General features: G+C 46.5%; 111 protein-coding genes and 1 tRNA gene (2 of these 112 cut by a window edge). 53 read left to right on the top strand and 59 right to left on the bottom strand.

Features of this window, described 5'->3' with window-relative positions; genetic code table 11:
- Together NQ510_RS13745 and NQ510_RS13750 are read right to left on the bottom strand one after the other, a co-directional pair.
- On the bottom strand, positions 1-28 hold the 5' end (the start) of the coding sequence (locus tag NQ510_RS13745) for a smalltalk protein (RefSeq protein ID WP_005829220.1). The gene continues 74 nt to the left of window position 1, outside the view; only the first 28 of its 102 coding nucleotides appear in the window; it begins with the start codon at positions 26-28; its stop codon lies off the left edge, out of view.
- Between the two features lie 54 nt (positions 29-82).
- A complete protein-coding gene (locus tag NQ510_RS13750; RefSeq protein WP_005829218.1) occupies positions 83-592 on the bottom strand; it encodes an HU family DNA-binding protein in 510 nt (169 codons plus the stop codon).
- A 283-nt stretch (positions 593-875) separates the two neighbouring features.
- On the opposite strand from NQ510_RS13750, the gene NQ510_RS13755 reads away from it, so the two are divergent.
- The gene (locus tag NQ510_RS13755; RefSeq protein ID WP_005829216.1) at positions 876-1,136 is read left to right on the top strand and encodes a DUF4248 domain-containing protein; all 261 of its coding nucleotides are present in this window, start codon (positions 876-878) and stop codon (positions 1,134-1,136) included.
- 129 nt (positions 1,137-1,265) lie between these two features.
- On the opposite strand, the gene NQ510_RS13760 is transcribed toward NQ510_RS13755, so the two are convergent.
- Both NQ510_RS13760 and NQ510_RS13765 read right to left on the bottom strand, forming a co-directional pair.
- Entirely contained in the window at positions 1,266-3,395 is a 2,130-nt protein-coding gene (locus NQ510_RS13760) for a VapE domain-containing protein (RefSeq protein WP_005829215.1), read from the bottom strand.
- 122 nt (positions 3,396-3,517) lie between these two features.
- Positions 3,518-3,841 carry a hypothetical protein gene (locus NQ510_RS13765; RefSeq protein ID WP_005829213.1) on the bottom strand — a complete coding sequence of 108 codons (324 nt, stop codon included), beginning with the start codon at positions 3,839-3,841 and terminating at the stop codon, positions 3,518-3,520.
- Positions 3,842-4,602: 761 nt separating this feature from the next.
- Between NQ510_RS13765 and NQ510_RS13770 the strand changes: the two genes are divergently transcribed.
- From NQ510_RS13770 to NQ510_RS13870, 21 genes are all read left to right on the top strand, one after another.
- Complete coding sequence (locus NQ510_RS13770) at positions 4,603-5,136, top strand: UpxY family transcription antiterminator (RefSeq protein ID WP_022400855.1); 534 nt, start codon at positions 4,603-4,605, stop codon at positions 5,134-5,136.
- Between the two features lie 617 nt (positions 5,137-5,753).
- Positions 5,754-7,190, top strand: coding sequence for an MATE family efflux transporter (locus NQ510_RS13775; RefSeq protein ID WP_332055709.1), 1,437 nt, complete (start codon positions 5,754-5,756; stop codon positions 7,188-7,190).
- Positions 7,191-7,215: 25 nt separating this feature from the next.
- Positions 7,216-8,553, top strand: coding sequence for a hypothetical protein (locus NQ510_RS13780; RefSeq protein ID WP_005829205.1), 1,338 nt, complete (start codon positions 7,216-7,218; stop codon positions 8,551-8,553).
- Between the two features lie 91 nt (positions 8,554-8,644).
- Positions 8,645-10,402: a thiamine pyrophosphate-binding protein gene (locus tag NQ510_RS13785; RefSeq protein ID WP_005829203.1), complete on the top strand. Its 1,758-nt coding sequence runs from the start codon at positions 8,645-8,647 to the stop codon at positions 10,400-10,402.
- Positions 10,403-10,615: 213 nt separating this feature from the next.
- Positions 10,616-11,728, top strand: a complete 1,113-nt coding sequence (locus tag NQ510_RS13790) for a polysaccharide pyruvyl transferase family protein (RefSeq protein WP_034525766.1) — start codon at positions 10,616-10,618, stop codon at positions 11,726-11,728.
- Positions 11,729-11,764: 36 nt separating this feature from the next.
- Complete coding sequence (locus tag NQ510_RS13795) at positions 11,765-12,652, top strand: glycosyltransferase family 2 protein (protein ID WP_005829197.1); 888 nt, start codon at positions 11,765-11,767, stop codon at positions 12,650-12,652.
- A gap of 86 nt (positions 12,653-12,738) precedes the next feature.
- On the top strand, positions 12,739-13,353 hold the full coding sequence (locus NQ510_RS13800; protein ID WP_022400854.1) for a GDSL-type esterase/lipase family protein: 615 nt from the start codon (positions 12,739-12,741) through the stop codon (positions 13,351-13,353).
- Between the two features lie 54 nt (positions 13,354-13,407).
- The gene (locus NQ510_RS13805) at positions 13,408-14,160 is read left to right on the top strand and encodes a CatB-related O-acetyltransferase (protein ID WP_117589526.1); all 753 of its coding nucleotides are present in this window, start codon (positions 13,408-13,410) and stop codon (positions 14,158-14,160) included.
- An 87-nt stretch (positions 14,161-14,247) separates the two neighbouring features.
- A complete protein-coding gene (locus tag NQ510_RS13810) occupies positions 14,248-15,012 on the top strand; it encodes an EpsG family protein (protein ID WP_259817032.1) in 765 nt (254 codons plus the stop codon).
- A 236-nt stretch (positions 15,013-15,248) separates the two neighbouring features.
- On the top strand, positions 15,249-16,445 hold the full coding sequence (locus tag NQ510_RS13815; RefSeq protein ID WP_005829189.1) for a glycosyltransferase: 1,197 nt from the start codon (positions 15,249-15,251) through the stop codon (positions 16,443-16,445).
- Positions 16,446-16,448: 3 nt separating this feature from the next.
- Positions 16,449-17,465 carry a glycosyltransferase gene (locus NQ510_RS13820; protein WP_034525763.1) on the top strand — a complete coding sequence of 339 codons (1,017 nt, stop codon included), beginning with the start codon at positions 16,449-16,451 and terminating at the stop codon, positions 17,463-17,465.
- Positions 17,466-17,467: 2 nt separating this feature from the next.
- Positions 17,468-18,541, top strand: a complete 1,074-nt coding sequence (locus NQ510_RS13825; RefSeq protein WP_005829185.1) for a polysaccharide biosynthesis protein — start codon at positions 17,468-17,470, stop codon at positions 18,539-18,541.
- Positions 18,542-18,641: 100 nt separating this feature from the next.
- The gene (locus NQ510_RS13830; RefSeq protein ID WP_005829183.1) at positions 18,642-18,863 is read left to right on the top strand and encodes a hypothetical protein; all 222 of its coding nucleotides are present in this window, start codon (positions 18,642-18,644) and stop codon (positions 18,861-18,863) included.
- Positions 18,860-19,264, top strand: coding sequence for a putative toxin-antitoxin system toxin component, PIN family (locus tag NQ510_RS13835; RefSeq protein WP_005829181.1), 405 nt, complete (start codon positions 18,860-18,862; stop codon positions 19,262-19,264). The genes NQ510_RS13830 and NQ510_RS13835 overlap by 4 nt, the downstream gene beginning before the upstream one ends.
- A 40-nt stretch (positions 19,265-19,304) precedes the next feature.
- On the top strand, positions 19,305-20,453 hold the full coding sequence (locus NQ510_RS13840) for a capsular polysaccharide biosynthesis protein CapF (RefSeq protein WP_005829179.1): 1,149 nt from the start codon (positions 19,305-19,307) through the stop codon (positions 20,451-20,453).
- A 25-nt stretch (positions 20,454-20,478) separates the two neighbouring features.
- On the top strand, positions 20,479-21,660 hold the full coding sequence (gene wecB / locus NQ510_RS13845) for a non-hydrolyzing UDP-N-acetylglucosamine 2-epimerase (RefSeq protein ID WP_005829178.1): 1,182 nt from the start codon (positions 20,479-20,481) through the stop codon (positions 21,658-21,660).
- Positions 21,661-21,669: 9 nt separating this feature from the next.
- Positions 21,670-22,902 carry a glycosyltransferase family 4 protein gene (locus NQ510_RS13850; protein ID WP_005829176.1) on the top strand — a complete coding sequence of 411 codons (1,233 nt, stop codon included), beginning with the start codon at positions 21,670-21,672 and terminating at the stop codon, positions 22,900-22,902.
- A gap of 73 nt (positions 22,903-22,975) precedes the next feature.
- Positions 22,976-23,167, top strand: a complete 192-nt coding sequence (locus NQ510_RS13855) for a hypothetical protein (RefSeq protein ID WP_005836975.1) — start codon at positions 22,976-22,978, stop codon at positions 23,165-23,167.
- Positions 23,164-23,484 (top strand): hypothetical protein, encoded by a 321-nt coding sequence (locus NQ510_RS13860; protein WP_005829173.1) that lies wholly within the window; start codon positions 23,164-23,166, stop codon positions 23,482-23,484. The genes NQ510_RS13855 and NQ510_RS13860 overlap by 4 nt, the downstream gene beginning before the upstream one ends.
- 9 nt (positions 23,485-23,493) lie before the next feature.
- Positions 23,494-24,474, top strand: a complete 981-nt coding sequence (locus NQ510_RS13865) for an NAD-dependent epimerase/dehydratase family protein (RefSeq protein WP_005829171.1) — start codon at positions 23,494-23,496, stop codon at positions 24,472-24,474.
- Positions 24,475-24,525: 51 nt separating this feature from the next.
- Complete coding sequence (locus tag NQ510_RS13870; protein ID WP_005829169.1) at positions 24,526-25,473, top strand: MraY family glycosyltransferase; 948 nt, start codon at positions 24,526-24,528, stop codon at positions 25,471-25,473.
- Positions 25,474-25,487: 14 nt separating this feature from the next.
- Here NQ510_RS13870 and NQ510_RS13875 read toward each other — a convergent pair whose 3' ends face one another.
- The 5 genes from NQ510_RS13875 to NQ510_RS13895 all read right to left on the bottom strand — a co-directional run bounded on the left by NQ510_RS13875 (position 25,488) and on the right by NQ510_RS13895 (position 34,211).
- Positions 25,488-26,918 carry a hypothetical protein gene (locus tag NQ510_RS13875; protein WP_005829167.1) on the bottom strand — a complete coding sequence of 477 codons (1,431 nt, stop codon included), beginning with the start codon at positions 26,916-26,918 and terminating at the stop codon, positions 25,488-25,490.
- Between the two features lie 194 nt (positions 26,919-27,112).
- Entirely contained in the window at positions 27,113-29,236 is a 2,124-nt protein-coding gene (locus NQ510_RS13880; RefSeq protein WP_005829163.1) for a dipeptidyl-peptidase 5, read from the bottom strand.
- A 37-nt stretch (positions 29,237-29,273) separates the two neighbouring features.
- Positions 29,274-30,605, bottom strand: coding sequence for an MATE family efflux transporter (locus NQ510_RS13885; RefSeq protein WP_005829161.1), 1,332 nt, complete (start codon positions 30,603-30,605; stop codon positions 29,274-29,276).
- A gap of 101 nt (positions 30,606-30,706) precedes the next feature.
- Positions 30,707-32,560, bottom strand: coding sequence for a membrane protein insertase YidC (gene yidC / locus NQ510_RS13890; RefSeq protein ID WP_005829159.1), 1,854 nt, complete (start codon positions 32,558-32,560; stop codon positions 30,707-30,709).
- Between the two features lie 31 nt (positions 32,561-32,591).
- Entirely contained in the window at positions 32,592-34,211 is a 1,620-nt protein-coding gene (locus tag NQ510_RS13895; protein WP_005829157.1) for a CTP synthase, read from the bottom strand.
- A 270-nt stretch (positions 34,212-34,481) separates the two neighbouring features.
- On the opposite strand from NQ510_RS13895, the gene NQ510_RS13900 reads away from it, so the two are divergent.
- The 19 genes from NQ510_RS13900 to NQ510_RS13990 all read left to right on the top strand — a co-directional run bounded on the left by NQ510_RS13900 (position 34,482) and on the right by NQ510_RS13990 (position 53,539).
- On the top strand, positions 34,482-35,921 hold the full coding sequence (locus tag NQ510_RS13900) for a DUF3078 domain-containing protein (protein ID WP_005829153.1): 1,440 nt from the start codon (positions 34,482-34,484) through the stop codon (positions 35,919-35,921).
- Positions 35,922-36,151: 230 nt separating this feature from the next.
- Positions 36,152-36,571: a SoxR reducing system RseC family protein gene (locus NQ510_RS13905; protein WP_005829149.1), complete on the top strand. Its 420-nt coding sequence runs from the start codon at positions 36,152-36,154 to the stop codon at positions 36,569-36,571.
- 37 nt (positions 36,572-36,608) lie between these two features.
- The gene (locus NQ510_RS13910) at positions 36,609-37,511 is read left to right on the top strand and encodes a Fe-S cluster domain-containing protein (RefSeq protein WP_005829147.1); all 903 of its coding nucleotides are present in this window, start codon (positions 36,609-36,611) and stop codon (positions 37,509-37,511) included.
- 60 nt (positions 37,512-37,571) lie between these two features.
- Positions 37,572-38,909 (top strand): electron transport complex subunit RsxC, encoded by a 1,338-nt coding sequence (gene rsxC / locus NQ510_RS13915; RefSeq protein WP_005829145.1) that lies wholly within the window; start codon positions 37,572-37,574, stop codon positions 38,907-38,909.
- A 6-nt stretch (positions 38,910-38,915) separates the two neighbouring features.
- Entirely contained in the window at positions 38,916-39,908 is a 993-nt protein-coding gene (locus NQ510_RS13920) for an RnfABCDGE type electron transport complex subunit D (RefSeq protein ID WP_005829143.1), read from the top strand.
- Positions 39,905-40,570 (top strand): RnfABCDGE type electron transport complex subunit G, encoded by a 666-nt coding sequence (locus NQ510_RS13925; RefSeq protein ID WP_005829140.1) that lies wholly within the window; start codon positions 39,905-39,907, stop codon positions 40,568-40,570. The genes NQ510_RS13920 and NQ510_RS13925 overlap by 4 nt, the downstream gene beginning before the upstream one ends.
- A gap of 16 nt (positions 40,571-40,586) precedes the next feature.
- On the top strand, positions 40,587-41,171 hold the full coding sequence (rsxE, locus tag NQ510_RS13930; protein ID WP_005829138.1) for an electron transport complex subunit RsxE: 585 nt from the start codon (positions 40,587-40,589) through the stop codon (positions 41,169-41,171).
- Between the two features lie 93 nt (positions 41,172-41,264).
- Complete coding sequence (rsxA, locus tag NQ510_RS13935) at positions 41,265-41,843, top strand: electron transport complex subunit RsxA (protein WP_008663551.1); 579 nt, start codon at positions 41,265-41,267, stop codon at positions 41,841-41,843.
- Positions 41,844-41,974: 131 nt separating this feature from the next.
- On the top strand, positions 41,975-43,009 hold the full coding sequence (galE, locus tag NQ510_RS13940; protein ID WP_005829134.1) for a UDP-glucose 4-epimerase GalE: 1,035 nt from the start codon (positions 41,975-41,977) through the stop codon (positions 43,007-43,009).
- 610 nt (positions 43,010-43,619) lie between these two features.
- Positions 43,620-45,155 carry a F0F1 ATP synthase subunit beta gene (atpD, locus tag NQ510_RS13945; protein ID WP_005829130.1) on the top strand — a complete coding sequence of 512 codons (1,536 nt, stop codon included), beginning with the start codon at positions 43,620-43,622 and terminating at the stop codon, positions 45,153-45,155.
- Positions 45,156-45,174: 19 nt separating this feature from the next.
- On the top strand, positions 45,175-45,423 hold the full coding sequence (gene atpC / locus NQ510_RS13950; RefSeq protein ID WP_034523421.1) for an ATP synthase F1 subunit epsilon: 249 nt from the start codon (positions 45,175-45,177) through the stop codon (positions 45,421-45,423).
- Between the two features lie 41 nt (positions 45,424-45,464).
- Complete coding sequence (locus tag NQ510_RS13955; protein ID WP_005829126.1) at positions 45,465-45,884, top strand: hypothetical protein; 420 nt, start codon at positions 45,465-45,467, stop codon at positions 45,882-45,884.
- Positions 45,868-46,938, top strand: coding sequence for a F0F1 ATP synthase subunit A (gene atpB, locus NQ510_RS13960; protein ID WP_005829124.1), 1,071 nt, complete (start codon positions 45,868-45,870; stop codon positions 46,936-46,938). The genes NQ510_RS13955 and atpB overlap by 17 nt, the downstream gene beginning before the upstream one ends.
- A gap of 56 nt (positions 46,939-46,994) precedes the next feature.
- Positions 46,995-47,252 (top strand): ATP synthase F0 subunit C, encoded by a 258-nt coding sequence (gene atpE / locus NQ510_RS13965; RefSeq protein WP_005829122.1) that lies wholly within the window; start codon positions 46,995-46,997, stop codon positions 47,250-47,252.
- 95 nt (positions 47,253-47,347) lie between these two features.
- On the top strand, positions 47,348-47,854 hold the full coding sequence (atpF, locus tag NQ510_RS13970) for a F0F1 ATP synthase subunit B (protein WP_005829120.1): 507 nt from the start codon (positions 47,348-47,350) through the stop codon (positions 47,852-47,854).
- An 11-nt stretch (positions 47,855-47,865) separates the two neighbouring features.
- Entirely contained in the window at positions 47,866-48,426 is a 561-nt protein-coding gene (locus NQ510_RS13975) for a F0F1 ATP synthase subunit delta (protein ID WP_005829118.1), read from the top strand.
- A 133-nt stretch (positions 48,427-48,559) separates the two neighbouring features.
- On the top strand, positions 48,560-50,143 hold the full coding sequence (gene atpA / locus NQ510_RS13980; protein WP_085929908.1) for a F0F1 ATP synthase subunit alpha: 1,584 nt from the start codon (positions 48,560-48,562) through the stop codon (positions 50,141-50,143).
- Between the two features lie 121 nt (positions 50,144-50,264).
- Positions 50,265-51,155: a F0F1 ATP synthase subunit gamma gene (locus NQ510_RS13985; RefSeq protein ID WP_005829113.1), complete on the top strand. Its 891-nt coding sequence runs from the start codon at positions 50,265-50,267 to the stop codon at positions 51,153-51,155.
- Positions 51,156-51,322: 167 nt separating this feature from the next.
- A complete protein-coding gene (locus NQ510_RS13990) occupies positions 51,323-53,539 on the top strand; it encodes an AAA family ATPase (RefSeq protein WP_074668656.1) in 2,217 nt (738 codons plus the stop codon).
- A gap of 31 nt (positions 53,540-53,570) precedes the next feature.
- Here NQ510_RS13990 and NQ510_RS13995 read toward each other — a convergent pair whose 3' ends face one another.
- From NQ510_RS13995 to NQ510_RS14015, 5 genes are all read right to left on the bottom strand, one after another.
- Positions 53,571-54,473: an SDR family oxidoreductase gene (locus tag NQ510_RS13995; RefSeq protein ID WP_005829109.1), complete on the bottom strand. Its 903-nt coding sequence runs from the start codon at positions 54,471-54,473 to the stop codon at positions 53,571-53,573.
- Between the two features lie 25 nt (positions 54,474-54,498).
- Complete coding sequence (locus NQ510_RS14000; protein WP_005829107.1) at positions 54,499-55,095, bottom strand: hypothetical protein; 597 nt, start codon at positions 55,093-55,095, stop codon at positions 54,499-54,501.
- A 100-nt stretch (positions 55,096-55,195) separates the two neighbouring features.
- Positions 55,196-56,002 (bottom strand): hypothetical protein, encoded by an 807-nt coding sequence (locus NQ510_RS14005; protein WP_057098116.1) that lies wholly within the window; start codon positions 56,000-56,002, stop codon positions 55,196-55,198.
- 21 nt (positions 56,003-56,023) lie between these two features.
- Positions 56,024-56,746, bottom strand: coding sequence for a response regulator transcription factor (locus NQ510_RS14010; protein ID WP_005829101.1), 723 nt, complete (start codon positions 56,744-56,746; stop codon positions 56,024-56,026).
- 73 nt (positions 56,747-56,819) lie between these two features.
- Positions 56,820-58,391, bottom strand: coding sequence for a sensor histidine kinase (locus NQ510_RS14015; protein ID WP_005829099.1), 1,572 nt, complete (start codon positions 58,389-58,391; stop codon positions 56,820-56,822).
- Between the two features lie 201 nt (positions 58,392-58,592).
- Here NQ510_RS14015 and NQ510_RS14020 point away from each other — a divergent pair, with 201 nt between their 5' ends.
- Both NQ510_RS14020 and NQ510_RS14025 read left to right on the top strand, forming a co-directional pair.
- Positions 58,593-60,746 carry an outer membrane beta-barrel family protein gene (locus NQ510_RS14020; protein WP_034525802.1) on the top strand — a complete coding sequence of 718 codons (2,154 nt, stop codon included), beginning with the start codon at positions 58,593-58,595 and terminating at the stop codon, positions 60,744-60,746.
- A gap of 115 nt (positions 60,747-60,861) precedes the next feature.
- Positions 60,862-62,532 (top strand): formate--tetrahydrofolate ligase, encoded by a 1,671-nt coding sequence (locus NQ510_RS14025; protein WP_005829089.1) that lies wholly within the window; start codon positions 60,862-60,864, stop codon positions 62,530-62,532.
- A 118-nt stretch (positions 62,533-62,650) separates the two neighbouring features.
- Here the strand turns inward: NQ510_RS14025 and glyA are convergent, their stop codons facing one another.
- The 5 genes from glyA to pyrB form a co-directional block, all read right to left on the bottom strand.
- Positions 62,651-63,931: a serine hydroxymethyltransferase gene (gene glyA, locus NQ510_RS14030; RefSeq protein WP_005829088.1), complete on the bottom strand. Its 1,281-nt coding sequence runs from the start codon at positions 63,929-63,931 to the stop codon at positions 62,651-62,653.
- Between the two features lie 102 nt (positions 63,932-64,033).
- Positions 64,034-64,804 carry a porin family protein gene (locus NQ510_RS14035; protein ID WP_005829086.1) on the bottom strand — a complete coding sequence of 257 codons (771 nt, stop codon included), beginning with the start codon at positions 64,802-64,804 and terminating at the stop codon, positions 64,034-64,036.
- 23 nt (positions 64,805-64,827) lie between these two features.
- The gene (locus NQ510_RS14040; protein ID WP_005829084.1) at positions 64,828-65,394 is read right to left on the bottom strand and encodes a flavin reductase family protein; all 567 of its coding nucleotides are present in this window, start codon (positions 65,392-65,394) and stop codon (positions 64,828-64,830) included.
- Entirely contained in the window at positions 65,391-65,855 is a 465-nt protein-coding gene (pyrI, locus tag NQ510_RS14045) for an aspartate carbamoyltransferase regulatory subunit (protein WP_005829083.1), read from the bottom strand. Before pyrI ends, NQ510_RS14040 begins: the two co-directional genes overlap by 4 nt.
- 26 nt (positions 65,856-65,881) lie before the next feature.
- Entirely contained in the window at positions 65,882-66,829 is a 948-nt protein-coding gene (pyrB, locus tag NQ510_RS14050) for an aspartate carbamoyltransferase (RefSeq protein WP_005829081.1), read from the bottom strand.
- Between the two features lie 611 nt (positions 66,830-67,440).
- On the opposite strand from pyrB, the gene NQ510_RS14055 reads away from it, so the two are divergent.
- From NQ510_RS14055 to NQ510_RS14075, 5 genes are all read left to right on the top strand, one after another.
- Entirely contained in the window at positions 67,441-69,771 is a 2,331-nt protein-coding gene (locus NQ510_RS14055) for a transglycosylase domain-containing protein (RefSeq protein ID WP_005829073.1), read from the top strand.
- 71 nt (positions 69,772-69,842) lie between these two features.
- Positions 69,843-70,208, top strand: coding sequence for a 2-amino-4-hydroxy-6-hydroxymethyldihydropteridine diphosphokinase (locus NQ510_RS14060; RefSeq protein ID WP_005829072.1), 366 nt, complete (start codon positions 69,843-69,845; stop codon positions 70,206-70,208).
- 82 nt (positions 70,209-70,290) lie between these two features.
- Positions 70,291-71,046 (top strand): 3-deoxy-manno-octulosonate cytidylyltransferase, encoded by a 756-nt coding sequence (gene kdsB / locus NQ510_RS14065; RefSeq protein ID WP_005829071.1) that lies wholly within the window; start codon positions 70,291-70,293, stop codon positions 71,044-71,046.
- Between the two features lie 12 nt (positions 71,047-71,058).
- Positions 71,059-72,348, top strand: coding sequence for a M16 family metallopeptidase (locus tag NQ510_RS14070; protein WP_005829070.1), 1,290 nt, complete (start codon positions 71,059-71,061; stop codon positions 72,346-72,348).
- A gap of 74 nt (positions 72,349-72,422) precedes the next feature.
- Positions 72,423-73,586, top strand: a complete 1,164-nt coding sequence (locus NQ510_RS14075; protein ID WP_005829069.1) for an MORN repeat-containing protein — start codon at positions 72,423-72,425, stop codon at positions 73,584-73,586.
- Positions 73,587-73,678: 92 nt separating this feature from the next.
- Here the strand turns inward: NQ510_RS14075 and NQ510_RS14080 are convergent, their stop codons facing one another.
- Entirely contained in the window at positions 73,679-74,617 is a 939-nt protein-coding gene (locus NQ510_RS14080; protein ID WP_005829068.1) for a ribose-phosphate pyrophosphokinase, read from the bottom strand.
- Positions 74,618-74,741: 124 nt separating this feature from the next.
- Here NQ510_RS14080 and NQ510_RS14085 point away from each other — a divergent pair, with 124 nt between their 5' ends.
- From NQ510_RS14085 to NQ510_RS14095, 3 genes are read left to right on the top strand one after another with little or no spacing between them, the layout of a single operon-like run.
- Positions 74,742-79,088 (top strand): ATP-binding protein, encoded by a 4,347-nt coding sequence (locus tag NQ510_RS14085; protein WP_008663579.1) that lies wholly within the window; start codon positions 74,742-74,744, stop codon positions 79,086-79,088.
- 3 nt (positions 79,089-79,091) lie between these two features.
- Entirely contained in the window at positions 79,092-79,820 is a 729-nt protein-coding gene (locus NQ510_RS14090; RefSeq protein ID WP_005829066.1) for a DUF5932 domain-containing protein, read from the top strand.
- Entirely contained in the window at positions 79,813-81,264 is a 1,452-nt protein-coding gene (locus NQ510_RS14095; RefSeq protein WP_005829063.1) for an AbgT family transporter, read from the top strand. The genes NQ510_RS14090 and NQ510_RS14095 overlap by 8 nt, the downstream gene beginning before the upstream one ends.
- Here the strand turns inward: NQ510_RS14095 and rpiA are convergent.
- A complete protein-coding gene (gene rpiA, locus NQ510_RS14100; RefSeq protein ID WP_005829061.1) occupies positions 81,239-81,943 on the bottom strand; it encodes a ribose 5-phosphate isomerase A in 705 nt (234 codons plus the stop codon). The two genes, NQ510_RS14095 and rpiA, sit on opposite strands and share 26 nt — an antisense overlap.
- 288 nt (positions 81,944-82,231) lie before the next feature.
- Here rpiA and NQ510_RS14105 point away from each other — a divergent pair.
- A tRNA-Arg gene (locus tag NQ510_RS14105) sits at positions 82,232-82,305 on the top strand.
- A gap of 180 nt (positions 82,306-82,485) precedes the next feature.
- Entirely contained in the window at positions 82,486-83,652 is a 1,167-nt protein-coding gene (locus NQ510_RS14110) for a site-specific integrase (RefSeq protein ID WP_005829057.1), read from the top strand.
- A 115-nt stretch (positions 83,653-83,767) separates the two neighbouring features.
- On the opposite strand, the gene NQ510_RS14115 is transcribed toward NQ510_RS14110, so the two are convergent.
- The 38 genes from NQ510_RS14115 to NQ510_RS14300 all read right to left on the bottom strand — a co-directional run.
- Entirely contained in the window at positions 83,768-84,067 is a 300-nt protein-coding gene (locus NQ510_RS14115) for a hypothetical protein (protein WP_005829055.1), read from the bottom strand.
- The gene (locus tag NQ510_RS14120) at positions 84,064-84,309 is read right to left on the bottom strand and encodes a hypothetical protein (RefSeq protein ID WP_005829052.1); all 246 of its coding nucleotides are present in this window, start codon (positions 84,307-84,309) and stop codon (positions 84,064-84,066) included. Before NQ510_RS14120 ends, NQ510_RS14115 begins: the two co-directional genes overlap by 4 nt.
- Positions 84,302-84,664, bottom strand: coding sequence for a hypothetical protein (locus NQ510_RS14125; RefSeq protein ID WP_005829050.1), 363 nt, complete (start codon positions 84,662-84,664; stop codon positions 84,302-84,304). Before NQ510_RS14125 ends, NQ510_RS14120 begins: the two co-directional genes overlap by 8 nt.
- Positions 84,661-84,858: a hypothetical protein gene (locus NQ510_RS14130; RefSeq protein WP_227239044.1), complete on the bottom strand. Its 198-nt coding sequence runs from the start codon at positions 84,856-84,858 to the stop codon at positions 84,661-84,663. The genes NQ510_RS14125 and NQ510_RS14130 overlap by 4 nt, the downstream gene beginning before the upstream one ends.
- Positions 84,859-85,251: 393 nt before the next feature.
- Positions 85,252-86,121 carry a DNA adenine methylase gene (locus tag NQ510_RS14135; RefSeq protein ID WP_005829044.1) on the bottom strand — a complete coding sequence of 290 codons (870 nt, stop codon included), beginning with the start codon at positions 86,119-86,121 and terminating at the stop codon, positions 85,252-85,254.
- Between the two features lie 4 nt (positions 86,122-86,125).
- A complete protein-coding gene (locus tag NQ510_RS14140; RefSeq protein WP_005837023.1) occupies positions 86,126-87,538 on the bottom strand; it encodes a hypothetical protein in 1,413 nt (470 codons plus the stop codon).
- Positions 87,539-87,782: 244 nt separating this feature from the next.
- Positions 87,783-88,211 carry a DUF5053 domain-containing protein gene (locus tag NQ510_RS14145; protein ID WP_005829037.1) on the bottom strand — a complete coding sequence of 143 codons (429 nt, stop codon included), beginning with the start codon at positions 88,209-88,211 and terminating at the stop codon, positions 87,783-87,785.
- A gap of 38 nt (positions 88,212-88,249) precedes the next feature.
- Positions 88,250-88,444: a hypothetical protein gene (locus NQ510_RS14150; protein WP_005837025.1), complete on the bottom strand. Its 195-nt coding sequence runs from the start codon at positions 88,442-88,444 to the stop codon at positions 88,250-88,252.
- A 105-nt stretch (positions 88,445-88,549) separates the two neighbouring features.
- Positions 88,550-90,325 carry a hypothetical protein gene (locus NQ510_RS14155; protein WP_005829033.1) on the bottom strand — a complete coding sequence of 592 codons (1,776 nt, stop codon included), beginning with the start codon at positions 90,323-90,325 and terminating at the stop codon, positions 88,550-88,552.
- Positions 90,322-93,822 (bottom strand): phage tail tape measure protein, encoded by a 3,501-nt coding sequence (locus NQ510_RS14160; RefSeq protein ID WP_005829031.1) that lies wholly within the window; start codon positions 93,820-93,822, stop codon positions 90,322-90,324. The genes NQ510_RS14155 and NQ510_RS14160 overlap by 4 nt, the downstream gene beginning before the upstream one ends.
- Positions 93,809-94,351, bottom strand: coding sequence for a hypothetical protein (locus tag NQ510_RS14165; RefSeq protein WP_005829029.1), 543 nt, complete (start codon positions 94,349-94,351; stop codon positions 93,809-93,811). Before NQ510_RS14165 ends, NQ510_RS14160 begins: the two co-directional genes overlap by 14 nt.
- A 64-nt stretch (positions 94,352-94,415) precedes the next feature.
- Positions 94,416-94,940 (bottom strand): glycoside hydrolase family 108 protein, encoded by a 525-nt coding sequence (locus tag NQ510_RS14170; RefSeq protein WP_005829027.1) that lies wholly within the window; start codon positions 94,938-94,940, stop codon positions 94,416-94,418.
- A 24-nt stretch (positions 94,941-94,964) separates the two neighbouring features.
- Positions 94,965-98,105, bottom strand: coding sequence for a hypothetical protein (locus tag NQ510_RS14175; RefSeq protein ID WP_005829026.1), 3,141 nt, complete (start codon positions 98,103-98,105; stop codon positions 94,965-94,967).
- 10 nt (positions 98,106-98,115) lie between these two features.
- Positions 98,116-98,316, bottom strand: a complete 201-nt coding sequence (locus NQ510_RS14180; RefSeq protein ID WP_005829025.1) for a hypothetical protein — start codon at positions 98,314-98,316, stop codon at positions 98,116-98,118.
- 6 nt (positions 98,317-98,322) lie between these two features.
- Positions 98,323-100,257 carry a hypothetical protein gene (locus NQ510_RS14185; RefSeq protein WP_005829023.1) on the bottom strand — a complete coding sequence of 645 codons (1,935 nt, stop codon included), beginning with the start codon at positions 100,255-100,257 and terminating at the stop codon, positions 98,323-98,325.
- Positions 100,258-100,263: 6 nt separating this feature from the next.
- Entirely contained in the window at positions 100,264-100,740 is a 477-nt protein-coding gene (locus tag NQ510_RS14190) for a hypothetical protein (protein WP_005829022.1), read from the bottom strand.
- Positions 100,737-101,525, bottom strand: a complete 789-nt coding sequence (locus NQ510_RS14195) for a hypothetical protein (RefSeq protein WP_005829021.1) — start codon at positions 101,523-101,525, stop codon at positions 100,737-100,739. The genes NQ510_RS14190 and NQ510_RS14195 overlap by 4 nt, the downstream gene beginning before the upstream one ends.
- Entirely contained in the window at positions 101,522-102,556 is a 1,035-nt protein-coding gene (locus tag NQ510_RS14200) for a DUF6712 family protein (RefSeq protein ID WP_005829020.1), read from the bottom strand. The genes NQ510_RS14195 and NQ510_RS14200 overlap by 4 nt, the downstream gene beginning before the upstream one ends.
- Positions 102,556-103,911: a hypothetical protein gene (locus NQ510_RS14205; RefSeq protein ID WP_005829018.1), complete on the bottom strand. Its 1,356-nt coding sequence runs from the start codon at positions 103,909-103,911 to the stop codon at positions 102,556-102,558. Before NQ510_RS14205 ends, NQ510_RS14200 begins: the two co-directional genes overlap by 1 nt.
- Positions 103,911-104,189 carry a hypothetical protein gene (locus NQ510_RS14210; RefSeq protein ID WP_005829015.1) on the bottom strand — a complete coding sequence of 93 codons (279 nt, stop codon included), beginning with the start codon at positions 104,187-104,189 and terminating at the stop codon, positions 103,911-103,913. Before NQ510_RS14210 ends, NQ510_RS14205 begins: the two co-directional genes overlap by 1 nt.
- Before the next feature lie 9 nt (positions 104,190-104,198).
- Positions 104,199-105,293 (bottom strand): hypothetical protein, encoded by a 1,095-nt coding sequence (locus tag NQ510_RS14215; RefSeq protein ID WP_005829013.1) that lies wholly within the window; start codon positions 105,291-105,293, stop codon positions 104,199-104,201.
- The gene (locus tag NQ510_RS14220; RefSeq protein ID WP_005829011.1) at positions 105,287-105,787 is read right to left on the bottom strand and encodes a hypothetical protein; all 501 of its coding nucleotides are present in this window, start codon (positions 105,785-105,787) and stop codon (positions 105,287-105,289) included. The genes NQ510_RS14215 and NQ510_RS14220 overlap by 7 nt, the downstream gene beginning before the upstream one ends.
- Positions 105,771-106,331, bottom strand: coding sequence for a phage holin family protein (locus NQ510_RS14225; protein WP_008664691.1), 561 nt, complete (start codon positions 106,329-106,331; stop codon positions 105,771-105,773). The genes NQ510_RS14220 and NQ510_RS14225 overlap by 17 nt, the downstream gene beginning before the upstream one ends.
- A 114-nt stretch (positions 106,332-106,445) precedes the next feature.
- Positions 106,446-106,745 carry a hypothetical protein gene (locus NQ510_RS14230; protein WP_005829006.1) on the bottom strand — a complete coding sequence of 100 codons (300 nt, stop codon included), beginning with the start codon at positions 106,743-106,745 and terminating at the stop codon, positions 106,446-106,448.
- Positions 106,742-106,987 (bottom strand): hypothetical protein, encoded by a 246-nt coding sequence (locus NQ510_RS14235; protein WP_005829004.1) that lies wholly within the window; start codon positions 106,985-106,987, stop codon positions 106,742-106,744. Before NQ510_RS14235 ends, NQ510_RS14230 begins: the two co-directional genes overlap by 4 nt.
- Positions 106,984-107,190, bottom strand: a complete 207-nt coding sequence (locus NQ510_RS14240; RefSeq protein ID WP_005829002.1) for a hypothetical protein — start codon at positions 107,188-107,190, stop codon at positions 106,984-106,986. The genes NQ510_RS14235 and NQ510_RS14240 overlap by 4 nt, the downstream gene beginning before the upstream one ends.
- Positions 107,187-107,462, bottom strand: a complete 276-nt coding sequence (locus tag NQ510_RS14245; protein ID WP_008664689.1) for a hypothetical protein — start codon at positions 107,460-107,462, stop codon at positions 107,187-107,189. Before NQ510_RS14245 ends, NQ510_RS14240 begins: the two co-directional genes overlap by 4 nt.
- Positions 107,463-107,777: 315 nt before the next feature.
- Positions 107,778-108,185 carry a DUF2442 domain-containing protein gene (locus NQ510_RS14250; protein WP_005828999.1) on the bottom strand — a complete coding sequence of 136 codons (408 nt, stop codon included), beginning with the start codon at positions 108,183-108,185 and terminating at the stop codon, positions 107,778-107,780.
- 33 nt (positions 108,186-108,218) lie between these two features.
- Positions 108,219-108,455 (bottom strand): DUF4160 domain-containing protein, encoded by a 237-nt coding sequence (locus NQ510_RS14255; RefSeq protein WP_005828998.1) that lies wholly within the window; start codon positions 108,453-108,455, stop codon positions 108,219-108,221.
- 204 nt (positions 108,456-108,659) lie between these two features.
- Positions 108,660-109,250 (bottom strand): JAB domain-containing protein, encoded by a 591-nt coding sequence (locus tag NQ510_RS14260; protein WP_005828993.1) that lies wholly within the window; start codon positions 109,248-109,250, stop codon positions 108,660-108,662.
- Between the two features lie 19 nt (positions 109,251-109,269).
- Positions 109,270-109,830, bottom strand: a complete 561-nt coding sequence (locus tag NQ510_RS14265) for a phosphoribosyltransferase (protein ID WP_008664684.1) — start codon at positions 109,828-109,830, stop codon at positions 109,270-109,272.
- A gap of 826 nt (positions 109,831-110,656) precedes the next feature.
- Complete coding sequence (locus NQ510_RS14270; protein ID WP_005828988.1) at positions 110,657-112,384, bottom strand: hypothetical protein; 1,728 nt, start codon at positions 112,382-112,384, stop codon at positions 110,657-110,659.
- Between the two features lie 12 nt (positions 112,385-112,396).
- Positions 112,397-112,609, bottom strand: a complete 213-nt coding sequence (locus NQ510_RS14275) for a hypothetical protein (protein WP_005828986.1) — start codon at positions 112,607-112,609, stop codon at positions 112,397-112,399.
- A 10-nt stretch (positions 112,610-112,619) separates the two neighbouring features.
- Positions 112,620-113,222, bottom strand: coding sequence for a hypothetical protein (locus NQ510_RS14280; RefSeq protein WP_005828985.1), 603 nt, complete (start codon positions 113,220-113,222; stop codon positions 112,620-112,622).
- The gene (locus NQ510_RS14285; RefSeq protein WP_005828984.1) at positions 113,215-113,502 is read right to left on the bottom strand and encodes a hypothetical protein; all 288 of its coding nucleotides are present in this window, start codon (positions 113,500-113,502) and stop codon (positions 113,215-113,217) included. The genes NQ510_RS14280 and NQ510_RS14285 overlap by 8 nt, the downstream gene beginning before the upstream one ends.
- Positions 113,474-114,091 carry a hypothetical protein gene (locus NQ510_RS14290; protein WP_005828983.1) on the bottom strand — a complete coding sequence of 206 codons (618 nt, stop codon included), beginning with the start codon at positions 114,089-114,091 and terminating at the stop codon, positions 113,474-113,476. The genes NQ510_RS14285 and NQ510_RS14290 overlap by 29 nt, the downstream gene beginning before the upstream one ends.
- Positions 114,092-114,099: 8 nt before the next feature.
- Positions 114,100-114,990, bottom strand: a complete 891-nt coding sequence (locus tag NQ510_RS14295) for a hypothetical protein (protein ID WP_005828982.1) — start codon at positions 114,988-114,990, stop codon at positions 114,100-114,102.
- Positions 114,991-115,122: 132 nt separating this feature from the next.
- Positions 115,123-115,343, bottom strand: the end of a protein-coding gene (locus NQ510_RS14300) for a hypothetical protein (protein WP_005828980.1). 382 nt of this gene lie beyond the right edge of the window; the window shows 221 of its 603 coding nt (coding positions 383-603); its start codon lies off the right edge, out of view; it ends in the stop codon at positions 115,123-115,125.

Consider the following 115,343-nt stretch of genomic DNA (forward strand, 5'->3'; position numbering starts at 1 on the left):
GAATTTTATCCCAGATACTTTTTTTCATGCTATATACGTTTTAAAAGTTGAACATACGAATCGGTAGTAAAATCAGTCATATTTATCCCAATGGATTTTCACCCTGGTCTCCGTCCGAACCGCCTCCGTCTCCCGAGCCGGAACCGCCGCCGGAGCTTCCTCCTTCACCGTCTCCCTTGTTCACCAATGCTTCCAAGTCGTAGAAGTCAATCTTCTGCCCGGCACGCGTGGCGGCGATGTCCGGTCTTACGGTGCTGGAAGGCCGGAAATTGATTTTCACCGCCTTGATGTTCTTTGCGGTGCACTCCTTTACATCCAGTACGCCTGCCGTACGCGCCGACAGACTGAATACGCCAAAGTTCTTGATATTCACCGACTGGCCACTGTAGAGGGTCGTAATCATGGCCTCCACAAAATTGGTCAATACACTCTGGATGTCTCCCAGCGTCAGCGAACTCTTCTCTTTCATCACATACGCAATGTCGTCCAGCGTCGCATTGTCGCCCAGTGTCACCAGCTGCGGGTAGAACTTTGCCACCGCATCTGCCTTTCGAGGATCTTTCCTCGCAATTTTCTTGAATGGTACTCCCATAAACAATTAAATAATTAAAAATTAACAATTAACAATTAGAAATTAAAGTCCCGTATTGCAATACTCTTCTCTTTCTCCTTTAGGGGGGGAAGAGGGGTGCTGCAAAAGTACTCCTTCGGCTTTTTCTGCTCATGGCTTTCTTCGGGTTACGCCGTCTCTTTCCCGTTTCCTTTCTGTTCAGGAAAAGTTCTTCGTCCGATGCCCGTTTATGTCTGTATATGCTTGGTCATATCACTGATATTCAGTATCTTTATGGTGTAATAATCAACCAATAACATAAAGAATGAAAACAGAAAAAGAAAAGAGGGAAGAGGAGGAGGAAGACCTTCGTCCGTTCCGCATCCACGCCTATTCGAAGGAGGAGCTTGCCATGCTCTACAACCCGACTTACTGCATCAGCAATGCCATCTATACCCTGGCGGCATGGATACGCCACAACAAGGCACTGAAGGGTGAGCTGGAGAAGGTGGGCTACAACAAATACCGGCGCACCTTCACTCCGCTGGAAGTGAAAGTGCTGGTGAAGTATCTGGGAGAACCCTGACAGGATGCCGGCCGGAAATAGGGAAGCCGTGTAAAGAAAACGCCAATATATGTAAAGCCCCGTAACAATATATGTTGTCATGCACAACAATATATGTTACGGGGCTTCTCTCTTCTCCTCGAATACCGGTTACTGATATAGCTGGATGTCCACTACCTCATATTCGGTCGTCTCCTGCTCGTTGGTCCGTGTACCGAATCCGTACTTTTCCAGTGCCTGCACCAGTACCAGCTGGGTGTGCGGGTTCACCTGCACCTTCCCGAATATGCTGAGCTTGGTCAGTATGACGCTGGCAGGGAGCCACTTTGTCTGCAGGTCCTCGGGCAGCGGTTTGCGGAAGAAGACGAAGAGGTTCTCCTCCACGGGGTCTTTCATGCGGTGCCGTTCGTTGTGCTTGTTCAACTGTTCTATCTCCTCGCCCTCGTACCAGTATCTGAATCCGCCTTTCAGCAGGGCGAGCGCCTGGGCGTAGATACCGGGATGGTTCACCGGGGTGTGGTAGTCTATGCCGGTGATGGTGATGGGGAGGAAACGCCGGTTTCCGCCGATGTCCTGCAGGCACTGCCGGTTGTTGGTGCTCGCGATGAAGGAGCAGTGGCGGGGCAGGGTGAAGGCTTCGATGTCGTAGGCCTTGCGCTGCGTCACGTTGTCCTGCGCGATGATTCGCTTCAATGCTGCCAGCTCGCCGGGCTTCACGCCTTCGAACTCCTCCATGTTGATGATGATTCGCGTGGCGAGCAGGCGGGCATCGTCCTTGTTGCTCGGGTCTATTATGCCGTTGTAGAAGTACTCTTTCCACTCGGGCGGCAGCAGGCGCCGAATCCAGCTGCTCTTTCCCTTTCCCTGCTCGCTGTAGAGGATGATGACGAGCTGGTTCATGTCCTCGTCGCTCAGTGCGCAGGCCACCAGGCCCACTATCCACCGTTTGAAGCCCTTCTGCCATAGCTCCCGGTTCTCGGTCGTCAGGGTGTCGGCAAGTTGGGCGATGTAGTCCGTCCCGTCCCAGGGGGGAAGCGCGTACAGATAGTCGGTGTAGGGGTTGAACTCCTTGGCGTAGTTGGAGTCTATCACGGCTCTGAGGAAATTCTGGTAGCAGGAGATGCCGGCCATCTGCAGGTCTACGAACATGGTGTTGTAGTCCTTTCCGCGCATGGGGCGGTAACCTTTTCCGGCATCTGCCGACGGGGTGTAGGGCATGAATTCGAGGCGGTCCAGGATGAGGTTCCTGCGGATGCCGTAGTGCTCTTCCAGAAAGCTCATCACTTGGTTGATGACGGGCTTTTTCTCTTCCTTCTTTGTGGCGGCTTCGCTGGTCTTGTCGGTATAGATGTAGGCATTGTGCAGGGGGGATTCCACGTCGGGGTACTCTTGTCCGAACTCGTTTTTCGCCAGTCTGATGGCTGTCTGCTCGTCCAGGCCCTTGCTGTAGCATTTGTTGCCCAGGGCGAAGAGGAAGTTGTCGCGGTTGCCTGCCCGGAACCTGGTGGTGCGCTTCACGGCGGTCACGGCTTGGGAGAATATCAGCTTCTCCCAAGGCTTTGCGTCCTGCGGCGTGGCGGCAACGGAGGCGGGGAGGGGGTGTACCGTTTCGGCAGCCGTCCTCTTCTTGCCGCTTTCCTTCTTCGCAGGCGGGATGATGCGTGCCGGCAACGGGGAAATCTGTTCCAGCAGTGCGGCATTGATATAGGCATGCGGGTCGAAGGACATGAAGTATCCCCGCGAAATGTCCTTTCCGCTTCCGTCCACCTCTACTCCGAGAAGGGCCTCGTAGTGCTCTTTGGCGGCGCTGTACAGCTTCAGGTGTATCTCCTCGAGCGTGGCGTAGGTCACCTCGCCCTGCCGGAGACGGTCATACAGACGCCGGGTGTATTCCGTCTGCATGAAGACGAACAGCTTGTAGCCGTGCCTTTTGGGGGAGAGGAAACTGCCCAGGGTGTGCGGGTCTTCGTTGATGAGGGTCCGGGTCTGCTCCAACTGTCCTTCTTCCAGGTCGTCGATGTCGAGCGTGATGACGGGGTTGTAGCGGGTGATGCTCGGTGCGAGCCTTCTTTCCCGGTAGTTGGCCGTGAGGGTCCTGAAGGGAAGCTGCTTCTTGACGTGGTTGGCTTCCTCCACCTTTCCCTGTGCCACGAGGCTGGCGATTTTGATGATTAACTTGGCATGCTTGCCGTTTCTTATGTCAGCCATGTCCTGCGTGAAGGTTGTCTCCCCGCTGACGGCGCTGAAACCACGGTAGGTGGTAACTGGAGTGTTTTCCATTCTACTTGTATTAAGTTTGCCTTATTGGCGGCGCAAAGATGCCGCTTATTTCCTTAGGAAGCAAAAACGGCCATCCGCAGTGGGACAGCCGTTTTTTTACAATTTGAATTCCTTGGTCCGTTTTACTCCTTGGGATATAGCTCATTGAAGAGCTTATATATCTCATCCTCAATGCAATCGGGGTTCAGCGTATTGCCGCTTCCGTCCGCGTCCATAAAGTTTACAAGTAGATGCAGCAGCTTGGCGAAGGGGCTTACGCCCTTCAGTCCGTGTTCCTTTTGGGGATTTATCAGCAGTGGTATGAAGGGTGTCAGGAAAGCCTTCCGCTCCTTGTATTCCACGGTTAACGACTTGTGTTCTACCATAGAAAGCAGGTCGATGGCCACTTGCACCTCTTTGCTCTCTTTGGTGTACAGCACTTGGTAATCTCTCCCTTTGATTTGCATCACGCTAATTGGCGTTTTTTTGTTCTCATAACTACAATTTGAAAATACAATTTTATATTAAGTTAACGAATCGGGTGCAAAATTAATAAAAAAGAGAAGTCTGTGCACTATGTATTACACGGATTGGCACGGATTTTTGTAGTTTCTGTGCGTATCACTTTTGTGTATGTCCGTGCGTATCATCCTTTTGTTTCCGTGAGTATCCGTCACTCAGAACGTAGCGAAGAATTCTTCTCTGTGCTCCTCTGTGCCAATCTGTGTAATCTGTGGTGCCCCTCTCCGTGAACAAGTGAAGCGTGTGTGTAGTCTGTATGTATAGGGTGAGGTACCGGAACCTATGGTTATATATGTAACACACTCTTTCTTTAAAAAAATAAGAAATGACGCGCGTGCGCGTGTATCTTACCTAATAGGCGTAATTCTTTGATATATAGTGTGATGATGTCTGCATTAAAAAAGATTATCATTTTATCAATCAGAATATTTTGTACTTTCATTTCTTGACGTTACCTTTGCGTTCATTAAACGGAACGTGTTATAAAACATTTCTTTCATCATAAACGTTTCGTTGATAACGGCTTATCGCAAGATAGCTTGAATATAACTATTTCGTCGCCTTCCTTCCGAGATGGTGGAGGGTTTTGAAATAAAATGAATGCATATAGCCTATTTAAAGTAACCGCATTACATTACTTGACCGGGAGGTACTTCGCTACTCCGGTGTCCCCCAATCATATTTTTTCGTGAACGAGAATGCAGAAATGCACTGGTATGCAGTGCGTGTCACCTATAGCCGAGAGCTTTTTTTCAAGGAATACCTGGATGCAGCGGGCATTGAAAACTATATACCCATGCGCTATGAGTATGTCGTGAGGAAAGAGCGCCGCCTGCGCAAGCTTGTTCCTGCGGTCCATAACCTGGTCTTCGTCCGCTCCACCCGCGAGCGTATGGACGAAATAAAGAACGAACCGGGCATGAACATCCCCATCCGCTATATCATGGACCGCGAAACCCGCCAGCCCATCGTCATCCCGGACTCACAGATGCGCAGCTTCATCGCCGTGTCTGGCACCTACGACCAGGCTGTGCTCTATCTTGAACCCACCGAACTGAACCTCTCCCAAGGAACCCGGGTACGCATCACCGGCGGCATCTTCGAAGGAGTGGAAGGGGTGTTTGTGCGTGTGCGCCATGACAGGAGGGTGGTGGTGAACATCGAGGGGGTGATGGCGGTGGCGACGACGTTTGTGCATGCGTCGCTGGTGGAGGAGATAGGAGATAAGTATTCAAATTAGGGTTCAAGTGTGACAGACAGCGTGAAGCCCTGAATTATTCTCACAAGTTCTGGAATGAGGCCTTCTTATATAAAGGACGGCTGTTATCCAATCTCGAACAATCCAGGCAGAGAGGGTAGTCCGTCCCTTTTACAACCCAACGAAAGAACTCCCTGCATTTTGAAAGCGATGAGGGAGTGGAGATTGCTGCCGTATATCATATATAATCAGCATGGTGAAGCTGCAAGGTAGGTCCGCATGGGATTATCTTGGCAAATTTTTTACCGGAATTTTTAACGGTTGCAGAGATTTTTTGAGTCTGACATCGCCAAATATAGACTCGGTTGTATGCCAATAGTTAAAAATCAATCAAATTTGATAACATTTTTTGTGGGGTACTCATTTTGGTGCCTTATAAAAAGGAAATGCTCTAAATTGGGTATTAACTGTACTTGCATAATTTGTTTAAAAGAAAACCGCCTCTGGGTGGTATTCTCTATGCGATAGTCAAAATTTGATGCTAACTACCGATGCCTACTGTTTCTGAAAATAACAAGCGTATAGCTAAGAATACTCTCTTCCTTTATTTCCGGCAATTACTAGTGATGGCGGTTAGCCTTTATACTGTAAGGGTAGTATTGGCAGAACTGGGTGCCGAGGATTATGGTATATACAATGTGGTAGGTGGTTTCGTAGCTATGTTTTCCATTATATCTGGAAGTATGACTTTGGCGGTCAACCGTTTTATTACGATTGAAATCGGAAAGGATAATGTCTTGCAGGCAACCCGGATATTCTCAACCTCCGTGATTATCCTTTTGCTTTTCTCAATTCTGGTTTGTATCGGCTTAGAAACTTTTGGCGTATGGTTCCTAAATGCTCAAATGGACATACCAGACGGGCGTACTATAGCAGCCAATTGGGCTTTGCAGCTTTCGCTTTTAGCCTTTGTTATCAACTTGATGAGTGTGCCCTACAACGCTGTAATTATCGCCCACGAGCGGATGTCGGTTTTTGCTTTGATTTCCATTTTGGAAGTTACTCTTAAACTTGCTGTGGTTTTCGTACTTAAGTGGATACTCTTTGACAAGCTGATTACTTATGCATGCCTCACCACGTTGGTGGCACTTATCATTCGTACGGTGTATGCCGTTTATTGTAAGCGCCATTTTGAGGAGTCCCGTTTTAAGTTCACTTTCGACAAGGGATTATTGTGCGATATGCTGGGATTCACAGGCTGGGCTTTTTGGGGAAATTCAGTTATCTTACTCAAAGACCAGGGAGTGAACGTGCTGCTCAACTTGTTTTGTGGTCCGGTAGTGAATGCGGCGCAGGGCATCGCAATGCAGATCAATGCTGCAGTGTACAGTTTTGTATCTAATTTTATGATAGCGATAAGGCCGCAAATCATCAAGAACCATGCTTCCGGAAACTTTCAGGCCATGCATATCCAGATTATAAAAAGCGGGAAATTCGGTTTTTTCATAATGCTGCTCATCCTGCTGCCGCTTTGCGGTAATATTGATTATGTGCTTGGACTATGGCTGGTGGATGTGCCAGCACATACGGCAAACTTTGTCGTGCTGGTGTTGTTGTATTCCTTGTTGGACGGTATTTTAACTCCGATTGCAATAGGAGTTTTCGCTCAGGGTGAAATCAAGGCATACGAGATAGCTTTGTGCATCATTTATGCAGTTAATTTCATTGCTTCATACGTGTGTCTTAAACTGGGTATGGCTCCAGAGACGGTCTTTGTACTCAATATTGCTTTTAAAGCATGCGTGTTGGCAGATTTGCTGGTGCATTCCAAGGCGAAGTATGCTTTTCCTGTTCATGCTTTCCTGAAGCAATGTCTGCTACCTTCAGCGGTGGTTTTCGTCTTATCAGGAGCTTTTACTTATTTCATGCCGTGGGAAGCACCAAATAGCTTTTGGGAATTTCTTCTGCACACACTGGCGATAATAATCTGTACCTCGTTGATGGCACTTGCTATAGGCATGACGAAAGGAGAGCGGCTCTTCCTAAAAAAAAACTTGCGGGATAAGATTACAGTGAAATTATATCGTAAAATATAAATTCTCATCTAAACACACAATTAGTATGAAAAGAACCATTGAGTTGACCCGTATCGCGGTCGATGGAGACACTGTCAAGTATGAGATTCACGATAACACAGGACTTGGTCTGCTTCGGAAAGAAAAAGTGGAGGCTCAGATACAGTTCCATAATGCTGATGCTTTCGGTTTTGAGCCGGATAAATTGCCGGAGTCTGTACTAGCTTTACCCATTACGCTTTATCTGCTTCCAGTAACATTTTTCTACCATATAGAACTCATATTGTCATCCATAGACAATACTCTTTATCATAATATACCGACACTATATGCAGCTTATTCTCAGATGTATGGTCCTTTTAAGGAGGAATGGCGTGGAAAAATCGTTGCAAAAGAGATTGTTGCAAACCAGATGCCCGATGCAAGATATGACCGTATTGTATTCTTCTCCGGTGGTGTTGATGCCATCCATGCAGGAATAAACAACCCTGGTAAACGGAATGTTTTAGTCAGTGTGCCAAGCATAGAGGTACATTCCAGAAACGAAGGTGCCTTACGGAATGAAAAGTTTGTTATGATAAAAGAGTTCTCCCGTGTTATAGGAAGCGATTGGCTTTTGGTTGCCAATGATTTCAACCAAGTTGTTTTCGATGATGAAATAGGAAGAAATGGTAAAATTACGAGGTACCTTAGGAACACTCTCCAGCTGAATACGGTAGCATTTAATCATTCAGGCTTTTGGGGAATGAGGTATATTCCCAATTTGTGCTCAGTGGCTCCTTTTGCATACGCTATGGGAATAAAAGAACTCATCATGGGGTCTTCTTTGATAGAAGATAAACTTGAACCAGCTTTGGATGGAACCAACCCATTGTTAACCAATGGGTTCAAGTTCGTAGGCATTTCTTTTGCGGAACAAGACGGGCTTTATACCCGGCGTTCCCAAAAAGTGAAAAATATAGTTTCTACTTTTAAGAACCAAGGCAAACATGTTAGGATTTGGGCATGTTTTGTAGACAACAGCGAACAGTGCGGTGAATGTGCCAAGTGCGTTAGGACGCAACTCAATATCCTTTGTACCGGAGAAAACCCGAAGGATTGGGGATTCGCCCGCTTTGATGAAAAAAAGTTCTCGCAACTGGTGCGTTCTTACTGTTGGTTTGAAAATAGTATTGATGATGTATGGGGTATTATTGACTCCATAGACGACTCCCGTACTTATCCTTATAGTAACGAACTGCTGCATTGGCTTAAGCGAGTAGGTTATAAACGGTATTTCAACCGTTCCCGATGGATGCGCAAACTGATGTTGAACATAATTTTTAAGTTCAGTAAATATCCGCATTATATTTGTGTTGCTTGGCACAAAATGATAGGAAGATGAAAACGGCAATAAACTCGTAGAGCTGATTCTTATACATCCAAATTACAATCAAGATATGAAAGCAGGTTAAGAAAAATATAAAATAAAAAATATGGCTAAGGAAAAATTTTATACATCAGAGAGGAATGTACAAATCGTGTTGTCGTTGTTGAAAGCCAATGGTATTAGAAAGATTATAGCTTCACCGGGTGCTACTAACTTCACATTTGTAGGTAGTGTGCAAAATGATCCATTCTTTGAGGTCTATTCTGCTGTGGACGAACGTTCGGCAGCATATATGGCTTGTGGCATGGCGGCTGAAAGTGGAGAAGCTGTGGCTTTGAGCTGTACGGGTGCGACCGCCTCGCGTAATTACTATCCAGGATTAACAGAGGCTTTTTACCGCAAATTGCCGGTGCTTGCCATCACTTCGCACCAAGGGACAGATAGGATAGGACAACTTATTCCTCAGAACATAGACAGGCGTATTCTTCCGAATGACATAGCACGGCTTTCGGTAGAACTGCCTGTGGTCAAAGATTGCAGGGACGAAGACTATGTCGTGATGGAAGTAAACAAAGCCATGCTTGAGTTGCGCAGGAATGGAGGAGGACCGGTTCATATAAATTTGATAACAACCTACAGTCGTGATTTTTCGGTGAAAGAATTGCCTCATGTGAAAGTCATGCGTCGCTTCCAAGCCTGGGATGAACTGCCTGTGCTGCCTGAGGGAAGAATAGGTATTTATGTGGGCTCTCATACACATTTTTCTGAAAAACAAAATAGGGCTATTGATCGCTTTTGTGCCACTTATGACGCTGTAGTGATTTGCGACCATACGAGCGGCTATTACGGTAAATACAAGTTACTTCCGACGCTGGTCCAGTTGCAATCCGATATCACTTCACCATTCCCTCCATTGGATTTGATGGTTCACATCGGGGAAATATCAGCAGCTTCTTTCAACGATACAATCCCAGCAAAGGAGGTTTGGCGAGTAAGCGAAGATGGGGAATTGCGTGATCCGTTTAAAAAACTGACAACGGTATTTCAAATGTCCGAAGAAATGTTTTTTCTGCATTATGGGAAAGATGGTTGCAATCGGCACGTTTTGATAGATGAATGCCGAGAACTGTTTGGTGAAATCTATGAGCAAATTCCTGAATTGCCTTTCTGCAATATTTGGACTGCCATGCAGCTATCTTCGAGACTTCCCAAAGGAGCGTTGTTCCACATGGGCGTTTCCAATACCCGGCGTTGTTGGAATATGTTCCAGTTGCCGGAAAGTGTTGAGTCTGCTTGTAATGTAGGTTGTTGTGGTATTGACGGTTGTGTCAGTACATTGGTCGGGGCTTCATTAGTCAATCCCGATAGGCTTTGCTATGTCGTAGTGGGTGATTTGACTTTCTTTTATGACCTGAATTCCTTGGGCAACCATCATATAGGGACGAATTTACGTGTTATGCTTGTCAATAACGGGAGGGGTACGGAATTTCGCTTGGGCATTCATCATTGCAATGTTTTTGGCGATGATGCCGACAAGTATATGGCTGCAGCTGGGCATTTTGGTAATAAATCTCCTCTGCTGGTTAAGCATTATGCTGAGGATTTAGGTTTCCACTATTTGTCTGCTACTACCAAAGAAGAATTTATGACTGCATTGTCTAATTTCACCAATCCACAGTTAAGTGATCATTCTATGATATTGGAAGTCTTTACTGACTCGAAAGATGAAAGCGAGGCTTTGTATCTGATGAGCCATATTCAAAGCGATGCCAAAGGCATGGTACGTAGTAAGCTGAAAGATGCGGTAAGGAATGTGGCAGGAGAAAAAGGCATTAATGCTATAAAAAAAATTTTGAAAAAATAAAAGATGGAAACGTATTGTTGGTAGGAATAGGTGAGGCTACAACTACGGCTGCAAAGCCATCGGGTGTGGGACGGTGAATATCTTGGAGCAGGTAGATTTCACGTTTCTTTTTTGCAACTTGTGAAATTTGAATATATCTATATGAATAATAACTGTTTAACAAGCGAAAAGGTAGAAAATATTCAACTACTGATTCGCATTATTTAAGAAATAGTGCATATCTTAATAATTTCTCTTCCTCTTCATACCAATATAGGAGGTATATTACAATCCTATGCCTTACAGACTGTTTTATCTCGCAATGGTCATGATGCAATAGTTCTGAACAGACCATTTTGCAGTAAGCCCAGTGTTGCGAAAGTTCTAGCCAAGGCTTGTTGTAGATTGCTTAAGAAAATGCTTGGTCGTGAGACTGTACCATTATTTTATGACTTCAAGCATTATAAAGAATATACTGTCATCAGTCAGCATACTGAGGCATTCATAGAGAAGAATATCCATTGTCGTTATTACAAACGCTATACAGATATACGGGAAGCGGATTGGGATGCTCTCGTGGTGGGTAGTGACCAAATCTGGCGGCGCAACTTCAATCAAAAGATTGAGAATGTATTTTTCGATTTTGCTTGGGACTGGAAAAATGTGAGACGGATTGCCTATGCTCCTTCTTTCGGACTGGATACTTGGGGATATTCAGATGTTGAAACGAAAAATTGTGCAGGGTTGGTGAAGAAGTTCAATCTTGTTACAGTACGTGAGGAGTCTGCAGTGGGGCTTTGCGAGAAGCATTTAGGCGTAAAGCCTATGCATGTCTTGGATCCAACGATGCTTCTCGATCGAAAGGATTATGAAGCACTGACATCAGAAGTTAAAGAAAAGTCTGATGGTGATATGTTGGTCTACTTGCTCGATCCGATGGAATCAAACCTTGTTACGGTAAAGGAGGTGTCTGCAGTGCTTCATCATAAACCTTTCTATGTATTCTCAAAGGTCAATGACACAAGTCTGCCACTCAGTGAACGTATACAGATTCCGGTAGAGAAGTGGCTAAAGGGGTTTCAGGATGCTAAGTTCGTGATTACAGACAGTTTCCATGGCTGCATATTCTCTATTATCTTCAATGTGCCTTTTGTGGTGTTGAGAAATGAACAAGGTGGATTGGCGCGTATTTATTCTCTTTTGAGCATGTTCTGTTTAAAAGACCGTTTAGTAGACTCAGTTGATGATCTGAAGCAGTTGAAGATTATTGATTGGAATAAGGTCAATGCCATCCGAGAAAAAAAGAAGTATTTTGCATTGGGATTAATTGATAAAATACTAAGATAAACCAACAGCTTCCTTTACAATAATAAATATGTCTTTATGCTCTCAATAATTATTCCCCTTTATAATAAGCAAGCTGTAATAGCGCGCACCATTGAGTCGATACTCAGCCAATCCTATATCAATTGGGAACTGATTATCGTGGATGATGGATCTACCGATGGCAGTGATGAAGTGGTGAGACTGTATCTTGGTGATCAGCGTATACGGTATATACGTAAGCCTAATGGTGGGGTGTCATCAGCCAGAAACCGGGGTATCAAGGAGGCTAAAGGGGAGTGGATATGCTATATTGATGCGGATGATTATTTTCTGCCGGAGGGATTGAAGACAATGGTTGAATTGGCAGAGAAATATAATGTAAAGGTGGCTGCAGGACGTTTTTTGATAGAAATTAAAAAAAAGAGATTTCCGGGAGTGAATGGTAAAAGAGAAGGCGTATTGGAAGATAATTTTAAAGAGTGGTTTTTTAATAGGGTGATACCTCGTGCAGGAGCTGCTGTCTTTCATGCCGAATTATTGAAGAATCATTTGTTTGATGAGACATTGAGTCGATATGAAGATGCAAAATCTCTTTTTGAAATTTTACGTGAAAACAGAATGGCTTATACTCCTATTGATGTGATGACTTATTCTCTTGATAATCTCGGTCTAAGTGGTAAGGTGGCTGATTTTTCAAAGGATTTTATATTTAGTATGAACTTTGATGGAAAGTCTTATTGGGAAAAAATGCTTTTGGGGGATATGCTCAACCAGGGATTAAAGCTATATCCCGAATATAAACAATTCTTATTGAATAAATATGGCAACGATTTAATGTGGAGTAATAAGGCTAAACGATGCAATTTTATGAATAGGATAATATTTATTCCGAGAAAACTAATAATGAAGTTAAAGTTTTATTTGTCAGGTCCTTTAGCGGGGTAAGCTATTGATAATGAGCTTATTATTGGTGAATTTTGTTGTTTTGTATAAATCTGATTTCTTGCCTAAAGTAGGTAAAAGGCTAAACCTTGATTGAAGTTAGTCCGACTGACGCACCCGATTACTGGGCTATACGTGGTTGGACAAATACATTGCAAAAAATGAGTTATGATGCGGATATTTGCTTTTTGGGTAATTCAATTACGTATGCGAGTAATTTTCAAACTTATTTCACGGATAAGAAGATTGTAGAACTAGGCTATCCTGGTGATACCATGATTGGCATGATGCGACGTATGGATATGCTGCGTGCTGTTTGCCCTGAAAAAGTGTTTTTGATGGCAGGTATCAATGACTTGGCAAATCAAAGTATGGATATGGATGAGTTTGCTGAGCGGTATAATGTTTTAGTGGATTCTATAACTAACGCTTGTCCTCATGCAGAAGTCTATTTGGAATCTATACTTCCAGTCAATCGTAGTCATAGAATGTATAGAAACTGTGACAGAATTATTCAAGCTAATCAAATTATTACTCGTATAGCAGGTGAAAAAGGAATGATATATATTGACCTATTTTCTCTATATTGTATAGATGGACAGCTGCCTGATGAACTAACTAATGATGGCATTCATCTTTTACCAAAAGCTTATGATAGATGGGCTGAAGCTATTCGTGAGTATGTAACAAGTTCTCTCAAATAAAAGTATATAAGACCACTAATACTCTTTGTGCTATTGATATATGGTTGTTTTGATATGGTGAATAAGAAAAACAATAGGAGTTCATTTTTTTGTGTATTTAAATACTTGATATTTATATTACAACATTTTCTAAGATGGATTTTTATTAATAGTTTATCTAGAGGATTTTATTATAGTATTAAATATTCTAGTACGGTTACAATAGGTTATGGAGCTAAGGTTACCCGTATATCTAAGTTTGAAGGATGTAATAGAGTTTGTGCGCACAGTACATTTAATGGCACATTAGGTTATGGATCTTATATAGGATTCAATTCAAGAATAAGTGGAGAAATTGGACGTTTTACTTCTATTGCAGATGATTGTATGGTTGTTCGTGGACGTCATCCTTACGAGTATCCTTATGTAGCCACAAGTCCTATGTTTTTCTCTATGATGAAGCAAACTGGATATACTTTTGCTGATAGGCAAATTTATAATGAATTTAAATTTGTAAGAGAATGTGTTCCAGTGGTTATTGGTTCTGATTGTTGGATAGGAGCAGGAGCAAAAATCATTGAAGGAGTTACGATAGGTATAGGGGGCATGGTACTTGCTGGCGCTTTAGTTACTCATGATGTACCCCCTTATGCAATAGTGGGAGGGGTTCCCGCTAAAGTCCTCCGGTTTCGATATAATGAAGACGCTATACAAATGCTTCTGAAATCTAAATGGTGGGAGAAAGATGAAAAGTGGTTCAAGATAAATTGGCGTTTACTAAATGACCTAGATGCTTTTGAAAAGTATTTTGCTAATGAAAGTAAATGAGATGGGGAATTCACTAACTAAAACAAGATGCTGATATATATATTACTGATTATATTGTCTACCATAATATTTATTTCACACATATATGTGAAAGATGAAAAGGTCAATTTTGTGACAGCATTTGTGTGGGTATTGTTGATGACACTCTTTGTTGGTTCACAAGATGGTATAGGAACAGATCACAGTAATTATATTGCTCAAATAGAGAGCCCTTGGGTTGTTCCATCAGAACCTTTTACGATTTTAGTTTTTGCAATAATTCGTTCATTTGGAATATCTTCATATGCCTTTTTTTATATATATGCTTTCTTGACTTATTTTTATTTAGCAAAAGCAGTGCTATTATCTGATCGAAATATTAGGTTTATTGTTGTAATCATGATATTACAATCATTGTTGTTTTTTCAATCATTCAATTTGGTTCGTCAGATATTAGCTTGTGCCATTTTCTTGTATGGCTTAATGTTAATTTCTTGTGGGAAGAAACATTACATAGTTTTTGTTTTGGCTTTTCTAGTGCATTATTCTGCATTGTTCGGGATATTGATGATTGTATTAGCTAAAATGATAAAGGTGAATATTGTAGTGTTGATGATATATATAGGATCCGTTTGTATCTTACTATGGGGAGGATTTATGAGTGGCTTTATATCAATATTTGAGCCTATAATTGGAAAAACGTATTATGGCTATTATTTGGAATCAGCACTTATAAATGAAAATCAAACAGCTCATTTTGGTGTAGTATATCAAGTGATATTTGTATTATCTCTTATTGTTTATGCGAAGAGAAATTATTATGTATCGAATAATTTAGAATTGATTTTGAATGTTTTTTTCTTGGTCAGATAATGTATAATGTGCTTTCTGCTAATATAACTTTACAAAGAATTACATATTATCCCTATGTCTCTATGGTTTTTGTAATTCCTTTATTGGCTAAGTCTTTACATTCTTATTGGACGACTAGAAATGCTTTATTATTATACTTGATTTATTTTGTTTTCATCTTGGCTTCTTTATCTTCCAAAGGAAGCCCGTATGTACCATATAAAAGTATTTTATAAATATTTGCAAAATATAAAGTGATGAAAGTTCTTTATTTAGGTTGCTTTTGTGAACCTACAATTTCTACATTTATAAAAGAATGTACAAAAGGGGTTATTACAGTAAGCGCAACTACATTTCAGAAAGCTCTTTTAGCGGGATGTAACGAGTGTGGTATAAGACCTGATTATATAGTGAATGTACCTGATATTGGTAGTTTCCCATTTCGTTGTAACAATTTGTTTTTTTCAAAATCTAAGTTTGAATATGCTTCAATAAAAGGGGTAAATGCATCTTTTTTTAATGTCACATATTTAAAAAAATGCAGTATATATCATACCATTATGAGAGAAGCCAAATTGTGGCTTAATAAAAATAGGGAGGAAAAAGTAACAATTTTAGTTTATTCTTTGATTTATCCTTATTTGAAAGCTGCTATTGATTTGAAAAAAATGTACCCAAATGTTCAAATTTGTTGTATCGTATTGGATTTGCCTGAATATTTTGGAGATAGCACTTCTTTATTGTACCGTTTTTTAGGTAATTTGGAAACTAAACGAATATATTCATTAGTACCCTCTGTTGATTCCTTTGTTCTTCTTACCAAGTATATGAGAGAAAAACTTAATGTTGGTTTACGTCCCAGCTTACTCTTAGAAGGAATATATAATCCAGTATGTATAGTTCCTCAGAAAAAGCGGAAAAAAACTATTTTATATACAGGCAAGCTAGACATTCGTTTCGGGATTAGAGATTTAATCAAAGCTTTTAACGATATTGATGATTCAGAATTTGTTTTGTGGATATGTGGATTTGGACTTGATAGAATCTTTGTTGAAGAAGCTGCAAAAAAAGATAAGAGAATAATATATTGGGGAGTTGTAGAACAGAAGCATGTTTTTGAAATGCAACAACAAGCTACATTGTTAGTTAACCCTCGTAAAGGGCATGAAGAATATACCAAATATTCATTTCCATCAAAAACAATGGAGTATATGGCTTCGGGTACTCCAACTATAATGTATAAACTTCCAGGATTACCTATAGAATATGAAGAATACCTTGTTCTATTACCAGATAATTCACAAGAAACATTGACTGCTATTTTAAAACAATGGGGAAGTAAAACACAAGCAGAACTATATGAGTTTGGAGAGAAGGCGAAACGGTTTATATTAGAGAATAAAAATTCTGAGATTCAGGCCAGTCGACTAATGAATTTTATAAAACATAGCTAAGGTGTGAAAAGAATTTTATTTTATTCGAGTGTGAATTCACTTGAGTTATTTAAGACTCAGAAATTCTATCAGATAGATATATCAATATTGAAAGATTTAGGATATGACGTTTTACTATCTAATCGAATATTCGATAGCCTTTTATTTTGGAAATATGATATTCTGTTTTCTTATTTCTATCGATATTCATTTTTTGCTGCATTGTTAGCAAAATGTTTTGGTAAAAAAACATATTTTACAGGAGGTATTGACTCTTTGGATTCGGATTATGCATCTGCTTTTAATTATAAAATACAAGCATTGTTTTTTAAACTTTGTTATTGGGTGGCTGATTCTTGTATAATTGTGTCGCAATCAGATTTGAAAAACATCTTTAAGGTATCATCATTAAAGAAAAAATTGAGTTATAGCGAGCATGTTATTAACACAAAACTTTTTATTGCTGATGTTCCAAAAGAAAAGATATTTACTTCTATAGTTTGGATGGGAGATGAAGGTAATGTGGTAAGAAAGGGGGTGGATAAGGCTTTACAAATTTTTGCTGAATTGAAAAAAATACCGGAGTTTGTTGATTATCGATTTGTAATTATAGGCAGAAAAGGAGAAGGAGAAGTCTTGGTTCGGTCAATAATAGATAAATATAATTTGAAAGGCTCAGTTGAATTGAAAGGAGAAGTGTCTGAAGAGGATAAAATTAATCTTTTGAAACAATCTAAATATTATTTTCAACTTTCATTGTATGAGGGATTTGGTTTAGCTGCATTGGAGGCATTATGTGCTAATAATATCATAATTCATTCAGGAAAGGGTGGTTTGGCTAATCCTATTTATAAAGAACAGTTGTTGTTTGACATAGATAATGATTTCGATAGTGAATTGCTTAAATTGGTTAATAAATTAGCTTGTTTTACTCCAATAACTTCATATGATAATCTTCTAGAATATTATGATATTCAAAGGCGAAAAGATGATTTTGAAGCTATAATAGTTAATGGGAAAAGCAATTATAAATTAAAATAGTTATGTCTATATTCAAAGACAAAATTTTATTAATCACTGGCGGTACCGGTTCCTTCGGTAACGCCGTATTGCGTCGTTTCCTCGATTCAGATATCAAGGAAATTCGCATCTTTAGCCGTGACGAGAAAAAGCAGGATGACATGCGTCATCACCTGCAGAATCCGAAAGTGAAATTTTACATTGGTAATGTCCGTGACCGCCAGTCTGTGGACGGTGCCATGATGGGAGTGGATTATGTGTTTTCCGCCGCCGCCTTGAAGCAGGTTCCCAGTTGCGAGTTCTTTCCGTTGCAGGCTGTGCAGACCAATGTGATCGGTACCGACAATGTACTGGAATCCGCCATAGCGCATGGTGTAAAGAATGTAGTAGTGCTTTCTACCGACAAGGCTGCCTATCCCATCAATGCCATGGGCATCAGCAAGGCCATGATGGAGAAGGTTGCCATAGCCAAGGGCCGTGCGTTGGGTGAGGAAGCCGGCACAACCATCTGCTGTACCCGTTACGGCAATGTGATGGCAAGCCGCGGTTCTGTAATTCCCTTGTGGGTGGAGCAGATAAAGAACGGCAGGCCCATTACGGTAACGGATCCTAACATGACCCGCTTCATGATGACGCTGGACGATGCCGTGGATCTGGTAATCTATGCGTTTGAGCACGGACATAACGGTGACCTGTTCGTGCAGAAGGCTCCTGCCGCCACCTTGGATGTACTGGCGCAGGCCTTGAAGGAAACATACGCGCAGGTTGATCCGAAATACGGTGAGACGGAGGTGAAGACCATCGGCACGCGCCACGGCGAGAAACTGTATGAGACACTGGTAACCCGCGAAGAGATGGCAAAGGCTGTCGACATGGGCGACTACTACCGCATCCCCTGCGACACCCGTGATCTGAACTATGACAAGTTCTTCACGGAAGGCAATGAGGATATTGCCCGTATAGAGGACTATCACAGCCATAACACTGCCCGCCTGGATGTGGAGGGCATGAAAAAGCTTCTTTTGAAACTCCGCTTCATCCGCGAAGACCTCGGAATGGAGGAAAAGGCGAAGAGCGCGGAAATCAAGAGTGAATAAGTCTTTAATTTGAATAATACAACAGGAAAGAAAGAGGGAATGTATTGTTCCTTTAGAAAAAAAAACTATCTTTGCCATATTGAAACTAATAATTGAGAATATGGCAGCAACAGTATTAAATTCAGTTCAACAACATCTTTTGAAGATGTTTGCTTTTGATGGTTCGGAGGAGCGATTGAATGAAGTTAAAGAAGTGTTGACCAAATATTTTTCTCAGAAGTTAGATGACCGCTTGAATGACTTATGGGATTCGGGAGTTTTAAACCAAGAAAAACTTGATGAACTGAGAAAAATTGATGTCCGTACACTTCCGAAGAGATGAATAGAATTGTATTAGATACAAATAGCTTGATACAGTGCATTTCTCCCAAAAGCAGGTACCGTAAGATTTGGGATTGCTTTTTGGATGGAACGAATCAGTTATGCGTTTCTGATGAAATTCTTAATGAATATGAGGAAATATTAGAACGTTTGGCAGGTGTGGAAATAGCTAAGCTGGTGATTGATGTCATTCTCAATAATCCTTATACTTTGTTCTTTACTCCTTATTATAACTTCAATCTGATAAAATCAGATCCGGATGATAATAAGTTTGTGGACTGTGCAATTGTGGCTAATGCCAAGTTTATTGTTACGGAAGATCATCATTTTCATATATTGAAGCAATATAATTTCCCAAAAGTAAGTTTTATAGGTTTGGATGATTTCTGTCATTCACTATGAATATCTTCTCTTTTCTGTGACAAACAGAACCCATTAGTTTATGAAAATCTTAGTGACCGGCTCCCGAGGGTTTGTCGGCCGGAACCTTGTATCCCAGCTGCACAACATCCGTGACGGGAAAGCCCGTAATTACGGCATTGCAGGTGAGGAACTTACTATTTACGAGTATGACATGGACAGTGACCCTGCCGAACTGGATGTCTATTGCAGACAAGCTGACTTTGTCTTCAATCTGGCAGGCGTGAACCGTCCCCAGGATGCGTCTGAGTTTATGAAAGGGAACTTCGGCTTCACCTCCACGCTGCTTGATACATTGAAGAAGCACGGCAATACCAGTCCGGTAATGATTTCCTCTTCCACGCAGGCCGCACTCGACAACCCTTACGGTGAATCGAAACGGGCAGGGGAGCAACTGTTGTTCGAGTACTCCAGGGAAACGGGAGCAAAGGTACTGGTGTACCGCTTCCCGAATGTTTTCGGCAAATGGTGCCGCCCCAACTATAACAGCGCGGTGGCCACTTTCTGCAACAACATCGCCCATGACCAGCCCATCCGGGTGAACGACCCTTCGGTGGTGATGCACCTGGTTTACATAGACGATGTGGTGGACGAGCTTATCTCTGCCCTGAGCGGCATGGAACACCGCAACGGGGATTATTGCGAAGTACCCGTAGTACATACCATTACCTTGGGCGGCATTGTGGAACTGATAAGGTCTTTCAGGCAAATGCCCGGTACCTTGTCCGTCCCGGATTTGAGCGATGCCTTTACAAAGAAACTCTATTCCACATACCTCTCATACCTGCCTGAAGAACGGTTCAGCTATCCCCTGAAGATGAATGTGGACGACCGCGGCAGTTTTACGGAGATTATCCGTACTTCCGACCGCGGGCAGTTCTCGGTGAACATCTCCAAGCCGGGCGTTACGAAAGGCCAGCACTGGCACCATACCAAGAACGAGAAGTTTGTGGTGGTGAGCGGACACGGTCTGATACAGCTCCGCAAGATAGGTACGGAGGAGGTTGTCAGCTTCGAGGTAAGCGGCGGGAGGATGGAGGTCGTGGAGATGATTCCCGGCTATACGCACAATATCGTCAACCTTTCGGAAACGGAAGACCTGGTGACCTTCATGTGGTGCAACGAGTGTTTCGACCCGGCACGTCCGGACACTTATTCTGAAAAAGTCTGAAACGAGTTAAAGAATATAGGAACAGATGGAACTAAAATTGGATTATTCGCAAGTCAGGTTTCAGGAGAACGGCAGACTGAAACTTCTGATTATAGTGGGCACCCGTCCGGAAATCATCCGCTTGGCGGCTGTCATCAACAAATGCCGCAGTTATTTTGACTGTCTTCTGGCCCACACCGGCCAGAATTACGACTATAACCTGAACGGTGTCTTCTTCCGTGACCTGAAGCTGAAAGCCCCCGATGTGTATATGGATGCCGTCGGTGATGACCTCGGTGCCACGATGGGGAATATTATCAACGCCAGCTACAAGCTGATGGTGCAGGTGAAACCTGATGCTGTGCTGGTGTTGGGAGACACGAACTCCTGCCTGAGCGTGATAGGCGCGAAACGTCTGCATATCCCCATCTTCCATATGGAGGCAGGCAACCGCTGCTTTGACGAGTGCCTGCCTGAGGAGACCAACCGCCGTATTGTGGACGTCATTTCCGATGTGAACCTCTGCTATTCGGAGCATGCCCGCAGATACCTGAACGCTTCGGGCGTGGCGAAAGAACGTACATACGTAACCGGTTCGCCCATGGCGGAAGTCCTGCATGAGAATTTGTCCGAAATAGAGTCTAGCGATATTCATCAGAGGTTGCATCTCCAGAAAGGTAAATACATCCTGCTTTCCGCGCACCGGGAAGAGAACATTGACACGGAGAAGAACTTCCTGTCCCTTTTCAGCGCGGTTAACGCTATGGCCGAGAAATATGACATGCCCATACTTTACAGTTGTCATCCCCGTAGCAGGAAACGTCTGGAATCAAGCGGCTTTGCACTTGACAGTCGTGTGATTCAGCATGAACCTCTCGGTTTCCACGACTACAACTGCCTGCAGATGAACGCCTATGCCGTTGTGAGTGACAGCGGTACTCTGCCTGAGGAGAGCAGTTTCTTCACTTCTGTGGGGCATCCTTTCCCTGCTGTATGCATCCGTACCAGTACGGAGCGTCCCGAGGCTCTTGACAAGGGTATCTTTGTCCTTGCCGGCATTGATGGGAAATCCTTGCTTCAGGCTGTAGATACTGCCGTGGAGATGAATAGGAATGAGGACGATGGCCTGCCGGTGCCCAATTATACGGATGAGAATGTATCGGCCAAGGTTGTGAAGTTGATTCAGAGCTATACGGGGGTGGTGAACAAGATGGTTTGGAGAAAATAATGGTGAGACATGCCTAAGAAAATCTTGATACATAGCCTGATTTTCAGTCCGGATGGAGTTTCGACAGCCTATCTTTATAATGATATTGCTCTGAAATTCCAAGAAAACGGTTATGAAGTATTGGTATTGACAACTACGCCTCATTACAATGTTGTGGAATCACAACTGGCAGTACAACCTCTGAAATGGAAGGTTTGGGGGATTTGTAAAGAAAGCTGTTTTCATGGAATCAGAGTTCTTCATGTACCCCAGAAGAAATTCAGAAATACATTTCTGCGTGTCCTGGGATTTGTCTATTGGCATATTATCTCTTTCCTGATTGGTTTGTTCCAGAGAAATATAGATGTCATACTGTCACCTTCCCCTCCTTTGACTATCGGTGTAATAAACATTTGGCTGGCGAAAATCAAGGGATGTAAAACCATATATAATGTGCAGGAAATATATCCTGACATCTTGAAACGAAAGGACGGGCTTGTTATAGAACAGCTACGTAGGATGGAACGGTATGTTTATAATAACTCAACGGCCGTAACGACAATAGACCAGGTTTTTTATAATGTAATAGCCGGAAGGTTTAAGGATAAGTCCAAGCTTTGTATAATACCTAATTTTGTAGATACAGAATTGTATAATTCTCAAGGTGGAAATGTAGAATGTCTGAATCCCCATTTTTTCCCTGCCACAGATTCTTTGAAATTACTTTATGCCGGGAATATTGGTTATGCCCAAGATTGGGAGCCCTTAATTTGTCTGGCAGAAAAGACGAAAGGGGTTTCCATTGAATACTTTATAATCGGTGAGGGAGTCATGAAACCCGTTCTTGAGGAGAAAGTACGTGAGTTGGAGCTGGATAATGTGCATATTTTGCCCTATCAGCCCAGAAGTTTGATGCCGTCCATTCTTGCCTATTCAGACATCCAGTTTATTTTCATGAACCCTGAGATGGAGATGCAGGGATTCCCTTCCAAGGTTTATACAATCATGGCATGTGGTAGGCCTTTATTGGTCTGCTCGGGAAAGGATACGCCTATCATCAACTTCCTGCAGGAACATGGCTGTGCAAAATTGATTACAGAGAAGAGTTTGGAAAAGAAGGTGGGAGAAATGGCGGACTGGCTGAATTCCGTCTCAAAAAGCGAACTGGCTTTACTGGGTCGAAATGGTGTAGAGGTGATTAAGCGATTATATTCCAAGGATGTGGTAACTCAAAAATATGTAGACTTAGTTGAAGCTTTATGAACATACGATATTTATCAATCAATTATTAGGATATCTTGATATTCCCGGGTATCTTTGTAGAAAGATTGGATTCATGAAGAAGAACAAGCCATATAAGGAACAAGAACCGATGGTGCCGAATGTTGGTGAACCGGTAGTTGTATATACGGGTAATGAGAATAATCCGAATATCGTTACGGAAGGACGTGATGACATTAGGCATGCTATTTCCGGTGAAGAATTATTGGATAGGCTTTGCCCTCGTATAAAGGCTTTGTTTGGATGAGAGTCGTATTCGCTCCCGAAGTAGAGGAGGATTTGTATGGGCTTATAAAAATACTTGTTGAGAAGGAGTATTTGGGTACTTATCCTTTTGCTATTTCTTATGTAGAAGAACTGATAGCTGATATTCAACAGAACATTCATTCTAAATTAAAAAAGAAAGCGCCCGCTTTTTTTGAACGTTATGGTAAGGATATGTATTACATCACTTACCAACGTAATTCTAATACAACGTGGTATATTTTTTTCTCTGTCATCGGAGATACTTATTTTATCAAATACATAACCAATAACCACGTTTCCGGTCAGTATATTTTTTAGCATATTTCAATGAACATACTCGTCACTGGAATCCACGGCTTTGTGGGTTCCAATCTCGTTGTTGCCCTAAAGGAACGTCATAGCCTTTACGGGCTGGATATTGTTGCTCCTGAAAAGGAGGGGGTGGTAAAGACTTTCTCCTGGAAGGATATTGAACCAGCTTCTTTTCCGATGCGGAATCTTCCTGAATTCGATGCCATTATTCATCTGGCTGGTAAAGCCCATGACACGAAGAACCGGTCTGCTGCCCAAGCCTATTTTGATATCAATATGGGATTGACTCAAAAGATATTTGATTTCTTTCTGGAATCGTCTGCGAAGAAGTTCGTATTCTTCAGTTCTGTGAAAGCCGCTGCAGACAGTGTGGTGGGTGATATGCTGACTGAAGATGTGGTGCCTGCTCCGGTAGGGCCTTATGGGGAAAGTAAGATAGCTGCCGAGAATTACATCCTTGACAAGTTGAAGGTTGAGAATGGGAAATTGAAAGCTAATCCTTATGATGACAAGCAGGTTTATATCCTGCGTCCCTGCATGATTCATGGTTCCGGCAATAAAGGCAATCTGAATCTTCTTTATAATGTGGTGAGGAAAGGTGTTCCCTGGCCTTTAGGGGCTTTTGAGAACAGAAGGTCTTTTACTTCAATAGACAATCTCTGCTACGTGGTGGAAGGTCTTTTGACCAAGGAGGTGGCGAGTGGTATCTACCACATGGGAGATGACGAAGCCTTGTCCACAAATGAACTGATAACTTTGATGTGTCGGGCTTTGGAGCGTAAGCCGCATATCTGGAAGATAAACAGAGGACTGATGGAGTTCTGTGCTCGGCTTGGGACTCTGCTCCATTTGCCTTTGAATACAGAGCGTCTGCGCAAGTTGACAGAGAATTATGTGGTGAGTAATGCGAAAATAAAGGCTGCCCTGGGAATTGACAGAATGCCGGTGAGGGCAGAGGAGGGGATAGTGAGAACGATAAAATCGTTCTCAAATTAAAAGTTAAGAATTAAAAATTGATAATTAAAAATTAAAGAGGAAAATACTGTTATGTATTATCTGTTAATATTGGTTCTGCTGTTTTTGGCAGAACTTTTTTATTTTAAGGTGGCTGATAGGTGTAATATCATCGACAAGCCCAATGAGCGGAGTTCCCATACGAAAGTGACTTTACGCGGTGGTGGGATTATTTTCTATTTCGGAGCGTTGGCCTATTTCCTGACGAGTGGCTTTGAATATCTTTGTTTCCTGCTTGCCTTGACACTGGTGACGTTCATCAGCTTCGTGGACGATATAAAATCCACCGGACAGATGACAAGGCTGCTTTTTCATTTCTCTGCTATGGCTATGATGTTTTATCAGTGGGGACTGTTCTCCTTGTCCTGGTGGTGGATAGTCATAGCCTTGATAGTCTGTACGGGTATCATCAATGCCTACAACTTTATGGATGGCATTAACGGCATAACCGGTGGTTATTCTCTGGTTATTCTTGCTGCGTTGGCCTATATCAATAAGGAGGTGGTTACTTTTGTGGAAGCGGATTTCATCTATACCGTTATCTGTTCCGTTCTAGTTTTCTGTTTCTTCAATTTCCGCAAGCGTGCCAAATGCTTTGCCGGTGATGTGGGTTCGGTGAGCATTGCCTTTATCCTTCTTTTCCTGATAGGCAGGCTCATCATTGAAACGGAAGATTTCAGTTGGATAGTCCTTTTATCCGTTTATGGTGTGGATAGTGTACTGACTATCATTCACCGCCTGATGCTTCATGAGAATATCGGGCTGCCGCATCGCAAACATCTGTATCAGATTATGGCGAATGAGCTGAAGATTCCTCATGTCATAGTCTCTCTGGCCTATATGACAATACAGACTTTTATAATAGTAGGATATATTTATTACCAACAGTATGGCTATATCTTCTTGATAGGGTGTATCTTACTATTGAGCGTAATATACGTACTCTTCATGAAAAAGTATTTTTCAAGACATATCTCTTGAATTACTGTCTTCCATTATACAATTTCTGCAGTCACCTGAATACCCAAAGCTTTGGCAATACGCTCAATATCACGCTTCTTTGTTTTTGTATTGCTGCAGGTCATAAGAAACCGTCCGTTGCCTAATGGTTTTTGAGCGCGCTGGTATTTCTCATGAAGTGTGTTTGATATCAAAGGAATCTTGCATACCTTGATATTTAAAGATTGCACTTGTTCCACACCTACTGTCATCACAAATTGCCGGAAAGTCTCGGCTGCTTGTGTTTCTTGAATTACTTTCCCATTACCAAAAGTAATCTTTAATCGGGATATTGGAGTATTGCTTTCCGTATCATTGGTTACTTGGTACAGTTTCTTTGCTGCTTCAAGAAATCTTGGAAATAATGTTCCCCACTGGTTGTTGACAACAATTTTTGTTCCGTCTGCCAATAAAATAACTTCATCAGGCTTAAGAAAGTAACGTTTCTTTAAATCGGGATGAGATTTGATTTTTTCTTGGACTTCTATCAAGGTACGTATTACACCCAATGCTTTACTGTGTAAATTGGATGGAAAGACTTTTTCCAGTTCAACATAGTTTATGTTGGGATGGTCTTTGATATAGTGCTTGATTACTTCCAATACAAAACGTCTTTTGACATAGAAGTTGATTCCATCCAATGAGAATTTTGTATGGTCTTTGGAGTCACTTTCTTTATAGTCGTTTTGTGAGTTTTTAGATGTTTGCCTCGTTTTAAGTTGTAATGAAGGGAGAATGCTCTTATTTTCGTAATGTACTGTAAGCGTAAGATTGGCAAATTCTTCATTAATGGCGGATTCCTCAAATCCTTCAGCTGTAAACTTGTCTTTGAGCAACGAAATCATATTCTTTACCCCATTGCCTTCGGATAAGAATTCTGACACCCTCCTATGCAGATTATTACGCGCTTGGATTTTTTTATATTGCTCATTACAGAATGTTTCTATTTTTTCCAGATTGAATTTGTCGTAGCTCAATAAGTCACAGATGATGGAACCATTTGTATCTTCTTTTTTAATTTCCGCTGTAAATACACAAATGGGATTCTCTCCATCATTGGGAATGTCATAGTAAAGTTGTATCTTTTCTCCTATATATAATCCGACATTAAGTTTCAACTGGCGCATATACGACATCAGTTGATTTTCTTGTCTTTCATTTCGTATATTAGACGGACGCTTTATTTCAATAGGGAGTACGGGGGATTGTGTGTCATGCTCGTTCTTTCGCCAAAGTACAATGTCCGGGCGTATGGAGTTGCTATTGCCTATCGGTAATGTATATTGGGATACCATTGTTCCATTGGTCTTCTTCCATCCAAGAAATTTCAAGCAGTTCTCTATTTCCCGCTGGTAGTCACCTTCTACCGAATTTGTTTCAAAATACGGTATCAGTGTTTCCACAATCTCAGGCCAATTTTCATTCATCTTTTATCGGGTTATATTAGGACATATTGTTTACACTTCTTTGGAGTGTGCATAAAGCAAATGTATTGACTTTATTTGAACTGCCCAAATTATAGTCATAAAAAATGAATCGGGCGGTGTACGATAAAAACAAATAATCCCGGATTCTTGACAAAGAGTCCGGGATTATTTGTTTTTATTGTTTTTGAGGGGCTTTACTTAGCCGGCTTCAGCCATTTGTCCAGCCATTCAAAGAAGGTACGTTGCCACAGCACGCCGTTTTGAGGCTTCAGCACCCAGTGGTTTTCGTCCGGATAGATAAGCAGTTCGGCAGGAACGCCACGCATCACGGCTGCATCGAAGGCGGCCATTGCCTGGTTGGCAAGGATGCGGAAGTCCTTCTCTCCGTGGATGCAGAGGATAGGGGTGTCCCATTTGTCGACGAAGAGATGCGGGGAGTTGGCAAAAGTGCGTTGTGCCGTAGCGTTGTTCTTTTCCCAATAAGCGCCGCCCATATCCCAGTTGGCAAACCATTTCTCTTCCGTTTCCAGATATTGCATTTCCATGTTGAAGATACCGTCGTGTGCGATGAATGCCTTGAAGCGTTTGTCATGGTGTCCGGCAAGCCAATATACGGAAAAACCTCCGAAGCTGGCACCTACGCAACCCAGGCGGTCTTTGTCAACGAAAGGTTCCTGGGCCATTTCGTCAATGGCAGTGAAGTAGTCCTTCATGCACTGGCCGCCATAATCACCGCTGATGGCTTCGTTCCACTCTACACCGAAGCCCGGAAGACCACGACGGTTGGGAGCTACAATGATATAATCGTTTGCTGCCATAATCTGGAAATTCCAACGGTAGCTCCAGAACTGGCTGACGGGACTCTGAGGACCACCTTCACAGAAGAGGAGGGTGGGGTACTTCTTGTTAGGGTCGAACTGCGGAGGATAAATCACCCAGGTCAGCATCTGCTTGCCGTCGGTGGTCTTCATCCAGCGGGCTTCCACTTTACCCATCTCCAGCTGGTCGTAAATCTGCTTGTTCTCTGTGGTCAGTTGCACTGCTTCTGCAAAAGCGTCGCCGTTGCGTGCACTGTTTACGGCATAGATTTCGTCGCCCATGCTCATGGAATGGCGTTTGGCGATAATCTTGTTTCCGCAAAGGGCAAGCGAAGCATAGTCGTGCATGCCGTCGGTGAGCTGGGTAAGCTTGTCGTTTCCGACAAGGTCGATGTTGTAAATCTGTGTCTCGCCATGCCATACACCGATGAAGTAGATGCTCCGGGAATCTTTGTTCCACAAGAAGGCGTCCACGTTCGATTCGAAAGCTTTGCTTACAAAACGTTTCTCGCCGGTCTCGAGGTTCATGATAAACAAGCGGTTCAAGTCGGCTTCGTAGCCGTCACGCTCCATGCTCTGCCAGGCGATGTATTTGCCGTCGGGAGAGTATTGGGGATTCGTATCATATCCCTTGTTTTCTTCCGTGATGTTTTTGGTTTCCTTGGAGGCAAGGTCGTAGATATAAATGTCGGAGTTGGTGGAAATGGCATACGCCAGTCCGGTTTTCTTACGGCATGTATAGGCCACCTTATCAGAAGACGGGCTCCATGCCAGCTGCTCGATACCGCCCCAGGGCTTCATCGGGCTTTCGTATGGCTCTCCCTCAAGAATATCAGTGACATTGCTGATGGCATTGCCGTCGAAATCGGCAACGAACGGATGGGGAGCAGTAGTCACCCATTCGTCCCAATGCTTGTACATCAGGTCGGTAACGATGATGCCGGTGGCTTTAGGAAGGTCCGGATGTTTGTCTGCCGTACTCTTCACGGTCTTTACCTGGGCAATGAAAAGGAGTTTCTTGCCGTCGGGCGAGAAAGAGAACCCTTCGATGTCTCCCTCGTATTGAGTCAGCTGCTTGCGTCCGCTGCCGTCGGGATTCATTTCCCATACCTGGCTGCTGCCGCTTTCGTTGCAAAGGAAGGCAAGCTTCTTGCCGTCCTTAAACCACGTGGGCTGTCCTTCTTGCCAGGCGTCATGCGTTATCTGGGTATTGTCACTACCGTCGGCATTCATGACGAAGACTTCGCTGTTACTCTTGTTCTGGGGCACGCTGTAATAGGATACCGTGTAGGCAATTTGCTTTTCGTCGGGGGATACGGCCACACTGCCGATGCGTCCCATCGCCCAGAGTGCCTCGGGTGTCATACGCTTTCCTTCAATCTTGATGTCCGACCGCTGGATGAGCGTTGCTGCGTCCTGCTGCTGTCCGGCATCTTTTGTGCCTCCGCAAGAGGCCAATGTCATGGCTGCTGACATAAGTAGTAGATTTACTTGTTTCATATATGCTTTTTGTTTCAGTTATTTCAATGCAAAGATACTAAATTTTCCTTCCTTGCCAATTCCCACGTTTGATATATAGCCAGCAGAAAATGAGAATAAAGCTGGAATAAACCATTTCCGAGGTCCAGCAGATGGCCACGTCGAGTTGCAGAATCAGAATAATGTAGGTGATATAGGCTGTGTAGATGACCAGCGTTGCCAGCTCCATGCCCAATGCAGTACGCGTATTGCCGGTTCCGGAAACTGCCTGGAAATAGACATTGGCAGGAACCAGGAACAGATAGGTGGAGCACATCACCCAAAGCGAATGCACGGCAGCGTCCTGCAGGTCGGGTATGTCGGTATAAATTCCCAGAATCAGCTTGGGGAACAGCGCGAAAAGCAATGCCAGCGGAAGTACGAAAACGTAGGCTATGCGTACGTGCTGCCGGATAGTGCCTGCCACGCAATCGGAGTGGCCTGCACCGATAAGGTTGCTGACCAGTGACCCGCAGGTAGAGGCAAACGCCATGAGTACCATGAACAGTATGCCGGACACGTTGCGGACAATGTTGGTCACTGCCAGCGAGCGCTCTCCCAGATGCTCCACATAAAGGAAGAACAAGAACCAGGTGGAGAGGGAGAAGAAATTCTGTATCATGGTCCAGAAAGAGACGTTCAGCATCCGTTTCAATACGTCCAGCCGGAACTTCGGAATACGGTCCAGCCCGTACTTGCAGCAGTCGATACGGCTACGGGTATAGAGGATGAAGAATAACAGCGAAACCAGCTCGGCCAATGAGGAGCCGATGGCAGCTCCGGCAATGCCGAGTGCAGGAAAACCGAATTTACCGAAAATCAGGATATAGTTGAATACGACATTGCTCAACACCATGACGATGGAGTTCAGTGTCAGTGTCTTGGTCTGGGTGGTTCCCAAGAAAAAGGCACGGAACATGACTGCGCTGAACGAGAAGAAGGCACCGAATACACGCCAATGCAGGTAGCTGGTGGCTGCTTCGTAGATATGTTCCGAGGCTACGATGCGTTTCAGGATAATCGGCGAGAAGCAATAGGACAGCAGGAACATGACTGTCGCCATCCCGACTTGGAAATAGATGCCCTGATAGAACAAGTCACCGATTTCCTTATACTGCTGTTCGCCGTTGCGCCGGGCAATGAGTATCTGTGCCCCGATGCTGAAACCGAAGGCAACCATGAAGATGACCATGTAGAAGACACCGGCGATGGCAGATGCTCCCAGCTCGACTTCGCCCACACGTCCGAGGAAGGCGGTGTCCGTCATACCTATCAGTTGCTCCATAAGGAGGCTGATTAGGATGGGGTAGGCTATAAGCCAGATTTGTTTGTAGGTGTATTTAGTCTGCATAATTTAGAGTCTGTGATTTTTTCATTGGCGTAAGGATAAGAAAGCCGGGCAAATGTCATTGTCCGGCTTTCTGCAAAAGAATATCTTGAACGGTAGTCTTACTACTTTTTGTTCTGTTTTTCTTTCATCATCTGTTCCTGCTGTTTCTGCATGGCTTCCAGACGAGCGGCGAAACCGGTTTTCTTCATCTTCTTCGGGTCTTTCTTGTTGGCTTCCAACTGAGCAAGAAGGGCTTCCTCATTGGTTGTCTTGCGCATGATGAGCGTTGTTACCACACTGACTAACGTAGAGATGAAGTAGTAATAGTTCAATCCCGAAGGATAGTCGTTCAATATGAAGAGGAACATGATAGGCATCAGGTATGACATCCACTTCATGGCAGCCATCTGCGGATTGGCACCCGTATCCTGTTGCTGCATCATGTACTTCGTGTTCAATATGTTGGTAACCGTCATCAGCAGGCAGAACAAGCTGAGGTGGCTTCCCAGGAACGGGATATGGAACGGGAAGTTGATGAACGCATCGTAAGTGGAAAGATCGTCTGCCCACAAGAAGCTCTGCTGGCGGAGTTCAATGGCACTCGGCACGAACATGAACAAGGCCATCAAGATAGGGAACTGTATCAGCATCGGCAGACATCCACCCATCGGACTGACTCCGTACTGGCTGTAGAGGCCCATCACTTCCTGCTGCTTCTTCATGGCATCTTCCTGCTTGGGGTACTTCTTGTTTATCTCGTCGATTTTCGGTTTCAGTACGCGCATCTTGGCAGAAGACATGTAGGTCTTCCACGTAGCCGGGAATACCACAGCTTTTACGATTAACGTCATGAACAACAGTACGATACCCATGCTCAACCCCCAACTGGACAACCAGTCGAAGATGTTGATGGTGAACCATTTGTTTATCCAGCGGATGAGCGGCCAGCCCAGATAGACCAGACGGTTCAGCTCCCACTTCTCGTCACGCCCCTTGTCGAGTGCGGTCAGGGTCTTGTAGTGATTGGGGCCGAAGTAGAAGAACAGCTGGGTAGGTTCCTTGCCGGCAGGGTCGAACTTCGTGCTCATCTCCGCAGAATAGTCCTTAATGTAGCCGCTGCCTTGAGTCTCCATCTTGGAACTCAGTTTGGTCTTTTCAAAGTCGGCATCTGCCAAAAATACTGAAGAGAAGAACTGGTTCTTGAAAGCAATCCAGTCCAGGCGTTCCGGAACTTCCTTTTCGTCGTTCTTGTTGGCGGACAGATAATCGGTACCCTCTCCGGTGATTTTGTAAGTCAGTTCAGCCAGACGGTTCTCGTAGGTGTAACCCTTCTCTATCTGACGGGCACGCTGAGACCACTCGATGTCCACATAATTGTTGGTAGCCGCCAGCTTACCTTCCATATTGACTGCTTGAATAGTAAAGTCTATCAGGTATGTGTCATTGTGCATGCGATATGTAAAGTCGATATAGCTGTTGCTGTCTGCCGACAAACGCATGGTGACGGTACTGTCCGTACGGTTTACTGCGGTGAAATAATAGTCTTCCGTCTGGATAGTCTCTTTCTTGTTGTAAAAGAGGAAATTCATGGAAGCGTCATTGCCGCTGAACAGTGTGACGGGGGTCGTCTTGTCTTGTCCCATGTATTCCTTCAGCGTGGCCGAAGCTATGCGCCCGCCTTTTGTATCTACGGTTATTTCTGCCAGGTTGTTCTGGATGGTTACCTGCGAGTTGGTTCCTTGACGGGCGTCGAAGAAGAGGGCAGTGGAGTCAACGCTTGCTTCCGCTCCGCTTTCGTTGGCCAGGGCTGCTTCCGCCTTGGCTTTCAAGTCGGCTTCGCGCTGTTGCACCTGGGCTATGGAGTCGTAGTAACGTTGCTGTGCTTCCAACTGCTCCTGGCTGGGACGGCTCAGAAAGCTGAAACCTACTAACAATATCGCTATCAGAACAAGACCTGTGATGGTATTTTTATCCATTCTTTGTTGATTACAAATTACTTATTACAAATTATTTCTTTTCGTTTTCATTTTCGATGGCGGCCTTCACGAATGCTACGAACAGTGGGTGCGGATGCAATACCGTACTGCTGTATTCGGGATGGAACTGGGTACCGACAAACCACTTCAATGCGGGTATTTCGACAATTTCTACCAGGTCCGATTCGGGGTTTATACCCACACACTTCATGCCTGCTGCTTCGTAGGCCTCCTTGAAGCTGTTGTTGAACTCGTAGCGGTGACGGTGACGCTCCTGGATATGCTCGGTACCGTATGCCTCGTATGCCTTGCTGCCTTTCTGCAGAACACATTCATAGGCACCCAGACGCATGGTTCCACCCATATTGGTGATGGACTTCTGCTCTTCCATGATGTCGATGACATTGTGCGGTGTCTTTTCGTCCATCTCACGTGAGTTGGCATCGGCATAACCCAGTACGTTACGGGCAAATTCGATGGCGATACACTGCATACCCAGACAGATACCGAAGGTGGGGATGTCGTGCGTACGCGCATATTTGATGGCTACGAACTTGCCGGCAACGCCGCGTTCGCCGAAGCCTGGACCGATAAGTACGCCTGCCATGCCTTTCAGGGCTTCTGCCACATTCTCGTCAGTCAGCTTTTCACTGTTCACGAAGTCTACCGATACCTTGCGGTCATTGTAGGTTCCTGCTTGTGAAAGGGCCTCGCGGATGGACTTGTAGGCATCCTGCAAGTCATATTTGCCCACCAATGCGATGTGCAGCGGGGCAGTCTCTTCGGCTTTGTGACGGCGTTCGAGGAAAGCGCGCCACGGTCCCAGTCCCGGAGTGTCGCCGACGGGAAGTCCCATTTTCTTCAAAATGGTAACGTCCAGTCCCTGGCTCTGCATCAAGATGGGCACCTCGTAGATGGTAGGCGCGTCGATGCTCTGCACCACGGCATTTTCGTCCACATTGCAGAACAGAGCCACTTTCTTGCGCAGGGTGGTACTCAACTCGTGTTCCGTACGCAGTACGAGGACATCAGGTTGGATACCGGCACTTTGCAGTTCCTTTACGGAGTGCTGGGTGGGCTTGGTCTTCAGTTCACCGGCAGCAGCCAGGTAGGGGACATAAGTAAGGTGTACGCACAAGGCGTCTTTCCCCAGTTCCCACTTCAGCTGACGGATGCTTTCCAGATAGGGCAGAGACTCGATGTCACCCACTGTACCGCCAATCTCGGTAATAACAAAGTCGAATTTGTATTTGTTTCCCAGCAGTTTTACATTACGCTTGATTTCGTCTGTAATATGGGGAATAACCTGGATGGTCTTTCCCAGATAGTCACCCCGGCGCTCTTTGTCGATGACGCTTTTGTAGATGCGTCCGGTCGTGATATTGTTGGCCTTGGTGGTCTGGATGCCCAGGAAGCGTTCGTAATGGCCCAAATCGAGGTCGGCTTCGTGGCCATCCACGGTAACGTAGCATTCGCCGTGTTCATAAGGGTTCAGTGTACCCGGGTCGATGTTGATGTACGGGTCAAACTTCTGGATGGTTACCTTGTAACCTCTTGCTTGCAGCAATTTACCGATGGAGGATGAGATGATACCTTTACCTAATGAAGAGGCAACACCACCGGTGACGAAAATATACTTTGTTTCTCCCACAACTATATTATTTTATTAATTGTTTAATCTAATGCCAAGAGCCTATACGGCTTGTCGTTCAGGGTGCGCACTGCTCCCGTCAGTACACGTAGAACTTAAAAAGCGCAAAATTATAAAAAAAAGAGGAAGTAGAGAAAGTTTCGATGAAACAATTATTAAAAAATACGATTTCATCGAAGAAAGTCCTTCTTGCCTTTTTCTTATGGCTTTTCTATGTTTTCTAAACATTTTAAGCTAAATTTGCGCTCGAAACATAGACTTTAGGGCATTATGAAGAATAGACACATTGCATTTTGGTTAATTGCTACGATGATTTCTTCGTCGGTGATGGCACAGAATACGCTGGATACCGCCTCGAAGAACAGTGGACAGGAAACAACTGCCAAAGCCGACACCTTGCCGGATATAATGAAAGAATACATGATTCTGAAATTGAAACCGGAAGGTATGGGGTACAGGCTGGATACTGTTTCCATATTATATGAAAGGTATATCGGAGTGCTGGATTATTTGAATGACCCCACGACTCCGGAGCGTTATATACCTTCCAATCCGAACTACTATAGGTTGTTCCTTCCCCTTACCTATTATTATGCCCCCATGAGACGCCTTTCCAAGGTGGACTGGCATTTCCAGGTGCCTGATACGGTGCCTGCCCTGACGCGCGAGATGTTGCCGTTCGACACACTGAGTTTCACCTCAAAGGACCGAGCCAACAAACTGGTGGACCGTACGCTGCTGAACACGTATGTGAATTGTCCCAATCTGGTTGTAATGACCGAGAAGGAGGTGATGAAAGGGAAGATATTCAAGGATAATATAGAGAAGGAGGTTTCTTCCAAGCCGTCCGTCGTGAAACTGTTTGCACAAGAGAATATGGTGGGAGTGAAGGAGGAAGCCGACGTAATTATCCACAAGCCCAACTGGTGGGTGACCGGTGGAAACGGTTCGTTGCAGATTACACAGAACTATATCTCCGACAACTGGTACAAGGGAGGCGAGAGCACTAACGCCGTGCTTGCCAACCTGCAATTGTTTGCCAACTATAATGACCGTGAGAAGGTGCAGTGGGAAAATCTGCTCGATGCCAAGCTAGGCTTCAGCTCGGCACCTTCCGACGAGTTTCATAACTATCTGGTAAGTACCGACCAACTCCGGCTGTACAGTAAACTGGGTATTCAGGCTGCATCCAAGTGGTATTATACCATCACGACTGAGTTTAAGACCCAGTTCTGCAATGGCTACAAGGCCAACAGTGAAGAGCTGGTTTCCGCTTTCTTTGCTCCGGCAGATTGGTCGAGCAGTATCGGTATGGACTACAAGTTGAAAAAGCAGAAATTCAGCTTGTCCGTTTTCATAGCTCCGCTGACGTACATGCTGCGCTATGTGGGGAATAAGGGTGTGAATGAAGTGAGTTTCGGTCTTGAGGAGGGCAAGTGCGTGAAGCATAACTTCGGTTCGCAGATACAGCCTACACTTTCGTGGACCATCATTCCTTCCATTACGCTGGATTCCCGCCTAGACTTCCAGACCAGTTATGAGTGGACACGTATCGAATGGGAAAACACGGTGAACTTTGTGCTGAACCGCTATCTTTCCACCAAGCTTTATGTGCACGCCCGCTATGACGACAGTGCCAAGCCGACGGAAGGGGACAGCTATTTTCAGGTAAAAGAATTGCTCAGTTTCGGTATCAATTATAAATGGTAAATAAACAAATGGTCTGTTCGGAGTGAACAGATTATCTGTTTTGGTTAGTCAGACGGTCTGTTTTTCCTTGACAGACCGTCTGTTTTTTGTCTTTTTGTAGTCTGTGGCAGGTGAAAAAACATAAAAACATAGAAAAAGCACGTTTACGAACACAGAAAATGCATAGGAAAGGTTTGCAGTTCACAAATAATGCGTAAATTTGCCGCGATTTGTAATGCACACTTTGCAAAATGGCGAATACTATAAAACATCAAGGTATTGTGGAAAACATAAACGGTTCTCATCTCCAAGTGAGAATCATCCAGACTTCAGCGTGCGCTTCGTGTAGTGTCAAGGGACATTGTACCTCTGCGGATACGAAAGAGAAACTTGTCGATGTGGCCGATGCCAATGCCGCATCCTACCAGCCCGGCGACCGTGTATGGGTGACGGGCGAACTTTCAATGGGAGTGATGGCAGTTCTGTTTGCCTTTATATTTCCTTTCCTTATTCTGATAATCTCACTATTTGTCTTTATGGCTATCTGGAATGACGAGCTGCGTTCCGCGCTTTGTTCGCTAGCACTTCTTGTACCTTATTATTATATATTGTGGCTGAACAAGTTGCGGATGGGTAAGAAGTTCTCATTCTCCGTACGACCGATGAACTAACTAATAATAAAACAAATAATTAATAAACAACTAATTTATGAATGTAATTCTGATTGCAGTGATTTCATTGGGAGTTATAGCGCTGGTATCGGCCGCTATTCTTTACGTGGCTTCCAAGAAATTCGCCGTGTATGAAGATCCGCGGATTGCCCAGGTAGCAGAGGTGCTTCCCCAGGCAAATTGCGGTGGATGTGGTTACCCCGGTTGTAGCGGATTTGCAGATGCTTGCGTAAAGGCAGGTTCGCTGGATGGTAAACTTTGTCCGGTGGGTGGACAGCCCGTCATGACAAAGATTGCCGAGATTCTGGGCTTGGATGCCGCTGCTGCCGAACCTATGGTTGCGGTGGTGAGATGTAATGGAACTTGTGCCAACCGTCCTCGTGTGAACCAATACGATGGCGCCAAGAGTTGTGCCATTGCGGCTTCTCTCTATGGTGGTGAAACGGGTTGTAGTTATGGCTGTCTGGGATGCGGCGACTGTGTGGCTGCCTGCCAGTTCGATGCTATCCACATGAATCCGGAGACCGGACTTCCCGAAGTGGATGAGGAAAAGTGTACGGCTTGTGGAGCTTGTGCCAAGGCTTGTCCGAAATCTATTATTGAAATCCGTCCTCAAGGCAAGAAATCACGTCGTATTTACGTACAGTGTGTAAACAAGGACAAGGGGGCCGTAGCACGCAAGGCTTGTACCGTGGCATGTATCGGTTGCGGCAAGTGTGTGAAGGTTTGTCCGTTCGAGGCTATCACGCTGGAAAACAATCTGGCTTACATTGACCCCAATAAGTGTAAATCCTGTCGCAAGTGCGAGGAAGCTTGTCCGCAAAACACAATCATTGCCCTCAACTTCCCGCCGCGCAAACCGAAGGCTGACGATGCAGCTCCCCAAGTAAAGGTTGCAGCTCCTAAAGCTGAGGTTGAGACTCCCAAAGCAGAGGTTTAGACTTCCCAAGTTGAGGTATGAATTAATAAAGTAAATAAACGACTAAAAATACAGAATTGTATGTTGAAGACATTTTCAATTGGTGGAGTCCATCCACACGAAAATAAACTTTCAGCACATCAGCCTATCATCAAGGCAGAGATTCCGGCCAAGGCCGCTATCTTGCTGGGACAGCACATCGGTGCTCCTGCCAAGCCTATCGTTGCCAAAGGTGATGTTGTGAAAGTGGGTACAAAGATTGCCGAGCCCGGCGGTTTTGTATCAGCAGCCATTCATTCGTCTGTCAGCGGGAAAGTCGCTAAGATTGACACGATTGTCGATGCCAGCGGTTACGCCAAGCCTGCTATATTCATTGACGTAGAAGGGGATGAATGGGAAGAATCCATTGACCGTTCCGAAACGTTGGTGAAGGAATGCAGTCTGACTTCCGAGGAAATCGTGAAGAAAATCGCCGACGCCGGTATCGTAGGTCTGGGCGGTGCATGCTTTCCTACGCAGGTCAAGTTGTGCCCTCCTCCTGCATTCAAGGCAGAGTGTGTCATCATCAACGCCGTAGAGTGCGAGCCGTATCTGACTGCCGACCATCAGCTGATGCTGGAACATGCGGAAGAAATTATGGTAGGTGTATCCATTCTGATGAAGGCGGTAAAGGTGAACAAGGCATTCATCGGCATTGAGAACAATAAGCCCGATGCCATCCAGCTGATGACGAAGGTTGCTTCCAGCTATGCAGGTATCGAGGTGGTACCCTTGAAGGTACAATATCCGCAGGGTGGTGAAAAGCAGTTGATTGATGCTGTCATCAGTCGCCAGGTTGCAGCCGGTGCGTTGCCTATCTCCACGGGAGCTGTGGTGCAGAATGTGGGTACCGCATTTGCCGTTTACCAGGCCGTACAGAAGAACAAACCTCTGTTTGAGCGTGTCATTACCGTGACTGGTAAGTCGTTGGCAAAGCCGTCCAATTTCCTGGCACGTATCGGTACGCCGATGAAGCAGCTGATTGAAGCTTGCGGCGGTCTGCCCGAAGATACGGGTAAGATTATCGGCGGTGGCCCGATGATGGGTAAAGCTCTGGTAAATACGGATGTACCGACAGCCAAAGGAAGCTCCGGTATTCTGATTATGAACGAGAAGGAAGCCAAGCGCGGCGAAGTACAGCCTTGTATCCGTTGTGCTAAGTGCGTGGGAGCCTGCCCGATGGGGTTGGAGCCGTATCTGCTGGCTACCGTTTCGGCCCACGGAGATTTTGAAAGAGTAGAGAAAGAAGACATTATGTCGTGTATAGAATGCGGTTCATGCCAGTTCACTTGTCCTTCCAACCGTCCGATGCTGGATTATATCCGCTTGGGTAAGGGTAAGGTAGGAGCGATGATCCGTGCACGTCAAGCTAAAAAATAACGAAGTATGAATAAATTAATCGTATCCCTTTCGCCCCACGTTCACGGCGGTGACAGCGTGAAGAAGAATATGTACGGTGTGCTTATCGCATTGATTCCGGCATTCCTCGTTTCGCTTTACTTTTTCGGACTGGGTGCGCTGATTGTTACGGCCACTTCCGTAGCAGCCTGCTTGTTCTTTGAATGGGCCATCGGCAAATTCCTCATGAAAAAAGAGACCACAACCATCACCGACGGCTCTGCCATCATTACCGGTGTGTTGCTGGCCTTTAACCTGCCTTCCAACCTGCCCATCTGGATTATCATCCTTGGTGCCTTGTTTGCCATCGGGGTAGGCAAGATGTCCTTCGGAGGTTTGGGTTGCAATCCCTTTAACCCTGCACTGGCAGGACGTGTATTCCTGTTGCTTTCATTCCCCGTGCAGATGACGACATGGCCGGCTGTAGGCCAGTTGACAGCCTATACGGATGCCACGACGGCTGCTACGCCGCTGGCTATTATGAAAGGTGTCATCAATGGTGCTCCGGGCATGTCCCTGAGCGACCTTCCGGGAGCTTTCGACCTTCTGATAGGTAATAATGGAGGATGTCTCGGTGAGGTGAGTGCCTTGGCGCTGCTGCTTGGTTTGTTCTACATGTTGTGGAAGAAAATCATCACCTGGCACATTCCGGTATCTATTCTGGTGACGGTATTCGTGTTCTCCGGTATCATGTATCTGGTCAATCCGGAACTTTATGTATCCCCGGTCGTACAGTTGTTGTCCGGTGGTCTGATGCTGGGTGCTGTCTTTATGGCTACGGACTACGTGACTTCTCCGATGAGCCACAAAGGTATGCTGATTTATGGTGTTTGCATCGGCCTACTGACTGTCATCATCCGTCTGTTCGGTGCATATCCGGAGGGTATGTCGTTTGCCATTCTGATTATGAATGCGTTCACTCCGCTCATCAACACCTATGTTAAACCTAAACGCTTTGGGGAGGTAGCGAAGAAGAAATGAAAAAGTTAGAATCATCCTTGAAGAATATGTTGCTGGTACTTACGGGCGTTACCGCAATCTCCGTAGCGTTGCTGGCTTATGTAAACGAATTGACGAAGGAGCCCATTGCGCAGGCCAATGCAAAGACCTTGAGCGATGCCGTAAGTGCGGTGGTTCCGGGCTTCGACAATGACCCCATTGCCGAGAAGAAGATGCAGGAAGTAAACGGAGTACAGTATTCTGTATATCCTGCCACCAAAGGTGGAGAATATATCGGAGCTGCTGTGGAAGCTGTTGCCATGGGTTTTGGCGGTGAGCTGAAAGTGTTGGTCGGTTTCGATGCTGAAGGCAAAATCATCGACTACTCCTTGTTGTCGCATGTGGAAACTCCGGGGTTGGGTTCCAAGGCTGCCGACTGGTTCAAGAAAGGCAATAAAGGTGACATCACCGGCATGAATCCGGGTGAAGCTGCATTGACAGTGAGCAAGGACGGTGGTAAAGTAGATGCCATTACAGCGTCTACCATCACCTCACGTGCTTTTTTGAATGCAGTGAATGCGGCTTATGCTGCCTATGCCGGTCAGGAAACTGCCGACGGCACTACCGGCGCTACTCAAAAGAATGTTGAACAACCTGCTGATTCCGCAGCTCCCGAAGCTGTGGATACACTCAGCGCTAAATAAGAAAGGAGTAGAAGATATGAATAATTTTAAAGTTATGATGAACGGGATTATCAAAGAGAATCCTACGTTTGTACTCCTGCTGGGTATGTGTCCTACACTGGGTACCACTTCCTCTGCCATTAACGGTATGGGTATGGGACTGGCTACAATGTTCGTGCTGATATGTTCCAATGTGGTGATTTCTGCCATCAAGAATCTGATTCCCGATATGGTGCGTATCCCTTCATTCATTGTAGTCATAGCATCATTTGTGACACTGTTGCAGATGATAATGCAAGCTTACGTTCCTGCATTGTACGCCACACTGGGCCTGTTCATTCCGCTGATTGTTGTAAACTGTATCGTATTGGGACGTGCCGAGGCATTTGCTGCCAAAAACAATCCGGTGGCTTCCTTGTTCGACGGTCTGGGCATGGGCTTGGGCTTTACCATTGCACTGACATTACTGGGTGCCGTGCGTGAGTTCCTGGGAACCGGCAAGATATTCAACTTGAGTATCCTTCCCGAAGAATACGGCATGTTGGTATTTGTCCTTGCTCCGGGTGCATTCATTGCATTGGGCTATCTCATTGCTTTAATCAACAGTATGAAGAAGAATTAATAATGAAAAATTAAAAATGAAAAAATTGAGAACGTATCGGCGGTAAGCTGCCGGGCTTTTAATTTTTAGTTTTTAATTCTTAATTTAATGATTATGGAATATATATTGATATTTATCTCGGCAATCTTTGTAAACAACATCGTATTGTCGCAATTCTTGGGAATTTGCCCGTTCTTGGGAGTTTCCAAGAAAGTGGAGACTGCATTGGGCATGTCGGCAGCGGTGGCATTCGTGCTCACCATCGCCACTATCGTGACATTCCTTATTCAGAAGTATGTGCTCGACGCTTTTGATTTGGGCTATTTGCAGACTATTACCTTTATCCTGGTGATTGCCGCATTGGTGCAGATGGTAGAGATTATCCTGAAGAAAGTTTCTCCTTCTCTGTATCAGGCCTTGGGCGTGTTCCTGCCGTTGATTACTACCAACTGCTGTATTCTCGGTGTGGCTATCCTTGTTATCCAAAAAGATTATGATTTGCTGACGGGAGTGGTTTATGCATTCTCCACGGCACTTGGTTTCGGCTTGGCACTGACACTGTTTGCAGGCCTGCGCGAGCAAATGAGCCTGGTTAGTGTACCGAAAGGTATGCAGGGTACTCCGATAGCTTTGATTACTGCCGGACTGCTGGCAATGGCATTCATGGGCTTTTCGGGGGTTGTGAAGATTTAAAGAAGAAAAAACGGAAATAAAGTGGAAGGGGGATAAACTAAAATTTATCCCCCTTTTTCTGTTTTTATTAATTTATTTCCTTACATTTGTGGCGTATTGATAACCTAAAAGCTAAATTATCTATATTTAATATGAAAGGGAAAATCTTAGTTACGGGTGGAACCGGTTATATTGGTTCTCACACGGTGGTGGAACTTCAAAACGCAGGTTATGAAGTTGTTATTATTGATAATTTGTCAAACTCCAGCGCAGATGTTGTAGATAACATAGAGAAGGTATCGGGCATCCGCCCTGCATTCGAGGAATTGGATTGCTTGGATTATGCCGGTCTTGACGCTGTGTTTACCAAATATAAAGGCATTAAAGCCATCATTCACTTTGCGGCCAGCAAGGCTGTGGGTGAATCTGTCCAGAAACCATTGCTTTACTATCGTAATAACCTGGTTTCACTGATAAACCTGCTGGAATTGATGCCGAAGCATGGAGTGGAAGGTATCGTATTCTCTTCTTCCTGCACAGTTTACGGCCAGCCGGACGAACTTCCGGTAACGGAAAAGGCACCTATTAAGAAAGCTGAGTCTCCGTATGGAAACACGAAGCAAATCAATGAAGAGATTGTACGTGATACGGTTGCTTCCGGTGCTCCGATAAACGCCATCTTGTTGCGTTACTTCAACCCGATAGGTGCACACCCCACAGCATTGTTGGGAGAGTTGCCTAACGGTGTACCGCAGAACTTGATTCCTTATCTTACCCAGACCGCTATCGGCATCCGTGAGAAACTGAGCGTGTTTGGTGACGATTATGATACTCCCGACGGTTCTTGTATCCGCGACTTCATCAATGTAGTCGATTTGGCCAAAGCACACGTAGTGGCTATCCACCGTATCTTGGAGAACAAGCAGAAGGAAAAAGTGGAAGTATTCAATATCGGTACAGGTCGTGGACTTTCCGTATTGGAACTGATTAATGCTTTCGAAAAGGCTACCGGTGTAAAACTGAACTATCAGATAGTAGGTCGGCGTGCCGGTGATATTGAGAAGGTATGGGCAAACCCGGAATTGGCAAACAATGAACTGGGTTGGAAGGCAGAAACAAGTATTGAAGATACTTTACTTTCTGCATGGAAATGGCAGTTGAAGCTTCGTGAAAGAGGTATTCAATGACAAACTTTGAATTTGTGTTTTTTAACAAATAGGCAATAAACAAATGCCTCCCCGCATTTGTTTATAATGTGCAAATCAGCCTGAAGCTGTTTATGTATATGTGAATATCCGTAACTAGTACGTATGCCTCCCCGGCATAGACAGGTAAGATTGCATAGTAGTTTTGTCGTGTTTTATTTTGTGTTTGTGTTGTGAATAAGCCTTGTCTCTCGACAAGGCTTATTTTTTGTATATTATATACAGAATCTCTGTTGTCAATTCAGTGTTTTTTCATAAGATGGGTAGGCAATTCCTTTTTCTTACTAATTGTTAACTGACGTTATCATGTCTGTAACAATTTGTTCCAATTGTAGTATTAATCGTTCAAAATAGTCTTTTTTGTTCAAAAAATGCTATACACGGTAACAACTACATGCAAATTGTTTATACATTTGCGTTGTTGTTTATGTAACTATTGGGATGAACAAACCATAGCTGACAAACGTTAATAGGTACGAGTACATAGCTGATGAAAGACGCGACTTGGCTGACTTGTTAATGAGGATACACGCGACTTACAACTTAGTATTGGGAAAAATAATTAAGGAAATATAGAATAAAAAGATTGCTTATGTCACAGATTGTCGGACATATCTCACAGGTAATCGGGCCTGTAGTAGACGTCTATTTCGAAGGAACGGAGGCAGAAATGATGTTGCCGAGTATTCACGACGCACTGGAAATAAAAAGGTCGAACGGCAAAAGACTGATTGTAGAGGTACAGCAGCACATTGGTGAAAACACGGTGCGTACTGTTGCTATGGACAGTACGGACGGCCTGCAGAGAGGAATGACAGTGCATCCGCTGGGAGGCCCCATCACCATGCCGATAGGTACACAAATCAAAGGCCGCCTGATGAACGTAGTGGGCGACTCTATCGACGGCATGAAGGAGTTGGACCGTACCGGTGCTTATCCCATCCATCGCGACCCCCCTAAGTTTGAAGATTTGACTACCGTACAAGAGGTGCTTTATACAGGCATCAAGGTTATCGACTTGCTGGAACCATATAGCAAGGGCGGTAAAATCGGTCTGTTTGGTGGCGCCGGTGTAGGCAAGACGGTGCTTATCCAAGAGCTCATTAATAATATTGCGAAGAAGCAGCACGGCTTCTCTGTGTTTGCCGGTGTAGGAGAACGTACACGTGAAGGCAACGACCTGCTGAGAGAAATGATTGAATCCGGCGTTATCCGTTACGGAGAAGAATTCAAGAAAGGTATGGAGGAAGGCCATTGGGATTTGTCCAAAGTAGATTATGACGAAGTGGCCAAATCACAAGTGTCTTTGATATTCGGTCAGATGAACGAACCTCCCGGTGCGCGTCAGTCCGTGGCATTGTCTGGGTTGACGGTGGCCGAGTCCTTCCGTGACATGGGAGCGGAGACGGACGGTCCGCGTGACATTCTGTTCTTCATTGATAATATCTTCCGTTTCACCCAAGCCGGTTCCGAGGTTTCGGCCTTGCTGGGCCGTATGCCTTCTGCCGTAGGCTATCAGCCGACACTGGCAACGGAAATGGGTGCCATGCAGGAGCGTATTACCTCTACAAGAAACGGCTCCATCACTTCCGTGCAGGCTGTATATGTGCCTGCCGATGACTTGACGGACCCGGCACCTGCCACAACGTTTACCCACCTCGATGCCACCACGGTGTTGAGTCGTAAGATTACTGAACTTGGTATTTATCCTGCTGTGGACCCGTTGGAATCTACTTCACGCATTCTCGACCCACACATTGTGGGGGTAGAACACTACGAAGTGGCACAACGTGTAAAACAAATATTGCAGCGCAACAAGGAATTGCAAGACATTATCTCCATCCTTGGTATGGAGGAACTCTCTGATGCCGACCGTACGTTGGTGAACCGTGCACGTCGTGTGCAGCGTTTCCTTTCACAGCCGTTTGCCGTTGCCGAGCAGTTTACGGGTGTCCCAGGTACAATGGTTTCCATTGAGGACACTATCAAAGGCTTCAAGATGATTCTTGACGGGGAGGTGGACTACCTGCCCGAACCTGCTTTCTTGAATGTGGGAACCATTGAAGAAGCCATTGAGAAGGGTAAGAAACTACTGGAGCAGGCAGGGGGAAAAACGATTAAAAATTAAAAGTCTGGGAGCTTTGATGATGAAAAAGTTGCATTTGAATATTGTTTCACCGGAGAAGGAACTCTTCAACGGGGAAGTGGAAAGTGTTACATTGCCGGGCACTATGGGCTCTTTTTCTATCCTGCCGCAGCATGCACCGATTGTATCATCGTTGGGAACGGGGAAATTGATTTACGCAACGGACGGTGAGGAACATGAGTTGGATATTCAAAGCGGATTCGTGGAGATGAGTAACGGAAGGGTTGCCGTCTGTATAGAACAGCAATAGGCTATTAAAAAATTAAAAATTAAAAAATAGAGGTTGTTGGCGTGACTATTACTAAGAGAAACTACTTATTGCATACAGCGCTCTTGACGGTATTGATAGGAATTGTAGGCGGTTGGGCGTATTTTTCGATAAATCCGCATCACTATTTCGGCGGTTATCCGCTGATTCCGCTTTTCTTCTTTGTTTTCGGAGTATTCATGATTAATATGACCGAAAGCTGCCGTCACCGGATGCCAGGACGAATGTTGCAGATTTATCTGCTGATGCGTGTGATGAGAATGCTGGTCTCCATGATTGTGATGCTGGTTTATTGCGTTGCAGTACGTGAGGAAGCCAGGGCGTTTTTGTTGACGTTTATAGCCAACTATCTGATATATTTGATTTATGATTCCTGGTTCTTCTTCACTTTTGAGGCGAATCGGAAACTGAAAAAGAAAAGTAACAATGAAAAGATTGCGTAACATACTGACTGTAATTCTGCTGGCACTGGGCATGTTGCTACCCGCCACGGTGCGGGCCGAGAATACGGTGGACGTGAAGGAGATTGTCTTCGGGCATATCGGCGATTCTTACGAATGGCACATCACGACGTGGGGTGAAACTCACGTTACGATTCCCTTGCCGGTAATAGTGCATAGCTCTACCACCGGATGGCATACCTTTTTATCCTCACGTCTGGAGGAGAACGGTGGAAGTTATGAAGGCTTTTCCATCGCTCCCGCAGGAAGCAAGTACGAAGGCAAGCTGGTGGAGTATGATGCCACCGGAAACGAAATACGCCCGTTGGACATCTCCATCACGAAGGTGACACTGGCTTTGCTCATCAACAGCGCATTGCTGCTTCTCATCATTTTGAGTGTGGCGCACTGGTATCGCAAGCACCCGCAGGGAAGTGCCGCTCCCGGTGGTTTCATCGGGTTTATGGAGATGTTTATCATGATGGTGAACGATGATATTATAAAGAGCTGTGTCGGTCCGAAGTACCGTAAATTCGCACCTTACTTGCTGACGGCCTTCTTCTTTATTTTCATCAACAACATTATGGGGCTGATTCCTTTCTTTCCCGGAGGGGCCAACGTGACGGGAAATATAGCCATTACGATGGTATTGGCCATCTGTACTTTCTTGGCCGTGAATATCTTTGGAACCAAGACTTATTGGAAAGATATCTTTTGGCCGGATGTGCCCTGGTGGCTGAAGGTACCGATCCCCATGATGCCGTTTATCGAGTTCTTCGGTATTTTCACCAAACCGTTTGCTTTGATGATACGTCTTTTTGCCAATATGCTGGCAGGGCACATGGCAATGCTGGTGCTTACCTGCCTAATATTCATCTCGGCCAGTATGGGACCTGCTTTGAACGGAACGCTGACCGTGGCATCGGTGTTGTTCAATATCTTTATGAATGCACTTGAGTTGTTGGTTGCCTTTATCCAGGCATATGTGTTCACCATGCTGTCAGCCGTGTTCATCGGTCTGGCGCAGGAAGAGCATAAGGAGAAGGCGGTGAAGTGATACGATTATTGGGAATATAAATATTAATAAAAATAACCATTTAAAAACTGAAAGTTATGTTACTATCTGTATTATTGCAAGCTGCTGCGGCAGGTGTGGGAGTTAGTAAACTGGGTGCAGCCATTGGTGCTGGTTTGGCTGTTATTGGTGCTGGTGTAGGTATTGGTAAAATCGGCGGTTCTGCTATGGAGGCCATTGCCCGCCAGCCGGAAGCATCCGGAGATATCCGTATGAACATGATTATTGCCGCTGCCTTGATTGAAGGTGTTGCTTTGTTGGCAGTAGTTGTGTGTTTATTGGTATTCTTTTTATAATGTACAATCTACCATTTACCATTTACAATTTGTCCGTGCAGCATCACCGCGCAGCCAAATTGTAAATCGTAAATTGTCAAATAGTAAATAAAATTATGTCATTGTTATTACCCGATAGTGGTCTGCTGTTCTGGATGCTCCTTTCATTCGGTGTGGTGTTTGTGGTGCTTGCCAAGTACGGTTTTCCCGTTATCACCAAGATGGTGGAAGGTCGCAAGACCTACATCGACCAGTCTTTGGAAGTGGCACGCGAAGCAAATGCCCAGCTCTCCAAACTGAAAGAGGAGAGTGAAGCGTTGATTGCTGCTGCCAACAAAGAACAAGGACGTATTCTGCGGGAGGCGATGCATGAGCGTGACAAGATTATCGTCGAAGCACGCAAGCAGGCGGAAGCCGCCGCGCAGAAGGAGCTGGACGAAGTTAAAAAGCAGATACAGCAAGAGAAGGAAGAGGCCATCCGTGATATTCGCCGGCAGGTGGCAGTCTTGTCCGTAGATATAGCCGAGAAAATCATCCGCAAGAATCTGGACGAGAAACATGAGCAGATGGAGATGATAGACCGGATGCTGGATGAAGTGCTGGCAGCAAGTAGAAACAATTAATTCTCAAAGAAATGGATATAGGAATCGTTTCGATGCGTTATGCGAAAGCATTGATGGAATATGCCAAGAGCATGGGGGCAGAAGATACTCTGTACAAGGAGTTTTGTATGCTCGACCGTAGCTTCAGGAAACATCCCGATTTGCGCATGGCATTGGAAAACCCCATCCTGACGATACGTGAGAAGTTAACACTTATCTGTACCGCTGCTGTGGGGGATGCTCCTGCGGGCCGTGAGTTTGCGCGTTTCATGACTCTGGTGTTGAAGAACCGGCGGGAAAACTTTCTCCAGTACATCTGCCTGAGTTTTCTGGATTTGTACCGGAAAGACAAGCATATCGGTGTAGGAAAGCTGATAACAGCCGTTCCCGTCAGCCAGGAAGTGCGGGAGCGCATCCATGACAGTGCTTCCTCCCTGCTGCATGCCAGCATGGAGCTGCAGACTGAAGTGGATCCCTCCATTGAAGGTGGTTTTATCTTCGACATCAACGACTTCCGTCTGGATGCCAGTATTGCTACGCAGCTTAAGAAAGTGAAACAGCAGTTCATTGATAAGAATAGAAGAATCGTGTGATTTACGATTTGACAATTTACAATTTACTTATTTAATAGTCTTGTGATGCGTAAGTTGTAGAGGTCAAACAGTATATGATTCGGGTTCTTTCAAATAGTAAATAGTAAATTGTAAAATAGTAAATACTAAGATGTTGTCTGAAAATATAAAAGTAAGCGAAGTCTCCGATATTCTCCGCAAGCAACTGGAAGGGATTGACACCCGCGTACAGTTGGACGAGATTGGCACGGTACTGCAAGTCAGTGACGGTGTAGCCCGTATCTATGGGTTGCGCAATGCCGAAGCCAACGAGTTGTTGGAGTTCGACAACGGCATCAAGGCCATTGTGATGAACCTCGAAGAGGATAATGTGGGTGCTGTGTTGCTTGGCCCTACGGATAAAATCAAGGAAGGCTTCATTGTAAAGCGTACCAAGCGTATTGCTTCCATCATGGTGGGAGAGGGTATGCTGGGCCGTGTAATAGACCCTCTGGGTGCGCCGCTCGATGGCAAAGGACTGATAGGCGGAGAACTTTATGAAATGCCGCTGGAACGCAAGGCGCCGGGAGTTATCTTCCGTCAGCCGGTGAATCAGCCGCTACAGACCGGTCTGAAGGCTGTGGATGCCATGATACCTATCGGCCGTGGACAGCGTGAGCTGATTATCGGTGACCGACAGACCGGTAAGACGGCCATTGCCATCGATACCATCATCAACCAGCGTGCCAATTTTGATGCTGGCGATCCGGTATATTGCATTTATGTAGCCATTGGCCAGAAAGGTTCTACCGTAGCTTCTATTGTGAATACCCTGCACCAGTACGGTGCGATGGACTATACCATTGTGGTGGCTGCTACGGCGGGAGACCCGGCTGCATTGCAGTATTACGCTCCCTTTGCAGGGGCTGCCATCGGAGAGTATTTCCGTGATACCGGCCGTCATGCGCTGGTGGTCTATGACGACTTGTCCAAGCAGGCGGTGGCCTATCGTGAAGTGTCTCTGATTCTGCGCCGTCCGTCAGGACGTGAGGCCTATCCGGGTGATATCTTCTATCTGCACTCCCGTTTGTTGGAACGTGCGGCGAAGATTATCAGCCAGGAGGAAGTGGCACGCGAGATGAACGACCTGCCGGACAGTCTGAAAGGCAAGGTGAAAGGTGGCGGTTCGCTGACTGCATTGCCCATTATCGAAACTCAGGCAGGAGACGTGTCCGCCTATATCCCAACGAATGTGATTTCAATCACTGACGGGCAGATATTCCTTGATACGAACCTCTTCAACCAGGGTAACCGTCCGGCCATTGACGTGGGTATCTCTGTGAGCCGTGTGGGTGGTAATGCCCAAGTCAAGGCTATGAAGAAGGTGGCAGGTACATTAAAGATTGACCAGGCACAGTACCGGGAGCTGGAAGCGTTTACCAAGTTCAGTGGCGATATGGACCCCGTGACGGCATTGACCATCGACAAGGGACAGAAGAATACACGCCTGCTGGTACAGCCCCAATACAGCCCGATGCCGGTAGAAAAGCAGATTGCCATTCTTTATTGCGGCACGCACGGCTTGTTGAGGAATGTTCCTTTGGACAAGGTCAGCGAGTTTGAACGCAACTTCCTTGAGTCTCTTGAGATGAACTATCGCATGGAGGTACTCGACGTTTTAAAGACGGGTGCCATCAATGACGATGTCTGCAAGAAGATTGAGGAGACGGCAGAGGCGGTTGCAAGGCAATTCATGTGATTTACGATTGGACGATTTACGATTTACGATTGGAGTTACTCTATATGGTAAGTTGTAAATCGGACGCAGGCAGAAGTTACCTCAATCGTAAATCGTAAATAATTAAATCGTAAATAGATATATGTCTTCACTGAAAGAGGTAAAAAATAGAATAAGCTCCGTCAAGAGTACACGCCAGATAACATCGGCTATGAAGATGGTGGCATCTGCCAAACTGCATAAGGCGCAGGGGCGGATTGGGAATATGCTGCCTTATCAACGGAAGCTGAATGAGATTCTGACGAACTTTCTGCGTACGGATGCTTCTTTCGAGTCGCCCTATACCGAGAAAAGACCCGTGACAAGGGTAGCGGTCGTGGCGTTTTCGTCCAATAGTTCCTTGTGCGGTGCATTCAACTCGAATGTGGCGAAGATGCTGGAACGGACTTTGGAAGATTACCAGTCGCTGGGCAAGGAGAATATTCTGATATATCCCGTTGGGAGAAAGGTGGAGGAAGCCGTCAAGAAAATGGGATATGTGCCGCAAGGCAGCTACCAGGTGATGGCAGACAAGCCTTCGTACGTTGAAGCGTATGAGCTGGCAGAGAAGTTGATGCATGAGTTTGTGGAAAAGCAGATTGACCATGTGGAGCTGATTTACCATCACTTCAAATCGATGGGTTCGCAGGTGCTGCTCCGCGAGAATTATCTGCCCATTGACCTGACGCAAGTAGCGCAGGAGGCGGCAGAAGATGTACCGGAGGATGCCCGCAGTTTTAATAATGATTACATTGTGGAACCTTCCGTCGGCGAACTGATAGCGGAACTTCTGCCAAAAGTGTTGAGTCAGAAGATATTTACCGTGCTTCTCGATTCCAATACTTCGGAACATGCTGCCCGTATGCTAGCCATGCAGACGGCGACAGATAATGCCAACGAGTTGATTCAAGATTTGACGAAACAGTATAACAAGAGCCGTCAGCAGGCCATTACGAATGAGCTGCTCGATATTATCGGCGGTAGCTTGAAATAGTCCGGATTGCCCCGTAAAGGGCTTTCTCAGGATGGGTACAAATAAATGGAATAATAGGACAAGGATAACGAAATAACCGCTATCTTTGTCCTATTATCATATATGGCTACTGATGAAATCCGTATCATTCTGAGAGAGAGCGGATTGGTTGAATAATAAACATATCAATGGAGAATAATCCCGAAATAGCGCTTGCATGGCAATTCATTGAAAACACAGGCACTCATCTTTTTTTGACCGGCAAGGCAGGTACCGGTAAGACAACTTTCCTGCGAAAACTGAGGGCGGAGAGTCCGAAACGGATGATTGTACTTGCACCGACGGGAATTGCCGCTATCAATGCAGGCGGTGTCACCATCCACTCCTTTTTCCAAGTACCTTTCGCTCCTTATGTGCCCGAAAGCTCATTCAGCGCAGATGGCAAGGCAACCTACCGTTTTCGTTACGGGAAAGAGAAAATCAACATTATACGCAGCATAGATTTATTGGTCATCGATGAAATCAGTATGGTCCGTGCCGACTTGCTCGATTCGGTGGATGCCGTCTTGAGGCGGTTCCGCGACCGGAACAAACCCTTTGGCGGCGTGCAACTGCTGATGATTGGCGACTTACAGCAGCTGTCTCCCGTAGTGAAAGACGATGAGTGGCAGATGCTGTGCAAATACTATGACACGCCTTATTTCTTCTCCAGCCAGGCCTTGAAGCAGACGGAATATTGCACCATAGAACTAAAGAAAGTCTATCGGCAGAACGATGGGACTTTTCTTGAATTACTGAACCGCATTCGCGAAAACCGTTGTGACGGGCAAGTGCTGGAAGCCTTGAACCGCCGGTATATTCCCAATTTCGTACCAGATAAAGAAGAAGGATACATCCGCCTGGTGACCCACAATTATCAGGCCCAACGGATTAATGACCATGAGCTGGAACAACTTCCGGGACGCTCGTATGCCTTTCGTGCCAAGATTGACGGAAAGTTTCCCGAATATTCCTATCCCACGGATGAAGTACTGGAACTGAAACGCGGTGCCCAGGTAATGTTTGTGAAGAACGACATCTCCGGTGAGCACCGTTACTACAATGGCATGATTGGAGAGGTGACAGCCGTGTCGGCAGATGGAATTGAAGTGCGCAGTAAGGGAAGCGACGCTACCTTCTTACTTCAAGAGGAAGAGTGGACGAATGCCAAATACGTGCTTGATGAGGAAACCAAGGAGATTACAGAAGATATTGAAGGAACATTCCGGCAATATCCGCTGAAGCTGGCGTGGGCGATTACCATTCACAAAAGCCAGGGACTGACGTTTGAACGTGCCGTGATTGATGCCAGTGCCTCCTTTGCGCATGGGCAGACCTATGTGGCTCTGAGCCGCTGCAAGACATTGGAGGGAGTGGTGCTCAGTGCCCCGCTTTCTGCAAAGGCCGTTATCAGTGACCATGCAGTAGATACCTTCACGATGGAGGCACGGAGAAACGAGCCGGACGAGAAACGCTTCCGTTCCTTGCAGCAGACCTATTTCCTGGAACTGCTGTCGGGCTTGTTCGATTTCCAGCCCATGGAGCAGGCTTTGCGGCGGTATGTGCGGCTGATAGACGAACACTTGTACAAGCTCTTTCCCAAGCAACTCGCAGTCTGTAAGGAGGAAATGGAACGTTTTCACGACAAAGTGACGAAAGTAGCCCAGAAGTTCAGTATCCAGTATACCCGCCTGATTGATACTGCGCAGGACTATGCAGCCGACCCGACTTTGCAGGGGCGCATACACTCTGCCGCCACTTATTTTCAAGAGCAGTTGCAACCGCTGGATGCGGTGATGGCGAGTACGGTAACTTCTGATAATAAAGAGTTGAAGAAGAAGCTCCGGGATGCCATGGAGGAACTGGAGGAAGTGTTTGACATGAAGACTGATTTGCTGGATTATGTGCTGGAGAATGGTTTCCATATGGCAGGATACTTGAAGCAGAAAGCACTGCTTTCCATTGATGATTCGGCTTCGCAGAAGGGTAAAGGCAAAGGGAGAAGTGCTTCTGCCAAAGAAGGGCAGGGAAGCAGTAAGCAGGCTGATAAAGAGAAACGTCCGCGTGAGCGGAAACGCGATGCTGCGGCTGTTGAAGTACCCACGGATGTGCTGCATCCGGAACTTTACAACCGCTTGGTAGCATGGCGCAATGCAGAAGCTTCCGCATTAGGGCTGCCCGTATACACCGTCATTCAGCAGAAGGCAATTCTAGGCATCAGCAATCTGCTTCCTTCGGATAAGGCCATGCTTGTACGCATTCCGTATTTCGGAAAAAAAGGGGTGGAGAAATATGGAGATGTGATTCTGGAGATGGTACGTGTGTATCGCAAACAGAAAGGACTGGCAGAGCCGGAGTTGCTGTAGTCGAATCTGCTGCCATCCGCACCTGCATTATTTACCATCCGAACATCTGCTTTATTCCTTCTTCCAGCGTGCGCGGCTGATACCCCAGTTCCCGGCTTGCCTTTTCTATACTCAGCCCGCTGAAACGGGGACGTGGCGTCTTTTCATTCATCTCCTTCGTAGTGACGGGACGGATGAGCGAGCGATTCAGCCCCAATACGTCCGCTACCCGATAAGCGATGTCTGCAATGGTCAGGCACTCGCTGCCACAGAGATGATAGATACCGTTTTGCGGATGACTTATCAGCTTCTCCACTCCTTGCGACACGTCTCCCACGAAGGTGGGCGTACGCCATTGGTCGGATACGACGAACACTTCCTCATTGCTCCTTAATCTGTTTGCCACCAGTTGGAGCACATTGCCATGCTGTCTGGGCAGGGCGGCACCGTACACCACCACTACACGCACGATGGCATAATCCCTGCAAACGGCAGCGATACGTTTCTCACCTTCCAGTTTGGTGTAGCCGTAATAATTAACGGGAGCGGGAATATCCTCCTCCGTATAGGGTCGGTCCGTATCACCACCGAAAACGAAGTCGGTGGAAAGATGGATAAAACGGCTGCCTCCCGCCTCACAGCATTCTGCCAGATGCTCCACGGCAGTAATGTTGACGGCATCCGCTTCTGCATGGTGCGTTTCGCAATAATCGGGGACGGAGAGGGCGGAGGTATTGATTACAACATCCGGCTGTACTTCCTGGAAAAGCTTTTCCACCGCCTGGCGGTTGCATATATCCGTGCGGATAAAGCGATAGTTGCCCGAATGGGGACAAATGTCGTCGTGCAGGGAACAGCCCGTTGTCTGGTAAGACAAGTTGCGGGACAAATCATCCAGGATGCGTCTGCCGGTAAAACCGTTGGCGCCTATCACCAGTATTTTCTTTCTTGTCATTGATTCTGTTGTTAAGTGATGGGCATCAATAGGGCACGTGTCTGCCCTGCTGTACCTCGATGCGTATGCCAAAGGCTCCGTTGGCTGATTTCAGCTCGAACGCCCCTTTGAAATTGTTCTTTTCCCAAGGCAGTGCGGAAGGGTTGGGCACTTTCCAGCCGTCCTTGTCATATTCGCCGTACGTATGGATGCGCATGCCGTTCTTCAAAGTGAAACTTCCCATTTGCAGGTTGTCGGTAGAGCCCCAGAAGCCCGTCAGTCCGAAGGGGTTTGAACTGAAATACCGGGAGTTGCTGAGTGAGAATATGTTCGAAAGGCCTTGTGAATAAGTCACGTTCGGGTTCAACTGGAAGATGCGGCTATAGTCTTTGCTGGCATCCGGTATCTCCAAAGTGAATTTGGGAAGAGTGGGGGTGGACAGATTCATCAGCCCCATATCCAGCAGGAAGCCGTCGTAATTCTTCACGCCCGGCAGAAGCTCCTTTTCAGACGGAGACATGCCTTCGGGAGACGCTTCGCCACGTACTGCAGTACGTACCGTATCGGCAGGCATCTCGCTCTGTGCGCTGACGGATGACATGCCTGCAAGTAAAATGATGATGCAGAAGAAGATTCGTTTCATAGTTCTTTGTTCACAATTTCAGTTGCTGTCTGCCGCATAGGGGCAGACTGAACAAAGATACTCGTTTCCCTCTATTTCCGGAAATATCTTTGTATTATTTCTATTTCTTTATACGAATGGTAGGGGCGAAAATGGGCGAATTTACCCATTTCATTTTGGTGGGGTCGTATCTTCGTTCCATCCCTCCGTTGAGGTCGAGCCAGTCCGTCACTTTCAGTTCCAGTACCATGCCATAACCGCTTTGCGGATACATCGGGTTCATATATCCATGAAAGGAGTTGCTTCTCCCGTAGCCCGAATACTGGCCGAAGGCATGCAGGCGCATGTAGGGATTGATGCGGTAGGATACGGAGGCATTGTAGCCTATGTCCCATTGAGTACCTCGGGGGGCATCCCTTTTGGCATACTGGGCACCGGTAATGGATGAAGGTTGGGAGATGGAATAATGGGCGGCATATACCCCTCCGCTCAATTCCCAATGTCCGTCGGGACTGTAATAAGTAACTCCTGCGCCAGCCTGCATGATGGAGCCCATTGCAGGATAGGTGTTATGGCTGCCGTACATCGTCAGTACGACTTCCGGCGAGAGCAGGAAATCGGCGAAACGCTGGAAGTCCCATTCAAAGATGTTTTTCTGAAAGTGTATCTTCTTCATGTCCGTCCAGGGCAGGGGCTCCACATAGTCGGAGGGAGGGAGATGGAGATTTATCTCTTCCTGCTGTTCGCCCTGCAGACTTTGTTGGGGCTGGCTTTCATCAAGGCCCGTACGCTTGTTCTCTTTTGGAGAAAAGGGAATCTGCTCTTTCTTTACGGGAGGCCGGTTCTTTATTGTGTCTTCCGGAATCTCGCTCTGTGCATAGGCGCAGAGTGAGGAACAGATAAAAGTAATGAATAATAACTTTCTCATAAATAGTAGTTTAGTTTTAGTTTAGTTCACTATTAGTTTATATCCTATTCCCCGCACATTGACGATACGGATGCGCTCGTCTCCGGCCAGTTTATGCCGCAGTTTGGTGATGAACACATGCAGGCTGCGGGAGTTGAAGAAGCTGTCGTCTCCCCAGAGGTCGAGCAATACGTTCTGGGTGTTGACCACCTGGTTGCGGTTCTCGCAAAGGCGTTTCAGTATCTCGGACTCGCGGTGGGAGAGTTCCACTTCCGTATCCGCGTTAGGTGAAGTCGGGGTGCTGCCTGCAAAAGCAAGTCGTTGAGTGACGGAATTGAAACGGTAGTCACCGATTTCAAAAACGGTGGTTTCCTTGGGCTTTTCCTCTGTAAAGGAGAAAGCTTTGCCTACCAGGGCCTTTATGCGGATAATGAGTTCCTGCATTCCGAAAGGCTTTTTCAGGTAGTCGTTGGCACCCAGCTCAAACCCTTCCACCACATCGTTGATGGCGGAACGGGCGGTAAGGAACAGTACCGGGGTCTGTTTGTCGGTCTGCCGGATGCGGCGCACCATCTCAAAGCCGTCCATGCGGGGCATCATCACGTCTGCCACCAGCACGTCGGGACGGAGGTCGAAGAACTTGCGCAATCCCTCTTCACCGTCTGCTGCGGTGTGGATGATGAAGTTCTGCCCTTCCAATGTGTCCTTGATAATCATGGCGAGGGTCTGTTCGTCCTCAACCAGAAGTACGGTTATCTTTTCCATAATTGTCGCTTTTGTTACAAGTAATGTAAAGCTCCTTAACAAGTAATGTAAAGTACCCTAACAAATAATGTTATCATATCCTTATCGTAAAGGTACTTCCTTTTCCCAACTCACTCTTTACCGATACGCTGCCACCATGCTTCTCTATCATGGTCTTCACATAGAACAATCCCAGCCCATAGCCTTTCACATCGTGCAGATTACCCGTGGGTACGCGGTAGAATTTGTCGAAGATGTGCTTCTGCTTCTCGGGAGCAATACCGATACCGTGGTCGCTGACAGAGATTTCGGTCTGTTCATTCTGCCCTTCGACGGCCATCTTGCGGCAATGGATGGTCACTTCGGCTTCTCCGTGCGAATATTTGATGGCGTTGTCTATCAGGTTGCTGATGATGTTGCTGAAATGCGTACGGTCGGCAAGTACGCTCAAATCTTCCGGTTCGATGTCCACCGATATGTGGACGGAGCTTTCCGCTTTCAGCTTGTGTTGTTCGATGAGCGTTTCCAGAATATCACGTATTGCAAACTCCTCCGGGTGCAGGCGGAAAGTCCTGCGGCGTTCCATACTCATGGAAAGTATCTGTTCAACCAGTCCACTGAGGCGCTGAAGCTGTTCCTGGCAGATACGCAGGTATTTGTCGCGCTGGGCCTTTTCCTCCGCTTGGTTGAAGTTGAGCAGAGCGTCGTTGGCGGCATATGCTACGGCGATGGGGGTTTTCAGTTCGTGGGTGATGTTGTTGGTGAAATCGCTCTTCATCTCTTCCAGTGTCTTCTGTTTCAGGATGGTGCGTATCAGGAACCAGAAGGAGAAAGCGAGTACGATCAGAATAACGAATGATGTGGTGAGAATGCCCGACATCTGTCGCAAGACCAACGTGCCGGCCGGTTCCATGATGAGACGGTAGCTTTGATTTGTATTGATGTCGAAAGAATAATTATATTCCACGGCTTTTGAGGTAGGCACATAGCCGGGGGTACCGATGTTTACCAATGTATCTATATAGAGAATGGTAGAGTCCCATTTGCTGCCTTTGTGAAGATGTAGCAGCCTATGGGGAAGATTGATGTTACGGTCATGCAGGAATGAAGTCAGCAGGCTGTCATAAAGCAGTACGTCGGGGTCGGAAATGATGTCCAGTCCCGAATGCAGTCCGCGCTGGAAGTAGGTGGCGAGTTCCAGCATACTGTTTTGGTCGCGCAAAATCACATCCAGTCCCCCTTTGGCACTCAATGCGGATTGGGGAGAGCTGTCTGAGTCCCTGACACTGACTTCCACGCGGGTTGAATCGTTCGGGTGGGTCACGTAAACACTGTCTCCTTTGGGCATGAAGGTTTCGTGCAGGGTGGTGTTGTCCAAAGAATCTTCACGGGAGATGGTGGTACTGCTACGGACAAATGATTTTCCGTCATCGCTGTATCCGGCTGATACGCTGACTTCACCGTGGTTTATGTCGCCCTGCTTCATTTTATCCACGCGTATCATCATTTCGTTATAGTCGCTCATGCGCATGGCTTCGGTGATGTCCCTTTCCATTTCACTGTGCATGGTATGGTAGAGCCCCGTCAGCCAGTAGGCTTGGTAGGCGAAGATGCCGGCCAGGGAGACGATGACAAGTATGGCAATATATTTGAATGGCAGTTTCATGTTTGTTTCCGGTTACTTTTATACATACAAAGGTAAGATTAATATTGTGAACCCTATCATCCGATAAGACTAAATAACACTCCCGATAACACTGGATAACACTTGGTAAGCCGCTGATAACACAAGTTTCTGCTGATTCTGCCGTACTTTGCAGACGAAGATTTGCAGAAGAAGAATATAAACATAAATAAAAAGAAGAACATGAAACGATTCTATTTACTTCCTATTGTATGCTGTGCTTTGAGCATCAGTCTTTCGGCACAAGAGAACAACGGCACTGCAACCACCTCCGGTGCGGACGACAACCGCATCCTCAGCGCCGACAGCCTTATTACGACCGATGCCCGTCTGGACAGCCTTTATCAGACCTTGCCGGAAGTGATGATTACCGGTGAACGCCCCATCGTAAAGGCAGCGCAAGGCAAGCTGGTGTACGACCTGCCCCGCCTTATCCGGAACCTCCCCGTAGATAATGCCTACGATGCCGTGAAAGAGCTTCCCGGCGTCATCGAGATGAATGGAGGGCTGCAGTTGGCAGGTCAGGGAGTCACCGTTATCCTGGACGGCAAAGTAACCACCCTCAGCACAGAGCAGCTCTATTCCTTGCTGCGCAGCATCCCTGCCAGCCGCATAGAGAAGGCGGAAGTGATGTACAACGCCCCTGCACGCTACCAGGTGCGTGGCGCACTTATCAATATCACCCTGAAACAATCGGCAGGCGGCCCCGGCTCCTGGCAAGGCGAACTCTATGCCAAGTATCGCCAGAAGCATAACGAAGGCTTTGAGGAACGCGCCAGCCTGCTCTTCAGCAAAAATAAATTCTCAGCAGATTTTCTTTACTCGCACAGCCATGGCCAGGGCTACTCTACTACCGACAAAGAGGCTGTGCACACTCTGGCAGACGGCTCGGTTCACCCCATGACAACAGATGAGGTGGGCCGTGGCCGTAGCCATACCCATAGCTTCCGGGTAGGGGCGGACTATAATATCGCCAAGAACCATCAGCTGAGTTTCGTCTATAACGGTGGCTATTCCACCTCCCACAACTGGAAGGGCGTGACGGGCACGCAGGTGTCCACAACTCATGGCAATAGCACCGACTGGCTGCACAACGGCCGTCTGGACTATCGTACCCCTTTTGGCCTCAAAGCCGGTGCCGAACTGACCTACTACCGTTCCCCGTCCGACCAGTTGCTGCATAGCCGCATGCAGGACGAGGAACTTGACTTCTACACCGAAGATTGCCAACGCATCAACCGATGGAAATTCTTTCTGGCCCAGGAGCACAGTCTGGGAAAAGGTTGGGACTTGAATTACGGAGCCATCTATACTACCAGCATCGACAACAGCTACCAATATTATTATGACCCCGAAACCGGCGGACAACTGACCTCATCGGATGCCTTGAGCAATATGAAGTCCCGCCGCCGCGAGCAGACCTGGAATATCTATGCAGGTTTCAGCAAAAGTTTCGGCGACAAACTTGCTTTGGACGCTTCTTTGGCTGTGGAGCATTACAAGACTCCCGTCTGGAACCAGTGGGACTGGTATCCCATCGTCAACTTGAACTATATGCCGGCACCGGGACATATCCTTCAGCTCTCTCTGAGCAGCGACAAGGACTATCCCGACTACTGGGCGGTGCAGGATGCCGTCTCTTACATCGGCGGCGGATACTCTGAGCTGCATGGTAATCCGTTGCTGAAACCGGCACAAGAGTATGAGCTGAAAATGACCTATATTTTGAAAAGCAAATACATCTTCAGCGCTTGGTTCAACCATACCAAGGACTACTCCGTACAGACACTCTACCAATCCTCCGAACGTCTGGTTGAAATCTACAAGACACTCAATTTTGATTATCAGCAACAAGCAGGAATACAAGCCTCTATCCCGTTTAAGGTGAAGGATTGGTTGAATTCTCGCCTTACCCTCATCGGCTTGTGGCATCGCGAAAAGGATGGTGATTTCTGGGATATTCCTTTCGACAGAAAGCAATGCTATGGCATTGCCCAGATGAACAATACTTTTACTCTCTCCACCAAACCCGACTTGAAGCTGACGGTGACCGGATTTGTGCATAGTAAAGCCATTCAGGGCATCTACGACCTGCCTACGTCGGGCAATGTGAATATTGCCCTGCGCTACGGCTTCGCCAAGAACAAAGCCATTCTCAACCTCTATTGCAACGATATTTTTGAGACGGGACAGATTTCTCCCCGCATCCGTTTCAAGACGCAGAATGTGACGAATCATTACTCATGCTTCCGCGAATTCGGCGTATCGTTTACTTATAAATTCGGTGGATATAAGGAGAAGCAACGGGAGGCGGTGGATACGTCGCGGTTCAAATAGATAGAAGATGCAGGTGGTCAGGTGAAAATACGGTATTCTTTTGTACTTTGCCACATCTTTCGTACTTTTGCAACTTTCAAAACATTAAAGTTGTTATTTAAAGAAAAGACTCTGTATGAAATCGGACATTGAAATAGCCCGCAGCATAGAGCTGAAGAAGATAAAGCAGGTGGCTGAAAGTGTGGATATCCCGCGTGACGAAGTAGAGAACTATGGCCGTTACATAGCCAAGATTCCTACGCATCTGATTGATGAAGAGAAAGTGAAGAAGAGCAATCTGATACTGGTGACGGCTATCACGGCTACGAAAGCGGGTATCGGTAAAACAACCGTGTCCATCGGGCTGGCATTGGGGCTGAACAAGATTGGCAAGAAAGCGATTGTGGCTTTACGCGAACCCTCGTTAGGTCCTTGCTTCGGCATGAAAGGCGGTGCTGCCGGTGGAGGATATGCCCAGGTGCTGCCCATGGAGAAGATAAACCTGCACTTTACGGGCGACTTTCACGCCATTACCTCCGCACACAACATGATTTCCGCTTTGCTCGACAATTACTTGTACCAGCATCAGGCGGATGGCTTCGGACTGAAAGAAATCATCTGGCGGCGCGTACTTGATGTGAATGACCGTTCCTTGCGGAGCATTGTCACCGGATTGGGACCGAGCACCAACGGCATTACCGAGGAGTCGGGCTTCGATATTACCCCGGCTTCCGAAATTATGGCTATTCTCTGTCTGGCAACAGACCTCGACGACCTCCGTCGCCGTATTGAAAATATTATTCTGGGATTCCGTTTCGATGGTACTCCTTTCACAGTGAAGGAGTTAGGAGTAGCCGGTGCCATTACCGTACTGTTGAAAGATGCTATCAACCCCAACTTGGTACAGACTACCGAAGGCTCTGCTGCTTTTGTTCATGGAGGACCGTTCGCAAATATTGCCCATGGTTGCAACTCCATTCTTGCCACAAAAATGGCCATGACATTTGGCGATTATGTAGTGACGGAAGCCGGTTTCGGGGCTGACCTGGGTGCGGAGAAGTTCTACAACATCAAGTGCCGCAAGAGCGGCCTACAGCCCAAGCTGACGATAATCGTTGCTACCGCACAAGGACTGAAGATGCATGGCGGTGTCAGTCTGGACCGCATCAAGGAACCCAATATGGAAGGACTGAAAGAGGGCTTCGGCAATCTGGACAAGCATGTACGCAATTTGCGTTCATTCGGCCAGCAGGTCATCGTGGCATTCAACCGTTTTGCCAGTGATACGGACGAGGAGGTGGAAGCTATCCGCCGCCATTGCGAAGAAAAGCTTGAGGTAGGTTTTGCCGTGAACAACGCCTTTGCCAAAGGAGGAGAGGGAGCCGTTGACCTTGCCAATCTGGTAGTAGATACTATCGAGAACAAACCATCCGAACCGCTGACCTTCACCTACGAAGAGAGCGATTGCGTGGAACGTAAAATAGAAAAGGTAGCCTGCAACCTCTACGGGGCAAGCGTAGTGACTTACAGTCTCCACTCCCGCAAAGTTATCAAACTGATAGAGCAGATGGGTATCAGCCATTACCCCGTCTGTATTGCCAAGACGCAGTACTCCTTCTCTGCCGACCCGAAGATATACGGTGCAGTCAACAACTTTGAGTTCCACATCAAGGATATTGTGGTCAATAACGGTGCGGAAATGATTGTAGCCATCGCCGGTGAAATTCTCCGTATGCCGGGATTACCCAAGAAACCACAAGCCGAACACATTGATATTGTGGACGGAAATATAGAAGGGCTGAGCTAAACGCGCGGAGCGCGTTTAGAATTAAAAATTAAGAATTAAAAATTAAAGGCTGCGCAATGTTCGCTTTGAACTGCGCAGCCTTTAATTTTTAATTCTTAATTTTAATTCTGTTTGCTTATTAATAAGCAAACAGCGGGTATTCTTTCATCTTCGCATTGACGCGTGCACGTACCTCTGCGATGACTTGTTCGTTGTCTACGTTGGACAGAACGGTTTCAATCATCTCGGCAATTTCGAGCATCAGGTCTTCCTTGGCACCACGGGTTGTGATGGCAGGAGTACCCAGACGGATACCGGAAGTCTGGAAAGCCGAGCGGCTGTCAAACGGAACCATGTTCTTGTTTACGGTGATGTCGGCAGATACCAACGCCTTCTCGGCAACCTTACCGGTCAAATCGGGATATTTGCTGCGCAGGTCTACCAGCATGGAGTGGTTGTCCGTACCGCCGGAAACGATGGTGAAGCCACGGTCTATCAAGGCTTGTGCCAGGACAGCGGCGTTTTTCTTCACCTGCTTGGCATATTCTTTCCATTCCGGTTGCAGGATTTCGCCGAAGGCAACGGCTTTTGCTGCGATGACATGTTCCAGCGGACCACCTTGGATACCGGGGAATACGGCTGAATCCAGCAACTGGGACATCATCTTGATTTCTCCCTTCGGAGTTTTCTTGCCCCAGGGGTTGGGGAAGTCCTTACCCATCATGATAACGCCACCGCGAGGACCACGCAGAGTCTTGTGGGTAGTGGAGGTCACGATGTGGGCATATTTCACGGGGTTATCCAGTTCACCGGCTGCAATCAGTCCGGCAGGATGAGCCATGTCAATCATTAGGATGGCACCTATCTTGTCCGCGATTTCGCGCATGCGCTTGTAGTCCCATTCGCGGGAATAAGCAGAACCGCCGCCGATAATCATTTTGGGTTTCTCGCGCAGGGCAACTTCTTCCATCTGGTCATAGTCCACACGTCCGGTTTCCTGGTTCAGATTGTATTCGCAGGGAGTATAGATAATACCGGAAGTGTTGACCAGTGAACCATGGGAGAGGTGACCGCCGTGTGCAAGGTTCAGTCCCATGAATTTGTCGCCCGGATTGAGCACGGCGAGGAATACGGCTGCATTGGCTTGTGCACCGGAGTGCGGCTGTACGTTGGCCCATTCTGCGCCGAAGATCTGTTTCAAGCGGTCGATGGCAATCTGCTCACTCTGGTCCACTACCTCACAACCACCATAGTAACGCTTGCCGGGGTATCCTTCAGCATACTTGTTGGTGAGGCAGGAGCCCATTGCCTGCATAACCTGGTCACTTACAAAGTTCTCTGATGCAATCAGTTCAATGCCTTTGAGCTGACGTTGGTGTTCTTTTTCGATAAGTTCGAAAATTAAATCATCTCTTTTCATTCTGCTTATTAGATAAGTTTGATAAATCTGTGTTCTCTTATTAAGCGCACAAATTTACGGGAAATAAATGAATAAATTGAAAGAAAAGGAAGAAATTTACTGTCAAAAGAACACTCCGAAAGAAAAACTCAGCACATTGTCCCTGCGGTGAAAACGGATTTCGTTTTTCGTGTTTTCGTCAGCAGCGTTGTTGTCGGCCGGAATATCGTATGTCACGCTCTTGGAGATGTTGTGCAGCCCCATGTCGTAACGGAAGTCGAAAAAGACGCGTGAGATGGTGACGGATACGCCGACGGTGAAACTGAGATTGAGCGGACGCAGCCTTTCACGGATATTCACCTGGTCGAAATTCTCGAAGTCGATGTCACTTTTCCTGTCCCATATATAGCGCACTTTGGGTCCTCCAAAGACGGCAAGGCTGTACGGCCCCTCCTTGATGAAGTTGTATCCGTAGATGACGGGGATGTCTATACTGTGGATGGACGATGTAATGGAGGCTTCCTCCGGCCGGGCTCCTGATGCGGCGTCTTCGGGCAGAGGTTTCTCGAAGGTGATGTTGCACCGGTTGATGTTGTAGGATATTTCCGGTTGCAGGAAGTGGCGGTCGAAGTTTATCCGCATGAAAAGGGAACCGAAATATCCTATTTTGTAATTGTTCTGCACTTCGTCAATGGGCACTCCGTTGACGCTGAACTGGGATACAAGGAACAAGGAAGAGGTGAAACCGCCTTTGAAACCGAAATTGACCGGAGTTTCCTTGTGGTGTCCGGAATGCTCTTCGTCGGCAGTACCGGGCACAACCGGAGTCTGTCCCCACATCATGGCGGGGAAGGCCAACAGATATAAGCCCATCAAGATTCGTCGCAACTCCATCTCTTAAAACCTTTATCGCATTATTACTTCTTTTTCTCTACTGACCATCCGAATTTGCCTATCTTTTCTCCCAGCTCATAATATCCACCGTGCACATAGACCAAGGGATTCGTTTCCGCCAGTTCCAGTTTGCCGGTTTCAGGGTTCAGATTACGGGTATCGGCACGTACATTTACCACATCCGCTATAAACATGTCGTGCGAACCGAGAGCCATAATCTCCTTTACCCGGCATTCTATGCAAAGCGGTGATTCCTCGATAAGAGGCGCGCTGACTACGGTGCTTTTCCCCGGTGTCAGATGCATTTCCTCGAATTTGTTGTAGTCCTTTCCGGAGCGTACGCCACACCAGTCCGTGGCACGGGCCATGTCTTTCGTGGTGAGATTGATGACGAATTCCATATTCCGCTTGATGATGTCGTAGGAGTGGCGTTCGGGGCGTACGGAGATGTAGCACATGGGCGGGTTCGTACAAATCGTCCCCGTCCATGCGATAGTCAGAATGTTATATTCCTCCGGAGTGCTTCCGCAGCTCACCAATACGGCGGGCAGCGGATAAATCATTGTTCCGGGTTTCCAGTCTTCTTTCATATAATCTCAATATCTTCTCTGGTCTGCTCCTTTTCGCAGTAGTGGCATTTGATGACGCAATTGTCCTTATCCACGACATGAAACAACGTAGGCATAGGCTCATTGTTCGTGATGCACTTCGGGTTGGCGCATTTCACGATTCCGCGCAGCTCTTCGGGCAGGCGGACTTCGCGTTTCTCCACCACTTCGTAGTCGCGGATAATGTTCAGTTTTACATTGGGAGCCACCACGGCGATACGGTTTATCTCTTCGTCGCAGAAGAACTTGTCGGCAATCTTGATGATGCCTTTCGTGCCCAGCTTCTTGCTCTTGAGGTTGAAGCCGATGGTGATATTGTTGCTCATGTGTTCCAGTCCGAGCAGGGAGACTACGGTAAACAGTCTCTCGGAGGGTATATGGTCTATTACAGTGCCGTTTTCCAGAGCAGCAACCTGCAATTCCTGTTTCTTTTCGCTTAACATCTTGAAATATTAGTTATTAGACGATTCTACTGAATTACTCCTTTACTCTTTTTCACCTCATCCAGCGTGATGCCCAGTACATCGCACAGAATAGCTTCACGGGCATACAGTCCGTTTTGTGCCTGCTGGAAATAGTATGCCTTGGGATTGTCGTCCACATCATAGGCTATTTCGTTGACACGGGGCAGCGGATGCAGGATGCGCAGGTTGGGACGGGTATGTTCCAGCATCTTGTTGCGCAGGATGTAGACATTCTTCACCCGCTCGTACTCCATAAGGTCGGTGAAGCGCTCGCGCTGCACACGGGTCATGTAGAGGATGTCGGCATCAGCAATGATTTCTTCCGTAAAGTCCGTATGTTCCACGTACTTGATGTTGTGCTCGCGGCAGTAAATTTTGTATTCTTCGGGCATCCGCAACTCGTCGGGAGCGATGAAGTGGAAAGTGGGGTTGAAGTGGCGCATGGCCATCAGCAGGGAGTGGACGGTACGGCCATACTTCAAGTCGCCGACCAGAAAAATGTTCAGGTTCTCCAGTGTGCCTTGTGTCTTGTAGATGGAGTAGAGATCGAGCATGGTTTGTGAGGGATGCTGGTTGGCACCGTCTCCGGCATTCACAATGGGCACGGTGGTGACTTCACTGGCATAGCGTGCGGCCCCTTCGAGGTGGTGGCGCATCACGATGATGTCGGCATAGTTGCTCACCATCTTGATGGTGTCTTTCAGCGTCTCGCCCTTGGATGAGCTGGTGGCCTTGGGGTCGCTGAACCCGATGACACGTGCTCCAAGCCGGTTGGCGGCAGTCTCGAAACTGAGGCGTGTACGGGTGGAAGGCTCGAAAAATAAGGTGGCAACTACTTTCCCGTCCAATATATGCCGATTGGGATGGGCTTCAAACTCTTTCGCCATCTCGAGCATATAGAGGATTTTTTCCCGGCTATGCTCGGCAATGGTGACTAAACTTCTGTTTTCCATATCGTTGAATTCATTTATACTTTTCGAGAGTGTAAAGTTACGGAAAATATGCGGGCTACGGAAATATGCGGGGAAGTTTTTTGCGAAATATGGGCTGTTTTTTTAACCGTGTGGCTTGTTGTCCGGAATGCCACACTTCATCATCCGAAATGCCACACTTCGACAAAGTAAATGCCGCATTTCGCGAATGTTCAAGTGTGGCATTTGCCTTAGTCAAGTGCGGCGTTTGCCTTGTCGAAGTGTGGCATTCCGGACAGTGAAGTGTGGTATCTCTTTACGCCGTCGCCGTCGTTCTTTTTAACGACAACGTCGTTTTTTTCTCTTCTCTTCTTATCTTATCTCCTCTTACGCGCGCGAGGGCAAGTTTTCATTGTTTCAATCTGTATTATAGCTCATTACGATGTGTTTTTCCTTTCCGATTTTTTCTTCAAGTTTTCTAATTATTTTGCAATCGTTTTGCATTTCACTGACAGTTTCCATTAAAATAAACGGGCGTTTTTTTTGTGAATGCCGGAAATCTTATCCTGAAAAAGATATAAAAAGCATAGGCACATCCAATATATTTCCGTACCTTTGCCCTATTATTGAACTTTGATTTTAGCAACTGAAACATGATAAGGAAAGTCGTCAAAATCCTATGGATTTTCATCGCACTGATTTCGCTGGTGTGTGTCTTTATATTCTTTTCCATAGCCAAGGGCTGGATAGGCTATATGCCTCCGGTGGAAGACCTGGAAAATCCGAATTACAAATTTGCCACAGAAGTCTTTTCCGAGGACGGAAAAGTATTGGGTACTTATTCCTATAGTAAGGAAAACCGCGTGTTTGTGGGATACAATGATTTGTCGCCCAATATCATCAACGCCTTGATAGCTACGGAAGATGTACGTTTTGCCGAACATTCGGGCATTGACGCCTACGCCCTGACGCGTGCCGTAGTGAAGCGCGGTATCCTGATGCAGAAGAATGCCGGCGGTGGCAGTACCATCACCCAGCAGCTTTCCAAACAGCTTTATTCTCCCAGTGCCGACAATGTGATGGAACGTCTGTTCCAGAAGCCCATCGAATGGGTGATTGCCGTAAAGCTGGAGCGTTACTATACAAAAGAGGAAATCCTCACCATGTATCTCAACAAGTTCGATTTCCTGAACAATGCGGTAGGCATCAAGACTGCTGCCTTTACCTACTTCGGTTGCGAACCGAAAGATTTGAAGATTGAGGAAGCGGCTACGTTGGTGGGCATGTGCAAGAATCCGTCTCTCTATAATCCGGTGCGCTACAATGAACGTTCCCGCGGACGGCGCAATGTGGTGCTCGACCAGATGCGGAAAGCGGGATATATTACGGAAGCCGAGCGCGACTCCCTCCAGGCATTGCCTCTGAAACTGAAGTACAACCGTGTGGACCACAAGGAAGGGTTGGCCACTTATTTCCGCGAATACCTGCGCGGCGTGCTCACCGCCAAGAAGCCCGACAAGGCCAACTACCGCGGTTGGCAGATGCAGAAATACTACGAGGATTCACTTGATTGGGAGAACAATCCGCTCTTTGGATGGTGCGAAAAGAACACCAAGAAAGACGGTACCAAATACAACCTCTACACCGACGGGCTGAAAATCTATACCACGCTCGACTCGCGTATGCAGCAGTATGCCGAGGATGCCGTGACAGAGCATCTGAAGGAACTGCAAGGTTACTTCTTCAAGGAAAAGAAAGGGGCCAAGAAAGCTCCCTACACCTTCCGTCTGACCCAGGAGCAGGTGGACGAGATTCTGGGACGTGCCATGAGGTTGTCCGACCGCTACCGCATTATGAAGAAAGCCGGAGCCACCGAAGCTGAAATAAAGAAAGCCTTCGATACCCCGGAGGAGATGTCCGTATTCAGTTGGGAAGGGGAGAAAGACACCATTATGACCCCGATGGATTCCATCCGTTACTACAAGTTCTTCCTTCGTGCCGGTTTCATGTCCATGGACCCGCGCAGCGGACATGTCAAGGCATACGTAGGCGGACCGAACTACCATTACTTCCAGTACGATATGGCCATGGTGGGACGCCGCCAGGTAGGTTCTACCATCAAGCCTTTCCTTTATACATTGGCTATGGAGAACGGTTTTTCTCCCTGCGACGAAGTGCGCCACGTGGAATACACGCTGATTGATGAAAACGGAAAACCGTGGACGCCGCGTAATGCCAACAAAAAGCTGATTGGTGACATGGTGACTGTGAAGTGGGGGCTGGCAAACTCGGACAACTGGATTACGGCCTATCTCATGAGCAAGCTGAATCCCTATAATCTGAAACGTCTTATACATACTTTCGGTGTCCGCAACCGTGATATAGTACCTTCCGTTTCACTCTGTCTGGGCCCGTGCGAGATTTCCGTCGGCGAGATGGTAAGTGCCTATACCGCATTCCCCAACAAGGGTATCCGGGTAGCTCCGCTGTTCGTGACCCGCATCGAGGACAACGACGGAAACGTGCTGGCAACCTTTGCTCCCGAAATGCAGGAAGTCATCAGCGTATCCAGCGCTTACAAGATGCTGGTCATGCTGCGTGCCGTTGTCAACGAAGGTACCGGAGGCCGTGTGCGCCGTCTGGGTGTGAAAGCCGACATGGGCGGCAAGACCGGAACGACGAACTACAATGCCGACGGCTGGTTTATGGGCTTCACGCCTTCGCTTGTGTCCGGTTGCTGGGTGGGCGGTGAGGACCGCGACATCCACTTCGATACGATGCTTCACGGACAAGGTGCTTCCATGGCATTGCCTATCTGGACCAAATACATGGTGAAAGTGCTCGGTGACAAATCTCTGGGATATGATGAAAATGAAACATTCCAGTTGCCCGAAGGCTATGACCCGTGCAAGGATGATGTGAATCTGGAAGGAGACACCCATATAGAAGAACCGATAGAGGGACTCGACGAACTGTTTAATTAGTTGAAAGGTGAAAATTGAAAGTGGAAAGGTAAACTTTCAATTTTCACCTTTTCCCCTTTCACCTTAAAAAAATGGATTATACGATTAGTATTGGGAGCAACGAGCAGCGGAGGGAGAACATGGAACTGGCTCGCAGACGCTTGACGGAACTTTTTTCGGGAATACGTTTCTCGGAAGAGGAGGAGACGGTACCTTTGTTCTTTCACCGTCCGAATCTGTTCTCCAATCAGGTGGCATGCTTTGCTTCCGATAATCCGGTAGAGGAAGTCACCGCCTGCCTGAAAGCCATCGAACGGGAAGCCGGAAGGAAGCCCGAGGAGAAGGAGCAGGAAATTGTACGGCTGGATATAGACTTGTTGTCTTGTGACGGGACTGTCTATAAGCCAAAAGATTTGAAACGTGATTATATCCTGCGAGGATTGAAACAACTGTTATAATTAATAAAGAATATAAGGAGATGGGTCGATAGTATATGAACACTTTCGGACACACTCTCATTTTAAAAAACGAAGATTGAAAATGAAATTTTTAGGAATCATACCTGCCCGTTACGCATCTACGCGTTTTCCAGCCAAACCATTGGCGGTGTTAGGTGGAAAAACCGTGATACAGCGAGTATACGAGCAAGTGGCAGGAATCTTGGACGATGCATACGTGGCTACGGACGATGAGCGTATTGAAGCCGCAGTAAAAGCATTCGGAGGAAAGGTGGTAATGACTTCCACCGAACATAAAAGCGGCACCGACCGCTGTCAGGAAGCTTGTACAAAAATAGGAGGACAGTTTGATGTCGTGGTGAATATCCAGGGGGATGAGCCTTTCATCCAGCCTTCGCAGTTACAAGCCGTCAAAGCATGTTTCGACGATCCGGCCACCCAGATAGCCACTCTGGTGAAACCCTTTACGGTAGATAATGGTTTTGAGGCACTGGAAAATGTGAACTCTCCGAAGGTTGTGCTCAACAAAAACAGGAATGCCCTCTATTTTAGCCGTTCCATCATTCCCTACCAGCGCAATGCGGCGAAGGAAGACTGGCTGGAGAACCATACGTATTATAAGCATATCGGCCTTTATGCCTATCGCGTAGAGGTACTGAAAGAGATAACCGCCCTTCCGCAGTCATCCCTCGAGATTGCCGAATCATTGGAACAGCTTCGTTGGTTGGAAAACGGATACACTATCAAAGCAGGTATCACGGATGTAGAAACTATCGGCATAGATACTCCTCAAGATTTGGAACGGGCAGAAGAATTTCTTAAAAGCCATGGGCTGTAAACTAGAAAGCCCATGCTGAACCGAAGTGACCAACCCCGGATTCTTGAACCGGAACAACTGGTGGTGCAAAGGCCGGAACGTATCAAGTTGCCTAATGGCGTGCCATTGAGTGTGCTCAATGCCGGTGACAATGAAGTGACACGTATCGATCTCCTCATGGCAGGCGGCCGATGGCAACAGAAACAGCCCTTGCAGGCGTTGTTTACGAACCGCATGCTTCGCGAGGGAACCCGACGCTACGATGCCGCCCAGATAGCGGAAAAGCTGGACTATTACGGAGCCTGGCTGGAATTGTCCAGTGCATCCGAGTATGCCTATGTCACCCTTTATTCTCTGAATAAATACCTTCCCCAAACGCTTGACATATTGGAGTCTATCGTCAAAGAGCCGGTATTTCCTGAGAAAGAGCTGGGAGTGATTGTAGACAACAATATCCAGCAGTTTCTTGTCAACTCTTCCAAGGTGGACTTTCTGGCGCACCGCGGATTGGTGAAGGCTCTGTACGGCGGGCAGCATCCCGGTGGACGTCTGGTGCAGGAAGAGGATTATCGGCGCATCACTCCTGCGGTGCTACGCGAGTTTTATGACCGTTACTATCATTCCAATAATTGCAGCATCTATCTCTCGGGTAAGGTAACCGGTGATTGCATCCACAGGATAGAGTCCTTGTTTGGCTGCGAGGCTTTCGGTACGGATTTCCGCAAACCGGAGAAGACTGAATTCCATCCGGTTACCACCTCCGGAAAACGTATCTTCATCGAACGTCCGGACGCCCTGCAAAGTGCCGTCCGTATGGGCATGCTTTCCCTGGACCGTAATCATCCGGACTACTTGAAGGCCCGCGTACTGGTCACACTGTTCGGGGGTTATTTTGGCAGTCGCCTGATGTCCAATATCCGGGAAGATAAAGGATACACATACGGTATCTCCGCAGCCATCATGCCCTATCCGGGGCAGGGAGTGTTGGCGGTCAGTGCCGAAGCCGCCAACGAATTTGTGGAGCCTCTTATCGGTGAGGTTTATCATGAAATAGACCGCCTTCAGAACGAGCTGGCTTCCGATGGAGAGCTTTCCATGGTGAAGAACTATATGTTGGGAGACATGTGCCGTAGTTATGAATCTGCATTCTCGTTGGCAGATGCCTGGATTTTTGTGCAGGTATCGGGCTTGCAGGATACCTACTTTGCCGAAGCACTGGATGCTGTCAAGGAGGTTACTCCACAAGAAATCCGTGAACTTGCAGGGCGGCATTTATGCAAAGAGAAATTAAAAGAAATAGTGTGCGGCAAAAAAATGTCATAAAAAGCGGGAGTTATCGCATCATTTTACCGGATAAATCCTACCTTTGTCAATTATCAACTATCAATTATCAATTAATGAAATATCTATATACTGCACTCATTCTGGCTTTCTTATGCCAAGGTGGAGCCACTGCCCAGGAAAAAAAAAGCGGCTTTTTCGATAAAGTGAAAAGTACATTCTCTTCGGAGATAAAGATAGGTACCTATACGTTCAAAGATAACGGGGCCGTCTATACCGGTGAAATAAAAGGCCGCAAGCCCAATGGAAAGGGGAAGACCGTTTTCAAGAACGGCGACGTCTACGAGGGTGAGTATGTGAAGGGCAAGCGTGAAGGCTACGGTACATATATGTTTCCCGACGGTGAAAAGTATGAGGGGCAATGGTTTCAAGACCAGCAGCATGGTAGGGGTATCTACTATTTTATGAATAACAACCGTTATGACGGCATGTGGTTTCAGGATTACCAGCACGGTAAAGGAACCATGTACTATTACAATGGTGATATTTATGAGGGCGACTGGGTGAATGATAAACGCGAAGGCCAAGGAACGTATACCTGGAAGAACGGTTCCAAGTATGTAGGCTCGTGGAAGAATGACAAGAAAGACGGCAAAGGAACACTGACCTGGAATGACGGTTCCAAATATGACGGGGAGTGGAAAAATGATGTCCGGGACGGTAAAGGAACTTTTGAATATGCCAACGGCGACAAATATGTAGGTGACTGGAAGGACGACATGCAGCATGGCAAAGGTATTTACTTTTTCCATACCGGCGACCGTTACGAAGGTTCTTATGTTCAAGGTGAACGTACCGGAGAGGGCATTTATTACCATGCCAGCGGCAACAAGTATGTGGGCAGCTTCAAGGATGGAAAGCAGGAAGGCCACGGCACATTTACGTGGGCAAGCGGCGCCGTTTACGAAGGTAATTGGAAAGATAACCAACGTGACGGATACGGTACTTACAAATGGAATGTAGGTGACTCTTACGAAGGTGAATGGAAAGACAATAAGTTCAACGGCCAAGGTACCCTGATTCAGACCGATGGAACCAAATATAAAGGCGGTTTTGTGAACGGTATGGAAGAAGGTAGCGGTATCCAGGAGGACAAGAACGGAAACCGTTATGAAGGCTTCTTCAAACAAGGCAAGAAACACGGTCCGTTTGTAGAAACAGACAAGAACGGAAAGGTGATACGAAAAGGAACCTACAAGATGGGAAGGCTGGAGAATTAGAATTAAAAATTAGAAATTAAAAATTAAAGGCTGCGCAATGTTCACTTCAGAACCGCGCAGCCTTTAATTTTTAATTTCTAACCGCTCCGCGGTTAGATAATGTATTGTGAACTGATTGATTCATTGTTCATCACCCGCTTGATGGTTTCGGCGAACATATCGGCAATGCTCAACTGTTTAACCTTGTCACATTTTTTAGAGTAGGGGATACTATCAGTAAATACCATTTCCGTTAGTGCGGATTCTTGTACACGGAAAGAAGCAGGGTCGGACATTACGCAGTGGCTGGCAATGGCACGGACAGATTTGGCTCCTGCTTCCAGCATGATGTTGGCAGCCTTGGTAATGGTTCCTGCTGTATCTACAATATCGTCTACCAATACTACATTCTTGTCTTTTACATCACCGATGATTTGCATGGTGGCAACCACGTTTGCTTTTTCGCGTGTCTTGTTGCACAATACCAGGGGTACACCGAGGTATTTGGAGAATGTGCTGGCGCGTTTTGAACCGCCGACATCCGGGGTGGCGATTACCAAGTCTTCCAGTTTCAAGGATTCAATATAGGGGAGGAATACTGCTGATGCATACAAATGATCCACCGGAATATTGAAGAAACCTTGAATCTGGTCTGCATGAAGGTCCATCGTAATCAGACGGTCGATACCTGCAACAGAGAGCAGGTCGGCCACCAGCTTGGCGCCGATGGAAACACGGGGTTTGTCTTTTCTGTCCTGACGTGCCCAACCGAAGTAAGGGATAACGGCTACAACGCTTTTTGCCGATGCTCTTTTAGCAGCATCAACCATCAGCAGAAGTTCCATCAAGTTGTCAGAATTAGGGAAGGTTGATTGAACCAGGAATACATGCGAGCCACGGATAGATTCCTCATAAGAGACTGCAAACTCACCATCTGCAAAATGGGTGATGTTCATCTTTCCCAGAGGGCAATCAAGGCTAGCGCAGATTTTCTCTGCAAGGTATCTCGAATTTGTTCCGGAGAATACCATAAAGGGTGCTTTTTCGCTCATTTGTGTAATAGATGTTACCTATTTGTTAATTTGCATGCAAAGGTAGGAATTTCCCGTTACATAAAACAAGAGTTATTGTATAAAAATTATTTTTCTTTCCCGGATTTATTCGTAGCTTTGCTTTATGAAACGACTTTCTTTTATATGGTTTGCGGGGTTGTTGTGCCTTTGTACAACAATGGTTTCGTGTGTGGGAACGGCACCCATGAAGGAAGTACGCCTTATCGACTCTCTAAACCAGGTGGCTTATGCTTTTCGTTATAAAAACCTGGATTCATCCTGCCATGCGGCATCAAGGGCCTACCGTGAAGTCAGCCTCTATAAACAAGGAAAAGCGGAAGCATCCAATAATCTGGGCTTTTGTGCTTTTATGCGCATGGATTTTGAGCAGGCCGAAAAGTTTCATATGGATGTCTATAATCTGACCAAGAATGAACTGGAACTCCTTATTGCCGACATCGGTTTGATGAAGATTTATCAGCGGACGGCGTTGAACAAGGAGTTCTACGATTATCGCAATAGTGCCTTGCACCGTATGAAAAGAATAGCGGAGGATGACAATCTGTTTGTGGACCAACACGAGCAAATGCGTTTGAATTATGCCCGTTCGGAATTTTATATTGTATCTGCTGTGTATTATTATTATTTGCAACAGCGTCCGGAAGCTGTAGCCTCTATTAATGAAGTTACTAAAAAACAAGAGTTGCTGGCAGATACCAATCAGCTGTTGTATTATCACTACATCAAAGGTTCTGCTGCCTTATGCGAGGGTGAGACACCGGATGAGCGAAGACTGAGAGAATTTGATGAGCTCTATACCGCATGGCAGTTGGCTTCGCGCAAGGGCTATCTTTACTTTGAGGGCAATGGAGTGCAGGGACTTGCCAACTTGATGGCTTCACCGGATAATTACGCATTTTTTCAAGACCGCCGCTCCCATGCCTTGACACGTTTTGGAGTACCGGTAGATTCGCTGCTTCCCATGCGTCTGGGGCAGTTGGCATTGCAAAAATTCAGCCAATACAAGGATTTGTATCAGATAGCAGGTGCATATGTATCTATCGGCAAATACCTGAATGCCCACAGTCACTATACAGAAGCTCTTGACACGCTAAAACTTGCTCTGGAATGTGTAAATGACCATCACCGCCTTTTCTATGACTGCCACGATAGTTTGGACTGGCTGAAAGCATTTGACCGTCGAGATACGATTTGTGCGGAGAAGGCATGGATGGAGCAGAAACTGAAAACCGTGCCCGAGTGGATTTCACGTATTCGTGAACAGTTGAGCGTTTCGTATGCAGGACTCGGGATGAAAGAAAAATCAGACTATAACCGCAATATTTACCTGGATATCCTTGAAGATACACGCCAGGATAAAGAGCTGGAAAGCCGCTATCAAGCATTGGAAAAGGAGGCGGGGCAGCTCAACGTCGTGTTGTCACTGGTCATTGTGGGCTTCGTGCTTGTATCCCTCTTTTTCTGGTTTTTCAACAAGCGTTCCAAAGACCGGAACAGAGTGCATCTCCGCCGTCTGCAGCTGATGCTGGATATCTGTCAGAAGATAACGGCATCCATTCCGGCAGATGCACAGACTGAGGAGGAAATCATCGACTCTATCCGGACGGCTGTCTGCCCGGAATTGGAAAAGCTGTTTGGAGTGAAGGACATCCGCATAGACAACGGGCAATTAGTGTTCCCGCGTCGGATGAGCAAGGATGAGCAGGCGATGGTACGGGTGATAACCCCCTATATCCAATGGGCAATCGACAACGGCATGACGTCCATCTCCCTTGGGGATGAGCGCCGCAGACTGGAAAAGCAACGCTACATTTACGAGCAGCACATCGCGGGGAACAAACGGCAAAATCTGATAAAGAAAGCATGTATGGCTATTGTCAACGGGATTCATCCGTACATAGACCGTATCATCAACGAAGTGCAGAAACTGACTCAAAAAGGATTCATCAAAGAGGAACGGATAAAGGAGGAGAAATACCAGTATATCGACGAGTTGGTTACTACCATCAACGAATACAATGATATTCTTGCCCTTTGGATAAAGATGAAGCAAGGAAGCCTTAGCCTGAACATAGAGACGTTCGAATTGAATGAACTTTTCGAGCTGCTCAGGAAAGGAAGCCGTACATTCGAGATGAAGAGACAGTCGTTGGAGGTGCAGCCTACGGATATCCGGGTGAAGGCAGACAAAGCCCTTACATTGTTTATGATAAATACACTGGCAGAGAATGCCCGTAAATATACCCCTCAGGGCGGTATGGTGAAAGTATATGCACGGCAGGAGGAGGATTACGTGGAAATCTCGGTAGAGGATAATGGTTGTGGATTGTCACCGGAAGATGTAGCTCGCATCGTGGGAGAAAAAGTATATGACTCAAAAGCCATCGGTATGAGTGACGCTCCCGACAAGGAGGAATTGAGGAAGAACAAAGGAAGTGGCTTTGGACTGATGAACTGTAAGGGCATCATTGAAAAATATCGCAAGACGAATGATTTGTTCAAGGTCTGTCTGTTCAATGTGGAGAGCGGGCTGGGAAAAGGCAGCCGTTTTTATTTCCGTCTGCCTGCCGGTATCCGTAAGTCTGTGTCGGTGTTGCTCGTCGTGTTGTTTTTGTGCATGTCATCCTGCCGGCATGCTGTGGAACAGACTGCTTCCGGAGAGGTGTTGCCGGATTCTTTGGCACTGCTTGCACAGAATGAATACGAAGCTTTGCTGGACGAAGCCTCCGATTATGCCAATGAAGCTTATTACTGCAATGTGGACGGAGAATACGAACTGGCTTTACAATACATAGATTCGGCAATGTATTGCCTGAACGAACATTACAAGCAATACGCCCATCCTATACATCGCTATATGACGCTGACCGGAGACGGGACGCCTGCGGAACTGGATTGGTGGAACCAGATGTTCAATTCGGATTTCCATGTAATTCTGGATATCAGGAATGAAGCGGCAGTCTCATTTCTTGCATTGAAGCAATGGGATGACTATAGTTATAATAATGCTGCCTACACCACCTTGTACAAACTGTTGGGAGAAGACCAATCCTTGGAAGAATATTGCCGGCAGCTGGAGCGTTCCACCAACAACAAGATGGTGGGCATTTTGCTGGCGGTGATTTTGCTGTTCGTATTGCTGTTGGGATATTACATACTCTACTTCCGTAAACGTCTGGTGAACCGCTGGAATCTGGAGCAAGTACTGGAAATTAATGGAAAGGTGTTCAATGCCTCCTTGTTGCCGGTTTCGGATACGGAGGAAATGTTGCAGCGTGAGGAGGATACATTGAAGGAAATCCCGCGGCAGATTGTAGGTTCCGCTTTTGATGCAGTGAACGAACTTTTGAGTATCGACCGGTTAAGCATAGCTGTATACAACGAGACTACACATAAGCTGGAATACACTTCCAATCCAGTGGAAGATACCGCCGTGGACGAGTTGCCTATCTGGAGGAAATATATGGAGAATTGCTTTGAGCAGCAAGAGTACATATCGGAAAAGGGTATACAAACATTGCCGCTTGTTGTGGATGCGGGAAATATGTGTCGTTGCATAGGTGTGCTGTGTCTGGAACGCAGGGAAGGTACGGAGCAGGAGACCGACCATTTGCTTTTGGAACTGATAGCCCGTTATGTCTCCATTGTAATCTTCAATGCAGTGGTTAAGTTGGCTACGAAATACCGGGACATCGAAGTGGCTCAAGATGAAGCCCGGCGAGCTTCCTGGGAAGACAGTTTGCTGCATGTACAGAACATGGTGCTGGATAATTGTCTCTCGACCATCAAGCATGAAACGATTTATTATCCGAACAAGATAAAGCAGCTGATAGGGAAACTGCGGTCCGGCAAACAGACAGAAGCGGAGGAGCGGGAAACGGTGGTTGCCATCAGCGAATTGATAGAGTATTACAAAGGTATCTTTACGACACTCAGTTCATGCGCTTCCCGCCAGTTGGAAGAGGTGACTTTCAGGCGTGCGACAATATCTGTGCCGGAACTTATGGCTACTGCCGGGAAATATTTCCGCAAAGTGTATAAGGGAAACAAGGCGCATATTGATTTTAAGATACAACTGTTGGAAGGACGGATTACCGGTGACTGGAACCAGTTGCGTTTCCTGCTTGAAAACCTGATAGACGAGGCTTGCTCCGTAACTCTGGATGGAGCTGTCTGTCTGTCGGCCCGGGAAGATGGGGAATTTATACGTTTTCTGTTTACAGATATGCGCAGGGAAAAGACCCGTGAAGAATTGAACCAATTGTTCTATCCCGACTTGTCCCGCATGACGGCCGGTGAGAAAGGAGAACTGTATGGTACGGAATATCTGGTGTGCAAGCAGATTATCCGCGACCATGACGAGTTTGCCGGACGCCGGGGATGCCGTATCAATGCCGAACCGGGAAAGGAAGGAGGTTTTACAATATATTTTACGCTACCGAAAAAATGAAATATGGAAGACAAAAAATTTAAAGTAATCATCGTTGAAGATGTCAAGTTGGAGCTGAAAGGGACGGAAGAGATTTTCCGCCATGAAATTCCCAATGCGGAGGTAATAGGTACTGCTATGACTGAGCAGGAGTTCTGGACATTGATTGAAGCCGGCGTGCCGGATCTTGTTCTGCTGGACTTGGGACTGGGAGGTTCGACCACAATCGGGGTGGACATCTGCCGGAATATCTTCAAGCGTTATCCGGGAGTACATGTGCTGATATTCACGGGAGAAATATTGAATGAGAAGTTATGGGTGGACGTACTTGAAGCCGGTGCCGACGGCATTATCCTGAAAACCGGAGAGTTGCTGACCAAAACCGATGTGCAGGCAGTGATGGACGGCAAGAAGCTGGTCTTTAACTATCCGATACTGGAGAAGATAGTGGAACGCTTCAAGAAATCTGTCCTAAATGATGCAAAACGTCAGGAAGCAATCATAAGCTATGATATTGATGAGTATGACGAGCGTTTCCTCCGTCATTTGGCACTGGGCTATACCAAAGAAATGATTGCCAATCTTAGGGGAATGCCTTTTGGAGTCAAGTCGCTGGAGAAACGGCAGAATGACTTGGTCGGCCGTCTTTTCCCGCCTAGTGAACGGGTGGGGGTGAATGCCACTCGTCTGGTGGTGCGTGCATTGGAACTTCGAATCCTGAATATAGACAATCTGGAAGCCGACGATGAGTAAACTCCGAATGCCACATCCCGCTACGATGTTCTTCCTGCTGACGCTGGCAGTCATCCTCCTTTCATGGATATTCGATGTCTATGGCCTGAGCGTGCTGCAACCGCAGACTGGAGAAGTAATACGGGTGCAGAGCCTGCTGAGTCCGGAGGGCATACGCTGGCTGCTGCGCCATGTCATAACCAATTTTACGGGATTCGCTCCGTTAGGGCTGGTGATTGTGGCTATGTTCGGAATAGGGGTGGCACAGCATTCGGGTTTCATCGATGCATGTATTCGCAGGGGGGTACGACGTCCACGTGATCCTTGGCGCATTATTCTGCTGGTTATTGTCTTAGGACTGTTGTCCAATATAGTGGGAGATGCAGGATATATCATTCTGTTGCCGATAGCTGCAACTTTGTTCCAGTCCGTCGGTCTGCACCCCATTGGAGGTATAATTACAGCTTATGTTTCAGTCTCTTGTGGCTATAGCGCTAATGTGTTTTTGAGTACATTAGACCCCATGATTGCCTCTGTAACGCAAGAAGCGGCTGATAGGATGAATATTGCTCCGGGGCAGACTGGACCGCTGTGCAATTATTATTTTCTCTTTGTTTCCACGTTCCTGCTTGCATTCATCATTAATCATATTACCCGCAGGAGCTTGTTGCCGCACTTGGGAATGTATGCAGGGGATATTCATTTTAATGGCTACAAACAACTGTCCCGCAAGGAACGGAGAGCTATGTTGGGAGCTGTATTTGCAGGCTTGCTGTATATTGCCATTATTCTGTGGGCTACATTCTCTTCATGGGGGATATTGCGGAGTGTCAATGGTGGGTTGATTCGTTCTCCGTTTATAGTTGGTATTCTGTTTTTGCTTTCGTTTGGAATAGGTTTGATGGGGATGGTCTATGGTTTTGCCTCCGGCCGATACCGTACGGACGGTGATGTGATAGAAGGACTTACGCAGCCGATGAAACTGCTGGGCGTTTATTTTGTGATAGCTTTCTTTGCCTCACAGATGTTTGCTTGTTTTGAATATTCCCACTTGGACAAGTGCATTGCCATTTTAGGCGCTAATCTGCTGTCCTCCGCCTCTTTGAGTAGTTTATGGATATTGATTCTCTTCATTCTTTTTACGGCACTGGTCAATCTCTTTATGGTATCTGCCACAGCTAAATGGGCTTTTATGTCTTTCATTTTTGTTCCGGTATTGGCAAGTATGGGCATTTCGCCGGATATGACCCAATGTGCGTTCCGTATAGGTGACAGTGCAACAAATGCCATAACACCTTTTATGTTCTACATGCCACTTGTCTTGACCTATATGCAGCAATATGATAGGCAATCCACTTATGGTTCACTACTGAAGTATACTTGGAGATATTCTTTAGTCATTCTATTGGCATGGACTGCCTTATTTGTACTTTGGTACATCAGCGGTTTGCCATTAGGACTGTAATGTCATAACCAATGAACAGCCCGCTTTCGATAACCCCGGTAATGGCTTTCAGTTTCTGTTCCAAATCAGGAACAATGTTGCTGAGATGAATGTCAAGAATGAAATTACCGCTTTCGGTAAATACCGGACCGTCTTTTCCTTCTGCAAGACGTAGGCTGATTTTTGAAGCTCCCAATAAGCGTATCTCGTTTTCCACATGGGAGAGAGCATGTGGAAACACTTCCACCGGTATGGGGTATTTGCTCCCCAGTTTGCTGACAAGCTTGCTCTCATCGACAATGATGTAAGTCTTACCACTGCTTTTAATGAGAAGTTTCTCCTTAAACATGGCTCCACCACGTCCTTTGATGAGGTTATTATGCGGATCCACTTCGTCTGCACCGTCGAATGTCCAATCCGGACGCTTATTCCACAGAGTAGTTTGCGGCAGGCCAAGCTGTATACATGTCATCGAAATTTCGGCAGATGCCGGAATGATTTCTATATGCAAAGATTCTTGTTTAACTCGTTGAGCTAATGCAAACAAAGTGAGATAAACGGTAGAGCCGGAGCCTGCTCCTATGACATCACCGTCTTTGGCCAGTCCGGCAATCTCCTGGGCTACCAATTCCTTACTCGCCTTATTGCTGATTTTATTTGACCATTGCAATTCCTGTATCAACTGATTTTCCCATTCCATCTCTTTAAAATTTAGTTGTTATTACTCTTTCATTCTTTTTCGGGTCAATGTTACTTTTCCTACTTGAATATTCCTCCATATTTTTACTTTTTATAATTAGTAACATTGATAATTTGCAAAATGTTTTAATACATCTGTATATAAATACCGTGTATCTTATTTGTAAAGGTAACTAATCATTACTTTTTATGTAGCAAATGAGCCTTTTATACATAGGTAACGAAAAAAGGTGATACAAAAATTTGCAATATTCGTAAAAAAGCGTACCTTTGCACCGCAATTAAGGCTGGTTCCGTAGCTCAGCTGGATAGAGCAACGCCCTTCTAAGGCGTGGGTCTTGCGTTCGAATCGCAACGGAATCACAACGATAAGGCAAGTAGTCGATAAAAAGGCTGCTTGCCTTTCGTCGTTTAGCTGGGTATCAACGATTTACTACCTTGCCAATTTCGACAGAATTTGTGCAAAAAGTAGGTAACATAGCAGAAACACAGCTTTCCGTAGTTCCACTTTTCCGGTGGGTAGAAATAATTTAGAAAACAAAAATGAGTACGGTAAGAGTCATCCAGAACAAGCAGAGATTGACCAAAGAGGGCAATGCTCCGCTATATATAACCTTTTATCTCGGTAAGGAAAAGTTAATGCTTCCTTGCAAAGTGTCTGTGCCTGCTGCTAAATTTGACGAGAAAAGCGGACTTCTCAAAGGAAACAGTAAGGAAGCAAAGGATATAAATCTTATTGTGAGTAACCTGAAAGCACGTGTCAACGATATATTGGTGAAGTTCCGGCTGAGGAACCAGGCTTTGACAAAAGATATTTTCATGCGGGAGTATAACAATCCAAGTGATTATAAGACTTTCCATGACTTCGTGAAGGAGCATATGAAAACCTACAGCCGGCGAATAGAGATGGGAACGTTCAAGCATCATCTGAGCTGTATGAAAAAGTTCAAGGCATATAATGAACTGTTACAGTTCCAGGACCTTACTCCGGATTATCTGACTGACTACCTGATTTACATGAAAAAGGAGCTTGGAAATACGGAGATAACCGCACAACGTAATATGTCCACCATCAAGATATATGTCACCGCAGCCTACAGAAAGGGCTATATAGAAGAAAATCCTTTCCAGGAATTCCATATCAAAAGAATAAAAAGCGATGTGGACTATCTGACAGAGGAGGAGCTGATGCAGTTTGTGCAATTATACTATCAAAGAACATTGCCGGAAAAGCTTCAGCTGACCTTGGCCTTCTTCCTTTTCATGTGTTTCACGAGCATGCACATTACGGATGCACGTATGTTCTGTATCGAGCAGGTAAACAATGATGTGCTGACTTACTACCGTGTGAAGAACCGGAACTGTAAACCGGAACCGATAAAGATTCCGATGCCGGTACCTGCGGAAAAACTTCTGGAAGAATGGGCAGAGGGTAGGGAAGAAGGACGTCTGTTCAGGAACGTTCAATGTGACCAGGTCGTTAACCGACAGTTGAAGGCCATTGCCAAGGAACTGGGGATTAACAAAAAAATATCGGCCAAGACAGGAAGACATACGTTTGCAACTATTTATCTCCGGAAAACAAAAGACTTATCCAGCCTGCAAAAATTGCTTGGACATAGCAATATCCGGGAAACGATGATTTATGCGCACGTCATGGATGAGAGCAAGCGGGAAGGCATGCAATGTTTCAATAGCTTCACCCTATAATAGGGGCCAAAAGCCGTACAATCGTGCGGATGATTCATAATGTTTTATTTATCAAATAAATGCGGCTGCACCGATTTGTACAAGTTCGTACAAAATGAGGTGCAGCCGCACGAATTTATGCTCTCTCGTACATCACCCAGTAGGGTTGTCCTGCCAAATATTCTACATGGTACCCGGCATCAGCCAGTTGTTTGGCCAGCGCCATCGGAGCGACATCGACAATGTTCGACAGCTCATATACCAGTTCAGCGGTGGTCTTGTAACATTTCTGTGAAGTGGTACCGATGGGTGAATAGTTCTGGCCGATGAAGTTTGCTATGGCTTTCTGCCGCTCGGCTTGTTGCTTCTCTAATTCGTCTTGTTTGTCCGGTTCTTCGTCGTTTTGATAAGAACGGAATCCTATAGGCTTTTTCATTGGGCACCTCCTTTCTGATTAGGAATAAGGCCTAAAAATTCGGTACGGGCATTATGTAATGTTGCTAAAATATCCAAAAATGTTTTTGAATTGTCATAGAAATAACCACTGTATTCAAGGAGAAAGCCGATACTGTCATCCAACAATTCTGCAAGAGATGCCGCTCGATTATTTTGCAATTTCAATAAGCAATTAGATATGGAATCGTCAAGTACAATTCCATTAACGGTAGTATTATCCATTCTCACCTCCTTTCTGTTCCAGCATATTCGCCTTCTCACTAAATTGAAAAATGGAACGTACCTTGCAAATATCGAGAAAGAATACCGTGTCCGGGCATCCGCCACTTATGACATGGGCCTCGATACGTATGGTACAATCACGTCCCAAAGGGGTAGCAGTACATTTCATGCGCTTCAAGTTCGGGTGTTCAGCATTAATGCGGTTGACCGTATCGCCTATTTCATGCTTGAGTGCATCCAGGGAAAGTTCATCCTTGATAAGAACGTTTTTATACTTCTCTACATAATCAATAACCTTTTTCCATGCCCGGTTCTTGGGGGAATAGGTCTGCAGATGGTAAACAAAGAACATCATGCTTTGCCTCCTTTCTCATTAAAGGTGATGTTGACTGTCCCACCATTGACATAGATGGAAATGGATTTGTCGCTACGTGCTGCACGGATACGTTTACGTCCTGCGCACAGTTCAACACCCAGCTGGGCAAACAGTTCTTGAACCTTCTCTGCGGATACATAGCGTCCGCGAGCGCTTTGAGATTGTTTTGTCATAATGAAGAGCATTTAAAATAAAACAATATGTTATTAAAGACGGGAAAGGGAACTTTCTCCAAAAAACTGGAAAACTTATAAACAAAGAAAGTTCCGCTTTCCCGTTGCTCTTCACCTTGACAAGGCAGTGGGTGCATTAACACTCCACACGGGGGTCGGAACTATAGAATACCATTGGGCATAAAAAATGCCAACGGCAAAAGTTGGCGAACAGTCTCGCCTTGTCAAAATGAAGAGCACTGCAAAGATGCAGGTTTATTTTGAAATGGCAAAAGAAAAACGGAGATTTTTTTGTTTGCTGTATAATCGAAAACTTTTTATTAATACTTCTACAATCATTTGCTTTAATGAAGTAGATAATGAAGATACTCCAGCTTGTGAATAGAGTAAGTTTTAGATTGTTATTACCTTGTTGAAATTTATGGAACTTTTTTCTGGAACAATACAATTATCAGAGAATATCATATACTCTTGCCCTTTTCCAACTGTAGCCGCACTATAATTTAGAGAATATTCGTACATTCGGAATTTTAAATAAAGGTCAAGAATAAAATCTTCTTTATCATAAGTTACCACCCACTTTATATTTTCTAATCCTGCGATTGCATTATAAATATCTCTATGGTCTTGGTCATCATAATAATTCATATAGAGACCCTTACCTTTTTTGTAGTAAGGTGGATCAAAGTAAAACAAGGAATTATTTGGTAGATTACTCTGTAGATTATGAATTAACTCTACTGCATCTAAATTATGCAATTCAATTTTGTCTTTATATAAAGCTATTAATTTAATACGTTTTTTCAAATCATCAGAATTATAACGAGCATCAATTAAATAATTCCCAGTTTGATTAAGCCCACCGATAACTCCCCCTTTTATAATGCCGGAACGATTTGTCCTATTTAAAAAGAAAGTCGAAAATCCTAAAGATAATAGTTCGGCATTAGTTTTGTTTTTTTGAATTTCTCTTTGTTCATACCAAGTATCAATCGTGATAGGAGTATTTTCTATTAGCTGGCAGAATTCATCTGTATAATTTAAAATAGAATACCAAAAAGCAAATAATGAGCGATCTTTATCATTTATAATAATTTGATTGGCAACCCCGTTAATTAACAAAGAAAGAGCTATGGAACCTCCGCCAACATAGGGTTCTATATAGGTTCCCCCTATTAAATTATTTGCAACAAATAATTCAGAAAAGAAAGAAGATATCTTTCCTTTTCCTCCAGGGTATCTAAGTGGCGAGTAACGCATCATATAATTATTCTGATTCTATTTGAGACCACAAAGTTACCATAAAATCCTGAATATTATCCCAAGTTGTTTGAATATCTATTGGCACAGGGGAAAGTTTGTTACTATGTACATAAGCATTCATTGTATCCACTCCCCAAATAGAATTACGTTCTTTGGTTAATAATTTTACAGCTTTTAATATTGTTTCATCTGCAATTTTCTCTTTATATAAGTATTGACTAGCATCATTAACCTTCTGATACAAACTTCTTGAAGAATTGGAAGCCGAAATTTCTCCTTCTTTAAGTAATCCTTTTTTTTCAATGAAAGTATCTACACTTAATTCTAAAAAAACTCTCAAAGTGACAGCTGCACAATTAACAAAACTTCGAACATCTATTTTTTTCAATTCATCATAAATTTTATTTGCTTTTGGATTGGAAATCCTAATAATACAATTATTGGGTATAAGAGTTTTACGTTGGGTCGGAATAGACTTCTTTAAATGTCCCTTAGAATGCAAATCACTTCCCTCATTCTTTGCTGTATTATCTTCTTCTTCCAAATTAGGAATTTGTTCTAATGGATTATCCAACCTCCAAACTTCTCCTATTGTCTTATTTTTATCAGGCAGTTTTTCTCCTAAGCCTTGAATATAATCTTTTCTTTGCTTGGCATTATATATAGAACTAACCTTAAAATCTTTATCAGACAAATCTAAAATAATTTGCCCTAAGGCCTTAGCTATTTCTTCTTCTTCAAGATTAGAACTTAATTTAGAATTTATATACTTTAAACCCAAAATTTCCCGAACACTTTTATCTCCTAATAAACGAGCAAAATTTGTGAGTTTAATGTTTTCGGAAGCCCTCTTTACTTCTTCTTGTACGAAAGGAGATGTTCGTATGAAATCAATAGCTTGTATTTCTACAGACTTATTTTTTCCATGTTTTATATCAAATCTCTGTACTTGCTCTGGTTTCCACTCAACTATACCAACTCCATTCTGTTCTCCTGTATGTTCTAATCGAACCCATTTATCTGCCTCTTCTACATCATCATAAATATAGCACATTATTTTTCTAATCGGAGTTTCCATAAATCTTTCATGCAGCTTAAAAAAACGATTCTTTAATGAAGCATGTTTTTTAGAATCAATTAACTTAGGGTTAGCCATCAATTTTAATGCTGTGGTTCTTCTGTTTCCTTCCTTTACAAGAAATTTCTTGTTAGATTTCTTTGATGGCATAACATAAAATGGCTTGGGAGACAACCCATTCTCTAAAATATGTATCGCAATATAATAAATTTTGTCTCCTAATTTTGTTAGCATTATGTCTATAGCCTGCTTTTCATTCTCAACAGACTCAAAACGATCATTATCTGGATTTATAATTAAATTAGAAATACTGATAGATTTGTATTTTTTGTTTGTCATAATATTAAATGGCGAATCCTTCACTATAGTGCGCCTACAGGAATGAATAAACCTGAACCCAATCTTATGGGTTACACTATGGAAAAGGATTCATTTAATTCATTTTTTGGCGTTGCTAAAATAGTGATTTTATCAAACTTAACAAAATAAAAAAACTTTTTATTCTAAATTTAATTCATGATTATTTGAATAATGAAATAAAAAAGGCTTCCAACCCGTGGAAGCCCCTCTGTCATTAAAAACCTTACGGCCTCGCGATAGACCGAGAAGTATCTTTCATTATGTCGCCAAGCTCAGATAGAGCTAAAGATAGAGTATTCAGTTCATCAGCGGTGAAGTTGGCTGGTTTGCCGTTTACCGCACTTCCGTTAATCCGTTGATATAGCCATTGGCGTGTTCTGCCAAAATAGTGCTGGGCAATATACGACATAGAAGCGAAAGGCAATACTTTTTCTAAGGTCTGCCTGATTTCTACTGTTTTCACAATGGCTTGGGCTTCATTGATTGATTGCCTGGCACCATCTTGGAATGCTTGCGCAAACGCTTTTTTATCCTCCGGTGAAAGCGTCTGCAGAAAAGCCCTGAAACGTTTTTTATGGTCGGCCAATTCCTCCGGAGTATTGCATTTTACATATTCCGACTTCCATTTTCCCAATTCTTTCTGTACGTCCATAAGCCTAAAAATTATATGTTAGAGAAAAAGTAGCCCCCTCAAGGAGGGCTACCGTTTTCATTCAGCTTGTCTTGTGCATCATTCAAGTCATCGAGACAATCATTGATGCCTTCCTCAAGCTCCTCATCGGAAATCCAATCAGTATTCTGAATGTCATCCCAATAGAGGGAAAAGAAGCTGAGGTCTTTTTTCGCAGCTTCAATCCGAGCCTTTAGCTCTTCTTCTTCAGTCATAAAAAGATCGCGATACATTATGACACTGCAAATATAATAACCTTTTGGTAATTACGCAAGGGAAAAAGGAGTTATTTTTGAGAGGCAGATGTCTTTTTAACATTATTATTCTATCCGGTAAAAAGTCCCCTTCAGTACCTTGCTTAATCCATCAACATCTATTTCCGTCTCAATCTTCTCGCACAAATACTGCTTGTTGCCTATAAGAAACACCTTATTCACATCTGGCAGCTTATTGGCTTGGAACTGGATTGTGTAAGGGATATTGGAGTGAAACAGACTGAGTGTCGACAACCGATGTCCGACACTGTCCGGACAAACATCGTTCAAGCTTAGGGAATACGGAAGGAAGTCCGTGAGCTGTGCTTCGGTCTTCTGCTGGTAGTCCGTAAAAGGATAGGCATAATCATAGGCATGTGTCTGACCGCTGTAAGTTACGTTCTGCCGGTTGAACTTGCCGGTATTGACAGCCACTTCCATGTGCCCGTTTTTTTCCTGCTTCTCCTTCAGCTCCACGTCACCGTTTATGGCTTCCTGGACATTGAAGCGCTCCTGCTTGGCAACAGTAGCCTGGTAGCCCACCGCGGGTATGTTCAATACCATGGAGGTGTACGGACGGGACAAATCGTAATCAGCTACAGAGCCATACACGCCGACATTGAACTGAATAATTTTAGCCGGGACGATTCCGAGTGAGGTCTCTACATCGGACGATTCCGGGTCACGGATTAAATCCGCATACAAATTGACTTCACGCAGCGTATTCTTATCATTTTCATTGTAGTTGATATAATACCGTTTGCCAACAATAAAGATTGTACTTTTCTTGTCACTGTCACCCATTCCATTGTATGCGGCCAGCATTGCATCGTAAGAATCATATTCTTGTTTGTATGCAGCCTCTATGATGTCCCTTTCAATTCGCAGATAGCCGTCATCCGTATGGGAAGGCAGATTGTAGCCCACATTGCCAGTGCTCAAGTCTTTCTCATTCTTTTCATCTTCAATATCCACAGTGAACTCCCGTAGCAGGGAAGATGCAGGAATTATCTCCTTTCCGGATTCTGTAAAATAATCGTTAAGCCCTACGAGACTCACCACTTTGGTGCGTTCGTTGACCACCGTAACCGCACAAAGGAATTTCTCCAGTTCATCAAAGAATTCGGAAACAGTCCAGTGCGGCAATGCGGCGGCCACCCGGTTGCTGCTTACCGCGCTGCATACATAAACGTTCCGCAAGAAATTGTTATCAAAGAAGGAGGTATCGAACGTATAGCCAAAATACTCCACTATTCTCTTGATGACTGTCAAAAGGTATGGTTGTACACATCGACGGCCATAATAGGGGCAAAGGGTAAAATTGTTCGTGCCGAACTCATAGATTGCATCGTTCTGAAGATTCTCCCATTTGGCTTCCTGATAGAACACCGGCAACCATACAGCTTCAATGTCGTCCACCGAACCGTAGTAGTTCACCATATTGGCAGGTGGCTGGAAACGGTTCTGATTGTTGTTCGGCCAACTGATTGTACCTAAATCAAGTTCGTCAATATACAGATCATCATTCGTCAGCAGATTAAATTCCGCATTACCCGATACGAGCTGTACCTTAACCAGTGCATCTTCTACTGAGAGTAAAACCGCACTGCCGTAAAGCAGGCATCTGGCGTCAACGATGAGTGTGGCCGGAAGGATAGTCTTTTTTTTCGTCACATCCAGTCTGTTCACGTGCTTGAATATGGCATGATTGGCAGGCATGGGGAGTTCTATGTCCAAGGAGTAATTGGAACTGCGGGTGAAATACGGATTCTCGGAGGTGAACGTAATGTTGAACCCTTCAGGAAGGGCGGCCAATTGCCCGTCAATGTATAATTCTGTCATTGCTTGTTGCGTGATTTATTGTTGTTCAACTTCTGATATTCTTTTTGTGCCTGGTTGATACCCCGTTTGCCGGTAACATAAGTTTCCGCTACCAAAGGGGCATCCAGCCTGTTTTTAAGCTTCCGCAATACGCGGGTACATTCTATCAGCATCGCCACCATAGCCGGGTCATTGGTCGTCGTTGTGGCGCTGGCAGCAGGTGCCTTGGCTGGTACGGTACGTGTACTCTTTCCGGAACCTGCTACAGCCGCTATGTCTTCAGCTGTCAGATTACCAACATTACCGCTACGCTGTGCCACGTCAATGGCGTCGAATATCGGTCGCAGATTCGGGTTGGCCACAGCAAAACGGTTGGCGACAAATTCATTGGAATGTACAATACCTTGCGGCTGATTCCAGTCACCGGACGGAGTAAAGCCGCCGGTGTAGAAATTGGAGATAAGCCCTTTGGCTGTCTCAAATGCGGCAGTTATCAGAGCAATCTCTCCGGCAGCTTTAGCTACACCTACGAAGCCGAGTGAACCTATATTCTTGATGGTGCGTTCGGTAACGGCCATAATCATCATACGTTCCAACGCATCAAGCGACATAGTAAGAATATTCTTCAGGAAGTCCTTGAGAGACACCTCGGAGTCCGTGAAGAATTGCGCCATGGTCTCTCCGAAGCCTTTCGCCAGGTCAGACAGTATGTCAAACTTCTCACGTTCAATCCGTTTTTCTTCTTCAGCATCTTTTTGGGCATCCTTCAGATTACGTTTACGCATCTGTTCACGTACCTGGTTTTTCTTCTCCTCACTGATTGCCGCGTCATTGAGAACCTTATGGTAATATACATCTTGCAGTCTGCGCAGCTCATTGAAATACTCCTCCTCGGAAGTCCTGTTTTCATAATGATACATGGCGGCAGCTTCCACCTGCATTTGGTACTCTTTGTCCAAACGGGAAAACGTCTCTTCTGCCTGCTCCTTACGGCGTTTCTCTTCATCCTTGGCAGACTGTTCATCAAGCCTGCGCAATTCATCACGCGCCTTTATTTCCGCATCAAGTATTTGGTCATTGATACGTTGAATCTCTGAAGGCTCAAGCCCCTTGACCTTCAGCTTATCGTTGAGCAGTTGTATTTCTGCATCCCGCATCTGCTTGTTGTATTCTTCCTGGGTCATCTTATCGTCAGCGAGGTACTTCCGTTTGATGTCAGCGATACGTCGGTAGTAGTCGGCTTCAGCTTGGGCGAACTTGTCTTTGGAAGTGTTGTTTTTATCGCAGGTACAAGGTTTGTTTCCACATATCGGACATTTTCCACCGTCATTGCCTCCGGTGGGATTGTTTTTAGGAGTGTTCGGATTCAATGCTTTCCATTTTTCTTGTACCAGTTTCTTATAACGTGCAGTTAAAGATTCAACAATCTCTTCTTCTTGGGAAATCTTGTTGCGAACATCCTCGCGAGCCATCGACCCCATCGGTGAATTGTCACTCAATGCCGGGGATTTTTGAAGGCGCATCAGGTTGATCCGGTGCTTATCCAGTTCGTCGGCAGCCTCTTTTAATTCGATATTGGTTGCTAATACGGCATTATATCGGTCAAGTGCCTCTGTGTTTTCATTGATGATTTTGCCCTCTTTATCAATCTCTGCATTATAATCCGGAATAATAGCCTGCAATTGTACAATTGCCTTTTTACGTTCAAAATTGGAAAGATTATTATTGTGTATTTTGGTGGTCAACTGTTCAATCAGTGATGATTGACGCGCATATTCATCATTTGATTTTTCTGTAATTTTCTCATTGACTTTATTTAGGTCGTAATAAGCTTTGGTGCGTTGTGTCAGTTTGTAGGATGCGGTAGCTGCTGCAAGAACTAATGTAACCAGTAAGCCAATCGGATTGCTGGACATAATAGTCCAAGCTGCTTTCAGCGATTTGGCAGCCAAATCAACGCGCCCGTGTAAAACCTGCACGGCAGCGGCATATAAATAAGTGGCGGTACGTAGTGATTTAAGTAAAACAGAATGTCCTTGCATGAGCATTGATAATTTACGCAAGTTTCCAAATGATGTCACTGTATAACCAGACAATGTATTCATTGATGCGGCATAAGCCAAATTGAGAACTGTCGCAATTTTGGTAAGTGAATTCCAAATAGAATACCATGCTGTAATTATCTTCAGCCGGGTAGCATATACAAGCAATATCGTACTAAGCCACAATACAGTACCACCCCATTTTTTGCACCAGTCAATCAATCCCGGCAAATACTTGAGCACATTGGTCAGCATATTCGTACTCACCGTCAGAGCCGGATTCAGTTTCTCTCCCAAATCAATGGCTGCCAGCTTCATCTTATTGCGTGCCTGCTCCAGTTTGGCCTGTGCAGTATCACTGTTTATGGCCGCCTGCTCATACGCCACATTGGTACCGGTGACGGCAGCGGTGAAGTCTTTCACCATCTCCGTGTTCTGAAGGATTACGGATGCGGTATTGTAGCCTTCCTCCCCGAACATCTTCTTGATGGCGCCTGCATCCATATTCTTGTTCTTCAGATTCTCCAGTGCCTTATCCAACCCGACGATTTTAGGGTTGGTCTCGTCCGCTCCGGTCTGAAGAACCAGAAAGAATTTCTTCAATCCCGTTCCGGCCACTTCATCCTTTATACCCCGATAGGCAAGCGTTTCAATCAATGCGACCGTCTGTTCAATGGGAACATTGGCCGAAGCCGCTGCGGTACCTGCATTCCGGATAGCCTTTGCCTGGCTTGCGATATTGGCGGAACCTGCCTGGGAGCCGGCAGCCAATACGTTGGTAAACCGTCCTGCCTGGTCTGCTGCCGCCCCATATTGGTTGAGTGATAAGGTAAGTGAATCAACCGCTTCGTTCAGGGTAATGTCCTTGGCTGCCGCCTGCAACCGCATGGCTTCCTCCGTAACAGCCTTGAGCGCTTCCTTGTCACCAAGCAGTTCCGGCTTGGCCGAACCGACCAGCATGAACGCATCCAGGATTTCGGCTGCCGACTGGCGGACACGCAAGCCCTCTTTTGTCATGGTGGTGGAAAGCGTCTTGGCCTGCCCGGTCAACCAGGCAATGCTGTCATCATCAAGTCCGGTCAAGGCTTTCAGCCCGGCCTGGGACTCCTCCAACTTGTTGCGTTCGTCTCTGATGGCGCGCAAGGCAAGGGTAAAACCGGTAAGGAAACCTATTACGGACAAGATAACTCCACCGAAACGGTTGAACCAGTCTACCATACTGCCAATACTGACAGTCGCTTTCTTGGTTTCGGTGGTGATGCCTTTTATCTCCTGGCGATGCTGTTTTAAAATCCCCTGAAGATGCTGTATCTTCGCCATGGTGCGGTTGTATTCCTCAGAGCCGCGTGTCATTTCCTTAATGTCACGCTGTAGGCGTTTCATCTCCAAATCAATGGAATTGATGTCATTCTTAATTTCCTTGCCATCGATGTACAAGTAGACACCTCTTTTGACAGTCTTGTCACTTTTTGCCATAACGTTTTTCAATTGTTATTTTATCAAACTTCTGAAGCACATTCTTGAGTGCCTGGTCACCGTAATACTCTCCGGATAAATCTGCCAGTGATTCGATGTTATCCACAATGGGAGGGTCTAACCAGGGTAGGGGACTTCGCCGGATAACGGCATAGTGTTCATCAACGGTACGCATGCGCCGGATACGATATTCAGAAACACGTAAAGAACGCAGTTCCTGACGTTTCTTCTTATCGCTCCATGCCGAATGTCCCTTCATTATAATTCCGTTCTTGACGATATATCCACGCCCGGCGCCATACTCCCGGTACGCACCATACCGGGCAAAGCGGAAACCCAGACCGACATAAGCCGGTCCACCTTCACGGTCTTTCAGCCAACGGGATTGCAGTTCCCTACGCAATCTGCCGGTTGCGTGTGTCCGTTGTAGAATATTTACGGAGGTATTCCTGACTTTCCACGTCCAGTTCTCAACTCCTCGATTGAATTTCTCGGAGGTCATTAAACTCTTTTCTTCAGTTATTGCCATAAAAAAGCCTTTAGTTCCGGACACAAAACTAAAGGCTGAAAAGAGTGGAAAAAAGGACAAGAATTCAGCGGACAGAGAACTTGAAATCATTGACCCGGTTCAGCCATCCTTTCCGGAATACAAGCTGCGACGGGTCCCTTTTACAGATTTCTTCAATAAACCGGATTCTGTCTGTCTTGATAGCTTCGAACAGCTGCCGTTGGTTGGCCAGATTGATACTTGCAACCGTCTGAGGACCTACGATGCCGTCTACATTGATTTGCAGTAGTTGTTGTACCCTTGTGATACCGGGACGTCCGGAGGCCCACACCCAATCCACACAGATGTTCGCAATGGACTGGTTGTGTATGAAGTCCGCTTGGTAACGGTCCCAATAATACTTCTTGAAAACATGAAAAACGTCATCCGGAGTAATCATGCGTAAATCATCCGCATCAATATCTCCGTCACCATCCTTGTCATAACCACATGATTTCCACGTAGACAAGGTTATCCCCATATTGGTTTTGCCACCTTTGTCATTTTTGTGGTCACTCCATCCGCCTTCCCATTTGCGGATGACCTTGAATAAGATTTCTGCTTTAGCCATACTACTTTTATATATTTCATTATCTTACGTTTCTTCTATTTCTATAATATTCAGCGGAACCTCCATCCATCCTTTTGTCGCATTCTCCATCCCCCATTGCAATTCGAACATTCCCGATTCCGGTACGGTGATTTCCTGTTCAAGCCATCGGGTGAGATTGCCTATGACATCATAACCGTCCGGCAGTTCAAACACATTGGCAACACCGTCCACGACGGTCTGTACCTTCATGAATTCCGTGGAGTTCTTATAAGTGGAGTTCAGGGAACAGAACAGCCGCAGACGGTATGTCCCTGGAGAGAGATGTATCGAGGCTGTCCTGTGTCCGTATGTATTCTGCGGGAAACCGTTATACCTGACATATTTCTCCAACACACTGTCCGGATACATGCCACTATCGTCACCTGTAGTTGCACCACCGACCCTGATATCCTCATTGAAATTGACGGAGTCCCCTTTGACGACAGTTCCGGCATCTTCCCCGGAATCCCATACAAAGGTCCGGGCTGTCGCCGAGTAATTCATCCTATTGATGCCAAGCCCACTGTCAAACACACATCCGGGGGCAACATCATCATAGGCCCATCCTATACTGACCACTGCCTTACGCGGCGGATTGATGGTGATGCTTGCGGACCGGGTTTCAGTCATCTGCCCGAATCCGTCCATCAGTTGTACATACAAGGTCTTCGCGCCCGTTGTATCAAACGTATAGGAGAAACGTTCCGTAAACGCAGTCCAACCGGCAGAGGTCAAATCCTCCGTTTCACCTGCACGGTAGTATCGGGGCATGACAGAACCGCTGTATGATATTTCAACACTCACAGTCTTTCCGTTCTTTTCAGGAACACCGTCCTCTATCACGACAGAGGACAGTACCAACGGGCTTTCCTGATAGATGATGGATGCGGATTTAACAGCGCTCTCTTCCGTAGACGACTTTATCTGGCAGTACAATGTCTTCGGTCCTGTGGAAAGGAATGTGAATTCTACGGTATCACCGCTCCACTCCGACCACACCGTGTCGGAAAAGTCCCTTTTCTCACTTATACGGTAATGTGTCACCTCACCCTTGCAATTCATCCGCACGCTGACCTTATTGCTCAAGGTACTGGCGGCACCTCCGTCTATCACAATGGATGACAGTCCGAAAAGGGCATCCACGATGTCCGGACTCCTATATTTCCCAAGGAAAGGGCCTATAGGGAACACCTTGTCGTACCAATTTTTATAGCCGTTGAAATCAAAACGGAAACTGTCGCCGCATCCTCCTTCAACCAGAGGCGAGGAGGCGGCAATGCGATAGTCCAGATTGATGGAATCGGCAATCTTGTACCGCTCGTCAATAGCCTGGAAATCGAAAGGGTAACGCGGGTATTCCAGTTCCATGTTCCCCTCTACTTTCCAACCGGACATTATATCCGCCGCCTGACCTCCCCAGGCTCCCTTATGTACACAGAAGTTGTCCAGAATACGGACATTCTTGCATTTGTTCGCCTGACTGAACAGATATGGCACGCCATACGAGAAGAGGATGTTGTTATGTATATTAATCAGATGCCCTATTGTCAACCCGGTATCATAATCGGACTGCGGGGGTTCCTGGAAGCCCCCCAGATAGAAAGCGCTTGAGACTTCCGTGCCGGGAGCGATGATATTGTTGAAAATCTCCACATCACCCATGCACAGGCACTGGATGGCAGGGCCGAAATGCCCGCGTATGACATTGTTGTATATTTTGCCACTGAGACCGAGGGCAAGAGCCGATGTCTGGTCCTTCTCCATACGGTTACCGCCATTGATGAATTCATTATAGCATATCTCGGCATCTTCGGCATTATTGAGCTGGAAGTTGTCATAACCCTGATTCTCATAGATATTACGGTATATGCGGGTGTTGTACAAGTGGTGCGCACGGTATCTGACCTCCTCCCCGTTGCTGTTGGTACCGGTATAATAATTAGGACTGTAGTGTCCCAGATAGCTCCCTTCTCCGACCGTGTCATGAATATGGTTATGATGGAGCCTGAGATTTTCCAGCCTATAGGCAGGCCACCACCCCTGGGGGTTATCGGCCGTGGGGTCTGTCTTGATCATGAATCCGGCAAAATCCGCCTTGTCGATCTCGATACCAAAGAATTCAAGCTCGTTCGAATAGTTGGTGACTTGTATGGCGATATTCGCAAATTCCGGCATGGCAATCATTCTGAACCCCTTATCTAGATTATGATAGCCCCTACCGTCAAAGACGATATGGGCGCAGTCATTGAAGAGTATGCCGAACCAATAGAACCAGTTGAATTCAAACGGCTCCTCAGTATCTATCGTGAAAATGATCGGATTCTCCCGCGTGCCCTTGAAATTGTCAAGACGCAGACGCATGGGGTATCTCTCACCGAACTGCGGGTCATATTTTAGGATAACCGTACAGCCTGCCGGATAATCCTTACCGTCTATAATCCAGCTCTCGGCTCCACCCACAATCTTGGCGTCGGGGACGAGATACTCAACCGCTTCATCACGGGGGGCAAGCGCGGGGGTAACGGTTATGAGCTTGTTGATACGTTTGGTAAAAGTCACACCGGTCAGGACATCTGTCACGTCCACCTCCACATCGTATATTCCACGGTCGGACACAGCATCGAAGGTATAGGGGGATGCCGCCCAGACAGTCGGTCCTGGACGGCTCGTGTCAAAGCCGACGGTTTTCACTGGTTCCGGTTCATTCTCCTTGTATATACGCGCAACGATGGTATTGTTGCGGGAAGTGGCATAACCGTTTTCGGCATATATCGAAAGATAGCCCCTTTCCCCGACACGCACTATCTCAGTGGCGGTAACCATAAAATAGGGCTCGGTGGCGGGAAGCATCGGATATGCGATTTTCCTGACAGAAGCGTTGCCGCTATCGTTGGATACACTGACGCTCTGTATGAACTCACCTGCGGCAGACATATCTACAGTCTCTGAGGATTTTCCCAGTACACAATCCAGGACAGACCGTTCAGGCCCGGCTCCACCATCAAGCAGATACTCGTGTTGCCTCACCCATTCGCTTGTACTTGATATGGTAACTTTGTCCCCGACCAGAGGGAAAGGGTTGTCAAGTCTTGCGGACAAGGAGGGAATGCCGATCAGGGCTTTCAGAATCTCGTGGTATTTCATATATTCATCATTATTCAATGGTTACATCATATAACTGGTCTGCTGTATATTCTCCGTTCCCGTCAAGCTTCGGACGGATGGAGAACGATGCCAGGCGGCCGACAGATACAATCCGGTTACCGACATCGTCCGATTTGGTTATGTTGAACACAACCATCCTGTCCCGGTTCTTGGACCGTGCAAGCAACACCAGGGTCTGGTCTGACGGCATACTGTATTAGGCAGCGCTGCTGAAGACTTCATTGCTGTAACGGTTTATACCGTCGTAGCCATCGGTGGTGTCGGCTGTCTCGTCAAACTCGACGCTGTAGTAGTTGTCACAGCCGATGCTGGTATTGTCCCGGTCATTCGTCTGGTACTTGTAATCGAATTCACGTACATATTCCGCGACGCTCTTGTGAATGGCTGCCAGTTCCGCTGTCAGACACGGGCGGTCATCCATCAGGATGGCGCTCCCGTCGGTAATCTGTGCCGTGCCAGCCTCATATCCCTGTGCTTGTATGTACGCAAGGTTTCCCTGGTTGTTTCCGGCAAAATACACCGGTGAAGTATTGTCGGCCATGGAGTACAATACGGTCTCCTTATTATAAATATTACTGCCACTTATGAGGCTATGGACGCTCGAAAGGATGAAGATGCCATGATTCTGCTCATTGTGCCGGACAAATATATTGTTCACATTGACCAGCCTTTCGATAGCGGAAGTGCTCGAACGCGCGAAAAACTCCTGGAAATAGCCGCTGCTGAACACGAAGGTATTGTTCGCGATTATTATTTCCTTGGACATGCCGGGGAACGTGAACCACGTGCAGTCCCATTGGTATTTCGGAAGCTCCATGTTATCATGCATGTAATTGCCGGATATGAATATCTTGTCCGCGCCGAGTTCATTGCTTATTCCGATGACCGGTCCGCAGGTCTTGTAGATATGGTTACGCTCTAAGAACAGTTGTTTGACCTTGCCTACGGAAATGGCTACCTCATTGTAATGGCTGCCGTCTATGTCACAATCCATGATATAGACATCCGTTGCCGAAAGGCTCATGATTGACGGGTGCCCGACCACTTCGGCCTGCATCACTGATTCGGAGAATCTTATCTTTGATATATAGACGGTATTCGCGTCTGTAATGGAAATCGGCTGGACAACGACCTGCGACATACGGATATTATGGAGACACACATTCTCGTATCCTTTGACCGTAATGCCGTAGCGGGTGCGGTAATTGGAGTTCGGACTCTTGGTGCTCTGCCCTTTGACGGTCAGGTTCTCAAAGTACAGGTTGCGGCAAGGCTTGCGTTTGGAGATGTTTGTGGCATAGATGCAGGCGGGCTCCTCCGGTGCATAAACACCCTCGTAGGTATTGAAGTTCAGGAAGGTGATGTCCCGAATGATGATGTTACTGCAATCCTCGATATGTATGCCACCGAAACCGCGGCCGTCGAGTGTGCATTTGCCGGCCCCGTCAATGGTAAGTATATGTGCGGTATCCTGGTTCCAGCCTTTCATCTCCACGCTCCACATGCTGTCCTCATCCTGGTATCTGTTGCCCTTGTAGTCTATGTTGGTCTGGGTGCATGTTATCGTCACATCCTGCGTCAGACCGTCGGGATAGTCCTCCATGACCGATTTGGTCGCGTTGTAGATGCCGAGATATTGCCGTCCGTTGTCGCTGCGGACATAGACGGGCGGTATGACCTTGTTCCAGTCCTCCGCTCTCATTGCCCAAAGATTCAAGATACCCGCAAAGAGACGCCCCACACGTTCGGACGTATTCTCACCTTTTCGGGTGGCACCACGTACCTGGTCGGAAAGGGACTGCAGAATCTCTATGGAATCATCTCCTTCGGCAGTATCGAACTCGATACCGGACTGCTCCAGCAGATCCAGGATGCCGGCAAAAACACGTCCGACACGTTCGGCGGTATTCTCACTGTCCTCGGTAGCACTGCGTACCTGTGCCGCCAGTTCCTTCAATGTCCCAAGCGTATCGTATCCCTCGGAAGGCTCGAATGAAATTTCGGATTCTTCCATGAGGGCAAGGATGCCCACAAAGAGACGCCCGACACGTTCAGCCGTATTCTCACCTTTTCGGGTGGCACCACGCACTTGTGCCGCCAGCTCCTTCAATGTTGTAAGTGTATCAGACATACTGTATCATAAAAATGCATTGCGGCAATTCAAAACCTTGTAAAGTTCGGACAGATGTATTGCCGCAACCACGCCATAAAGCTGGTTATCATTGTTTACCACATAATCCGCTTCCACATCCTCCAAGGAAAAAGCGAGCCACAGCCTTTTCTTCCTTTTGTCTTCCAAAATTTGGTTGAGCAGCTCATCAAGAATGCGCTCGCACTTGTCAAGGGCAGCCTCTATCTGCTCATAGTCGGAGGTGTCGGACACATGCTCCACAATGAAGAGCAGGTAATCGCGGTCTTTTCGGTATGCACCCGGATTACCGCCGTAACCGAATCCTGAGCCACGGTCCACAATCACTGCCGGATAGTGGAGCACGCTGTCCAGTGCCGTATGCTTCTCTCGTTCTGATGAGAGGAAGTGTACTTCATCATTCTCCTTGTGTCGTATATCGACATGCCTTTCAGCCAGATTCTCTATGTATTCCGAAAAAGTCATTTCTTCTGTTTTTGGGCGTCACGTATCCTTTTGTTGAGCAGGCGGAATGCCGTTGCCACCGGCATCGCCTGGTATTTCTCCATCACCGCCACATCGTCACCGACAAAGGCGTCGAAGATGTCGAGCCAGTTGACTGACGGTGCGGCGGGACTATTCCGCTTTTCCTCCGGTTCATCATCCAACGGAAAGAGGAAAGGAAAAGCCTTTGAAAGCCACCTCTTGACAAAAACGTAGTTCAGGAATATGGCATACTTGACGTGCCTGTCAATCTTTGTCACCTTCATTATCCGTTTTTGCAGTATCAGCGGTTTCTGCCTGCTAAATAAGCCGTTTTTCCCACCTGATGGTAGGACAATATATTCGTTGTCCTTCAAATAGAGCATTGCTACGAAAGTGTCCAGTGAGGCATCCTTGCCGTCACGGACATATCGGTTGAAAGCAGTGTCCACGTGCATGAAGTGTTCGAAACACATCCCCTTCAGGCGGTCACCCGGCGCTTTCAGCCCGGAGACGGCAGGAAGGATAAAGCGGTCCATCCGGACACGGCAGTCGCTGATGAACTCCACCAGTTCGCTCAGCTTATAACTGTAATAGGTGTCGGAACCGACCCCGTACGGCAGGGAATAGAACTCCTTCAGGAAGGATGGTTCGTCTATTTCCTGAAGATAAAGCCGCGACACGAGCAGGAACTGTGCCGGTGTCAGCTCCTCCCATTTCTGAGGTACCCGGCGGATTATCTCATGGCGGATTCCGAATCTACGGTATGCAATGCGAAGCTCCCTCATGTCCAGAATGTGCGTTTATGGTCATTGTCCCGGTCGTATATCTGCCTGGGATCACCCTCATAGAAATTCTCAAAACAGCTCCGTACCGTACGCAGCAGCACGGTCATGTACATGTCCGCATCCGTTTTCAGATTCTGGATCTGTACGGCTATGCGCTCCGTATCGACGGGTCTCTTCTCCTCATTGCCCTTCTCACCCGGCTGTACAGCGGTGAAGTACAGCCCCCGGTCCGTGACGCTACCCGTCTCCATCAGCAGCCGTCTGACCGCCATTGCCACAATGTAGCGGGAGCAGGCAAGGCGCAACCGCTCCATGCTCTTCCGGGCTTCTTCGTCTTCTGGGGGATTTACCAGTCCGTCAATCAGATGCTCATACAGCTTGTCACCGATGGCCGGCTGAAGGAGCATCTCCTCGGCAAACTTCAGGTGCGGCTGCAGACGGAGGAAAACAATCCGGCTGCCATTGATAAAACAGACGTCATTGACATCCGCGGTACTGCGGACAATGGCTGATTTACGGTCCTGATAGGCCTGGGAGGACGCGAACTCCGGATATTCGGCTATATGGGCATACAGAAACTCAAGCAGCTCGTCGAGCGCATTGAACCCCTTGTTGCGTAACGATGCCCGCAGGTTATCTTCCTGGTACTTGTACACCTGCTGGAATGATTCGCCGTTGTCGGATTTCTGACGTTGGAAGCCCGCATCGGTGATACGCATGCTGATTTCATCGAAATCGTTCCAGAACGCCAGGTTCGCGTTCGCGCGTTTGCAGATCTCCAGCAGGCGGCTGTCCAGTTTCTCCCGTTCGGTTGCCCCTTCGGTATTCTGTTCCAATACATCCGGATTTGGACCGAATTCATATATCTCGACCACTTCTCCCACCATCGCATCGCCCAATAACGGTACGAGGTATTGCCGGAAAGCATTCCGGAGCGGTGCCTCCATCATGTCAAAGGAGATGGCGGTGTTCACCTTCATCACCGCTTTCAGCTCCTTGCCGTTGTTCCATTTTTTTGCACTGAATATCATTAGCTCAATGTTTTTTTGGTACCGCTGCCGGTATCGAGGGTTACTAATACGGTATTGCGGAAACGCAGCTCGCATTCCGGCATGCCGTTCATTTTGATATAGAGTTCTATAGGGTCCAGGATATTCTGCCGGTCAATCCACGCGTTGGCAATGTTCACAAGGAAAGCCTCACGGATATTGGAACCGCCCTGGTTGCCGGCATAGGTGCCACCGGGCATACCTGCACCGAGCACATTCGGATTCACCATCAATGCAAACAGAATTTCCGAGTTGGCGGCTGCCGACACCGGAAGATTGTCACTACCCTGGTATTTGTTCTCCAGCGGCTTGATTTTCCACTCCTCCTCAATCCTGCCGTTCATCTCGTTCACGGCATAATGAGAGAAGATGGGCTTCTCCGCATTGTCCGGTCCGCAAAGGTTCTGCTCCACAGAATCCATATACTTCTGTATGGCCGCCTCACGCTCCTTGGCAGAATAGTCCTTGGACGGGTATTTCTTCTCCCAGTAGGAATACGGTATCTGTACATGCCACTTCCAGGTTATCTGGTTCTTGTAGGCTTTCTTGAGGAAATGGGGGATAAGATGGGCTATCTCCACCCATCCACAAACGTAGGCGGGCCACCAGATGGGCATGCCGTAAAGGTCGTCGTTGCTCCAGCTGTCGCGTACCGGCATGATGAAACCGTCCCTCACCTTTCCGGCAAACTTCAACACCTCGGCGTGCATCTGCGGGTCGTATTCGGAGAGCACATCCAGCCTGGTGTATTGTCCCTTGTCCGGACGTTGCGGCCAATATCCGGAAATGATGCACTTGCAGGCGCCGTATTCGTCCACTTCGGAATAACGGCGGTAAAGCGCATTGACCGGATTGACCCCTGCAAAAGAATTGCCGGCAGCCGACGGCACAAACTGGACGGCACCGTTGCCGAATTTCAAGTAATCCCGAAGCACCTTCTCCATGTAGCGCCTCACATTCCGGGAAGCAATAAAAGCTTGTACTCGGCTATCGGTAACGGGCTTCAGTATCTCGTTGCCATCATTGTCGTAACCTTTCACCGTACAAGGATATATGCCTTGCCCAAGTGTCAGGTTACGAAGAAACTTCAGGCCCGTATTGAGCACGCTGGTGTTTCCTATCTCTTCAGCCGCCTTCTGGGGGAAATCATTCTCATCTCCCCATGGACGCACCTTCACTCCGTCGATGTCTATATAGGAAACATTCGACAAGTCATATGGCGCCAGGATTCGGGTACGCTCCTTCATTTCGTTCTGGGGTGTCCCCGTCGTTTCGCCGAATATGTACGTGGACTGCATCAGCAGGGGAATGCCGCTTGAATTAAACAATATGTTCATCAGAATATTATTTTCTTTTTGTTATACTCCAGTATCAGGTCAATATCCACAGGGTAGGGGTGTCCTTCCGGATTTCCCTTGCAGTCGCAGGGCTGCACGCCCCGGAGCTGGTATTCCTTCATGTTCATGCGTCCTGCACCGCAGGCGTAGGCCTGGGGCATGAAATAGACCTTGCCTTCCTTGCTGACGAACTTTATCGAAAAGATGCGCCGGCGTCCGCGTTCGTCCGTGCGGATGTCCATGTCGGCCAGAGCCAGGTTTCTGCGTATTGTCTCCATATCGTTATATCATTCAAATGTATTGTCAAATGTTCTGTCGAATATCCGCCCATAAATACCATTGTCACCGGTACGCTCGAAAGCCAGATGCAGGCGTGATGCCTGACGGAATGTAAGTGAGACATTGATTTTCTCGTTGCCGGTACGCTTGTGAGAGAAATCAATGTCAGTGGTCACCACTTCCGTCGATGTTTCCGTATTATACAGCTGCAAAGAATCAGTTGTTATCAGATCCAGTACCTTTCCGTATTGTCTGGTGTCCAGATAGCCGCTGTTTACCGTACGGCTGTCAATGTATTTGGATGAAGTGCGGACGGTTCTCTGTAACAGTTCTACCGGATCACCCTCAAGTTCGGGGGAATATTCCACCAGTCCGGTGAATGCCATTGTCTCCGGCATACCGAATGCGTTTCGGTAAATGAAATTGGTGACATTCCTATACTGTCGGTCATCATTGACAAATCTCACCTTATCCTTTACAGTGCCATCTTTTTTCAATAGGACATCATAATATGTGATGGATGATACGGCAATACCGGACCGACGTACAATCTTATCAAGTGAAAAAGAAACAGCGAGCATACCGGCAGTGGCATCCACTTGCTCACTGACTGTCTTGTACTTTTCCTTTCCCGCATCCATGTAGGCTATGCTCATGTCCACCGACATGCCTTTATGGGCAGTAAAGGTTAGATATTCCATTCTATCATGGGCTGTACGGATTGTGCTCTCGTGTGTCAGAAAAAGTACGTCTGACGGGGATACCGATGTGCGACAACGGCTGTAATAAGCATTGAAACTCCTCCGGACTGTGTCCTGCTTGCCTGAAAACACAGCGGTTATGGACAATGGAGCCTGATAATAAGAGACTACATTGTTTGACATCCCTTTCGGGTCATGCAGGGAGAAGTGACTGCGGAGCATTTCCCCTATCTCATGGATTACCACGTTGCCTTTCAAAGCGTAATAGCTCTCATTGAAAATCTCCGTACCTCCGGTTTCAATACGGACATTCAACTGTTCATCTGTGATTCCTGAGATTTTTATTTCCCCGATTTCCGAGATGAAGCAGTCCACTCCATCATGTATGCCGTCCACTACCATTGCCAAAGGGTTTTAGAAATGCCCAACACCAGTGACCTGTTGTACAAGTCATATCCTGCTCTGAACTCCCATTGCTTATGGCGATATTCTGCCGACAAGACTTGCCAGGAACGTCCAATTTCCAGACCTAAGGCAAGAGCATTGTTGCAGACGACCGGTTGCCGGTAGTCCACCACTACCGTGCGGTCAAGCAATGAATTGCGGGATATGACGTCGGTCAGCTCCACTTTCAGGTAAGGGCGTTCAATAATTGTATCAAGATAATGCTTCTCCGAGAAATAGTCGGCCAGTATAGCCGCCGTATCCACTTCTGTGGGTACCTCACGGACAATCACCTCCGGTTCCGGAATGGCAGAGCGTATCGTATCATGCCTGACCACCGTTTCCGGTACATGGACAATGCTCCGTTTCCGGGAACCCAGCCAGTGGCCGGCCCAGCCGGAAAGAAATGCGATAACCGCACAAAGCAACATATGGCTAACCTTCCGTCTCATCGGCCTTTCTTCTGAATTTATCCGTGACTGTCACCCACAATATTCCCACCTGCTTGATCAGCGCATCTTTCGGCTTGCCGTCGATGACTGCCAGGTTCTCCAGTATGCTTGTCACGTGCTCGACGCAGAACCAGGTCATGACGAACACCTTGACAATGGAAAAGAACAGGGTGGCCAGCAGCATGACAAAGCTTTCTTCCGCTCCGGCCTTGCTCTCCAGATAGAACGAGTGGGTGATATAGATGATGGTCAGCCAGATACACAGCTTGATGATGCAGCGTGAGAAACGGAAGCTTTCAAATCCTATTCCCTGGACCTTGCTTGCCCGGATGCCCGTCCACATCTCTGAGACAATGGCGACGAGCATGGCCATGGCCAGGAACGGTGTAATGCCTATCCATTCGCTGACTACGGCAGTGACGGCGCTGAAGGAGATGGCCGGAAATTGCAGGTTGTACTTGAAGCTCGGAGCCACCGAAAGAAAGAACTCCTTCGGTGAATCATACCCATAGGTGGCGACGAATCTTGTGAAAAAACGTATCATATCTCTTTTTTTGTCACAAAGATAGAGCCCAACCATCCGCTCTCATAGGACAAAAAAAGCCCTTACTCTCACGAGCAAGGACTTCAAAAATAAAAAAATCTCCGGTTAGTATTTTTATGGCTTCTCGTACATCACCCAGTAGGGTTGTCCTGCCAAATATTCTACATGGTACCCGGCATCAGCCAGTTGTTTGGCCAGCGCCATCGGAGCGACATCGACAATGTTCGACAGCTCATATACCAGTTCAGCGGTGGTCTTGTAACATTTCTGTGAAGTGGTACCGATGGGTGAATAGTTCTGGCCGATGAAGTTTGCTATGGCTTTCTGCCGCTCGGCTTGTTGCTTCTCCAATTCGTCTTGTTTGTCCGGTTCTTCGTCGTTTTGATAAGAACGGAATCCTATCTTCTTGCTCATTGTGCGCCTCCTTTCTCTTCTTCCGGAGTCAAGCTTCTTATCATGGATGACACAATGCGTAAATCACTTATTACGGATATAATGTCATCAGCACTAACTTCATTGTCGACTTTCAAGTCCAGGATTAATCCGGTAGCTCTATCTATGGTATTGCAACAAGCACTGGCAACGCCATTTTGTAAAATCGAGATGGTTTCGCTGATGGAGGAGGTCAATACGATGTTATTGATTTCGGTATTCATTTCTCACCTCCTTCCCCATTAGCCTTTAGGGCATTTTGCATGCAGGAAATGATTTCACGTAACTCATCGGCAGACATATCGCAAGCTATATAATTACCACCATACGACAACATATAACTATATTCATCGGTGTTGGTAGCTGAATGACTGCGTTGGCTCGTTACAAATATGCCATCTTCGCTGATTTTTTTATGTTTGCTCATGCCTCACCCCCTTTCCGGCACTTCTTTGCCTTATAAACACACAACGCGGCTGCCGCCAGTAGGGGAGGGAACACCATCGCGGCACATGCCCAGACAATGGCACGGAAGTACCAGCAATCGGCTTCGGTCTTTATTTCGCAATCGGGAGCCAGGACGCGGTAGTAGCGGCATTGGATGTTGGATACTTGCTCATTCAGAGCTTTCAAGTTCTCGGATACACGAATCCCTGCGGGTTCTGGTGCGATAAGCGCACCGGATGTTTGATTTTTCATACTGTAACTGTTTAGCATTTTAGGCAATTTTCTTAAAAGAAGAACGGCTGCCATTTCCCGTGTCGCTAAACAGTTACAGATTCCGCTCGTAGAGCAAAAGTGTAATGGGAAAGGCAGCCGCCTATTTCGTATGTATCATTTTACTGACGTCAGTAAAATGGTTAATGTATGGGCATAAAAAAAGCCCACTGAAATTCATTGAGCATTGACCGCGCTCTGCGATACGGTGTGACCGTAACTGTTTAGCACTGCAAAGATGAGAGTTTCTTTTGAAACAACAAAAGAAAAGCGGAGTTTTTTGCTCCGCTTCTCTTTTTAAATTGAAATACCGCTCAATTCCTTTCCGATTTCACGCACCGTATTCAATATCGCCTGCTCCCGTTCTTTTGAGGGACGTTTAATTCCCCGTATATACTGTGCCAACAAACTCTGCTGCATCCCCATCCGTCGGGCAACAGCCGAAGCGTTTATCTCCGGGTGTGTAAGGAACAAGCGGGAGATACCTGCCGGTTCTGGATCATCATATTCAAAGCTCTCGTAAGAAACATCCTCGTCAATCTCTTCCCAGTGAATGCCGAAAGCTCCCAGCTCATAATCCTCGCGCTGCTCTTTGGTGGCATTCCTCAATCTTTGATAATACAAGATTGACTGCCACAACGTACGACCGTCATCAGTTTCGATGTAGATTCGTTCACCTTCGAACCAAACTTTTTTCGCTACCATAATCACTCCTTTCTATGTATAGAGATATACGGCTTATTTGCCGTATATCTTAACCCATTCTGTAATAATCAACTCTTTGTTCTCTTCAATAATAGACTCAGCCAGTTTTATGTCTTTGGGCTTCATTCCTTTATTGACCATCAACCGGATTTCATCACCTACCTGGAACTTGGCTTCACCGTCTTGACTGAGTACATGTACATGCACCGGTTCGTGGTCACGTACATAAATTCTAAACTTCAAACCGAATAAAATTAAAATTGTTGGCATATCGTTATCTGTTTTTGATTACTCTGCAAAGATAGGTAATTATTTTATTACCCACAAAGAATAGGGTAATTATTTTATTACCATAAGTAAAAATCCCCTCCGTGGTTGAAGGAACGGTAACACGACCAGTCATTCCGCTTTTCGGGCCCCATTTCGTTTGCGAGCATGCGAGCAAACGGAATGGGTGCGCCCTGCACCCCTCCGTCAAATCAGCCCCTCATCGCCAAAACTGTAATATCCACCATTCGTTATAATCACATGGTCTATCATCCTAATATTGAATAACCCTGCCGCCTTTTTAAGTTGCTCCGTCAGCCTCTTGTCCTCATTGCTCGGTCGGCTGTTGCCACTCGGATGGTTGTGCACCGCTGCGAACTGCACCGCCCCCGTATCAATCAGCACGCGCATAATCAGTCTTATATCCGCTGAAGTCTGGTCAATACCGCCTACCGATATGCGTACTTTCTTGATAATCCGTCCGGCTTGGTTTATCGACACTACCCAAAATTCCTCATTCGGCAAATCTCCTATCAACGGCTCCATCAGTTCGTATACGTCTTTGCTCATCCTTATTTGCCTACGTTCCACCTGCTGCGACAGTTGTCTCTTGTACATCTCCACGGCTGCCACGGCTACCCTCCTGCGTCCAGGAGTCAAAGAGGAAAACAATTTTTCAAGGTCTATCACTTCGTTGCTGCGTTCGATGTCCGAAACAATCTGTCTGTTGTTGCTGATTTCGTAAATCAGTTCGCTGTCGCTCATGTAGCGGCAATCGTTATCAAAAAGAGTATTCATAATTGTATGGATTAAATTGTTATAAAAGAATTGTCTTGCCTAAGAAATAGCCTCCCAAAACCTCTGCCCCAAGCGTTTCAAGTGCACACGCAAACCGTGCGTAACTATGCCCCTGCGTCAGTATATCATCGAATACAAGGCATTTCTTACCCTTGAAAAAACGCTTGTCAAACTTGATGACCTCCACCGTCTGCACCGTCTTGGCCGCTTTCGTCTCATGGATGGCAAGCCGTCCACCCTCAATGGTAATTGCTTTGTACGCATTCCTGCACCCCGTCAGCCGTGCCACCTCTTCGGCAAAAGCCTTGTATCTGATTTCGTTCTTCTCTCCGCTACTGGCTGGTATGCAGACCAACGTCACGTTGCAAACCTCCGCACCGAACTGCTCGCGCATCTTCTTCGCTACAAGTTCTGCCACAGACGCACTGCGCTTCCCGTCCTTAAAATCCCATATCATCCTGCGGATAGACCACTCCCGTTTGTTAGCCTCGTACTTGGTAGGCAAGTAATCAAAGAAGTTAAACATGAATTTAGACCATTGATTTTTCCATGCTTCGGGGATGTTTCTTTTTGCTGCCATAACTGTAAGTTTTTAATTTATTCTGGATTTCTGGAGTCGTCGGGTGGAGCCTTTTTTAATTTTCTCCGTTTCCCAGAACGACTTTTTTTTTATTCCGGCGTGTCTGTATGACGTGCGGTATGGTTGCCTTTTGATGCCGCAATAATTGAGGTGCCGAGGATGACATTCCGCAAGGTTCCGACTAAAACCGAAGGCTTGAATACTACCCGTAGGGCTGGAGATTTTTTAGCGGACAACGCCCGACCTTGTTTGTCAGACCGGTGCCCTACATTTGCGGACTCAAAAGACTACCTGACCGCATACAGAGATGCAGGAAATGAAAAGGAGTTGCGGAAAAGAAACGGAGGCACGCCAAGCGGAACGCTTACCGCTCTACGGTCTCTACCTTAGCTATTGAAACGGAAAAGACCGGGTCTACCTGCATGGATGCGGACAAACGCAAGTAGCTGCCGCTACTTACCGCTGAGACGCGCAAAATCCGTACTGGAGGAAATAGATTTGCCTGCCTGTTCCTTCAGTACGGATTTTGCGCGCGCCGTGCTCTTTGTTAATGAATGTTATAATAAATATACTTCTTTGATAATGAATACAGAATACCCCGCTTTCCATCCGAATGGAAACAGAAACGGAAGTTTCTGCCGACCGCGCCCTATCCAAAAACGCAACCAAAAGCGCAAGAAACAAGGAAATATGACAAGGAGGATGCCCCTCGGCCAGTCCTGCACACGGCGTTCTGTCCTAAAGTGCAGCGATTCCCATTGCGGACGTTGCGAGTCCTGCCATAAGCATTGCGATTGTGATTGCGGATGTATGTGTATGAGGTGAATCAGATACGTGCGTCCACGAATCCGTATGCCTGCCTGAGTAGGTGCCCGTACTTCGTCCATACACGCTTATCCACCGCATCACCGAAGTGGGTGGCTTCTTCCGGAAGGATGGACTGGTTACGCTCGCTGCGCTTATCCTTGGCAAAACGCCCCTCGCGGTCCTCGATGACACGCGTATTGTTCATGGAGATGAGTGTATATTTGCATTTCGAGCCGTTGAAACGCTTCTTCGGGAACCGTTCGTCTTTCTCTGCCAGGATGGAAGCCCAGAGCAGGTACTTGTCATGCTGCGGCGGCTCCATGCCCGCATGGGTGTGTTGTTCCACCGTCCACCCGTGTTTCTCCAGACGCTCGATGGCAAGCTCGTTGTAGGACTTCTTGTTGTTGGCACGGCGTGCATCCCCGTAACGGTCACGGTAATAATGCAGGTGTTTGTTGATATGGTTACGGTAGTAGTGGCAGAACTTGTCCATCAGCGCGTTCACCATGGTGTCATCCTCTTCATCACGCTTGACGAAGAACTCGTTGATGTTGTTGTCCACCGGCTCACGTGTCAGCATCTTCGTCACGAAGTCATAGTTGCGCTCCTGCGCCACTTCCAGGAATGAAGCGGCACTACCCCAGTCGGGTGTCAGCTCTATCGGCTGGTTGGGATTGCAGTCCAGGTCACGCCGGCTGTCATCGTTATTGGCAAGCTGCTGCCAGTTGTAGTTATGATCTTCGGCAAAGTCACGGATATAGTCGTCATTGGTCGCATTGTAATAGATATGGCGTTCATCCAACTGGTAGTAGCAGCTGTCAATCTTATCCACCATGAAGTTTAGGATCTCTATCATGAAGGAAAGTTTATCCATCACCTTGTACTGGTTTAGGATATAGTTCATGCCCACATTGGCGATGTTGTCGAAGATGGAGCCAAGGATAAAGAGCGTGCCGTCACGTGAAACGAACGGCGTGATACTTTGCCTGAGACGGACGGTCTCGTTCCAGATCTCCTTGAACAGTCCGGCGTCATTCGCAATCCTTGCATCAATGAGCTGCATCTGTAACCGCACAATCCTGTTCCAGACATCAAACAGCCGGATGCCGCGTTCTTCTTCATAATACTTGGCCGGTTCAAGCAACCATTTCTGTTCAGGCGTGTACGGCATGGAGGAGAGGAAGGTGTTGCCGTGGTGCTTCAGCACCGGATGCTCCGACTTGCGCCCGAAGATATGCTCATTGCCACGGTTGGTCGGCGCCGCCTCCTGGTCGAACTTCTCCTTGTCGAGTGTCAGCGCTTCATCGGTGATGTTGTAGTCCGCATTCGGACCGCGGCTGTTGCCGCCCTGGGTAAGTATGTAGAGCATATGCCCGTTACTGAAGCTGATACCATACTCAAACGACATGATGTGCTCGTAAGGTTTATACCATCCCTCAATAGGTTTGCGACAAACCACATAGTCACCGGTCTTGCTGACCGGATCCCACTGCTTATAACCGAGCATCTCCAGCATCTTGAACGCTGAAGGCAGGGTTTTAGTCAACGCCTGCCCAATGGTGGCCTGGGTGAGCGTAGTAATCCCTCGCGGCATGAGCCGGATGTTGTCATCTATCACGGCACCGGTAATGAATGATTTACCCGTGGCACGCGAGTAGATGACATATCCGTTCTTGTACGGCATCACGAGAAATGCCGCCTGCGCCGGATTGACCTGTATGACCTCTTCCCAGACATTTTCGTCCATTGTCCTGCCGTATCAATATCGTGGGAAAACAATGTAGTTCACACCTTCGGAGGAAGTCATGCGGGGCATGTCCTGCCCGGTGTCAGCCAGCAGCTGCGGCACCTCTTCCGGCCTGAACCTGGCGGATACGGTACAGACAATCTGTGTCTTGCTGACCGATACCATATCAATGTGCTTATGGTCAACCAGGTAAGAGATGAGTCGTTTGTTTGTCAATTTTTTCATGGGTAATCTGTTATGAGTTCATTATTTCTTCAGCTTGTGCGTCGTCGATAGGCGTGTACATCGAATCCACCAGAACCTTCTGCTCTTCCTGGGAAAGGTTGCGGACGGCATTTAGGGGAATATCCACCTTTTGCCCCATACTGTTGATCTGGATGTAGAATACGTTCTTCTCCATGCGTCGCGGGTCCTCGACGGAAGCCGGCTTCTCACCAATCATCTGATGCAGCACTTTCTTGGCGTTGTTCCATTGCTTGAGATCACCTTTGAGCTTGCAATCCCGGATAAGCTGAATCTGGTCCTTGATCATCCAGGCATACCAGAAGTCCCAGTCGAACTGGTGCTGTGTCTTGAACAGCTCTTTTGCCAGGGCGATGTCCTTCCTTATCTGGGTACGCGAGATACGGTATTTTGCCAGCATGATGTTGATGATGTGGCTCTCGTTCGGATAGTCATCCAAAAGACGTGCTATCTGCAGCACCCGGTTGCACTGCACACGCAGATGCTCCGGCAGCGGACTGTTCTCCGGGTCGATGATGTGCTGCTGTATAAGGTCGTAGGATTGCTCCTCCAGTGCGGCCTTGCTTTTGGATGCCGTCAGACGGTTGTTATTCATACTCAAGATACTGCTGTTGCGATTTGATGAACTTGATAAGCTCCTGCTGTGCCGGGTTGCTGCCATTGACGGCCGACTTGATGAGTGACTCCCGGAGTTCAACCGTCTGGCGAAGATGCCCCCGGTAGAAGGCGGTCCGGACTTCGGTGCCCGGTGTGCGGAGTTCCGCGAGAAAGTCCGTCTCATCGGCACCTATATTGATGGCTATCAGCCCCGGAGGGATCAAACGATAGGCCATCTTCTCTATCTCCTCACGTTGTTCCTGAGTCAAATTCATCATTCAGCATTTTAAAGTCAAAATCAAAAATATCTCTGCCGGTATGGATGATTCCACGTTCCAGCTTCGGGTTGTGCGTGGCGTTCTGGCTGCCCACTACGGTAATCTTCCAGTCCTCGTTATACAGCAGCGCCACCTTCGCATGAAGCGCGAGGCAACGGTAGCAGTCCGGGAACGTGGTCACCAGATAATCGAACGGTTTGGGTGATATGCTGCGCACCCGGTTGTCTATCAGGAACCGCACTGACAACAGCTCGCCCGTTTCCACCTTCCGATGAATCGCCGCAATGCTGTCCATGGAGATGGAATAGGTGGTAAGCAGCAGGTGTGCCGGTCCCGTCTGTCTGAGAATATAGAAAATCAACTGGATCAGGTTGAACGCCCCTGAAGAGTAGAAATGCTTGTCCCTGCCGGGTACCAGCACCCCCATGGCGTCCGGATGCAGCAGCTTCTCCGCAGCCAGGTCGTGGCCGGAGGCTGCCGCATCCGTTCGGCGGATGTAGCCTGTCGGGTATCGGTCTCCCTGCATAGGACTTACTGCATCATCCGCCGGCATCATCTTATTCTCAATCTCGCTGCAACAGACCAACATAACCTAACCTATTGCAGTTCTGCCAAACGATATTCTATCCTTTCCACCAGTGCTTCCTGGGCAGCCACCTTCTTCTCGTATTTCACGCGTTTGGGGCAGTCGGGAAGGGGATTCTCCTTGCCGTCCTTGGGCTTGCTTTCCGAAGAGTACAGCAGCATGTTCCTTGCCTTGGTAATCTTGCTCTTGGCATTGGATTTCGCTTTCCTCAGCTCTTCCACGGATAGGGAACTGATGTCGGTCTCGTCCTCTTCCTTTTCCGGATTTTCTTCGGGGGTATCCGCTTTTTTGTAGAGTTCGTCCAGCTGCTCTTCAGTCGGCAGTTCCCTGTCCTGCTCGAACTGCCTTTTGATGGCAGCCAGCAGTGTCATGCGGTTGGAGAGAAAGGCTATACGGGCGACAATATCCTTGCGCTGCGTGCATACAGCCTGCGTGTTTGTCTCACCCAGTCCGGCAAGCATCCGGTGCTGGCGTGAACGTTCGTTGTAGCATTCCCGGAAGTCATAGATGATTTTGGCCATCACCGGAGGATAGGCGGGCTGTTCGTCCGCCTCACGCGCCAGTTCCCTCTCCGCAACGGCGACAATGGCGGCAGCCGTCTCTTCGGGAACCGTCTCGGAACGCCCGTCATTGCCCGGCATTGCATCATCTGCCAGGTCCACATCCTCAAAGCGCGGGTCATCCGGATGGTACCACACCTTGATCATCTGCCGGATTTCATACTCCAGCTTCTCGCGGGTATGCGGCTTTTCGCCCTGGCGTGCCAGACGTGCGGCGACAAACCCCTTATATCCAGAACGGGTCAGGATATTCACACCGGTGCTGTAGTCACGTTTCTGCGAGTTCAGCCACTTGATGCCGTCCCTGCGCGCCTCGATATAGTTCTGTGTAATCTTTGACATTGTATGTACGTTGTTTTTTGATGATACGCAAAGCTATTGCGGTTTTTGTTGCCGGAATAGGACAAAACAAAATGTCCGCCCCTGCCTGAGAGCGAGAGACGGACATGAACAACCAATCATGAACAAAAAGGCTTATGGCTCTTCTGATGCGGCTTTTACAGTCAGGATGTCCTCCGTATCTCCCTCATACACACATTTGCGCGGTGCGGTAAAGGTGTAGTGGAGGGTGTTCTGGTTGCGGGCGGTGGAGCTTGCTCCGGTAGTGGCACCGTCACCCGACGCACGGAGCGCGCCGCGCCGCTTGTCACCCATCAGGTAGTTCGTGCCGTTGTTGTCGGTCACGATAAAGAACA

Source organism: Bacteroides uniformis, assembly GCF_025147485.1.
Lineage (GTDB): Bacteria > Bacteroidota > Bacteroidia > Bacteroidales > Bacteroidaceae > Bacteroides > Bacteroides uniformis.

Excerpts from the sequence above, each read along its gene's own strand:
- NQ510_RS13750 (WP_005829218.1), bottom strand. The coding sequence starts at position 592 with ATGGGAGTACCATTCAAGAAAATTGCGAGGAAAGATCCTCGAAAGGCA.
- NQ510_RS13755 (WP_005829216.1), top strand. The coding sequence starts at position 876 with ATGAAAACAGAAAAAGAAAAGAGGGAAGAGGAGGAGGAAGACCTTCGT.
- NQ510_RS13760 (WP_005829215.1), bottom strand. The coding sequence starts at position 3,395 with ATGGAAAACACTCCAGTTACCACCTACCGTGGTTTCAGCGCCGTCAGC.
- NQ510_RS13765 (WP_005829213.1), bottom strand. The coding sequence starts at position 3,841 with ATGCAAATCAAAGGGAGAGATTACCAAGTGCTGTACACCAAAGAGAGC.
- NQ510_RS13770 (WP_022400855.1), top strand. The coding sequence starts at position 4,603 with ATGCACTGGTATGCAGTGCGTGTCACCTATAGCCGAGAGCTTTTTTTC.
- NQ510_RS13780 (WP_005829205.1), top strand. The coding sequence starts at position 7,216 with ATGAAAAGAACCATTGAGTTGACCCGTATCGCGGTCGATGGAGACACT.
- NQ510_RS13785 (WP_005829203.1), top strand. The coding sequence starts at position 8,645 with ATGGCTAAGGAAAAATTTTATACATCAGAGAGGAATGTACAAATCGTG.
- NQ510_RS13795 (WP_005829197.1), top strand. The coding sequence starts at position 11,765 with ATGCTCTCAATAATTATTCCCCTTTATAATAAGCAAGCTGTAATAGCG.
- NQ510_RS13805 (WP_117589526.1), top strand. The coding sequence starts at position 13,408 with ATGGTGAATAAGAAAAACAATAGGAGTTCATTTTTTTGTGTATTTAAA.
- NQ510_RS13815 (WP_005829189.1), top strand. The coding sequence starts at position 15,249 with ATGAAAGTTCTTTATTTAGGTTGCTTTTGTGAACCTACAATTTCTACA.
- NQ510_RS13825 (WP_005829185.1), top strand. The coding sequence starts at position 17,468 with ATGTCTATATTCAAAGACAAAATTTTATTAATCACTGGCGGTACCGGT.
- NQ510_RS13830 (WP_005829183.1), top strand. The coding sequence starts at position 18,642 with ATGGCAGCAACAGTATTAAATTCAGTTCAACAACATCTTTTGAAGATG.
- NQ510_RS13835 (WP_005829181.1), top strand. The coding sequence starts at position 18,860 with ATGAATAGAATTGTATTAGATACAAATAGCTTGATACAGTGCATTTCT.
- NQ510_RS13840 (WP_005829179.1), top strand. The coding sequence starts at position 19,305 with ATGAAAATCTTAGTGACCGGCTCCCGAGGGTTTGTCGGCCGGAACCTT.
- wecB (WP_005829178.1), top strand. The coding sequence starts at position 20,479 with ATGGAACTAAAATTGGATTATTCGCAAGTCAGGTTTCAGGAGAACGGC.
- NQ510_RS13850 (WP_005829176.1), top strand. The coding sequence starts at position 21,670 with ATGCCTAAGAAAATCTTGATACATAGCCTGATTTTCAGTCCGGATGGA.
- NQ510_RS13855 (WP_005836975.1), top strand. The coding sequence starts at position 22,976 with ATGAAGAAGAACAAGCCATATAAGGAACAAGAACCGATGGTGCCGAAT.
- NQ510_RS13860 (WP_005829173.1), top strand. The coding sequence starts at position 23,164 with ATGAGAGTCGTATTCGCTCCCGAAGTAGAGGAGGATTTGTATGGGCTT.
- NQ510_RS13865 (WP_005829171.1), top strand. The coding sequence starts at position 23,494 with ATGAACATACTCGTCACTGGAATCCACGGCTTTGTGGGTTCCAATCTC.
- NQ510_RS13870 (WP_005829169.1), top strand. The coding sequence starts at position 24,526 with ATGTATTATCTGTTAATATTGGTTCTGCTGTTTTTGGCAGAACTTTTT.
- NQ510_RS13875 (WP_005829167.1), bottom strand. The coding sequence starts at position 26,918 with ATGAATGAAAATTGGCCTGAGATTGTGGAAACACTGATACCGTATTTT.
- NQ510_RS13880 (WP_005829163.1), bottom strand. The coding sequence starts at position 29,236 with ATGAAACAAGTAAATCTACTACTTATGTCAGCAGCCATGACATTGGCC.
- NQ510_RS13885 (WP_005829161.1), bottom strand. The coding sequence starts at position 30,605 with ATGCAGACTAAATACACCTACAAACAAATCTGGCTTATAGCCTACCCC.
- yidC (WP_005829159.1), bottom strand. The coding sequence starts at position 32,560 with ATGGATAAAAATACCATCACAGGTCTTGTTCTGATAGCGATATTGTTA.
- NQ510_RS13900 (WP_005829153.1), top strand. The coding sequence starts at position 34,482 with ATGAAGAATAGACACATTGCATTTTGGTTAATTGCTACGATGATTTCT.
- NQ510_RS13905 (WP_005829149.1), top strand. The coding sequence starts at position 36,152 with ATGGCGAATACTATAAAACATCAAGGTATTGTGGAAAACATAAACGGT.
- NQ510_RS13910 (WP_005829147.1), top strand. The coding sequence starts at position 36,609 with ATGAATGTAATTCTGATTGCAGTGATTTCATTGGGAGTTATAGCGCTG.
- rsxC (WP_005829145.1), top strand. The coding sequence starts at position 37,572 with ATGTTGAAGACATTTTCAATTGGTGGAGTCCATCCACACGAAAATAAA.
- NQ510_RS13920 (WP_005829143.1), top strand. The coding sequence starts at position 38,916 with ATGAATAAATTAATCGTATCCCTTTCGCCCCACGTTCACGGCGGTGAC.
- NQ510_RS13925 (WP_005829140.1), top strand. The coding sequence starts at position 39,905 with ATGAAAAAGTTAGAATCATCCTTGAAGAATATGTTGCTGGTACTTACG.
- rsxE (WP_005829138.1), top strand. The coding sequence starts at position 40,587 with ATGAATAATTTTAAAGTTATGATGAACGGGATTATCAAAGAGAATCCT.
- rsxA (WP_008663551.1), top strand. The coding sequence starts at position 41,265 with ATGGAATATATATTGATATTTATCTCGGCAATCTTTGTAAACAACATC.
- galE (WP_005829134.1), top strand. The coding sequence starts at position 41,975 with ATGAAAGGGAAAATCTTAGTTACGGGTGGAACCGGTTATATTGGTTCT.
- atpD (WP_005829130.1), top strand. The coding sequence starts at position 43,620 with ATGTCACAGATTGTCGGACATATCTCACAGGTAATCGGGCCTGTAGTA.
- atpC (WP_034523421.1), top strand. The coding sequence starts at position 45,175 with ATGAAAAAGTTGCATTTGAATATTGTTTCACCGGAGAAGGAACTCTTC.
- atpB (WP_005829124.1), top strand. The coding sequence starts at position 45,868 with ATGAAAAGATTGCGTAACATACTGACTGTAATTCTGCTGGCACTGGGC.
- atpE (WP_005829122.1), top strand. The coding sequence starts at position 46,995 with ATGTTACTATCTGTATTATTGCAAGCTGCTGCGGCAGGTGTGGGAGTT.
- atpF (WP_005829120.1), top strand. The coding sequence starts at position 47,348 with ATGTCATTGTTATTACCCGATAGTGGTCTGCTGTTCTGGATGCTCCTT.
- NQ510_RS13975 (WP_005829118.1), top strand. The coding sequence starts at position 47,866 with ATGGATATAGGAATCGTTTCGATGCGTTATGCGAAAGCATTGATGGAA.
- NQ510_RS13985 (WP_005829113.1), top strand. The coding sequence starts at position 50,265 with ATGTCTTCACTGAAAGAGGTAAAAAATAGAATAAGCTCCGTCAAGAGT.
- NQ510_RS13990 (WP_074668656.1), top strand. The coding sequence starts at position 51,323 with ATGGAGAATAATCCCGAAATAGCGCTTGCATGGCAATTCATTGAAAAC.
- NQ510_RS13995 (WP_005829109.1), bottom strand. The coding sequence starts at position 54,473 with ATGACAAGAAAGAAAATACTGGTGATAGGCGCCAACGGTTTTACCGGC.
- NQ510_RS14000 (WP_005829107.1), bottom strand. The coding sequence starts at position 55,095 with ATGAAACGAATCTTCTTCTGCATCATCATTTTACTTGCAGGCATGTCA.
- NQ510_RS14005 (WP_057098116.1), bottom strand. The coding sequence starts at position 56,002 with ATGAGAAAGTTATTATTCATTACTTTTATCTGTTCCTCACTCTGCGCC.
- NQ510_RS14010 (WP_005829101.1), bottom strand. The coding sequence starts at position 56,746 with ATGGAAAAGATAACCGTACTTCTGGTTGAGGACGAACAGACCCTCGCC.
- NQ510_RS14015 (WP_005829099.1), bottom strand. The coding sequence starts at position 58,391 with ATGAAACTGCCATTCAAATATATTGCCATACTTGTCATCGTCTCCCTG.
- NQ510_RS14020 (WP_034525802.1), top strand. The coding sequence starts at position 58,593 with ATGAAACGATTCTATTTACTTCCTATTGTATGCTGTGCTTTGAGCATC.
- NQ510_RS14025 (WP_005829089.1), top strand. The coding sequence starts at position 60,862 with ATGAAATCGGACATTGAAATAGCCCGCAGCATAGAGCTGAAGAAGATA.
- glyA (WP_005829088.1), bottom strand. The coding sequence starts at position 63,931 with ATGAAAAGAGATGATTTAATTTTCGAACTTATCGAAAAAGAACACCAA.
- NQ510_RS14035 (WP_005829086.1), bottom strand. The coding sequence starts at position 64,804 with ATGGAGTTGCGACGAATCTTGATGGGCTTATATCTGTTGGCCTTCCCC.
- NQ510_RS14040 (WP_005829084.1), bottom strand. The coding sequence starts at position 65,394 with ATGAAAGAAGACTGGAAACCCGGAACAATGATTTATCCGCTGCCCGCC.
- pyrI (WP_005829083.1), bottom strand. The coding sequence starts at position 65,855 with ATGTTAAGCGAAAAGAAACAGGAATTGCAGGTTGCTGCTCTGGAAAAC.
- pyrB (WP_005829081.1), bottom strand. The coding sequence starts at position 66,829 with ATGGAAAACAGAAGTTTAGTCACCATTGCCGAGCATAGCCGGGAAAAA.
- NQ510_RS14055 (WP_005829073.1), top strand. The coding sequence starts at position 67,441 with ATGATAAGGAAAGTCGTCAAAATCCTATGGATTTTCATCGCACTGATT.
- NQ510_RS14060 (WP_005829072.1), top strand. The coding sequence starts at position 69,843 with ATGGATTATACGATTAGTATTGGGAGCAACGAGCAGCGGAGGGAGAAC.
- kdsB (WP_005829071.1), top strand. The coding sequence starts at position 70,291 with ATGAAATTTTTAGGAATCATACCTGCCCGTTACGCATCTACGCGTTTT.
- NQ510_RS14070 (WP_005829070.1), top strand. The coding sequence starts at position 71,059 with ATGCTGAACCGAAGTGACCAACCCCGGATTCTTGAACCGGAACAACTG.
- NQ510_RS14075 (WP_005829069.1), top strand. The coding sequence starts at position 72,423 with ATGAAATATCTATATACTGCACTCATTCTGGCTTTCTTATGCCAAGGT.
- NQ510_RS14080 (WP_005829068.1), bottom strand. The coding sequence starts at position 74,617 with ATGAGCGAAAAAGCACCCTTTATGGTATTCTCCGGAACAAATTCGAGA.
- NQ510_RS14085 (WP_008663579.1), top strand. The coding sequence starts at position 74,742 with ATGAAACGACTTTCTTTTATATGGTTTGCGGGGTTGTTGTGCCTTTGT.
- NQ510_RS14090 (WP_005829066.1), top strand. The coding sequence starts at position 79,092 with ATGGAAGACAAAAAATTTAAAGTAATCATCGTTGAAGATGTCAAGTTG.
- NQ510_RS14095 (WP_005829063.1), top strand. The coding sequence starts at position 79,813 with ATGAGTAAACTCCGAATGCCACATCCCGCTACGATGTTCTTCCTGCTG.
- rpiA (WP_005829061.1), bottom strand. The coding sequence starts at position 81,943 with ATGGAATGGGAAAATCAGTTGATACAGGAATTGCAATGGTCAAATAAA.
- NQ510_RS14110 (WP_005829057.1), top strand. The coding sequence starts at position 82,486 with ATGAGTACGGTAAGAGTCATCCAGAACAAGCAGAGATTGACCAAAGAG.
- NQ510_RS14115 (WP_005829055.1), bottom strand. The coding sequence starts at position 84,067 with ATGAAAAAGCCTATAGGATTCCGTTCTTATCAAAACGACGAAGAACCG.
- NQ510_RS14120 (WP_005829052.1), bottom strand. The coding sequence starts at position 84,309 with ATGGATAATACTACCGTTAATGGAATTGTACTTGACGATTCCATATCT.
- NQ510_RS14125 (WP_005829050.1), bottom strand. The coding sequence starts at position 84,664 with ATGATGTTCTTTGTTTACCATCTGCAGACCTATTCCCCCAAGAACCGG.
- NQ510_RS14130 (WP_227239044.1), bottom strand. The coding sequence starts at position 84,858 with ATGACAAAACAATCTCAAAGCGCTCGCGGACGCTATGTATCCGCAGAG.
- NQ510_RS14135 (WP_005829044.1), bottom strand. The coding sequence starts at position 86,121 with ATGATGCGTTACTCGCCACTTAGATACCCTGGAGGAAAAGGAAAGATA.
- NQ510_RS14140 (WP_005837023.1), bottom strand. The coding sequence starts at position 87,538 with ATGACAAACAAAAAATACAAATCTATCAGTATTTCTAATTTAATTATA.
- NQ510_RS14145 (WP_005829037.1), bottom strand. The coding sequence starts at position 88,211 with ATGGACGTACAGAAAGAATTGGGAAAATGGAAGTCGGAATATGTAAAA.
- NQ510_RS14150 (WP_005837025.1), bottom strand. The coding sequence starts at position 88,444 with ATGACTGAAGAAGAAGAGCTAAAGGCTCGGATTGAAGCTGCGAAAAAA.
- NQ510_RS14155 (WP_005829033.1), bottom strand. The coding sequence starts at position 90,325 with ATGACAGAATTATACATTGACGGGCAATTGGCCGCCCTTCCTGAAGGG.
- NQ510_RS14160 (WP_005829031.1), bottom strand. The coding sequence starts at position 93,822 with ATGGCAAAAAGTGACAAGACTGTCAAAAGAGGTGTCTACTTGTACATC.
- NQ510_RS14165 (WP_005829029.1), bottom strand. The coding sequence starts at position 94,351 with ATGGCAATAACTGAAGAAAAGAGTTTAATGACCTCCGAGAAATTCAAT.
- NQ510_RS14170 (WP_005829027.1), bottom strand. The coding sequence starts at position 94,940 with ATGGCTAAAGCAGAAATCTTATTCAAGGTCATCCGCAAATGGGAAGGC.
- NQ510_RS14175 (WP_005829026.1), bottom strand. The coding sequence starts at position 98,105 with ATGAAATACCACGAGATTCTGAAAGCCCTGATCGGCATTCCCTCCTTG.
- NQ510_RS14180 (WP_005829025.1), bottom strand. The coding sequence starts at position 98,316 with ATGCCGTCAGACCAGACCCTGGTGTTGCTTGCACGGTCCAAGAACCGG.
- NQ510_RS14185 (WP_005829023.1), bottom strand. The coding sequence starts at position 100,257 with ATGTCTGATACACTTACAACATTGAAGGAGCTGGCGGCACAAGTGCGT.
- NQ510_RS14190 (WP_005829022.1), bottom strand. The coding sequence starts at position 100,740 with ATGACTTTTTCGGAATACATAGAGAATCTGGCTGAAAGGCATGTCGAT.
- NQ510_RS14195 (WP_005829021.1), bottom strand. The coding sequence starts at position 101,525 with ATGAGGGAGCTTCGCATTGCATACCGTAGATTCGGAATCCGCCATGAG.
- NQ510_RS14200 (WP_005829020.1), bottom strand. The coding sequence starts at position 102,556 with ATGATATTCAGTGCAAAAAAATGGAACAACGGCAAGGAGCTGAAAGCG.
- NQ510_RS14205 (WP_005829018.1), bottom strand. The coding sequence starts at position 103,911 with ATGAACATATTGTTTAATTCAAGCGGCATTCCCCTGCTGATGCAGTCC.
- NQ510_RS14210 (WP_005829015.1), bottom strand. The coding sequence starts at position 104,189 with ATGGAGACAATACGCAGAAACCTGGCTCTGGCCGACATGGACATCCGC.
- NQ510_RS14215 (WP_005829013.1), bottom strand. The coding sequence starts at position 105,293 with ATGGTAGTGGACGGCATACATGATGGAGTGGACTGCTTCATCTCGGAA.
- NQ510_RS14220 (WP_005829011.1), bottom strand. The coding sequence starts at position 105,787 with ATGAGACGGAAGGTTAGCCATATGTTGCTTTGTGCGGTTATCGCATTT.
- NQ510_RS14225 (WP_008664691.1), bottom strand. The coding sequence starts at position 106,331 with ATGATACGTTTTTTCACAAGATTCGTCGCCACCTATGGGTATGATTCA.
- NQ510_RS14230 (WP_005829006.1), bottom strand. The coding sequence starts at position 106,745 with ATGAGCAAGAAGATAGGATTCCGTTCTTATCAAAACGACGAAGAACCG.
- NQ510_RS14235 (WP_005829004.1), bottom strand. The coding sequence starts at position 106,987 with ATGAATACCGAAATCAATAACATCGTATTGACCTCCTCCATCAGCGAA.
- NQ510_RS14240 (WP_005829002.1), bottom strand. The coding sequence starts at position 107,190 with ATGAGCAAACATAAAAAAATCAGCGAAGATGGCATATTTGTAACGAGC.
- NQ510_RS14245 (WP_008664689.1), bottom strand. The coding sequence starts at position 107,462 with ATGAAAAATCAAACATCCGGTGCGCTTATCGCACCAGAACCCGCAGGG.
- NQ510_RS14250 (WP_005828999.1), bottom strand. The coding sequence starts at position 108,185 with ATGGTAGCGAAAAAAGTTTGGTTCGAAGGTGAACGAATCTACATCGAA.
- NQ510_RS14255 (WP_005828998.1), bottom strand. The coding sequence starts at position 108,455 with ATGCCAACAATTTTAATTTTATTCGGTTTGAAGTTTAGAATTTATGTA.
- NQ510_RS14260 (WP_005828993.1), bottom strand. The coding sequence starts at position 109,250 with ATGAATACTCTTTTTGATAACGATTGCCGCTACATGAGCGACAGCGAA.
- NQ510_RS14265 (WP_008664684.1), bottom strand. The coding sequence starts at position 109,830 with ATGGCAGCAAAAAGAAACATCCCCGAAGCATGGAAAAATCAATGGTCT.
- NQ510_RS14270 (WP_005828988.1), bottom strand. The coding sequence starts at position 112,384 with ATGGACGAAAATGTCTGGGAAGAGGTCATACAGGTCAATCCGGCGCAG.
- NQ510_RS14275 (WP_005828986.1), bottom strand. The coding sequence starts at position 112,609 with ATGAAAAAATTGACAAACAAACGACTCATCTCTTACCTGGTTGACCAT.
- NQ510_RS14280 (WP_005828985.1), bottom strand. The coding sequence starts at position 113,222 with ATGAATAACAACCGTCTGACGGCATCCAAAAGCAAGGCCGCACTGGAG.
- NQ510_RS14285 (WP_005828984.1), bottom strand. The coding sequence starts at position 113,502 with ATGATGAATTTGACTCAGGAACAACGTGAGGAGATAGAGAAGATGGCC.
- NQ510_RS14290 (WP_005828983.1), bottom strand. The coding sequence starts at position 114,091 with ATGTTGGTCTGTTGCAGCGAGATTGAGAATAAGATGATGCCGGCGGAT.
- NQ510_RS14295 (WP_005828982.1), bottom strand. The coding sequence starts at position 114,990 with ATGTCAAAGATTACACAGAACTATATCGAGGCGCGCAGGGACGGCATC.